The organism is Rhizobium sp. 05N430 (assembly GCF_056396985.1).
On record NZ_JBFTMO010000009.1, the window covers coordinates 1 to 113,313 of the forward strand.

105 protein-coding genes (1 of these 105 only partly in view) are annotated in these 113,313 nt (G+C 61.2%); 63 read left to right on the forward strand and 42 right to left on the reverse strand.

Annotated elements, in window-relative coordinates; all coding sequences use genetic code 11:
* Positions 1–73: 73 nt before the first annotated feature.
* The gene (locus tag AC1DJO_RS18710) at positions 74–1,288 is read right to left on the reverse strand and encodes an acyl-CoA dehydrogenase (protein WP_477972353.1); all 1,215 of its coding nucleotides are present in this window, start codon (positions 1,286–1,288) and stop codon (positions 74–76) included.
* Positions 1,289–1,404: 116 nt separating this feature from the next.
* On the opposite strand from AC1DJO_RS18710, the gene AC1DJO_RS18715 reads away from it, so the two are divergent.
* Positions 1,405–2,325: a LysR family transcriptional regulator gene (locus tag AC1DJO_RS18715; protein ID WP_477972547.1), complete on the forward strand. Its 921-nt coding sequence runs from the start codon at positions 1,405–1,407 to the stop codon at positions 2,323–2,325.
* Positions 2,326–2,338: 13 nt separating this feature from the next.
* On the opposite strand, the gene AC1DJO_RS18720 is transcribed toward AC1DJO_RS18715, so the two are convergent.
* Positions 2,339–3,109 (reverse strand): TIM barrel protein, encoded by a 771-nt coding sequence (locus AC1DJO_RS18720; protein ID WP_477972355.1) that lies wholly within the window; start codon positions 3,107–3,109, stop codon positions 2,339–2,341.
* Between the two features lie 185 nt (positions 3,110–3,294).
* Between AC1DJO_RS18720 and AC1DJO_RS18725 the strand changes: the two genes are divergently transcribed.
* Complete coding sequence (locus tag AC1DJO_RS18725; RefSeq protein WP_477972357.1) at positions 3,295–4,830, forward strand: phospholipase D-like domain-containing protein; 1,536 nt, start codon at positions 3,295–3,297, stop codon at positions 4,828–4,830.
* Here the strand turns inward: AC1DJO_RS18725 and AC1DJO_RS18730 are convergent.
* The gene (locus AC1DJO_RS18730) at positions 4,780–5,751 is read right to left on the reverse strand and encodes a lysylphosphatidylglycerol synthase domain-containing protein (RefSeq protein WP_477972359.1); all 972 of its coding nucleotides are present in this window, start codon (positions 5,749–5,751) and stop codon (positions 4,780–4,782) included. The two genes, AC1DJO_RS18725 and AC1DJO_RS18730, sit on opposite strands and share 51 nt — an antisense overlap.
* Before the next feature lie 69 nt (positions 5,752–5,820).
* Between AC1DJO_RS18730 and AC1DJO_RS18735 the strand changes: the two genes are divergently transcribed.
* On the forward strand, positions 5,821–6,621 hold the full coding sequence (locus AC1DJO_RS18735) for an endonuclease/exonuclease/phosphatase family protein (protein WP_477972361.1): 801 nt from the start codon (positions 5,821–5,823) through the stop codon (positions 6,619–6,621).
* On the opposite strand, the gene AC1DJO_RS18740 is transcribed toward AC1DJO_RS18735, so the two are convergent.
* A complete protein-coding gene (locus tag AC1DJO_RS18740; RefSeq protein WP_112385691.1) occupies positions 6,584–7,639 on the reverse strand; it encodes a LacI family transcriptional regulator in 1,056 nt (351 codons plus the stop codon). The two genes, AC1DJO_RS18735 and AC1DJO_RS18740, sit on opposite strands and share 38 nt — an antisense overlap.
* A gap of 309 nt (positions 7,640–7,948) precedes the next feature.
* On the opposite strand from AC1DJO_RS18740, the gene AC1DJO_RS18745 reads away from it, so the two are divergent.
* The 4 genes from AC1DJO_RS18745 to AC1DJO_RS18760 all read left to right on the forward strand — a co-directional run bounded on the left by AC1DJO_RS18745 (position 7,949) and on the right by AC1DJO_RS18760 (position 12,297).
* Complete coding sequence (locus AC1DJO_RS18745) at positions 7,949–9,205, forward strand: ABC transporter substrate-binding protein (RefSeq protein ID WP_112537114.1); 1,257 nt, start codon at positions 7,949–7,951, stop codon at positions 9,203–9,205.
* Positions 9,206–9,289: 84 nt separating this feature from the next.
* A complete protein-coding gene (locus AC1DJO_RS18750; protein WP_477972363.1) occupies positions 9,290–10,243 on the forward strand; it encodes a carbohydrate ABC transporter permease in 954 nt (317 codons plus the stop codon).
* Complete coding sequence (locus AC1DJO_RS18755; RefSeq protein WP_477940872.1) at positions 10,240–11,178, forward strand: carbohydrate ABC transporter permease; 939 nt, start codon at positions 10,240–10,242, stop codon at positions 11,176–11,178. The genes AC1DJO_RS18750 and AC1DJO_RS18755 overlap by 4 nt, the downstream gene beginning before the upstream one ends.
* Before the next feature lie 3 nt (positions 11,179–11,181).
* Positions 11,182–12,297: an ABC transporter ATP-binding protein gene (locus AC1DJO_RS18760; RefSeq protein WP_112385687.1), complete on the forward strand. Its 1,116-nt coding sequence runs from the start codon at positions 11,182–11,184 to the stop codon at positions 12,295–12,297.
* 4 nt (positions 12,298–12,301) lie between these two features.
* On the opposite strand, the gene AC1DJO_RS18765 is transcribed toward AC1DJO_RS18760, so the two are convergent.
* The 3 genes from AC1DJO_RS18765 to AC1DJO_RS18775 all read right to left on the reverse strand — a co-directional run bounded on the left by AC1DJO_RS18765 (position 12,302) and on the right by AC1DJO_RS18775 (position 16,760).
* Positions 12,302–14,545: a glycoside hydrolase family 2 protein gene (locus AC1DJO_RS18765; RefSeq protein WP_477972365.1), complete on the reverse strand. Its 2,244-nt coding sequence runs from the start codon at positions 14,543–14,545 to the stop codon at positions 12,302–12,304.
* 105 nt (positions 14,546–14,650) lie between these two features.
* The gene (locus tag AC1DJO_RS18770; RefSeq protein ID WP_477972367.1) at positions 14,651–15,640 is read right to left on the reverse strand and encodes a LacI family DNA-binding transcriptional regulator; all 990 of its coding nucleotides are present in this window, start codon (positions 15,638–15,640) and stop codon (positions 14,651–14,653) included.
* A 115-nt stretch (positions 15,641–15,755) separates the two neighbouring features.
* Entirely contained in the window at positions 15,756–16,760 is a 1,005-nt protein-coding gene (locus AC1DJO_RS18775; RefSeq protein WP_477972369.1) for a Gfo/Idh/MocA family protein, read from the reverse strand.
* 200 nt (positions 16,761–16,960) lie between these two features.
* On the opposite strand from AC1DJO_RS18775, the gene AC1DJO_RS18780 reads away from it, so the two are divergent.
* The 6 genes from AC1DJO_RS18780 to AC1DJO_RS18805 all read left to right on the forward strand — a co-directional run bounded on the left by AC1DJO_RS18780 (position 16,961) and on the right by AC1DJO_RS18805 (position 22,364).
* A complete protein-coding gene (locus AC1DJO_RS18780) occupies positions 16,961–18,253 on the forward strand; it encodes an ABC transporter substrate-binding protein (RefSeq protein ID WP_477972371.1) in 1,293 nt (430 codons plus the stop codon).
* Positions 18,254–18,339: 86 nt separating this feature from the next.
* Positions 18,340–19,227, forward strand: a complete 888-nt coding sequence (locus AC1DJO_RS18785) for a carbohydrate ABC transporter permease (RefSeq protein WP_477972373.1) — start codon at positions 18,340–18,342, stop codon at positions 19,225–19,227.
* A 1-nt stretch (position 19,228) separates the two neighbouring features.
* The gene (locus tag AC1DJO_RS18790; RefSeq protein ID WP_477972375.1) at positions 19,229–20,140 is read left to right on the forward strand and encodes a carbohydrate ABC transporter permease; all 912 of its coding nucleotides are present in this window, start codon (positions 19,229–19,231) and stop codon (positions 20,138–20,140) included.
* 18 nt (positions 20,141–20,158) lie between these two features.
* Positions 20,159–21,238 (forward strand): ABC transporter ATP-binding protein, encoded by a 1,080-nt coding sequence (locus AC1DJO_RS18795; RefSeq protein ID WP_477972377.1) that lies wholly within the window; start codon positions 20,159–20,161, stop codon positions 21,236–21,238.
* Between the two features lie 14 nt (positions 21,239–21,252).
* Positions 21,253–21,999 (forward strand): ThuA domain-containing protein, encoded by a 747-nt coding sequence (locus AC1DJO_RS18800; RefSeq protein ID WP_477972379.1) that lies wholly within the window; start codon positions 21,253–21,255, stop codon positions 21,997–21,999.
* Positions 22,000–22,070: 71 nt separating this feature from the next.
* Entirely contained in the window at positions 22,071–22,364 is a 294-nt protein-coding gene (locus tag AC1DJO_RS18805) for a MurR/RpiR family transcriptional regulator (protein WP_477972381.1), read from the forward strand.
* Positions 22,365–22,368: 4 nt separating this feature from the next.
* Here the strand turns inward: AC1DJO_RS18805 and AC1DJO_RS18810 are convergent, their stop codons facing one another.
* The 3 genes from AC1DJO_RS18810 to AC1DJO_RS18820 form a co-directional block, all read right to left on the reverse strand.
* Positions 22,369–23,280, reverse strand: coding sequence for an SMP-30/gluconolactonase/LRE family protein (locus AC1DJO_RS18810; RefSeq protein ID WP_477972383.1), 912 nt, complete (start codon positions 23,278–23,280; stop codon positions 22,369–22,371).
* 100 nt (positions 23,281–23,380) lie between these two features.
* Complete coding sequence (locus AC1DJO_RS18815; RefSeq protein WP_477972385.1) at positions 23,381–24,202, reverse strand: SDR family oxidoreductase; 822 nt, start codon at positions 24,200–24,202, stop codon at positions 23,381–23,383.
* Between the two features lie 197 nt (positions 24,203–24,399).
* On the reverse strand, positions 24,400–25,587 hold the full coding sequence (locus tag AC1DJO_RS18820) for a phytanoyl-CoA dioxygenase family protein (protein ID WP_477972387.1): 1,188 nt from the start codon (positions 25,585–25,587) through the stop codon (positions 24,400–24,402).
* A 96-nt stretch (positions 25,588–25,683) separates the two neighbouring features.
* On the opposite strand from AC1DJO_RS18820, the gene AC1DJO_RS18825 reads away from it, so the two are divergent.
* Entirely contained in the window at positions 25,684–26,709 is a 1,026-nt protein-coding gene (locus AC1DJO_RS18825; RefSeq protein ID WP_477972389.1) for a LacI family DNA-binding transcriptional regulator, read from the forward strand.
* Positions 26,710–26,783: 74 nt separating this feature from the next.
* A complete protein-coding gene (locus AC1DJO_RS18830) occupies positions 26,784–28,007 on the forward strand; it encodes an adenylate/guanylate cyclase domain-containing protein (RefSeq protein ID WP_477972391.1) in 1,224 nt (407 codons plus the stop codon).
* 78 nt (positions 28,008–28,085) lie between these two features.
* Here the strand turns inward: AC1DJO_RS18830 and dgoD are convergent, their stop codons facing one another.
* A complete protein-coding gene (gene dgoD, locus AC1DJO_RS18835; protein ID WP_477972393.1) occupies positions 28,086–29,234 on the reverse strand; it encodes a galactonate dehydratase in 1,149 nt (382 codons plus the stop codon).
* Between the two features lie 55 nt (positions 29,235–29,289).
* On the reverse strand, positions 29,290–30,045 hold the full coding sequence (locus AC1DJO_RS18840) for a FadR/GntR family transcriptional regulator (RefSeq protein WP_477972395.1): 756 nt from the start codon (positions 30,043–30,045) through the stop codon (positions 29,290–29,292).
* Between the two features lie 210 nt (positions 30,046–30,255).
* Between AC1DJO_RS18840 and AC1DJO_RS18845 the strand changes: the two genes are divergently transcribed.
* From AC1DJO_RS18845 to AC1DJO_RS18885, 9 genes are all read left to right on the forward strand, one after another.
* Positions 30,256–31,239, forward strand: a complete 984-nt coding sequence (locus AC1DJO_RS18845; RefSeq protein ID WP_477972397.1) for an arabinose ABC transporter substrate-binding protein — start codon at positions 30,256–30,258, stop codon at positions 31,237–31,239.
* Positions 31,240–31,310: 71 nt separating this feature from the next.
* On the forward strand, positions 31,311–32,816 hold the full coding sequence (gene araG, locus AC1DJO_RS18850; RefSeq protein ID WP_477972399.1) for an L-arabinose ABC transporter ATP-binding protein AraG: 1,506 nt from the start codon (positions 31,311–31,313) through the stop codon (positions 32,814–32,816).
* 15 nt (positions 32,817–32,831) lie between these two features.
* Entirely contained in the window at positions 32,832–33,782 is a 951-nt protein-coding gene (gene araH / locus AC1DJO_RS18855; protein WP_112385669.1) for an L-arabinose ABC transporter permease AraH, read from the forward strand.
* Entirely contained in the window at positions 33,779–34,654 is an 876-nt protein-coding gene (locus AC1DJO_RS18860; protein WP_477972401.1) for an aldose 1-epimerase, read from the forward strand. Before araH ends, AC1DJO_RS18860 begins: the two co-directional genes overlap by 4 nt.
* 11 nt (positions 34,655–34,665) lie before the next feature.
* On the forward strand, positions 34,666–35,445 hold the full coding sequence (locus tag AC1DJO_RS18865) for an SDR family oxidoreductase (protein WP_477972403.1): 780 nt from the start codon (positions 34,666–34,668) through the stop codon (positions 35,443–35,445).
* A 119-nt stretch (positions 35,446–35,564) separates the two neighbouring features.
* A complete protein-coding gene (locus tag AC1DJO_RS18870; protein WP_112537094.1) occupies positions 35,565–35,996 on the forward strand; it encodes an OsmC family protein in 432 nt (143 codons plus the stop codon).
* 144 nt (positions 35,997–36,140) lie between these two features.
* Positions 36,141–36,746: a TetR/AcrR family transcriptional regulator gene (locus AC1DJO_RS18875; RefSeq protein WP_112385665.1), complete on the forward strand. Its 606-nt coding sequence runs from the start codon at positions 36,141–36,143 to the stop codon at positions 36,744–36,746.
* Between the two features lie 48 nt (positions 36,747–36,794).
* Positions 36,795–37,931 (forward strand): efflux RND transporter periplasmic adaptor subunit, encoded by a 1,137-nt coding sequence (locus AC1DJO_RS18880; protein WP_477972405.1) that lies wholly within the window; start codon positions 36,795–36,797, stop codon positions 37,929–37,931.
* A 24-nt stretch (positions 37,932–37,955) separates the two neighbouring features.
* Positions 37,956–41,099 (forward strand): efflux RND transporter permease subunit, encoded by a 3,144-nt coding sequence (locus tag AC1DJO_RS18885; RefSeq protein WP_477972407.1) that lies wholly within the window; start codon positions 37,956–37,958, stop codon positions 41,097–41,099.
* 49 nt (positions 41,100–41,148) lie between these two features.
* Here AC1DJO_RS18885 and AC1DJO_RS18890 read toward each other — a convergent pair whose 3' ends face one another.
* From AC1DJO_RS18890 to AC1DJO_RS18900, 3 genes are read right to left on the reverse strand one after another with little or no spacing between them, the layout of a single operon-like run.
* A complete protein-coding gene (locus AC1DJO_RS18890; RefSeq protein ID WP_477972409.1) occupies positions 41,149–42,060 on the reverse strand; it encodes an ROK family protein in 912 nt (303 codons plus the stop codon).
* Between the two features lie 59 nt (positions 42,061–42,119).
* Entirely contained in the window at positions 42,120–43,454 is a 1,335-nt protein-coding gene (locus tag AC1DJO_RS18895; RefSeq protein ID WP_477972411.1) for a sensor histidine kinase, read from the reverse strand.
* Positions 43,451–44,110: a response regulator gene (locus tag AC1DJO_RS18900; RefSeq protein ID WP_477972413.1), complete on the reverse strand. Its 660-nt coding sequence runs from the start codon at positions 44,108–44,110 to the stop codon at positions 43,451–43,453. The genes AC1DJO_RS18895 and AC1DJO_RS18900 overlap by 4 nt, the downstream gene beginning before the upstream one ends.
* A gap of 185 nt (positions 44,111–44,295) precedes the next feature.
* Here AC1DJO_RS18900 and AC1DJO_RS18905 point away from each other — a divergent pair, with 185 nt between their 5' ends.
* The 9 genes from AC1DJO_RS18905 to AC1DJO_RS18945 all read left to right on the forward strand — a co-directional run bounded on the left by AC1DJO_RS18905 (position 44,296) and on the right by AC1DJO_RS18945 (position 54,311).
* Complete coding sequence (locus tag AC1DJO_RS18905; RefSeq protein ID WP_477972415.1) at positions 44,296–44,955, forward strand: exopolysaccharide biosynthesis protein; 660 nt, start codon at positions 44,296–44,298, stop codon at positions 44,953–44,955.
* A gap of 141 nt (positions 44,956–45,096) precedes the next feature.
* On the forward strand, positions 45,097–46,050 hold the full coding sequence (locus AC1DJO_RS18910) for a sugar-binding transcriptional regulator (RefSeq protein WP_477940825.1): 954 nt from the start codon (positions 45,097–45,099) through the stop codon (positions 46,048–46,050).
* A 145-nt stretch (positions 46,051–46,195) separates the two neighbouring features.
* Positions 46,196–47,506 carry an ABC transporter substrate-binding protein gene (locus AC1DJO_RS18915; protein ID WP_477972417.1) on the forward strand — a complete coding sequence of 437 codons (1,311 nt, stop codon included), beginning with the start codon at positions 46,196–46,198 and terminating at the stop codon, positions 47,504–47,506.
* A 139-nt stretch (positions 47,507–47,645) separates the two neighbouring features.
* Positions 47,646–48,518: a carbohydrate ABC transporter permease gene (locus AC1DJO_RS18920; RefSeq protein WP_112385658.1), complete on the forward strand. Its 873-nt coding sequence runs from the start codon at positions 47,646–47,648 to the stop codon at positions 48,516–48,518.
* 1 nt (position 48,519) lies between these two features.
* Complete coding sequence (locus tag AC1DJO_RS18925) at positions 48,520–49,350, forward strand: carbohydrate ABC transporter permease (protein WP_477972418.1); 831 nt, start codon at positions 48,520–48,522, stop codon at positions 49,348–49,350.
* An 18-nt stretch (positions 49,351–49,368) separates the two neighbouring features.
* Positions 49,369–50,367: an ABC transporter ATP-binding protein gene (locus AC1DJO_RS18930; RefSeq protein ID WP_112516867.1), complete on the forward strand. Its 999-nt coding sequence runs from the start codon at positions 49,369–49,371 to the stop codon at positions 50,365–50,367.
* Between the two features lie 101 nt (positions 50,368–50,468).
* Entirely contained in the window at positions 50,469–51,950 is a 1,482-nt protein-coding gene (locus AC1DJO_RS18935; RefSeq protein ID WP_477972420.1) for a mannitol dehydrogenase family protein, read from the forward strand.
* Between the two features lie 85 nt (positions 51,951–52,035).
* On the forward strand, positions 52,036–52,725 hold the full coding sequence (locus tag AC1DJO_RS18940; protein ID WP_477972422.1) for an HAD family hydrolase: 690 nt from the start codon (positions 52,036–52,038) through the stop codon (positions 52,723–52,725).
* Positions 52,725–54,311 (forward strand): FGGY-family carbohydrate kinase, encoded by a 1,587-nt coding sequence (locus AC1DJO_RS18945; RefSeq protein WP_112516864.1) that lies wholly within the window; start codon positions 52,725–52,727, stop codon positions 54,309–54,311. Before AC1DJO_RS18940 ends, AC1DJO_RS18945 begins: the two co-directional genes overlap by 1 nt.
* Here AC1DJO_RS18945 and AC1DJO_RS18950 read toward each other — a convergent pair.
* A complete protein-coding gene (locus AC1DJO_RS18950; RefSeq protein ID WP_112385652.1) occupies positions 54,308–55,165 on the reverse strand; it encodes a MurR/RpiR family transcriptional regulator in 858 nt (285 codons plus the stop codon). The two genes, AC1DJO_RS18945 and AC1DJO_RS18950, sit on opposite strands and share 4 nt — an antisense overlap.
* A 235-nt stretch (positions 55,166–55,400) precedes the next feature.
* Between AC1DJO_RS18950 and AC1DJO_RS18955 the strand changes: the two genes are divergently transcribed.
* Positions 55,401–56,114 (forward strand): sulfate transporter family protein, encoded by a 714-nt coding sequence (locus tag AC1DJO_RS18955; protein ID WP_310296801.1) that lies wholly within the window; start codon positions 55,401–55,403, stop codon positions 56,112–56,114.
* A gap of 1 nt (position 56,115) precedes the next feature.
* Here AC1DJO_RS18955 and AC1DJO_RS18960 read toward each other — a convergent pair whose 3' ends face one another.
* Entirely contained in the window at positions 56,116–56,541 is a 426-nt protein-coding gene (locus AC1DJO_RS18960; protein WP_477940820.1) for a VOC family protein, read from the reverse strand.
* Between the two features lie 81 nt (positions 56,542–56,622).
* On the opposite strand from AC1DJO_RS18960, the gene AC1DJO_RS18965 reads away from it, so the two are divergent.
* The gene (locus tag AC1DJO_RS18965) at positions 56,623–57,195 is read left to right on the forward strand and encodes a TetR/AcrR family transcriptional regulator (RefSeq protein ID WP_477940818.1); all 573 of its coding nucleotides are present in this window, start codon (positions 56,623–56,625) and stop codon (positions 57,193–57,195) included.
* Here the strand turns inward: AC1DJO_RS18965 and nth are convergent.
* Entirely contained in the window at positions 57,160–57,939 is a 780-nt protein-coding gene (nth, locus tag AC1DJO_RS18970) for an endonuclease III (protein WP_477972424.1), read from the reverse strand. The two genes, AC1DJO_RS18965 and nth, sit on opposite strands and share 36 nt — an antisense overlap.
* Before the next feature lie 22 nt (positions 57,940–57,961).
* Between nth and AC1DJO_RS18975 the strand changes: the two genes are divergently transcribed.
* A complete protein-coding gene (locus tag AC1DJO_RS18975) occupies positions 57,962–58,459 on the forward strand; it encodes a DUF2244 domain-containing protein (protein ID WP_112385729.1) in 498 nt (165 codons plus the stop codon).
* Positions 58,460–58,528: 69 nt separating this feature from the next.
* Entirely contained in the window at positions 58,529–59,401 is an 873-nt protein-coding gene (locus AC1DJO_RS18980; protein ID WP_477972426.1) for a methylated-DNA--[protein]-cysteine S-methyltransferase, read from the forward strand.
* Between the two features lie 6 nt (positions 59,402–59,407).
* On the opposite strand, the gene AC1DJO_RS18985 is transcribed toward AC1DJO_RS18980, so the two are convergent.
* Positions 59,408–60,388 carry a sugar-binding transcriptional regulator gene (locus tag AC1DJO_RS18985; protein ID WP_477940812.1) on the reverse strand — a complete coding sequence of 327 codons (981 nt, stop codon included), beginning with the start codon at positions 60,386–60,388 and terminating at the stop codon, positions 59,408–59,410.
* A gap of 117 nt (positions 60,389–60,505) precedes the next feature.
* Between AC1DJO_RS18985 and AC1DJO_RS18990 the strand changes: the two genes are divergently transcribed.
* From AC1DJO_RS18990 to AC1DJO_RS19000, 3 genes are all read left to right on the forward strand, one after another.
* A complete protein-coding gene (locus AC1DJO_RS18990) occupies positions 60,506–60,820 on the forward strand; it encodes a hypothetical protein (protein ID WP_477972428.1) in 315 nt (104 codons plus the stop codon).
* A 2-nt stretch (positions 60,821–60,822) separates the two neighbouring features.
* Complete coding sequence (tal, locus tag AC1DJO_RS18995; protein ID WP_112385645.1) at positions 60,823–61,788, forward strand: transaldolase; 966 nt, start codon at positions 60,823–60,825, stop codon at positions 61,786–61,788.
* Positions 61,789–61,881: 93 nt separating this feature from the next.
* A complete protein-coding gene (locus AC1DJO_RS19000; protein ID WP_310296813.1) occupies positions 61,882–62,547 on the forward strand; it encodes a DUF1345 domain-containing protein in 666 nt (221 codons plus the stop codon).
* An 18-nt stretch (positions 62,548–62,565) separates the two neighbouring features.
* On the opposite strand, the gene AC1DJO_RS19005 is transcribed toward AC1DJO_RS19000, so the two are convergent.
* Positions 62,566–62,739 (reverse strand): DUF1328 domain-containing protein, encoded by a 174-nt coding sequence (locus AC1DJO_RS19005; RefSeq protein ID WP_112385643.1) that lies wholly within the window; start codon positions 62,737–62,739, stop codon positions 62,566–62,568.
* Positions 62,740–63,014: 275 nt separating this feature from the next.
* Between AC1DJO_RS19005 and AC1DJO_RS19010 the strand changes: the two genes are divergently transcribed.
* A complete protein-coding gene (locus tag AC1DJO_RS19010; RefSeq protein ID WP_477972430.1) occupies positions 63,015–63,647 on the forward strand; it encodes a YjbE family putative metal transport protein in 633 nt (210 codons plus the stop codon).
* Here the strand turns inward: AC1DJO_RS19010 and AC1DJO_RS19015 are convergent.
* The 7 genes from AC1DJO_RS19015 to AC1DJO_RS19045 all read right to left on the reverse strand — a co-directional run bounded on the left by AC1DJO_RS19015 (position 63,644) and on the right by AC1DJO_RS19045 (position 71,572).
* Positions 63,644–64,741, reverse strand: coding sequence for a helix-turn-helix transcriptional regulator (locus AC1DJO_RS19015; RefSeq protein ID WP_310296818.1), 1,098 nt, complete (start codon positions 64,739–64,741; stop codon positions 63,644–63,646). The two genes, AC1DJO_RS19010 and AC1DJO_RS19015, sit on opposite strands and share 4 nt — an antisense overlap.
* Before the next feature lie 173 nt (positions 64,742–64,914).
* Positions 64,915–66,342 carry a gamma-aminobutyraldehyde dehydrogenase gene (locus AC1DJO_RS19020; RefSeq protein ID WP_477972432.1) on the reverse strand — a complete coding sequence of 476 codons (1,428 nt, stop codon included), beginning with the start codon at positions 66,340–66,342 and terminating at the stop codon, positions 64,915–64,917.
* Positions 66,343–66,390: 48 nt separating this feature from the next.
* The gene (locus tag AC1DJO_RS19025) at positions 66,391–67,206 is read right to left on the reverse strand and encodes an ABC transporter permease (protein ID WP_477972434.1); all 816 of its coding nucleotides are present in this window, start codon (positions 67,204–67,206) and stop codon (positions 66,391–66,393) included.
* The gene (locus AC1DJO_RS19030; protein WP_477972436.1) at positions 67,196–68,158 is read right to left on the reverse strand and encodes an ABC transporter permease; all 963 of its coding nucleotides are present in this window, start codon (positions 68,156–68,158) and stop codon (positions 67,196–67,198) included. Before AC1DJO_RS19030 ends, AC1DJO_RS19025 begins: the two co-directional genes overlap by 11 nt.
* On the reverse strand, positions 68,155–69,138 hold the full coding sequence (locus AC1DJO_RS19035; protein ID WP_477972438.1) for an ABC transporter ATP-binding protein: 984 nt from the start codon (positions 69,136–69,138) through the stop codon (positions 68,155–68,157). The genes AC1DJO_RS19030 and AC1DJO_RS19035 overlap by 4 nt, the downstream gene beginning before the upstream one ends.
* Before the next feature lie 240 nt (positions 69,139–69,378).
* Positions 69,379–70,539: an ABC transporter substrate-binding protein gene (locus AC1DJO_RS19040; RefSeq protein ID WP_112537075.1), complete on the reverse strand. Its 1,161-nt coding sequence runs from the start codon at positions 70,537–70,539 to the stop codon at positions 69,379–69,381.
* A 121-nt stretch (positions 70,540–70,660) separates the two neighbouring features.
* Positions 70,661–71,572, reverse strand: a complete 912-nt coding sequence (locus AC1DJO_RS19045; protein WP_112385636.1) for a LysR family transcriptional regulator — start codon at positions 71,570–71,572, stop codon at positions 70,661–70,663.
* A 179-nt stretch (positions 71,573–71,751) separates the two neighbouring features.
* Here AC1DJO_RS19045 and AC1DJO_RS19050 point away from each other — a divergent pair, with 179 nt between their 5' ends.
* On the forward strand, positions 71,752–72,501 hold the full coding sequence (locus AC1DJO_RS19050) for a hypothetical protein (protein ID WP_477972440.1): 750 nt from the start codon (positions 71,752–71,754) through the stop codon (positions 72,499–72,501).
* A gap of 87 nt (positions 72,502–72,588) precedes the next feature.
* Here AC1DJO_RS19050 and lysS read toward each other — a convergent pair whose 3' ends face one another.
* The 4 genes from lysS to AC1DJO_RS19070 form a co-directional block, all read right to left on the reverse strand.
* Positions 72,589–74,085, reverse strand: coding sequence for a lysine--tRNA ligase (lysS, locus tag AC1DJO_RS19055; RefSeq protein WP_477972442.1), 1,497 nt, complete (start codon positions 74,083–74,085; stop codon positions 72,589–72,591).
* A gap of 16 nt (positions 74,086–74,101) precedes the next feature.
* Complete coding sequence (gene gltX, locus AC1DJO_RS19060) at positions 74,102–75,559, reverse strand: glutamate--tRNA ligase (protein WP_477972444.1); 1,458 nt, start codon at positions 75,557–75,559, stop codon at positions 74,102–74,104.
* Between the two features lie 194 nt (positions 75,560–75,753).
* Positions 75,754–77,523, reverse strand: coding sequence for an SLC13 family permease (locus AC1DJO_RS19065; RefSeq protein WP_477972446.1), 1,770 nt, complete (start codon positions 77,521–77,523; stop codon positions 75,754–75,756).
* A gap of 91 nt (positions 77,524–77,614) precedes the next feature.
* Positions 77,615–78,370 carry a bestrophin-like domain gene (locus AC1DJO_RS19070; protein WP_162702804.1) on the reverse strand — a complete coding sequence of 252 codons (756 nt, stop codon included), beginning with the start codon at positions 78,368–78,370 and terminating at the stop codon, positions 77,615–77,617.
* 134 nt (positions 78,371–78,504) lie between these two features.
* Here AC1DJO_RS19070 and AC1DJO_RS19075 point away from each other — a divergent pair, with 134 nt between their 5' ends.
* Complete coding sequence (locus AC1DJO_RS19075) at positions 78,505–79,050, forward strand: glutathione peroxidase (protein WP_112516906.1); 546 nt, start codon at positions 78,505–78,507, stop codon at positions 79,048–79,050.
* On the opposite strand, the gene AC1DJO_RS19080 is transcribed toward AC1DJO_RS19075, so the two are convergent.
* The gene (locus AC1DJO_RS19080; protein ID WP_477972449.1) at positions 79,051–79,884 is read right to left on the reverse strand and encodes a helix-turn-helix domain-containing protein; all 834 of its coding nucleotides are present in this window, start codon (positions 79,882–79,884) and stop codon (positions 79,051–79,053) included.
* A gap of 93 nt (positions 79,885–79,977) precedes the next feature.
* Between AC1DJO_RS19080 and AC1DJO_RS19085 the strand changes: the two genes are divergently transcribed.
* A complete protein-coding gene (locus AC1DJO_RS19085; protein ID WP_112516905.1) occupies positions 79,978–80,901 on the forward strand; it encodes a phytanoyl-CoA dioxygenase family protein in 924 nt (307 codons plus the stop codon).
* Positions 80,902–80,958: 57 nt separating this feature from the next.
* On the opposite strand, the gene AC1DJO_RS19090 is transcribed toward AC1DJO_RS19085, so the two are convergent.
* Both AC1DJO_RS19090 and AC1DJO_RS19095 read right to left on the reverse strand, forming a co-directional pair.
* Complete coding sequence (locus AC1DJO_RS19090; protein ID WP_112516843.1) at positions 80,959–81,708, reverse strand: TerC family protein; 750 nt, start codon at positions 81,706–81,708, stop codon at positions 80,959–80,961.
* A 158-nt stretch (positions 81,709–81,866) separates the two neighbouring features.
* A complete protein-coding gene (locus AC1DJO_RS19095; protein WP_477972452.1) occupies positions 81,867–82,544 on the reverse strand; it encodes a TetR/AcrR family transcriptional regulator in 678 nt (225 codons plus the stop codon).
* Positions 82,545–82,699: 155 nt separating this feature from the next.
* Between AC1DJO_RS19095 and AC1DJO_RS19100 the strand changes: the two genes are divergently transcribed.
* The 6 genes from AC1DJO_RS19100 to xylA all read left to right on the forward strand — a co-directional run bounded on the left by AC1DJO_RS19100 (position 82,700) and on the right by xylA (position 90,722).
* Positions 82,700–83,920: an HlyD family secretion protein gene (locus tag AC1DJO_RS19100; protein ID WP_477940788.1), complete on the forward strand. Its 1,221-nt coding sequence runs from the start codon at positions 82,700–82,702 to the stop codon at positions 83,918–83,920.
* A gap of 22 nt (positions 83,921–83,942) precedes the next feature.
* Positions 83,943–85,532 carry a DHA2 family efflux MFS transporter permease subunit gene (locus AC1DJO_RS19105; protein ID WP_112516841.1) on the forward strand — a complete coding sequence of 530 codons (1,590 nt, stop codon included), beginning with the start codon at positions 83,943–83,945 and terminating at the stop codon, positions 85,530–85,532.
* Positions 85,533–85,623: 91 nt separating this feature from the next.
* Entirely contained in the window at positions 85,624–86,616 is a 993-nt protein-coding gene (locus AC1DJO_RS19110; protein ID WP_477972454.1) for an alpha/beta fold hydrolase, read from the forward strand.
* Between the two features lie 100 nt (positions 86,617–86,716).
* Positions 86,717–87,742 carry a LacI family DNA-binding transcriptional regulator gene (locus AC1DJO_RS19115; protein ID WP_477972456.1) on the forward strand — a complete coding sequence of 342 codons (1,026 nt, stop codon included), beginning with the start codon at positions 86,717–86,719 and terminating at the stop codon, positions 87,740–87,742.
* An 18-nt stretch (positions 87,743–87,760) separates the two neighbouring features.
* Positions 87,761–89,215 carry a xylulokinase gene (xylB, locus tag AC1DJO_RS19120; protein ID WP_477972458.1) on the forward strand — a complete coding sequence of 485 codons (1,455 nt, stop codon included), beginning with the start codon at positions 87,761–87,763 and terminating at the stop codon, positions 89,213–89,215.
* Between the two features lie 196 nt (positions 89,216–89,411).
* Positions 89,412–90,722: a xylose isomerase gene (gene xylA / locus AC1DJO_RS19125; protein WP_477972460.1), complete on the forward strand. Its 1,311-nt coding sequence runs from the start codon at positions 89,412–89,414 to the stop codon at positions 90,720–90,722.
* 75 nt (positions 90,723–90,797) lie between these two features.
* Here xylA and AC1DJO_RS19130 read toward each other — a convergent pair whose 3' ends face one another.
* The 3 genes from AC1DJO_RS19130 to AC1DJO_RS19140 form a co-directional block, all read right to left on the reverse strand.
* Positions 90,798–91,181, reverse strand: coding sequence for a response regulator (locus tag AC1DJO_RS19130; protein ID WP_112516836.1), 384 nt, complete (start codon positions 91,179–91,181; stop codon positions 90,798–90,800).
* Between the two features lie 3 nt (positions 91,182–91,184).
* Positions 91,185–93,191, reverse strand: coding sequence for a GAF domain-containing protein (locus tag AC1DJO_RS19135; RefSeq protein ID WP_477972462.1), 2,007 nt, complete (start codon positions 93,189–93,191; stop codon positions 91,185–91,187).
* A 321-nt stretch (positions 93,192–93,512) separates the two neighbouring features.
* Positions 93,513–94,544 (reverse strand): LacI family DNA-binding transcriptional regulator, encoded by a 1,032-nt coding sequence (locus tag AC1DJO_RS19140; protein ID WP_112385619.1) that lies wholly within the window; start codon positions 94,542–94,544, stop codon positions 93,513–93,515.
* Between the two features lie 165 nt (positions 94,545–94,709).
* On the opposite strand from AC1DJO_RS19140, the gene AC1DJO_RS19145 reads away from it, so the two are divergent.
* The 6 genes from AC1DJO_RS19145 (at position 94,710) to AC1DJO_RS19170 (ending at position 101,512) form a co-directional block, all read left to right on the forward strand.
* On the forward strand, positions 94,710–96,233 hold the full coding sequence (locus tag AC1DJO_RS19145) for a sugar ABC transporter ATP-binding protein (RefSeq protein ID WP_477972464.1): 1,524 nt from the start codon (positions 94,710–94,712) through the stop codon (positions 96,231–96,233).
* 80 nt (positions 96,234–96,313) lie between these two features.
* Positions 96,314–97,318 carry an ABC transporter permease gene (locus AC1DJO_RS19150; RefSeq protein ID WP_112385617.1) on the forward strand — a complete coding sequence of 335 codons (1,005 nt, stop codon included), beginning with the start codon at positions 96,314–96,316 and terminating at the stop codon, positions 97,316–97,318.
* 87 nt (positions 97,319–97,405) lie between these two features.
* Entirely contained in the window at positions 97,406–98,353 is a 948-nt protein-coding gene (locus AC1DJO_RS19155; protein WP_112385616.1) for a substrate-binding domain-containing protein, read from the forward strand.
* Positions 98,354–98,603: 250 nt separating this feature from the next.
* The gene (locus tag AC1DJO_RS19160; RefSeq protein WP_477972466.1) at positions 98,604–99,656 is read left to right on the forward strand and encodes a sugar phosphate isomerase/epimerase family protein; all 1,053 of its coding nucleotides are present in this window, start codon (positions 98,604–98,606) and stop codon (positions 99,654–99,656) included.
* Between the two features lie 189 nt (positions 99,657–99,845).
* Positions 99,846–101,033: a Gfo/Idh/MocA family protein gene (locus tag AC1DJO_RS19165; protein WP_112385614.1), complete on the forward strand. Its 1,188-nt coding sequence runs from the start codon at positions 99,846–99,848 to the stop codon at positions 101,031–101,033.
* A 113-nt stretch (positions 101,034–101,146) separates the two neighbouring features.
* Positions 101,147–101,512, forward strand: coding sequence for a hypothetical protein (locus AC1DJO_RS19170; RefSeq protein WP_477972468.1), 366 nt, complete (start codon positions 101,147–101,149; stop codon positions 101,510–101,512).
* 47 nt (positions 101,513–101,559) lie between these two features.
* Here the strand turns inward: AC1DJO_RS19170 and AC1DJO_RS19175 are convergent, their stop codons facing one another.
* Positions 101,560–101,967, reverse strand: coding sequence for a DoxX family protein (locus tag AC1DJO_RS19175; protein ID WP_477972549.1), 408 nt, complete (start codon positions 101,965–101,967; stop codon positions 101,560–101,562).
* Between the two features lie 239 nt (positions 101,968–102,206).
* Between AC1DJO_RS19175 and AC1DJO_RS19180 the strand changes: the two genes are divergently transcribed.
* From AC1DJO_RS19180 to AC1DJO_RS19190, 3 genes are all read left to right on the forward strand, one after another.
* A complete protein-coding gene (locus AC1DJO_RS19180) occupies positions 102,207–103,805 on the forward strand; it encodes an ABC-F family ATP-binding cassette domain-containing protein (RefSeq protein ID WP_477972470.1) in 1,599 nt (532 codons plus the stop codon).
* A 164-nt stretch (positions 103,806–103,969) separates the two neighbouring features.
* Positions 103,970–105,343: a GH1 family beta-glucosidase gene (locus AC1DJO_RS19185; protein ID WP_477940767.1), complete on the forward strand. Its 1,374-nt coding sequence runs from the start codon at positions 103,970–103,972 to the stop codon at positions 105,341–105,343.
* Between the two features lie 320 nt (positions 105,344–105,663).
* Positions 105,664–107,871 (forward strand): bifunctional diguanylate cyclase/phosphodiesterase, encoded by a 2,208-nt coding sequence (locus tag AC1DJO_RS19190; RefSeq protein ID WP_477940765.1) that lies wholly within the window; start codon positions 105,664–105,666, stop codon positions 107,869–107,871.
* Here the strand turns inward: AC1DJO_RS19190 and trhO are convergent.
* The 3 genes from trhO to AC1DJO_RS19205 all read right to left on the reverse strand — a co-directional run bounded on the left by trhO (position 107,868) and on the right by AC1DJO_RS19205 (position 110,234).
* Entirely contained in the window at positions 107,868–108,797 is a 930-nt protein-coding gene (gene trhO / locus AC1DJO_RS19195; RefSeq protein WP_477940762.1) for an oxygen-dependent tRNA uridine(34) hydroxylase TrhO, read from the reverse strand. The two genes, AC1DJO_RS19190 and trhO, sit on opposite strands and share 4 nt — an antisense overlap.
* A 62-nt stretch (positions 108,798–108,859) precedes the next feature.
* Positions 108,860–109,768, reverse strand: coding sequence for a CHAD domain-containing protein (locus AC1DJO_RS19200; RefSeq protein ID WP_477972472.1), 909 nt, complete (start codon positions 109,766–109,768; stop codon positions 108,860–108,862).
* Positions 109,746–110,234 carry a CYTH domain-containing protein gene (locus AC1DJO_RS19205; RefSeq protein ID WP_112385607.1) on the reverse strand — a complete coding sequence of 163 codons (489 nt, stop codon included), beginning with the start codon at positions 110,232–110,234 and terminating at the stop codon, positions 109,746–109,748. Before AC1DJO_RS19205 ends, AC1DJO_RS19200 begins: the two co-directional genes overlap by 23 nt.
* Positions 110,235–110,385: 151 nt before the next feature.
* On the opposite strand from AC1DJO_RS19205, the gene AC1DJO_RS19210 reads away from it, so the two are divergent.
* The 4 genes from AC1DJO_RS19210 to AC1DJO_RS19225 all read left to right on the forward strand — a co-directional run bounded on the left by AC1DJO_RS19210 (position 110,386) and on the right by AC1DJO_RS19225 (position 112,804).
* On the forward strand, positions 110,386–111,024 hold the full coding sequence (locus tag AC1DJO_RS19210; RefSeq protein ID WP_477940758.1) for a 2-dehydro-3-deoxy-phosphogluconate aldolase: 639 nt from the start codon (positions 110,386–110,388) through the stop codon (positions 111,022–111,024).
* 104 nt (positions 111,025–111,128) lie between these two features.
* Complete coding sequence (locus AC1DJO_RS19215) at positions 111,129–111,848, forward strand: tellurite resistance TerB family protein (RefSeq protein ID WP_477950231.1); 720 nt, start codon at positions 111,129–111,131, stop codon at positions 111,846–111,848.
* 63 nt (positions 111,849–111,911) lie between these two features.
* Positions 111,912–112,601: a GNAT family N-acetyltransferase gene (locus tag AC1DJO_RS19220; RefSeq protein WP_477972474.1), complete on the forward strand. Its 690-nt coding sequence runs from the start codon at positions 111,912–111,914 to the stop codon at positions 112,599–112,601.
* Complete coding sequence (locus AC1DJO_RS19225) at positions 112,598–112,804, forward strand: hypothetical protein (protein ID WP_112385603.1); 207 nt, start codon at positions 112,598–112,600, stop codon at positions 112,802–112,804. The genes AC1DJO_RS19220 and AC1DJO_RS19225 overlap by 4 nt, the downstream gene beginning before the upstream one ends.
* A 3-nt stretch (positions 112,805–112,807) precedes the next feature.
* Here the strand turns inward: AC1DJO_RS19225 and AC1DJO_RS19230 are convergent, their stop codons facing one another.
* Positions 112,808–113,313, reverse strand: the 3' end of a protein-coding gene (locus AC1DJO_RS19230; RefSeq protein WP_477972551.1) for a nickel/cobalt transporter. 541 nt of this gene lie beyond the right edge of the window; only the last 506 of its 1,047 coding nucleotides appear in the window; its start codon lies beyond the right edge, outside the window — the gene reads right to left on this strand; its stop codon occupies positions 112,808–112,810.

Genomic DNA, 113,313 nt, shown 5'->3' on the forward strand with positions numbered 1-113,313 from the left:
ATCATCTTCATGGATACAAAACAGAATAAACAAAGCCCGCGTTAAGCGGGTCTTTTGCGTTCAACTCTATTCCCTAGAAGAACGCCTGGATGCCGGTCTGCGCCCGGCCCAGGATCAGCGCGTGGACGTCGTGCGTGCCTTCGTAGGTGTTGACCGTTTCCAGGTTCTGCGAATGGCGCATGACGTGGAATTCGATCTGGATACCGTTGCCGCCGTGCATGTCGCGGGCCTGGCGGGCAATATCCAGCGCCTTGCCGCAATTGTTGCGCTTGACGATAGAGATCATCTCCGGCGCCATCTTGTGCTGATCCATGAGCTGGCCGACGCGCAGCGAGCCCTGCAGTCCAAGGGCGATCTCGGTCTGCATGTCGGCGAGCTTCTTCTGGTAGAGCTGCATGCCGGCGAGCGGCTTGCCGAACTGCTTGCGGTCGAGGCCGTATTGGCGGGCGCGGAACCAGCAGTCTTCGGCCGCACCCATCACACCCCAGGAAATGCCGTAGCGGGCGCGGTTGAGACAGCCGAAGGGGCCTTTGAGACCCGAGACGCCGGGCAGGATCGCGTCTTCGCCCACTTCGACGCTGTCCAGCACGATCTCGCCGGTGATCGAGGCGCGCAAAGACAGCTTGCCGCCGATTTTTGGGGCTGAGAGGCCCTTCATGCCCTTTTCAAGCACGAAGCCGCGGATCTCATTGTTGTGGGCTTCGGATTTCGCCCAGACGACGAAGACATCGGCGATCGGCGCGTTTGAGATCCACATCTTGGAGCCGCGCAGGCGGTAACCACCCTCGATCTTCTCGGCACGGGTCTTCATGCCGCCCGGATCAGAACCGGCATCCGGCTCGGTGAGGCCGAAACAGCCGATCAGGTCGCCGGAAACGAGGCTTGGCAGATATTTCTTCCTCTGCTCGTCGGAGCCGTAGGCATAGATCGGGTAAATGACCAGCGAGGACTGGACGCTCATCATCGAGCGATAGCCGCTATCGATGCGCTCGATCTCGCGGGCGACGAGGCCGTAGGCGACGTAGGAGGCGTTGGCAGCGCCATATTCTTCCGGCAGCGTTACGCCGAGCAGGCCGGTCTGGCCCATCAGCTTGAAGAGGCCCTTGTCGGTTTGCTCGTCGAGATAGGCTTCCTGGACGCGGGGCAGCAGCTCGGCCTTGGCGAAAGCGGCTGCCGAGTCGCGAATCATCCGCTCATCTTCGCTCAGTTGCTCGTCCAGCAGGAAAGGATCATCCCAGGCAAAGGCGCTCGACGACGATTTGGAAACTGTGTTGGCAGAGTTTGACAAGCGATCCTCACGGCAAAGACATGGGTTTCATCCGGAATTATGCGTCTATCGATTGCCTGATGTCTATGGAAACTGTATTTGCGAATGAGTTGATGCATGCGATGCATAGGTTGACCATGCGCCAGAGACGATTTCTTCCCCATATCAGCCATCTCTCGGCCTTCGAGGCGGTCCTGCGCAATGGATCCACGGCGGCGGCTGCGCGCGAGCTCAATCTGACGCAAAGCACGGTCAGCCGGCTGATCCAGACGCTGGAACAGCAGCTCGGCCGCCCGCTTTTCGACAGGTACAGGCAGCGGTTGGTGCCGACCGAGGCGGCGCAGGCCTATGGCCGCGACATCAGCCGGGCACTCGATCTCATCCAGCGCGGCAGCATGGAATTTTCCGCCAATCCCGGCGGCGGCACGCTGACCCTCGCCATCCTGCCCGCCTTCGGCACACGATGGCTTGCGCCGCGGCTCGGAGATTTCCTCAAGGACCATCCCGGGATCAATGTCAGCCTGGCGACCCGCCTGAAGCGCTTCAATTTCGCCGCCGAAGGGTTCGACGCGGCAATCCATTTTGGCGCCGCCGATTGGCGCGACGCCGATCATCTTGAGCTCTTCGAGGAGCGCCTGACGGCTTGCATCTCACCGGCGCTGCTGAGAGGCAAGCCTGTCAACGATGCGGGCGACGTGCTGGACCTGCCGCTGCTGCAGCTCGAAACGCGGACGAAGGCCTGGGCAATCTGGTTCGAAGCCCAGGGGATCAAACCGAAAAACGTCACCGGCATGCTTTTCGATCAGTTCGCGACGATGACGCAGGCTGCGATCGCCGGACTGGGCGTGGCGCTGCTGCCCGACTATCTGGCCAGGGATGAAACCCAGCAAGGGCGGCTTCTTCCGCTGCTGAAACCGTCGGTAACCGGCACCGGAACCTACTGGCTCGTCTGGCCACAGTCGCGCGCAAACTACCCGCCACTGGTCTCTTTTCGTAACTGGCTGGAAAAGCTGGTGGCAGAGGGCTCATGGAGTATGGAGGCAGGCAGCGATCAATAGGTCGCTGCTGCTTTCAGCCGCCGAGCAAGTCGATTGCTGCCCTGACGCCGTCGCGGCCGGGAGTTACCGGCCGGTACTCCATTCCCACGACACCGTCGTAGCCCTCCGCGTAGAGCCAATCGAGGCGATGCTTGAGGTCGATCGTTCCTGTCCCGGGATCATTGCGGCCAGGGTGGTCGGCAATGTGGAGGTGGACGACGCGGGAGACGCGCCCGCCGATGACATCTTCGGTTTTCTCGTCCATCACTGCGGAATGGTAGATATCGTAGACGATGCCAATTTCCGGCCGGTCGATGTCATCGACGATATCGAGCGCTTCCTCCGTCGAGCCGAGGAAATAGCCGATATGGTCGATGCGCGTGTTGAGCGGCTCGACGCCGAGGCGGACGCCGGTGCCTTTCAGGATGTCGGCGGCGGCGTGCAGCGTGTCTGTCAGCGCGGCACGCTGCTCCTCGCGCGACAGGCCCGGCAGGTCGTCTCCGGCTTGCGCGATCAGCACCGGGGCGCCGAGCCGCTTTGCGACCTCGACGGATTGCTTCAGGCCTTCGAGCCAGGCTTCGCGATTGGCGATGTCTGTCAGCGGAATCATCGGTTCGGCTACGAGGCTCGAAACCTTGAGGCCGGTGCTCTTCAGTTTGTGCTCGATGGCGTCGAGATCCTTGTCGGTCCAGCGCCAGAATTCGATGAAATGCAGACCGGCCTCTGCGGCGTTATCGATGCGGCTTGAGAATTCGTCGCCCGGTTCGGCAAACAGCCATTCGATGCAGGCTGAGTAGTTTCGCATGCGGCATCCTCCCTGATTTTATCCAAGGCATGCGGGAAATGCATCGGCTCGGCAAGGCCATGATCGCCGCGATCCGGCAGCAACGCTCCGCAGAGCTATAATTTTTGTTCGGTGTACGGGAACTGTGGCGGCGTTTCGCACGTTGAGGCACGCATCGAAAAAGCGTGGGGCACCGGCACAGGATGATGGATTTTCAAGCGGCCGGCGATAGCCGCAAGACGGCAAATGCAATCGATCTGATTGCCGGAGCGGCCCGGCGCACGATGAAGGCCGCGGTGACGGCCATCCCGGGTGGCATCATTCGCACTGGCCGCAATGCCTGGCGTGCCGGGAAAGCCGAGAAAGTGGCGTTCCTGGTGGATGGATCTGCCTATTTTTCCGCCCTGGATCAGGCGCTCAGGAAAGCGCGGCAGACGATCTGGATCGTCGGCTGGGATTTCAATCCCGATATCCGTCTCCGGCCAAAGCAGAGTTCCGAAACGCTCGGCGAATTGCTGCTGTCGCTCGCCGATGAGCATCCGGGATTGCAAATCCGGATCCTGGTCTGGGGCATGGGGCCGATCTATTCGGGCAAGTCGCTGCGGCTTTTCCGCGAGAGCGGGTTCTCGTCTCATCCGCAGATCTCCATGCGTTTCGATCTGCGCCATCCGCTGCGCGGTTGTCATCACCAGAAACTGGTTTCGATCGACGACAGCCTGGGTTTCCTGGGCGGCATCGACCTCACGGCACGGCGCTGGGACGAGCCGGATCATCGGATCGGCAATCCGCTGCGCAAGGCGCCCGACGGCACGCCCTATGAACCCGTTCATGACATGCAGTCGATGGTTTCAGGTGGGGCCGCGGGCCTGATCGGCGATGTCGCCCGCCGCAGGTGGCGGAAGGCGACCGGCGAGCGGGTAGAACCCGCCGCTGCAAGTGATACCGAATGGCCGTTGTCCGTCCCGGCAGAAATGACCAATGCGACAGCCGCAATCGCGTTGACCGAACCTGGACTGATCGGCAAGCGCGGGCACTACGAAGCCTTCCGGCTGACGCGGGATGCGATCCGGGCGGCACGCAGGCACATCTATATCGAAACCCAATATCTGGCCTCTTTCGGTGTGGCGCGCGAGATCGGCAAGCGGCTGAAGGAGATCGAAGGTCCTGAAATCGCGGTTCTCGTTACCCGCAGTTCGCATGGCTTCATCGAGAAATTGACTATGGGCAACAATCGCGATCGGCTGATCCGCCGGCTGAAGCGGGTCGACCGTTATGACCGGTTACGTGTCATGTATGCCGTGGTGCCTGACGAGAAGGGCGGCGAGCAGGAAATCGTCATCCACTCCAAGCTGATGATCGTCGATGATGCATTTATCCGCATCGGCTCGTCGAACCTGAACAACCGCTCCGAGGGGTTGGATACGGAATGCGATCTGGCGATCGAGGCGGAGACTGATGGCCACCGCCAGGCAATCACCGCGCTTCGCCACCGGCTGATGGCTGAGCATCTCGACGCGCAGCCCGAAGAGGTGCGGCGGATGGAGAGTGAAAAGCGATCGGTGTTAGATACTATAAAGGCGCTGAATCGTGGCTCACGCGGGTTGCGGGAATTCGCCGTTGATATTGCCCATGGCGGGACCAGTCCGTTACCTGGGACCGGGATCGTCGATCCGCGCAGGCCGTACTGGCCGCTACAGCGGTTGCGCTTGCGCGTCGGCCGTCTGGTCAGCGTGTTTTTCTGAGTTTGCCGTTTTCCGCTTGCGGATGACGATTTCGCTGATGGCGAAGACCGGCAGCCCGATCAGCAGCGGCAGAATGAAATAGATCACCCTGAAGGCCACCAGTGCGCCGATCGATGCGGCGCCCGGAAGGACGTGGCTGACGGTTGCCTCCAGCACGCCCAGCCCGCCCGGAACATGGGTGAGGAGGATGGCGATATTGGCGAGCACGAAGGCGGTTGCCGTCTGCACGAAGCTGGCTTCGCCCTGCGCCGCCAGCATCTGATGCAGACAGGCGGAAACGCAGATGAAGTTCAGCGTTCCGATCACCACCTGCCCGGCGGCCAGCTTAACCTCCGGCATCTGGAACTGCCATTTCCACAGTTTGAGCGGCGCGCGAACGGTGGCAGCCAGAAGAACGTAGGCCGCGGGAATGCCGAGGCACGCGAGGCCGAGAAAGAACAAGCCGGACGAGCTGAGGTGCAACAGATTGGCTGCATCGCCGGGATTGACGAGAAGCGCGATGCCGGCGAGGGCCGAGAGGCCGATGCCGACGGTGACGCCGCAGAAGAGGATCACCTTGGCGACTTCCTCGGTGTTCAGTCCCCAGCGGGCGTAGTAGCGGTAACGGACGGCGCCGCTGCTCAGGGCGGCAATGCCGAGATTGTGGCCGATCGAAAGGCCGGTAAAAGAGGCGATCGCCGCCTTCGGGTAGCTCAGCGGTTTGCCGGCATAGCGCAGGCCCATCCAGTCGAAGCCGGTAAGGCAGAGATAGGAGAGTGCCGCAAAGCCCGTCCCGGCGGCGAGCCTGGACACCGGGATCGCCGCGATCGACTGCATCACCTCGTCCAGCGAGTAGCGGCTGAAGACCTTGTAGAGAAGGTAGGCGGCCAGCAGCAGGCCGAGAATGAGGGTGGCATTGATGATAAGGCGTTTGCCCGGCATGAGTTTTCCGTCTTGCGTTGCAGTTTCCAGTTTATGGAACGAAGCAAGCGGAATGCGGGTTCCCCCCGCATGAGCACATTCTCCGGTATTTCACCTCTGCAGGGCGGCCGATCGATCAGGATCCTGACCTACAACGTGCATAGCTGCGTCGGTACCGACCGGCGGATCGATCCGCACCGGGTCGCCGATGTCATCGCCCAGTCGGGCGCCGATATCATTGCGCTGCAGGAGCTGGATGTTGGCCGCAGGCGGACGGGAGGCGTCGATCAGGCGCATCTCATCGCGGGCCTTCTGAAGATGGAGTCGCATTTCCATCCAGCCTTGCATGTCGAGGAGGAGAAGTATGGTGACGCCATCCTGACGGCACTGCCGACCAAGCTGATGCGGGCAGGGCCGCTGCCTTCGGTCGGCGAGACCCGTGGGGCGATCTGGGTGCAAGTCGATGTCAACGGCCTGACGCTCAACGTTCTAAACACGCATCTTGGTCTCAGAGGCGTGGACAGGGCGCAGCAAATAGCGGCGTTGCTCGGCAGCGACTGGATCGGGTCGTCGGCATTTCAGGCTGCGCCGTCGATCATCTGCGGTGATCTCAACGCCATTCCGCTATCGCCCGCATACCGGACGCTTGCCCGGCAGTTTCGAGACGCCCAGCTTCTGGCCGGTGGTAAGCCGCGGCCGACCTATCCGTCGCAACTTCCGGTGCTGCGGATCGACCACGTCTTCGTCTCGGAAGGGCTTGGTGTCAGGCGGGTGACGGCGATCGCCGATCCGCTGGCGCGGCGCGCGTCCGATCATCTGCCGCTGCTTGCGGAGATCGAGCCGTCGGCAGCGCTCACAAGGGCGGAAACACGATCTGTGGCGTCTGGATGAGCTGGCGGTTGCCCGCTGCTTCTGGGTCGTTGATGCGCTCGATCAGCATCCGGCCGAGCAATTCGCCGGCGGCAACGAGGTCTTCGTAGATCGTCTCGACCTTTGGCTGCAGCTGGGTCAGCAGGCGCGAATGCTCCTTGGCGACGATGTCGTAGTCCTCGGCCAGTTGAAGCCCGGCGTCGCTCATGCCGGTGATGGTTGCAAGGGCCGACACCTCGCCAGGACAGATGAAGCCATCCGGGGCATCGGGGGCGGCAGCACGCGTGCGGACATAGTCGCGGATGGCGCTGGCCGGTGAATCGAGCGTGATTTCCTCGGAAATCTCATAGCTGGCGCCCGCCTCGCGCACGGCGGTCATGAAGCCGTGCAGCAGGTGCTGGTAGAATGTCAGYCGCCGTGGCGGCAGCAGGAGCGTCACCTTCTTGCGGCCCTTGGTGATCAGGCGGCGCGTCGCCTCATAGGCAAAGGCATAATTGTCGTAATCGACATAGGGATGCTGCGTCGAAAATTCGGTGCGCCCGTGGCTGACGAATGGAAAGCCGGTTTCGATCAGCATACGGACGCGGGCATCGAAGGGTTCGGTGCGGGTAAAGATGACGCCATCGGCGAAGCTGTTGCGGACGATGTATTCGGCGGCCTCGAGCTCGGTGGTCGACAGGAAATTCGGCGCCACCACCAGATGGTAAGATGTCTCTTTCAGAGCCTTGGCGATGCCGTACATGATCGAGGTGCCAAAGCCGACGACTTCCTGGTGCGAGTCGAGCAGGATGCTGATGACATTCGTGCGGCCGGTCTTCAGGCGCTGTGCTGCGCGATCCGGGAGATAGCCGATTTCACGGGCGATCTTGTGCACCCGTTCGCGGGTTTCCAGCGAGATTTGCGGTGCGTCGCTGAGCGCGCGCGACACCGTCGTCACCGCCAAACCGGTCAGGTTGGCGATCGTGCGCAGCGTCGGCTTGCCACGTCTCAGAAGATTGTCTTGGTTTTCGCCGCGGGGCGGCTTCATCGGATCGGTCAACTTGGCCTTCCTGGGCTGCGGCAATCAACATAACGGGCAGATGCATTGCAAGCAATAAAGTTATGAAAACGTTTTAAATTTTTGCGATTTTAGCGCGATAATTCGCATTATATAGTGATTTCAGTAGTTTGAGTCATTAATAATCTTTTTTCTCGGAAGTCGAGAAAGACTTGACGCCGCGTAATTTATATCGTTTTAAATTGTCAACCGCAGCCGGGAGGCGGCGGCATGTTTGCTCACTCGGCGAGTGGGAAGCATCAGGGTGGCGGAAAAGGCTTTCGCTGCCGACTTGCAAACGGGAGGAAGACTATGCGCAAGTTTTTGGGCTCGGTGGCTGCTGCTGCCGTGATGATGGCTGCGTTCGGCGCTCACGCGGCCGACGTCAAGGAAGTGCAGATGCTGCACTGGTGGACTTCGGGCGGTGAAGCTGCGGCTCTCAACGTCCTGAAGGGCGACCTTTCCAAGGAAGGTTACGCCTGGAAGGATGTACCGGTTGCTGGTGGTGGTGGCGATGCTGCAATGACCGCGCTGAAGGCGATGGTTGCTGCCGGTACCTACCCGACCGCATCGCAGATGCTGGGCTACACCGTTCTCGACTACGCTCAGGCGGGCGTCATGGGCGACCTGACCGAGACCGCGAAGAAGGAAGGCTGGGACAAGTCGGTTCCGGCGGCTCTGCAGAAGTTCTCCGTCTATGACGGCAAGTGGGTCGCTGCCCCTGTTAACGTTCACTCGGTCAACTGGCTGTGGATCAACAAGGCCGTCATGGACAAGATCGGCGGCACCGAGCCGAAGACCTTCGACGACCTGATCGCGCTTCTCGACAAGGCCAAGGCAGCTGGCGTCATCCCGCTCGCTCTCGGCGGTCAGAACTGGCAGGAAGCCACGATGTTCGACTCGATCGTCCTGTCGACCGGTGGTCCTGAATTCTACAAGAAGGCCTTCAACGATCTCGACGAAGACTCTCTGAAGTCCGACACGATGAAGAAGTCCTTCGACAACCTCGCCAAGATCATCAAGTATGTCGACCCGAACTTCTCGGGCCGCGACTGGAACCTGGCAACCGCCATGGTCATCAAGGGTGATGCTCTGGTTCAGGTCATGGGCGACTGGGCGAAGGGCGAATTCGTCGCTGCCAAGAAGACCCCGGATAAGGACTTCCTGTGCTACCGCTTCCCGGGCACCGATGGCAGCGTGATCTACAATTCCGACATGTTCGGCATGTTCAACGTTCCTGAAGACCGCAAGGCCGCTCAGGTGGCGCTCGCAACGGCAACGCTGTCGAAGAGCTTCCAGTCGGCATTCAACGTCGTCAAGGGTTCGGTTCCGGCCCGTACCGACGTTCCGGATACGGCTTTCGACGCTTGCGGCAAGAAGGGCATCGCCGACCTGAAGAAGGCAAACGACGGCGGCACGCTGTTCGGTTCGCTCGCTCAGGGTTACGGCGCGCCTCCGGCAATCGCCAACGCCTATAAGGACGTCGTCTCGAAGTTCGTACATGGTCAGATCAAGACCTCCGACGAAGCTGTGACCCAGCTCGTCCAGGCGATCGACGACGCTCGCTAATACCTGTTCGACATCCGGCCTCCCCGCACAGTGCGGGGAGGCCTTTGCGCCCTGCAGGTATGCTGCAGGGAGGAGATTGATTTCATGAGCACTGTTGCGACCACCGATCCGGTCCTGACCTCCAGTCCTTCGACCCGCGCGTCCATTCGCGGCCGGTTGCAGGATGCCCTGCCGAAGATCGTGCTGGCGCCGAGCTTCCTGATCACGATCGTTTTCGTCTATGGCTTCATCGTCTGGACGGCGTATCTTTCCTTCACCAATTCCAAGACCTTTCCGTCTTACGACCTGACGGGGCCGCGCGCCTATCAGCGCCTGTGGCGCTGGACGTTCGAGAGCGATCCGCCGTCGTCATGGTACACGTCGATCACCAATATGGGGATCTTCGGCTTCCTCTATATCGGCATCTGCCTGGGGCTCGGTCTGCTGCTGGCGATCCTGCTCGACCAGAAGATCCGTGGCGAGGGCGTGCTGCGCCCGATCTTCCTCTATCCGATGGCGCTGTCCTTCATTGTCACCGGCGTTGCCTGGAAATGGTTTCTCGATCCGGGCCTCGGCCTGGAGCAGACGCTGCACCAGTTCGGCTGGACGAGCTTCCATTTCGACTGGATAAAGAACAAGGATTTCGTGATCTATACCGTCGTCATCGCCGGTGTCTGGCAGGCATCGGGCTTCGTCATGGCGATGTTCCTAGCGGGTCTGCGCGGCATCGACGGCGAGATTGTCAAGGCAGCGCAGATCGACGGCGCTTCGACGCTGCAGCTCTACCGCCGCATCATCATTCCGATGCTGCGCCCGGTATTCCTGTCCGCCTTCATCGTGCTCGCCCACATGGCGATCAAGTCCTACGACCTGGTGGTCGCGCTGACCTCGGGCGGCCCTGGCGGTTCCGCCTGGCTGCCATCGAACTTCATGTATGAGTACACGTTCAAGCGGAACGAGATGGCGGTCGGCTCGGCCAGCGCGATCATCATGCTGATGACGATCTCGGCGATCATCGTTCCCTATCTCTATTCCGAACTGAGGGAGAAATCCCGATGAGCAGCGTCATCTCTCCCGCCGTTTCGAGCGGTAATAACAGCCGCTGGATCGGCCGCACGGCAATCTATGGATTGCTGATCATCTTTGCGGTCCTCTACCTGATGCCGCTCTTCGTGATGCTCGTCACCTCGTTCAAGACGATGGACGAGATCCAGAACGGCAACATGCTGTCGCTGCCGCAATCGCCGACGCTCGATCCATGGTTCAAGGCCTGGGGCGAAACCTGTGTCGGTCTGACCTGTGCCGGGATCAAGGGCTACTTCTGGAATTCGATCAAAATGGTCGTACCCGCCGTTGCGATCTCCACGGTGCTCGGTGCGCTGAACGGCTACGTGCTGACGAAGTGGCGCTTCCCGGGTCATACGCTGGTTTTCGGCCTGATGCTATTTGCCTGCTTCATCCCGTTCCAGTCGGTGCTGCTGCCGATGGCGACGATCCTCGGTATGTTCGGCCGTTTCGGCATGACGCTGCAGAATGCGACGGGCATGAACTTCGGTTTCGGCAACCCGACGGTCAATCTGGTCTTCGTTCATGTCGTCTACGGTCTCGGGTTCACGACGCTGTTCTTCCGGAATTTCTATGAAGCCTTCCCGACCGAGCTGGTGCGCGCTGCCCAGGTCGATGGCGCCAGCTTCTTCCAGATCTTCCGCCGCATCATGCTGCCGAACTCTCTGCCGATCATCGTGGTGACCGTCATCTACCAGTTCACCAACATCTGGAACGACTTCCTGTTCGCCTCGGCTTACGCAGGCACAGGCGAGTCCATGCCGATGACGGTGGCTCTGAACAACGTCGTCAACACCTCGACCGGCGTGGTCGAATACAATGTCAACATGGCCGCGGCGATGATCGCCGCCGTGCCGACGCTCTTCGTTTACATTCTCGCCGGCCGCTATTTTGTGCGCGGTCTCATGGCGGGCGCCGTCAAAGGATAATCCATGGCTTTCCTTGAAATTTCCGGTCTCAAGAAGCGCTTCGGCGCCGTCGATATCCTCAAGGGGATCGATCTCGAGCTCGAAGAGGGCGGCTTCCTCGTGCTCGTCGGCCCGTCCGGCTGCGGCAAGTCCACGCTGCTTAACACCATTGCCGGTCTGGAAACGATCACCGAAGGCGAAATCCGCGTCAACGGCCGGGCGATTAATGACCTGCACCCGTCGAAGCGCGATATTGCCATGGTGTTCCAGAGCTACGCGCTCTATCCGAACATGACGGTGGCGGGAAACATTGCCTTCGGCATGGAAATTCGTGGCGTGCCGAAGGAAGAGCGCGAGAAGGCGATCAAGCAGGTCTCCGAGATGCTGCAGATCGGTCATCTGTTGGACCGCAAGCCGAGCCAGCTTTCCGGTGGCCAGCGCCAGCGCGTCGCCATGGGTCGCGCTCTGGTGCGCAATCCGCAGGTCTTTCTGTTCGACGAGCCGCTGTCCAATCTGGATGCCAAGCTGCGCGTCGACATGCGCACCGAAATCAAGCGTCTGCACCAGCGCATGGGCACGACGATCGTCTACGTAACGCATGACCAGATCGAGGCCATGACGCTGGCAACCAAGATCGCCGTGTTGCGCGATGGCGTGTTGCAGCAGTTCGGCACACCTGCCGAAATCTACAACAGCCCTGCCAACGTCTTCGTCGCCGACTTCATGGGGTCGCCGGCAATGAACCTGCTGAACGCGACCGTCGAAAACGGTGCCGGCGGTCTGCAGGTTTCGCTCGACCGCCCGAATGCCGAGCCGCTGAAGCTGCCGGTGCCCTCGGGAAACAACAGCCTTACGAGCTACAATGGCAAGCCGGTGATCTTCGGCATTCGTCCGGAAGCGCTGACCGATCTCGATGGCGTCGATCGCAAGGCGAAATCGGTGTCGCACGGTGATTGCATGATCGAAGTTGTCGAGCCCGCGGGTGCCGATACATTCGCTGTCACCAAACTCGGTGGAAAATCGGTCGTCGCGCGCCTCGGCGCCGATGCCGGCATCGAGGCGGGCACGAACACCCGCCTTGCCTTCAATCTCGACAAGGCGGTGTTCTTCGATCCGCAGAGCCAGCTGCGGATCGCTTGATCCGTCACTGTGCGGTTACGGTGAAACTGACAGACGGGAAGCGGCTTGAGGTCGCTTCCACGGTGATCGTGCCTGTCAGTCCCGTTGCTTCCAGCCAGAAACCAGCCGTGCCACCCTGCAGCGGCACGCTGCCCGGGCCGACGATCTTCGCCGGTCCTTCGACGCGCAGCGTGACGCTGTCATCCATGAAGGGCAGGCGCTGATCGCGCTGGTCGAGCGCGCGGATGATGACGCGGGTGCTGTCGCGCTCCCGGGCCTTCAGGGTGATCGCATCCGGCGCGAGCTCAAGCCTGACTGGCAGCGGATCGGCTGCGAGCGTCAGATGCGCCACCGGTTCGCCATCGATGAAGCCGGTGAATTCGCCATCGATCCATTCCAGACCCCAGGTGCCGAGCTCATCGGCGGTGAAGTGCCGGTGGTCGAGAACGACAGGGGGATGCGGCAGATGCGGATAGTTCTCGCGGTCGGGGCCGATCCGCTTGGTCAGCGTTCCGTATTTCAATTCGACTTCGTCGCAATTGGTGAGGATGATCAACGGCAGCACGCCGCCGATGCTGCGCTCGCCGCGCGCCCAGAAGGTCACCGGCTTCATGATGACTTCATCTGAAGGCTCGCATTGGCTGGCATAGACGTAAGCCGCGAATTTCGGTTCACGGAACATGTCCATGACGCCGTGGTAGCAGATGCGGTCGCCGGAGCCGAAGTCCTTGTGGGTGTTGTAGTCGAACATGCACCAGCCGATCGCACCTGAAATATCAGGATCGCCATAGGCGGCGTTCAGCACTTCCAGATGGCGGCGGACGTGTTCGGCCTGGCGCTGTTCCGGATCATGCATCTTGGTCGGATGCATGTGGCCGTTATACTCGGTGATCAGGTAGGGCACCTTGTGGGAGAGGCCGGTATTTTCCTGCTGCGGGCGAAGCGCGGTGCGCGGGCGGTTGGCACCCGGCAATTCCTCGTTGCCGAGGATGAAGTCGTTCATCGTGTAGACGTCTTCCAGCAGCTCGCTTTCCGTCAGGTAGCGAACGCCGCCGGTCTGACGGGTCGGGTCGAGCTCGCGGGCGAGACGGTTGGTCTCGGCGTAGAAGTCGTAGCTATCGAGCGACTCGTTGATGCGCACGCCCCAGATGATGATCGACGGATGGTTCCAGTCGCGCTCGATCATGCGACGGACGTTCTCGATCGACTCCTTCTGCCACTCGAGATCGCCGATATGCTGCCAGCCGGGGATTTCCTCGAAGACCAGCAGTCCCAAGCGGTCGCACTGGTCGAGGAACCACTTGGATTGCGGATAGTGCGATGTGCGGACGATGTTGCATTTCAGCACCGTCTTCATGATGGTCGCGTCGAGTTCCTGTGCGGAACGTCCGGCGGCATAGCCGACATAGGGGTAGGCCTGGTGACGGTTGAGGCCGCGCAGCTTCAGCGGCCTGCCGTTCAGAAGGAAACCTTCAGGCGTGAACTCGGCGGTGCGGAAGCCGAAATTCGAGGTGAGGCGATCCGAGCCATGGCTGGTCTTGAGATCGACGGTCAGTTCGTAAAGCGCCGGATTAGCGATATCCCAGAGGGCGATGCCGGTCAGATCGCTGAAGCCGAGCGTCACGTCCTCGCCTGTGGTCTCAGCCGTTGCCGTGGCGATGACAATGCCGGACGCATCGCGGATCGTACCGGAGACGGTGCCGAGGAAGGTTGCGTCCTGCGGATTGGCGAGCGTGCAGCGAACGGTCGCCGACTTGGTGTCGGCGAGAGTGTCCTGCGTCTCGATCTTGATGTTCTCAAGCGAGACGGCGCCGGTGACTTTCAGCCAGACTTCGCGGTAGATGCCGGCATAGGTGAGGTAATCGATACGGCCGCCGAAGGGCGGGATGGCCGGATTCTCGCTGCCGTCGATCTTGACGGTGATCAGGTTGTCGCCCTTGACAAGCTTGCCTGTCAGGCGGGCTTCGAAGGGTGTGTAGCCATCCTTGTGGGCGATGATTTCTTCGCCGTTCAGGTAGACGACGCTATCGGCCATGGCGCCGTCGAAGACGATAGAGACTTCGCGGCCCTCGAATTCGGGCATCCAGCGCAGCAGCTTCTGATAGATGAACGGCCGCTGATAGCTCTTCTCGTCGAAATAATTGAACGGCAGTTCGACGGCCGTATGCGGCAGGCTGACGGTCGTGCTGCCGTCGAAGGCGTCGAGCAGGCGCTGGCCGAAGCCCTCGTGGAAGCTCCAGGATTCGTTGAACGAGACGACGGAACGCATATCAGGCTTCCTTGCTGCAGGCGCGGGCAATGATGCGGCGCGAGGCGCGCGCGCGTGAAATCATGGTCATGGAAATTCCTCCTCGATGCAATGAAAAGCGCTGCCTTACGCGGTGGAGCCCCAGCGGGGCGTGCAGGCAAGCGTGATGTTGTGCGGGCCTTCGATATCCTGCTCGTGGCGTTCGATCACCTCGACCACGGCATCCATGAAAGCGGCATGGTCAAGGCTCAGCGTCGTCAGGTCATTGCAGTCCCAGGCGGCCATGGCGATGCCGTCCTGGCCGACGATGGCGATATCGTCGGGTGTCTGCTTGCCGAGGACGCGCCGGGCCGCGTCGCGCGCGCCGATCGCCATCACGTCGTTGCCGCAGATGATCGCATCCACCTTCGAGCGGTGCAGCAGCATGACGGCTTCCTTGAAGCCGGAATCGTAGGAATAGTCGCCGAAGGCCTCTGCCTCAAAAGCCAGGCCGTGCTTGGCGAGACCGTCGGCAAACCATTTGCGGCGTAGCTTGTCGATCCAGCTGGACTTCGTTCCGGAAAGATAGGCGAAGCGCTTCTTTCCATCCTTGACGATCTTGTCGATGATCTCGGCAGCGCCGACGGCGCCATCGATGCGGATGCTGGAGACATTCTCGTTCTCCAGCGGCTCGAAGGAGACGATGATCGGTTTCGTTGTATGGAAGATGTCGACGGCATCCTGCATCGATACCATGTCGGAGAAGACGACGACGTGATCGACCTGATAGGTCGAGGCCAGCCGCATCAGCTGAAGCCGGTCGGAATGATCGGCGCAGCAGAGAATGATCGGCAGAAGCTGGCGCGCCTGCAGGCGATGAACGAGCAGCTGCTGCTCTTCCGCCTCGCAAGGGTTGCCGATGGCGTTGACCACCAGGGCAACGAGGCGCGAGCGCTGATTGTTCAGCGAGCGGGCAATGGCGTTCGGCTGGTAGCCGTGTTCGCGGGCGGCTGCCAGGATGCGGTCACGCGTGGCGCTGCCGATGCGGGAATCGGGTGAGAAGGCGCGCGAGATCGTCGCCGAGGACACACCGGCGAGCTTCGCCAGCTCCTTGGATGTAATGCGCTTCCTGCTCATGTTGCTTCCACCCCGTCTAGACCCATTCCGCTCTTCTCCGTATCGCGGAGCGGGTCTACCTCTGTTGTTACGCAATTCCGGACGCAAAACCGCTACGCAGTTTTGCTGGAATTGCTTAGACGGCGATCCTGACGGGCACTCCCTCCGCCGCCGCCGATTCCTTGATTGCGTCCCAGAGCCTAGCGAATCGCAGGCCCATTTCAACGGAGCCGGAGTTTTCCATGCTTCCGGCGCGGATGGCGAGGAAGTTCTTCATCGGATTGCCGAGAATTTCGGCTTCTTCGCGTGGCTCGCTGGTCCGGCCGAAGCTGATCTCGCGCCAGCCGCCCCAGGCGTCGATGCGCACGATGGCCTTGGAATAGAAGAAGGTGATGTAGGAGGCGCAGCCGGGAGGGCCTTCGCCGGCTGCCGTCAGCGTCGCCAGTGCGCCATTCTTCAGCCGAGCGGAAACGGCTGTGGCGATATCCACCTTGCGGCCATGATTGTGCATGTAGGCTGAAACGCTCTCGAAGTCCGAATTGGCAAGCAGGCAGACGGTGTTCATCATGTGGGCGCCGGTATCGAACATGAAGCCGCCGCCGGAGATTTCCGGCTTCTGCTTCCAGTGGCCTTCATAGTTGGCGGCCCAGCTTTCCCAGATCATGCCGGATATGGCGATCAGGTCGCCGAACTCACCTGACAGCGCCCGCTTGCGGGTGTCGAGCACCAGCGGCGAGAGGCCACCCTGGAAGGCGGTGACGATGGTGACTCCGGTCTTCTTCTGCGCCGCGATCAGCCGTTCAGCTTCGGGGACGGTGGTGACCATCGGCTTTTCCAGGAAGAGGTCGAGCCCAGCCTCGGCGACGGCTACGGCCTGTTCGCCATGGAAGGCATGCGGGGTGGAGATATAGATGATATCCAGCGCGTCGCGGCGCTTCGCCAGCATCTCGCGATAGTCTTCAAAGGCTTCCGGTTCGGGTGCGCCGGCTTCCTTGCAGACGTCGATCAGCCGCTGGCGCGAACCCGGGATGGTGTCGGCAAGCGCGGCAAATTCGATCTCCGGCATCTTGGCCCAGCTATGGGCATATTCGGCCGCCTTCAGCCCGGCGCCAATCACGCCGAGGCGCAGTTTCTGTACCATGCAAAATCCTCCCGAATGCGATTGTGCAAACGATTACACAAACGTTGTATTTGTTTCAAGCTATAAATAATCACATAAAAACAATAACTTAAATTTTACGTTGGAAACGATTGCAAAATCATCTTGTCAGGCATGGGAATGCGTGTACATTTTCGACAGGTGCTGGAGGGCGCCATTGTGAACAAGAGGGAGGACTTCCGTTGAAGAAGACGGTTATCGGTGGCCTTTGCGCCATATTGCTCAGCGCAGTATCGACGCTGGCTCATGCTGAAACGATCCGGATTGCGAACCATGGCCAGTCGGGTATCGACGCCATGAAGTCGACGGTCGAGCGCATCGAGAAGAAATACGGTGTCACGGTCGAGGTTGTCGAATACCCGGCGCCGGACAAGGATTATCTGACGAAGCTGCTGACCGAGCTCGGCGCAGGCAATGCGCCCGACCTGTTCTCCATTCCGACCGCATCTGCCGTCGCCGATATGGTGGAGGCCGGTTACCTCGCTCCTGTCACCAAGGAATTCAAGGCCTGGGAAGGCTACAACGGCCTCTACGATGTGGCCAAGCAGCTGGCCGTCAGCCCCGATGGCGAGACCTATGTGATGCCCTTCATGCTGGGTATCCAGGAAATCTACTATCGCAAGGATGTGCTCGATAAGGCCGGTATTTCGACCGAACAGCCAAAGAGCTGGAAAGACTTGCTCGACCGTGCAGCCGAGATCAAGAAGAAGACCGGCGCCTATGGTCTGCTCTTCCCGGCCGGTGTGGCCTGGGGCGGCGGCGCGTTCGACGAAGGCTTCCAGCATTTGATCGTCGGCTCGAAGACGCCGCAGATCGTCGATGCCGATGGCAAGTTCGATCTCAACGGCGAAGGCGTCAAGGATGTCTTCGATGTCTACAAGCAGCTGATCGACAACGATCTGATGCCGGTTCAGCCGCTGCTCGGCCCCGAGCCGTGGGTCGTGCCGAAGTATGAAATGTTCCCGCAGGGTAAGCTTGCCGCCACCACATGCGGCTCCTGGTGCTACATTTTCGACTGGGGCCGCGAGAGCAAGAACCCGATCCCTGACGTGACCAAGATCGTCGGCACCTGGACGGTTCCCGGCCAGAACGGCGGCCAGTACGTGCTCGCCAACCTGGCGGCTCCGTGGGCCGTCAATGCCAAGTCGGCCAACGCGGAACTGGCCATCAAGGCGCTGATGGAAATCGGCTCCGTCGAAACGCAGGTCTCCTATGCGGCCCGGATCGGCAATATTCCGGCGAGCAAGGATGCGGCTTCGAATGCCGACTTCCAGAAGCTGACGGAACTGGTGCCGATCCATGCGGCTGCCGGAAACGGCGTGTTCCTCAAGCAAGCTTCCGGCTTCGGCACCGTCTCGGAAGGTGTTGCCCGCGCCACCGAAGCGCTGCTGCGCAAGGAAACCGATGCAGCCGGCGCCCAGAAGATCCTGGTCGACTACGTCAAGGAAACGCTCGGCGACGATGTCGTGAAATAAGCTTGGGTAGTTTCTCCCGCCCAAGATTGGGAGGCGCGGCAGGTCTGCCGCGTCTTCCGCTTCATTCGATAAGGTTGTGAGCTTCGATGATCAGAAACTCTCATGAACGCCGAGCCGAGCGCCAGCTTCTCATCATCCTGCTGCCATCGCTGGTGCTGCTGCTTGCCTTCGTCGTCTACCCCGCGTTGTACTCGATCTATCTGAGCTTCACCAACGAGGCGCTGACCGGTGCGGCTGCGCTGCGGCCCCGCTTCGTCGGGCTGCGCAACTACGCGCGGCTGTTCAATGATGCGAAGTTCTGGAACTCTTTGCTCGTCACCTTCTTCTTCGTGGTCGGCTCGGCCGTCATCGGCCAGTTCGTGCTCGGTCTCGTATCCGCCATGGCGCTCCGCCGCGAAATCCGGTTCCGGCAGATCTTCTCGTCGATCATCCTCTTGCCGAATGCCGCCCCTGAGGTCGTCGCCGGCTTCATGTGGATCTCGATGCTGGCGGGCGGCGAGCATGCGACGCTGTCGCGCATCGTCAGCTTCTTCGGCATTGCGCCGGCCGACTGGCTGAACACCTTTCCGCTGGCGATGATCATCATCGTCAACACCTGGCGCGGTATCGCAACGGCGATGATCCTGCTGACCGCGGGTCTCAGCACTATTCCCAACGAAATCTATGAGGCTGCCCGCATGGATGGTGCTACCCCATCGCAGATGTTCCGCCGCATCACGCTGCCGCTGATGATGCCCACCATCCTGCTCTACATGCTGATATCCGCCGTCTCGACGATTGCCGTCTTCGGTCTGGTGTATGCCCTGACGCGCGGCGGCCCCGGTGGGGCGACCGAACTCGTCAGCATCTATATCTACAACCAGTCCTTCACGGCGTTCCAGCTGGGTTACGGCGCTGCGGTCGCGGTCGTCGCGTTGATCATCTCGCTGATCCTCGGCATCGGCTATGTCCGCGCCATGAAGGTGGAGATCTGATATGGCGGCAATCTCTCCGAGCGAAAGCGCCAACAAGACGCGCTCCGACCTGATGGCCTATGCCACGCTGTCGGTGATCTCGATCTTTTGCGCCGTGCCGTTCTTCTGGGTGCTGCTTGCCTCCCTCGATGGCAATGCCCAGCTCTTCCTGCGCTGGCCGGAGCAGTGGAGCCTTGCGAATTATGCCCGCGTCTTCATCAAGGAGGATGGCGGCCGGTGGCTGTTCAACTCGCTGTTCATCGTTGGCGGCGCGACCCTTATCGTCATGGTGCTGGCAGGGCTTGGCGGCTATGCACTGTCGCGGACCCGCGCCTGGTGGAAGCTGCCGTTCCTTTATACGATCCTGCTGATCCGCGTGCTGCCGCCGACGGCGCTGGTGGTGCCCCTCTACAAGTTCCTGCTGACGCTCAACAATGCCGAAGGCGCGATCCTCCGGCCGATCTTCGGCAGCTATGCGCGTGACATCATGCGCTGGACAGGCTTCATCGACGGCTATCTCGGCATCATGCTGGTGCTGGCCACCATGCAGCTGCCGTTGGCGCTGTGGATCATGAAGACCTTCTTCGACGGTCTGCCGCGGGATTATGAAGAGGCGGCCGTCATGGATGGCGCCACCATGGTGCAGCGTATCCGCCGGGTGCTGATCCCGCTGGCGCTGCCGGGTCTTGCGGCCGCCGGACTTTTCACCTTCATGTCGGCCTGGGGCGATTTCCTGCTGCCGCTGATCTTCCTGTCGTCGCCGGAGCTGCAGACGCTGCCGCTCGGTCTCTTCCGCGCCTTCCTGCGCATCAACGAGATCGATTACGGCCTGCTCGCCGCCCTTGCCTTCATCTACCTCCTGCCTGCCGTCATTGCCTTCGGCTTCGCGCGGCGCTTCCTCGTCCAGACATTCTCTGGCGGCGTGAAGGGCTGAGACAAGAAAGAGAACCGAATGATCAATCTGAAGAACGTCCGCAAATTCTACGGTGCGCTCGAAGTCATCAAGGGCGTCGACATTACTGTCAACGATGGCGAATTCGCCGTCTTCGTCGGCCCCTCCGGTTGCGGCAAGTCGACCTTGCTGCGGATGATCGCCGGTCTCGAGGGCATCGATGATGGCGACCTCATCCTGAACGGCCAGCGCATCAACGACGTGCCGCCAGACAAGCGCGGCATCGCCATGGTGTTCCAGTCCTATCCACTCTATCCGCATATGACGGTCGCCGAGAATATCGGTTTCTCACTGAGCCTGAAGAAGGTGCCGGAGGCGGAGATCCGCAAGCAGGTGGAAGGCGTTGCCGAGATCCTGCAGCTGACCGATTACCTCAACCGCCGCCCGGCCGCCCTTTCTGGCGGTCAGCGCCAGCGCGTCGCTATCGGCCGGGCGATCATCAAGAAGCCGTCGTTGATCCTGTTCGACGAGCCGCTTTCCAACCTCGACTCGGCGTTGCGCGTACAGATGCGCGCCGAGCTGCAGCGCCTGCATCGGGAGCTGAAGGCGACCGTCGTCTACGTCACCCACGACCAGGTGGAGGCGATGACGATGGCTGACCGAATCGTCGTGCTGAACAAGGGAACGGTGGCCCAGCAGGGCGCGCCGATGGATCTCTACCACAAGCCTGAAAACGAGTTCGTCGCGACCTTCATTGGCTCGCCAAAGATGAACGTCATTCCGATGACTGCGACACGGCAGGGCGGAGATCTTCGTCTCGAAAGCGCGATCGGCCTGGCGATGGACATGTCCGGTGCGGCCGATATTCCCCAAGGCGAAGTGCGTCTCGGCGTCCGGCCCGAGCATCTGAAAATTGCCAGCGAAGGGCAGGGCAACTTCAATGCTGAGGTGGGGATCGTCGAACGCCTCGGCGTCGAGACCTACATCACCGTCGGCACGACCAGGGATCCGATCGTCATCCGCTCGGACGGCGATGTCGCGGTGCGGCCCGGTGACCGCGTTTCGCTGACGGCCGATTCGGCTGCCTGCCATCTCTTCGACGCGTCGGGACGGGTCATCCGTCCGGCTCAAGCATCATAACATTCGAGGATATCATGACGATCAAGGTTACGATCTGGAACGAAGGCCGCCACGAGCAGGTGCACAAGGAAGTGCAGGATATCTATCCCGATCGCATCGATGGCGCGATTGCCGCCGGCATCAAGCATGCCGATTTCGAGATCCGCCGCGGCACGCTCGATGATCCGGATGAAGGTCTGCCTCACGCGCTGCTCAATGATACCGACGTGCTGCTCTGGTGGGGCCACATGGCGCATGAAGAGGTCAGCGACGGGTTGATCGACCGCATCCAGCAGCGGGTACTGAAAGGCATGGGCCTCGTCATCCTGCATTCCGGCCATCACTCGAAGCTGTTCCGCCGCCTGATGGGCACGAATGCGAACCTCTCCTGGCGCGAGTCGCCGGCCGGCGATCTGGAGCGCGTCTGGGTCATCAATCCCTCGCATCCGATCGCCGAGGGACTGCCGCCCTATTTTGAGGTCAACGCCTCGGAAATGTATGGCGAGCCCTTCGATATCCCGCAGCCGGACGAGCTGATCTTCATCTCCTGGTATTCGGGCGGCGAAGTGTTCCGCAGCGGCTGCACCTGGCAGCGCGGCCGCGGGCGCATCTTCTTCTTCAGCCCGGGCCATGAGACCTATCCCATCTATCACGACAAGATCATCCATCAGGTCATCTCGAACGGTATCCGCTGGGCGCAGCAGAAGCACAGGAATGGCCGCATCCTGGAAAACTGGCATCGCGCCGAGGCGCTTCACGGCCGTCCCGACGGAAAAGTCTGAGCTTCCTCCCGTGGTGGGCTGGGGCGGATTTGCTCCGGCCTCCGCGGGCGGGTCCTTAAAGGAGAGAGACGATGCAGCTGATATCGCTGAAGGCCGAAAGCGACGTTCACGAGTTTCTCATCAGCAAGACGTTCTGGGCTGCCGTCTATCGTAACGTGCCGGAGCGGCTGGCAGTGCTTGCCCGGCTGGCCGCCGAGCGGCCCGACGTTTTCGCTTTCGAAAGCAGCCAGAAGATCGCCGAACGCTGCAATGTCTCGCAGACAAGCGTCGTCCGCTTTGCGCAGCATCTCGGCTTCGATGGGTTCGCCGAGATGAAGCAGGTGTTTCAGCGGGGGCTCCGCCAATCCGCCCGCCGCGCCTTGTGATCAGTTACGGGTACTGTGCACCGTTGACGGTCGTGTAGATCGAATAGAGCGACTGGGTCGCGGTGATGAACAGGCGGTTTTTCTTGATGCCGCCGAAGCAGATGTTCGAGACCGTCTGCGGCACCAGGATCTTGCCGAGGAGAGTGCCATCGGGTGCAAAGCAGTGGACGCCGTCGGCCGCGCTGCTCCAGAGATTGCCCGAAAGGTCGAAGCGGAAACCGTCAGGCACGCCCTTGTCGATCGAGCAGAAGTAGCGGCTGTTCGCCAGCGTCTTGCCATCGATAACGTCGAAGACGCGGATGTGGCGGGGCACGTCATGGTTCGACGAGCCTGAATCGGCGATATAGAGCTGCTTTTCATCTGGCGAGAAGGCAAGGCCGTTCGGCTGGATGAAGTCGGTGACGACGGCGTCGATTTTGCCGCTTTGCGGGTCGATGCGATAGACGTTGCGGGTTTCCTGCTCGGGCTCGGCCTTGTGGCCTTCATAGTCCGACATGATGCCGTAGCTCGGATCGGTGAACCAGATCGAGCCATCGGATTTGACAACGACGTCGTTGGGAGAGTTCAGCCGCTTGCCTTCGTAGCTGTCGGCAAGAACCGTGATGCGGCCATCCGGCTCGGTGCGCGTCACCCGCCGCCCGCCGTGCTCGCAGGAGACCAGCCGTCCCTGGCGGTCGCGGGTATTGCCGTTCACGTAGTTGGAAGGCGAGCGGAAGACGGAGACCGTGCCATCAGGAACCCAGCGCATTATCCGCTCGTTCGGAATGTCGCTCCAAAGCAGGCAGTTCCAATCGGAGAACCAGACGGGACCTTCAGCCCAACGGCAGCCGCTGTAGAGCTCTTCCAGCCGGGCACTGCCGGCGACCAGGCCATTGAAGCGTTCGTCACGGATATCGTACAGCGGGTTTTCGGACACGGATATGCTCCTCCCAAAGCAATGGATGCGTCTTTCGTAGCGATAAACGGCGAGGCGTGCCAGAGCCCGGTGTTGAAAATTACCGGGCTCCGGCAGTCACTTAAAGAGCGGCAACCGGATGCGGCGAGCCGTCATAGGCGCCCCAGATCGATTGGTCGAAGCAGATGACCGAACCGGTCATCAGGCCGGATTCCGCAGACGAGAGATAAGCGCAGGCGCGCGCAACTTCCTCGGGATCGACAAGGCGGCCGAAGGGCTGGCTTGCGGCTGCCTTTGCCAGCCAGTCCTCGGCGGCGCCATGATATTCCCGCTGTATCCGGTCTTCGCCCTCCGACGACATCCAGCCGATGTTCAGGCCGTTGGCGCGGATGCGATTGCGCAGCAGCGCATAGGCGGTGTTCTTGGTCAGCGTCTCCAGCGCGCCCTTGGAAGCGCAATAGGCGGCGATGAAGGGCTGACCGGCTTTCGCCGACATCGAGCCGATATTGACGATCGTGCCTTCGATCTTCTCACGGCGCATCACCTTGACCGCCTCCTGGATCAGGAAGAACGGCGCCTTGACGTTGACGGCGAACATCTGGTCGAAGAGCTCCGGGCTGGTGTCGAGGATGGTGCCGCGGTCGGTGATCGCCGCGGCGTTCACCAGCGCATCGACGCGGCCGAAGGTCTGGTCGCAGGCGCGGACAACGTTCTGCGCGTCTTCGACCTTGCCAAGATCTGCCTCGACGTAGACCACCTTGGCGCCGGTTTCGGCCGAGAGTTCCTCCGCCTTGGCCTTGCCCTTCGCTTCATTGCGGCCGCAGATGACGATGCCCTTGGCGCCGCGTTCGGCAAACAGCCGGGCGATGGTGGCGCCAAGGCCCTGGGTGCCGCCGGTGACGATGGCGATCTTGCCGTCCAGGCGGCTCAAGTCTGTGCTCATGTGGTTCCTCCGTTTGATTGATATGCAAATAGCCCCTCGCGGGTGCGAGAGGCGGTTTGGTTCGTGCGTGTGGCCCCCTCATCCAGCGGCCGCCACCTTCTCCCCGAGAGGAGAAGGGATTTGCCGCGCCGTCTCGTGTCCCCTTCTCCCCAGCGGGGAGAAGGTGCCCGAAGGGCGGATGAGGGGGCTCCTTGTTCTTACGTCAGCTTCTTTTCCGCCTGATCCGCAAGCGCCTTGGCAAAGGCTTCATCGCTCCAGCCTTCCTTCAGCGCCTCATGCATCAGCTGTGCCTGCGTCTTCGGCGCCAGGCCGCCGACCGGCGGGTCGCGGTCGAGGTTGGTCGGGAAGGAATAGCCCTCGGCGCAGGAGGCGACGGCGTTGACGATATCGGTTTCCGAAAGCTGTCCTTTCAGCTTTTTCAGCGCCGGGAACAGCTTGGCGCTCATGCGCTCGCGGTTGACCGTTTCCATGGCCCGGCCGAAGGCGGAGGAGACCTGCAGGAGATTTGCGACGCGCTTGATATCGGCAGAGCGGTTGGTGCCTGCGGCGTGGAACAGCGCCGGGTTGAAGAAGACCAGGTCACCCTTCTGCAGCGGCAGCTGGACATGGTGTTTGTCGAAATAATCCTTGAATTCCTGGCGCTTGAGCGCGAGGTAGCCCGGCACATAGGTCTGGCTATGCGGCAGGAAAAGCGTAGGTCCGCTTTCGAGCGGCATGTCGCAATGGGCGACCGCGCCCTGCAGCGTCAGCACCGGCGAGAGCTTGTGGACGTGGGCGGGAAACTGCTCGATGACCTTGGAGGACTGGAAGCCGAGGTGATAATCGCGATGCGCCGATTGCGCCGCGCCGCCCGGGTTGACCCGGTTGACCTGCGCCGTCATCTGATAGCTCGGCCCGAGCCAGGCTTCGCTGGCGATCGCAATGATCGGATTGGCGTAGTAGCGGGCGAAATTCTCGGGATCGGCCAGGCAGTGCTTTTCCAGCGAATTCCAGATGCGATCATTGGCGCCCGGCTTGGCAAAGTGGTCGCCGCCGCCGGTCGAAGTGCGGTGCTGCTCCTCGATGATCTCGTCGAAGATCTTGCTGGCACGGTCGATGACAGAGGTATCCTCGTAGGCACGTTTGAAGACGACCACGCCGGGACCGTCGCCGAAGGCTTCGCAGATTTCCGCCAGCACAGCGCGGCGGCCCTCGGGATCGGCGATCGCTGCGACGACCTTACGGCTGTCGTAGATCAGCACGTTTTTCTCGACGCTATCGGCATTTGGGTAGTCTGCGAGCAAGGTCGTCTTCTCGGCCAGATCGCGAAAATCGCCGAGATCGCAGGCGTCTTCGGTCAGCCAGACGCGGTCGGCGCGCAGTTTCTGCAGGTTGTCGGTTTTCATCAGGTGCTCCTCCAATCGCTGATGGAGGGCACTATACGCCGCAGCATTTGCTGATATAGATCAGCGATCCATCAAAAAACCATCAGAACTGCGCCGATGCCGCACCATTTCCTCGTCAAGGATATCGCCTTCCAGGCCGGGCTCAGCACGGCGACCGTCGATCGGGTGCTGAACGAGCGGCCCGGAGTGCGCCGCCAGACCGAGCAGCGCGTGAAAGCGGCGATAGCCGAACTGGAAAAGCAGCAGGCGGGTGCCGAGGCCGCCAGCCGGAAGCTGTCGATCGATATCGTCATGGAAACGCCGGAGCGGTTCAGCGATGCTGTCCGGGCCGCGTTCGAGGCGGAAGTCACGACGCTGCTGCCGACCGTTTTTCGCTGCCGGTTTCACTTCGCCGAAGTGATGAGGCCGGCCGAGCTGGTGCAGCTGATCGATCGCATCCGGCTTCGCGGAACGCACGGCATCGTGCTGAAGGCGCCCGATGTGCCTGATGTCATTGCCGCCGTGCGGCGCGCCGACGAGGCCAAAATACCTGTTGTCACGCTCGTCACCGATCTGCCGAATTCGCCGCGCGCTGCCTATGCCGGCGCCGACAACCGGGCGGCCGGGGAGACGGCTGCCTATCTGATCGGTTCGCAGATGGGAGAGCGGCCAGGCCATGTGCTGGTCACGTTGTCGAGCGGACGGTTCAGGGGAGAGGAAGAGCGCGAGATCGGCTTTCGCCGCATCATCCGCGAGCGCTATCCGTCGATCGGGATCACCGAAATCAGCGAGGGGCATGGGACGGATGCGGCGACGGGGACGCTGGCGGCCGAGGCGCTTGCGGCGAACCGGGCGATCGATGCCGTCTATTCGATCGGCGGCGGCAACAGGGCGGTGCTTGCCGCCTTCGAGGCGTCGGGGCGGCCGTTGCGGGTGTTCGTGGCGCATGATCTCGATGCCGATAATCGCACGCTGCTGGCATCGGGCAAGATCAATTTCGTCCTGCACCATGATTTGCGCACCGATGCGCGCTCGGCTTTTCGCGCCATCCTCGACCGCTCCTCGAAGGCGCAGCGAAACGGCCACGGGCCGCTTTCGGCCGTCGAGATTATCACGCCGTTCAACATGCCATCCGGCGGGTGACCGCCACTCTCTTGTTTTTCTTTCTCATGGGACGAAATCCGGATAGTTGTTGGCCGAACAGGGAGGTGGATGGCATGGAATACAGCGACATTGGAACCATCGCGACCTGGCTGACGGAACAGGGCTTGAAGGGCGCGACGGAGTCCGAGCTGCTCGACGGCTTCTGCATCGCCTGCCGTGACAAGGGTCTGCAGATCGACCGCGGCATGGCGCTGATGGATACGCTGCATCCGGTTCACGAGGGACGCGCCTTTCGCTTTGACAGCGAGCAGGAGATCGAATCCGAATTCGAATATGGACCGACCGGTGAGGGGGAAGCGCTGGAAAGCTGGAAGCGGTCCGCCTTCTATTATCTCTGGGCGGGCACCGAGAACGAGGTTCGCCGCCGTATCGGTTTCGGCGATCCCGCCGATTTCCAGATGCTCGAGAAGATGGCTGAGCTCGGCCATACCGATTATGTCGCGATGATCCATCGCTTCGAGAAGCAGGGCACGATCGGCGAGATGGACTGCTTCTTCTCGCATTTCTCGACGCGCCATCCGGAGGGCTTTTCGGACCACGATCTGGTCATCCTGCGCAAGCTGGTGCCGGTGCTTGGCCTGGCGATCAAATGTATCGGCCTAGGCCGCATCGCCCGCACCATTGCCGAGGTCTATCTCGGGGAGGATGCGGCGCGTCAGGTCATGGAAGGCAAGATCAGCCGCGGCAAATCGGAACGGATCTCGGCAGCTCTCTGGTTCTCGGATCTGCTGAACTATACGAGGATCTCCGACAACGCCTCGCCGGAAGAGATCCTGCCGTTTCTGAACGAGTATAGCGAAGTGGTGATCTCGGCGATCCACGAGTCCGGCGGCAATGTTCTGAAGTTGATCGGAGATGGCGTGCTGGCGATCTTCAAGGGCGAGGATCCCTCTGAAGCCTGTTGCGCGGCGCTGAAGGCCGAACGGCTGCTGCGCGAAAAGCTCGCCAAGCTCAATGCGGCGCGCGCGGTCGATAGCCGGCCAACGACCGACGTCTATCTCGGCCTGCATATCGGCGATGTCTTCTACGGCAATATCGGCAGCCAGGAACGCCTCGACTTCACGGTCATCGGCCCTGCCGTCAACGAGGTCAGCCGCATCGCCTCGATGTGCCGGTCGGTGGATTTCAATGTGCTGATCTCGTCGGAATTTGCCGATACGATCCCGAGCGAGGATCGCGCCGAACTCGCCTGCATCGGGCGATATGCGCTGCGCGGCGTCAAGCGCCCGCAAGCTCTTTATACGCTGGAGACAGCCTGGCTGGGCGCAGGCAACTAAGGGCACAGTTTGGTGCCGTTGTCTGGTTCCTGCCGCCGCTCCTAAAAGAGAAGGGCCGCTTTCGCGGCCCTTGCTATCTTACCATTCGGCGAAGCTGCCATCTTCGTGGCGCCAGATCGGGTTGCGCCAGCGGTGGCCTTCCTTGGCGCGTTCGATGACATAGGCTTCGTCCACCTCGATGCCGAGACCCGGTCCCTGCGGGATGGAGACGAAACCGTCGGCATACTGGAACACCTCCTTGTTGGAGATGTAATCGAGGATGTCGTTGCCCTTGTTGTAGTGAATGCCGAGGCTCTGCTCCTGGATGAAGGCGTTGTAGCTGATGGCATCGACCTGCAGGCAGGCGGCAAGTGCGATCGGGCCGAGCGGGCAATGCGGGGCGAGCGCCACGTCATAGGCTTCGGCCATCGAGGCGATCTTGCGGCATTCGGTGATGCCGCCGGCATGGGAGAGATCCGGCTGGATGATATCGACATAGCCGTCGGCCAGAACCGACTTGAAGTCCCAACGTGAATAGAGCCGCTCGCCGAGCGCGATCGGCGTCGAGCAATGGTTGGCGATTTCCTTCAGCGTTTCGCGGTGTTCCGAGAGCACGGGCTCCTCGATGAACATCAGCTTGTAGGGCTCGAGCTCCTTGGCCAGCACCTTGGCCATCGGCTTGTGGACGCGGCCGTGGAAATCGACGCCGATGCCGATATGCGGGCCGATCGCTTCGCGGATAGTGGCGATGGTCTCGACGGCGCGATCGATCTTCTCGTTCGAATCGACGATCTGCATTTCCTCGCAGCCGTTGAGCTTAATCGCCTTGAAGCCCCGGGCGACGACATCCTTGGCGTTGCGGGCAACGTCGGAGGGGCGGTCGCCGCCGATCCAGGAATAGACCTTGATGCGGTCACGCACCTGGCCGCCGAGGAGCGAGTGGATGGGCTGGCCGAGCGCCTTGCCCTTGATGTCCCACAGCGCCTGGTCGATGCCCGAAATCGCGCTCATGTGGACGGCGCCGCCGCGGTAGAAGCCGCCCCGATACATGACCGTCCAGTGGTCCTCGATCAGAAAGGGGTCCTTGCCGATGAGATAGTCGGCCAGTTCATGGACGGCGGCCTCGACCGTCAGCGCCCGTCCCTCGACCACCGGTTCGCCCCAGCCGACGACACCCTCATCCGTCTCGATCTTCAGAAACAGCCAGCGCGGCGGAACGATGTAAGTCGTGAGCTTGGTGATCTTCATGGGGTCGGGCTTTCATTCTTCTCGTGTTGCGTCTGCGGCGGTGCCGCCTGTCTGTTTACTTGGTCCGGCCGATCGCCTTTTCGGCGGCGGCGAGATCGCGCACGGCGAGATCCAGCATGCGATTGGCGCATTCACGCGCCTTTGTACGGTTGCGCAGCCTCAGTGCCTCGACAAGCTCGCCATGGACGGCAACGGCGTCCTCACGGCTTTCGACGGCAATGTTCGAGGCATGCAGGGCATATTTCAGCGCAGCATGGATGGCGCTGAGCAGCCGGCGGAACACCTGGTTGTGGCTCGCCTTGAGAAGTACGGCATGAAAGGTCACGTCGGCATCGGTGAAGGCTTCGGGGTCACCGGCGGAATCCCGCATCTGGCGCCAGGCGCTGTCGAGATCGGCGATTTCCTGGGTCGTTGCCCGTTCGGCGGCATATTCCGCGGCTGCCGGTTCGATCGTGCGGCGTGCCTCCAGAATGCAGCCGAGCAGGTCGAAGTCCTTGATATAAGGTCCCATCCATTCGAGTACTTCGGCGTCGATAATGTTCCAGTCGTCGCGGTCGCAAACCGAGGTGCCGATCCGCGGCTTGCCGCGCACAAGTCCCTTGGATTCCAGCACCTTGAGGGATTCGCGGATGACAGTGCGGCTGACGCCGTAGAGCTCGCAGAGATCGTTTTCTCGCGGCAGCGGCGATCCGGCCGGATAGCGCTCCGAAAAGATGTCTTCGGCCATGGCGGCTGTCACGTTCTTGCGAACGCGCGGACGGCTTCCGATGCGCGGATTGGCATCCCCACTCTGCTGCTCGATGGAATCCAAATGACCTCTCCGCTTTCCTTGCCCGCGAAGCAAACCGAACCGTCTTAGCCGAATTCGATTTCCTTTGCGACGGCTCCTCCCGGCACGCTTGATATTATCTTATTATTCCAATCATCATACAAAGGCAATTGACTGGTATGATGATTTAACTTAATTCTAGCGCACTGCCTGGGAGGCAGATGCTCATTTTTGAGAGTTAGGGAGAGAGACATGCGCTTGTTCAAAGCAGCCATCCTGGCTGGCACATTTGCCATTCTGGCCGCCGGCTCCGCCTTTGCCGAAGACGTCAAGATCGGCTTCATCGTCAAGCAGCCGGAAGAGCCGTGGTTCCAGGACGAATGGAAGTTCGCCGACCAAGCCGCCAAGGAAAAGGGCTTCACCGTCGTCAAGATCGGCGCCGAAGACGGCGAGAAGGTTCAGTCGGCGATCGATAATGTCGGCGCCCAGGGCGCTCAGGGCTTCATCGTCTGCACGCCTGACGTCAAGCTCGGCCCCGGCATCGTCGCCAAGGCTGCCGCCAACCAGCTCAAGGTCATGACCGTCGACGACCGCCTGGTCGACGCTGACGGCAAGCCGCTGGAAGACGTTCCACATATGGGTATCTCCGCCACCAAGATCGGCGAGACCGTCGGCCAGGCGCTCGTTGACGAAATCAAGAAGCGCGGCTGGGACATGAAGAATGTCGGCGCGATCCGCGTTTCCTACGACCAGCTTCCGACCGCTGTTGATCGTGTCGAAGGCGCGATCTCGGTTCTGAAGACCGCAGGCTTCCGGGCTGAAAACATCTTCGATGCGCCGCAGGCCAAGACGGATACGGAAGCCGCTCTGAACGCTGCGACCACCGTTCTCAACAAGCATGCCGACGTGAAATACTGGGTTGCCTTCGGCCTCAATGACGAAGCGGTTCTTGGCGCGGTCCGTGCATCGGAATCGGTCGGTATCGCTGCCGACCACGTGATCGGCGTCGGCATCGGTGGCGCTGACTCGGCGATCAACGAGTTCAAGAAGCCTGCCGCAACCGGCTTCTTCGGCACCGTCATCATCTCGCCGAAGCGTCATGGCTACGAAACCGCGATGAACATGTACGACTGGATCGCCAACGGCAAGGAACCGGCCAAGCTGACGCTGACCTCCGGTTCGCTGGCGCTGCGCGGCGATTACGAAAAGGTTCGCAAGGACCTCGGCATCGAATAATCATCCTCCCAAGGTGATTTTAATCCCGGCGGCGCATGTCTGCCGCCGGGCTCTTTCTCGATGGAGCGATGATGGCTTTCCTCGAATTCAAGACCATTTCCAAAGGCTATCCGGGCGTGCAGGCGCTCTCCAATGTCTCGTTCGGTGTCGAAAAGGGCGCCGTTCATGGACTGATGGGTGAGAACGGCGCCGGCAAGTCGACCCTTATCCGGATACTCTCGGGCGATCAGTCGTCCGATGACGGCACGATCGTCATCGATGGTGAGGAGCAGAAATACAGCTCCGTCCGCGATGCCTTCAACGCCGGCGTCATCGTCATTCACCAGGAACTTCAGCTCGTTCCCGAGCTGACCGTTGCCGAAAACCTCTGGCTCGGCCGCTTTCCGGGCAAGGCCGGGGTCATCGACAGCAAGACGCTGATCGAGACGGTGCGCGCCAGGCTCAACGATATCGGCATCGACGTCGATCCCTCGGCAAAGGTTGCGACGCTGTCGATCGGTGCCCGCCAGATGGTGGAGATCGCCAAGGCCGTCATGCTCGACGCGCGGGTGATCGCGCTCGATGAGCCGACATCTTCGCTGTCGTCGCGCGAAAGCGAAATCCTCTTCTCGCTGATCGAGAAGCTGAAGTCCAAAGGCACCGTCATTCTCTACGTCTCGCATCGGTTGGACGAGATCTTCCGTCTTTGCGACAGCCTGACCGTTTTGCGTGACGGCAAGCTTGCTGCCCATCATCCAAAAGTCGCCGATACGACGCGCGACCAGATCATCGCCGAGATGGTCGGGCGCGAGATCAGTAATATCTGGGGCTGGCGCGAGCGCCCGCTTGGCGGCATCAGGCTGGAGGTCAAGAACCTCTCCGGCTCGAAGCTGCGCAACCCGATCAGCTTCTCTGTGCGTCAGGGCGAGATCCTTGGCTTTTTCGGCCTTATTGGGGCCGGGCGAAGTGAAATGGCGCGGCTGCTCTATGGCGCCGATCACCGGCATCAGGGCGCGGTGACGATCGACGGCGTTGCCGTCTCGCCCAACAATCCGAAGGCGGCAATCAATGCCGGAATGGTTCTCTGCCCCGAGGATCGCAAGTTCGACGGGATCATCCAGGGACGGTCGATCCAGGAAAATATCGCGATTTCCTCGCGCCGCCACTTCTCGCCCTTCGGTGTGCTGAATCCGAAGAAGGAAGCGTCGGTCGCAGACCAGTTCATCGCCAAGCTTCGGGTGCGCACGCCGTCGCGCAAGCAGGACATTATCAATCTGTCGGGTGGCAACCAGCAGAAGGTCATTCTTGGCCGCTGGCTTTCGGAACAGGGCGTCAAGGTCCTCGTCATCGACGAGCCGACGCGCGGTATCGATGTCGGCGCCAAGTCCGAGATCTACGAAATTCTCTATGAGCTTGCGGCGGGTGGCATGGCGATCGTCGTCATCTCCAGCGAATTGCCTGAGGTGATGGGTATTTCGGATCGCATCATGGTCATGTGCCAGGGCCGCGTTGCCGCCAATGTGGCACGCGCCGATTTCGACGAACGCAGCATTCTGACCGCGGCACTGCCCGACAAGAATGCCGCCGGCACAATCTAATTCAGGAACAGCACGATGAACTCGTTGAAAAAAATCCTTCTCGGCGAACAAGGCCTCGTGGTGATCTTCGCCATTGCCTTCGTCATCGTCTCGATCTTTGTTCCGAGCTTCCTGACGGAACGCAATATGCTCGGCCTGCTGCAGTCGGTGGTCACCATCGGCATCGTTGCCTGTACGATGATGTTTTGCCTGGCCTCGCGCGACTTCGACCTGTCCGTTGGCTCAACGGTCGCCTTCTCCGGCATGATTGCTGTCATGGTGTCGAATTCGACCGGCTCGATCCCGCTCGGCCTGCTGGCGGCGCTGATCTGCGGCAGCATCGTCGGCGTCATCAATGGCGTGGTCATCGCCAAGTTCCGTATCAATGCGCTGATCACCACGCTGGCGACGATGCAGATCGTTCGCGGCTTCGCGCTGATCGCATCGGACGGCCGTGCTGTCGGCATCAACGATCCTTCTTTCTACCAGCTGGCGCTGTCGCGTTTCCTGACGGTGCCGACGCCGATCTGGATCATGATCGCGCTGTTCATCGTCTTCGGCTTCGTGCTGAACCGCACGGTCTTCGGCAAGAACACGCTCGCCATCGGCGGCAATCCGGAAGCCTCGCGTCTTGCCGGCGTCAACGTCGTCAACATGCGCATCTGGATCTTTGCGCTGCAGGGTCTGGTCTGCGCCATCGCCGGCATCCTGCTGGCCTCGCGCATCACCTCCGGTCAGCCGAACGCGGCGACCGGGCTTGAGCTTTCGGTCATCTCCGCCTGCGTCCTCGGCGGCGTGTCGCTGGCCGGTGGGCGTGCGGCGATGACCGGGGTCATTGTCGGCGTGCTGATCATGGGGATTGCCGAAAACGTCATGAACCTTTTGAACATTCAGGCCTTCTACCAGTATGTCGTGCGCGGCCTGATCCTGCTGATTGCCGTGCTGCTCGACAATCTGAGATCGTCGGCGGCCGGACGGCGCGGGTGAGCGGGTCTGCGGACATGGAGGAGATCCGGATCGCCGATGGCGATCTTGAGATCTCTCTGTCCCGCTTTGGCGGCGCGATCAGCAGTGCCAGTTTTCGCGGGTGCGCCTTCATGGTAGCCGGCGGCGGTGCCGATGGCGGCGCTGCCAGTTTCCCTCTCGTGCCTTTCGGCAACCGGGTTGGCGACAATGTGATGACCGTTGGCGGCCGCGATTATTGCTTCCGCCCCAACACGGCCGATCCGCTCTATCTGCATGGGGATGGCTGGCTCGGGCTTTGGGATATCGTCTCCCACGGCCGCCAGAAGGCGGAAATGACCTTCCGCCACGCTGCCGATCATCTTTCGCCGTATCGCTATCAGGCGTCGCAGCGTTTTTCGATTTCCGGCAATTGCCTGGTGAATACGCTCGGCGTGACGAACAGCGGTCATGCGCCGCTGCCGTTCGGCCTCGGCTTTCATCCTTATTTCTCGCTGACGCCGCAGATATCGTTGACCGCTCCAGCGGAGCATTTCTGGACGGAGCGGGATGGCCACCTGCCGGATAAGCGAGGGCCAGTGCCCGAACTGCTCGATTTCTCGCGGCCCCGAACCATTCCGCCGCAGTGGATCAACAATGCCTTCGAAGGCTGGGATGGCCATGCCCGGATCGTCTGGCCGGAGCTGAAGCTTGTGGCTGATATCGAGGCGGATCCGGTCTTCGGCAACTACATGATCTATACAGCCGGCGGTGATGCGGATTTCTTCTGCTTCGAGCCGATGACCCACTTGCCGAATGGCCATCACATGCCCGAGTTTGGCGGCCTTGTCTTGCTGCAGCCCGGCGAGAGCATTTCGGGGCAAATGGCGATCAGCCTTTCGGCCTTGGAAATCTGACGGAGGAAATTTTGGTGGAGCGTCTCAAGGGAAAGCGCGTGCTGATCACAGGTGCGGCGCAGGGCATCGGCCTGGCGATTGCCGAGGCCTTCGTGCGCGAGGATGCTGCCGTCTTTCTCATCGATACCGACGAGGCGCGTCTAGCCTCAGCCGCGGCCGGGCTTCGTTCAAAGGGCGCCCGCGTTGCGCATATGCGCGCCGATATCACCGATGCTTCGGCAATTGCGACTGCGGTTTCGCGGGCTGCCTCGGAAATCGGTCCGATCAATGCGCTGGTCAACAATGCCGGCGTCAATGTCTTTGCCGAGCCGCTTGAGACAAGCGATGCGGAATGGGACCGCTGCTTCGACATCAACCTCAAGGGCGCGTGGAACTGCACGAAATCCGTGCTGCCGGGGTTGATCGAGCAGGGCGGCGGGGTGATCCTCAATATCGCCTCCACCCATGCCTTCACCATCATCCAGCATACATTTCCCTATCCGCTTGCAAAGCATGCGCTACTCGGCATGACCAAGTCGCTGGGGCTTGAATATGCGGCGAAGAACATTCGTGTGAACGCGTTGGCGCCCGGCTATGTCGCGACCCAGAAGGTCATCGACTACTGGAACGGCTTTCCCGATCCGGAGGCGGCCAAGGCCGAAACGATGAAGCTTCATCCCGGCGGGCGGATCGCCACGCCGGAGGAGATCGCCATGGCCGCCGTCTTCATGATCTCTGACGAATGCCCGTTCATGAATGCCACCTGCCTGACTGTCGATGGCGGTTTGAGCGTGCAGCAGCATCCGGCCTGAATGATTTTTGCGTGGTGGTCGCCAACGCGATATCGAGCCTTATATTGCGCCAAGGAAGGTGATGCCTTCCGCGGTGGCGGCATTGGCCACTTCAGGTTTCAATCGCAACGGAGGACGGCATGCAGATCAATCGCACAGCATCGGCCCAATGGTCCGGCGGGCTCAAGGACGGCAAGGGCAAGATTTCGACCCAGAGCGGCGCTCTCAAGGAGCAGCCCTATGGCTTTGCAACGCGTTTCGAAGGCGTTCCCGGTACGAACCCGGAAGAGCTGATCGGCGCGGCGCATGCCGGTTGCTTCACGATGGCGCTTTCACTGATCCTCGGTGAAGCCGGGCTGACGGCCGAGAGCATGGAAACGAATGCGAAGGTGACGCTGGAAAGCGTCGAAGGCGGCTTTGCGATCACCGCCATCCATCTTTCGCTGTCCGGCAAGGTGCCGGGTGCCGATCAGGCGAAATTCACCGAACTTGCCAACAAGGCCAAGGCCGGGTGCCCGGTTTCCAAGGCGCTGTCGGCCGTGCCGATCACGCTCGATGTGACGCTTTCCTGATCCATTTGAAAATATTCATACAATGCCGCGCGCCCGATGGCCGCGGCATTTTTACGTTTGATTCACTGATTGACATGTGATGGCTGATATCTTACGACTGACGAAATTCAAAATTCGTCAGTCGTAAGTGAGGCCACCCAAAACATGGGCGAAATTGCAGAAGCCACGATCGAAAGCAGCCGTCAGGAGAATGTGACGCGCATTCTGGATTCGGCTGAAAAGCTGTTCCGTCACTACGGTTATGCCAAGACGACCGTTGCCGACGTCGCCCGTGATCTGGGCATGTCGCCGGCCAATATCTACCGCTTCTTTGCATCCAAGGTGGAAATCCACCAGGCGATCTGCGGCCGCATGCTGGCCGCAGGTTACAAGCAGGCCTACGACGCCTGCCATTTGCCGCTCAGCGCTTCGGAGCGGCTGCGGCTTTTCGTGCATGGCCAGTATCAGATGACGGTCGACACCATGCTCGATCGCGAAAAGGTTCACGAAATGGTGGTCGTCGCGATCGAGCGCGACTGGCACGTGATCGACAAGCATATCGACAGCATTCATGCATTGCTTGCCGACGTGATCCGCGAGGGGATTGCGGCCGGTGAGTTTGCCGAACAGGACGCGGATGCGGCTTCGCGTTGTTTCGGTGCGGCGACGGTCACCCTGTGCCATCCGCAAATCGTTGCTCAGTGTCTGGCCAAGACTAATCGGGCGACGATTGACGAGCTCGTCGAATTCTCTCTGAAAGCATTGAAATAACAGGCGGTTCAGCCGCCGTATAACATTCGAAAGATCGGGAGCGCGAAGATGATTTCGCTCAATAGCCGCCTCATGCCGTCCATTTTCACTCTTGCGCTCGCCGGCGCTCTCATTCTTGGCCTTTCCGGCTGCAGCGACGAGAGAAAGGCAGAAGCCCCGCAAGTGTTGCGGCCCGTGAAGGTCGTCGAGATCGCCAAGGCTGGCGACACGCGGGCGCTTGATTATTCCGGCGCCGTCAAGGCGCGCACCGAGATGAATCTCGGCTTCCGCGTTGCCGGCAAGATCACCGAACGCGCCGTCAATATCGGCGATCGCGTGAAACCGGGTGACCTCTTGGCACGCGTCGATGCGACCGACTACGAGCTTGCAGTGAAGAGTGCTGAAGCCAATCTGGCCGCCGCCGAGAAGGGCGTACAGACCGCCGATCTGGCCAACAAGCGTGCCATCCAGCTCTTCGACAAGAGCGTCGCCTCGAAATCACAGCTTGAACAAGCGTCGCTGACCTACGATCAGGCGGTATCGACGCGCGATGCCGCTCTGTCGTCGCTCGACCAGGCGAAAAACCAGGTGAGCTACGCTGCGCTGCAGGCCGATCAGAACGGCATCGTGACCGCGATCAATGCCGATACCGGTCAGGTCGTGGCTTCGGGTACGCCCGTCGTCGCGGTGGCGGTCGATGGCGAGAAGGAAGTGCAGATCGCCGTGCCGGAAAACGATATTGCCGAGTTCAAGCCTGGCAAACCCGTAAAGGCAAGCTTCTGGTCCGATGACAAGCTGGTTCTGCAGGGCAAGGTTCGCGAAGTCTCGGGTGCGGCTGATCCGCAGTCACGGACTTTCTCCGTCCGCGTCAGTCTGCCGAATGATCCGCGCGTGCTTCTCGGCATGACAGCGACAGTCGAGGCCAATGTCACCAATACCAATCTTGATGTCGCCGTGCCGCTGACGGCGTTGGCGGAAAAGGACGGCAAGAAGATCGTCTGGATCGTCGACCGCAATGCTGCGACCGTCCATGCCCGCGAGATCAAGATTGCCGATTTCACCGGCGACGGCGTCAGCGTCACCGAAGGCCTGCAGAGCGGCGATATCGTCGTTGCTGCCGGCACGCAGTTCATGACCGAGAACCTCAAGGTCAAGCTGCCCGATCAGCAGGCCGCTTCCACCGAAGCGACCAGCGCCGTCGAGTAAGGCGTAGCGAGAGGGACACAGGTCATGGACAGCAACGACACCACCGAGAAGCGCCCGTTCAATCTGTCGCGCTGGGCAATCGGCCATCCGAGCATCGCCCGCTTCCTCTTCGGCCTCATCCTGATAACCGGGGTGCTCGGGCTGATGCGCATGGGCCAAAAGGAAGACCCGGATTTCACCTTCCGCGTCATGGTCGTGCAGGCCGTCTGGCCCGGCTCCTCCATTCAGGAGATGGAAGACCAGGTCACCAACAAGATCGAGCGCAAGCTGCAGGAAACCCCGCATCTCGACTGGGTGAAATCCTATACCCGTGCCGGCAGCTCTATCATCACCGTTCAGGTGAAGGGCGACACCAGTTCGGCAGACGTTGCCGACGCGTTCTACCAGGTTCGCAAGAAGGTCGGCGATATCGCCAGCGAGCTGCCGCAGGGCCTGCTCGGCCCCTATTTCAACGATGAGTTCGGCGATACGTTCATCACGCTGCATTCGATCAGCGGTGACGGCTATTCCTATCCGGAGCTGAAGAAATTCGCGATCCAGGCGCGTGACATGCTGCTGACGACGCCTGGTGTCGAGAAGGCTGTCATCATCGGCGACCAGCCGGAAAAGATCTATATCGACGTCTCCTCCAAGGCGCTGGCCGAACGCGGCCTGACCGTCGTCGATCTGCAGAACGCGATCAAGGGTCAGAACAATGTCGATCCGGCGGGTTCGGTCGATACCGGCCTGCGGTCCGTGCGCATCTCGGTCGAAGGCGATGTCCGCAAGGTCGAGGATATCCGGGAACTGCGGCTGCGCTCCGGCAATCAGGTGACCCGTCTTGGCGATATCGCCACCGTCTATTCCGGTCTCGAGGATCCCTATCAGCGCAAGTACCGCTTCAACGGTCATGAGAGCGTTCAGGTCGGCGTCGTCATGGCCAAGGGCTTCAAGGTCACCGATGTCGGCACGGATGTCGAAGCGACCTACGAGCGCTTCGAGAAGGCGCTGCCCTATGGCGTGGCTGTCGATCAGATCTCCAACCAGCCCGATGTCGTGACCGATGCGATCAGCGAGTTCATGCATGCGCTGGGCGAAGCACTGGTCATCGTGCTCATCGTCTCGTTCCTGTCGATCGGCTGGCGTTCCGGCCTGGTGATCGCAATCGCGATCCCCTTGGTGCTCGCCGCCACATTCGCCATCATGTACGAGCTCGGCATCGACCTGCAGCGCATCTCGCTCGGTGCATTGATCATCGCGCTCGGTCTTCTCGTCGATGATGCGATGATCGTCGTCGAGATGATGGAGCGAAAGCTGGAAGAGGGGCTGGTGAAGGTCGAGGCGGCAAGTTTCGCCTATTCATCGACAGCCTTCCCGATGCTGACCGGCACGTTGATCACCATAGCCGGGTTCATTCCCGTCGGTTTTGCGGCATCGACAGCCGGTGAATATGTCCGTTCGCTTTTCTATGTCGTCGGTATCGCACTTATCGTCTCGTGGTTCGTGGCGGTCTATTTCACGCCATGGCTCGGCTACATGATCCTGAAGCAGCGGCATCATACCGGCGAGCATCACGATGTCTTCGATACGCGCTTCTACCGCGGCCTGCGCAACAGCGTCGGCTGGGCGGTACGCCATCGCGCCATCGTGCTCCTGATCACCGTCGGTGCCTTTGTCACCAGTCTCTGGAGTTTCCAGTTCATTCCGCAGAACTTCTTCCCGCAGTCCTCGCGTCCCGAAATCCTTGTCGATCTCTGGCTGCCCGAGGGCACCAGCATCAAGGACGTCGAGACCAAGGCGAAGGCTCTCGAAGCCAAGATGATGGCGGATCCGGACAAGAAGTTCATCGCCACCTATATCGGCGAAGGTGCGCCTCGCTTCTTCCTGCCGCTCGACCAGCAGCTTGCCAATCCGAACTTTGCTCAGCTCCTGATCATGGCGAATGACGAACCGGCGCGCGAGCGGCTGATCGTCAAGCTCAGAACGATCCTTGCCGAAGACTTCCCTGATATCCGAGGCAAGGTCGATCGCCTGTTCCTGGGGCCGCCGACCGGCTGGCCCGTGCAGATGCGCGTTATGGGCCCGGATCGCCAGGAAGTGCGCCGGATTGCCGACGAGGTGAAGGCCAAGTTCGCCGAGAACCCCGAACTCGGTGCGATTCATGACGACTGGCTGGAACCGGTACCGGCGATGAAGCTCATCATCGACCAGGATCGCGCCCGCTCGCTGGGTGTCACCTCGCAGCGCGTCCGGCAGATGCTGCAGACAGCGATGTCCGGCGCACCGCTCGACGACTTCCGCGACGGCGAAGAAACGGTGTCGATCGTCGCCCGGGAGCCTGAGACGAGCCGTTCGCTGCTCTCGGCCGTCAACTCGGTCTATGTGCCGACGGATTTCGGTGGCTTCGTGCCGGTGTCGCAGATTGCCAAGGTGGTTCCAGTGATGGAACAGGGCATCGAATGGCGCCGCAACCGCCTGCCGACGATCAGCGTGCGTGCCACGTTGCCTGACGGCATGCAGCCGAACGACGTTGCCATGAAGATGTATGCCGACATGAAGGGTCTGCGCGACAGCTTGCCCGCCGGCTACCAGGTGCAGATCCAAGGCGGTGCTGAAGATGCTGCCGAGAGCCAGGATTCGATTGCCGCCAAGGCGCCGATCATGCTCGTCGTCATCATGATCCTGCTGATGGCGCAGCTGCAGCATTTCGGCAAGGCGATGCTGGTCTTTGCGACCGGTCCGCTCGGCATCATCGGCGCGGCCAGCGCCTTGCTGATCAGCGGTGCGCCGTTCGGCTTCGTGGCGATCCTTGGCGTCATCGCGCTGCTCGGGATCATCATCCGCAACTCGATCATCCTCGTCGACCAGATCGACCAGGATATCAAGGCGGGGATGCATCGGCAGGAGGCGATCGTCGGTGCTGCTGTCCGCCGCTTCAGGCCGATCATGCTGACGGCGCTGACCGCTGTCCTGGCGCTGATCCCGATCTCACGCGGCGTTTTCTGGGGGCCGCTTGCCTACGCCATGATGGGCGGCATTCTGGTTGCCACCCTGCTGACGATCTTCGTTCTGCCCGCCGGCTATGCGCTGTTCTTCGGCCGTGAGCCGAAGGATGCGACGGGCGGGCAGGCCAGCGCCGACCAGGAAGACGCGGATGAGCATCATCCGCCGGCGATGGCCGCAGAGTGAAGATGGCGCGGTTCCGGCCGCGCCGTTTTCGCTTTCAGATCAGCTGCGTTCAGGCTGCCTCGGCCTTGAGGCCGAGGATGGCGGCGCCGATCAGGCCGGGCTCGACGCGGCATTCGCTGCGAACGACCAGCGGCCGGTCGAACTTGCGCAGGATCCGCTGGCGGACCGCCCTGTCGAGTTCGGCGAGCAGCTGCTCGACATTCGACAGGCCGCCACCGACAGGGACGATCGTTGCGCCCGTGATGTTGACGGTCAGGGCGAGCGGCGAGGCCACGAGATCGGTGTAGACGTCGATCGTGCGCGTCGCCTTCTCATCACCCTGCTGCCATTGCGCGATGATCTCCTCGCTGGAGAAATCCAGGTCATGCAGCGTCTTGTGCAGACGCTCGAGGCCGCGGGCGCCGCCGACGGTGTCGACACAGCCCTTCTGGCCGCAGCCGCACGGATAGGCAGGGATTTTGGCGGGCGGATTTCCTGCTTCCGAGGCGATGATCGGGCCGTGGCCCCATTCACCGGCAAAGCCGCCCGAGGCGTTGATCAACCGCCCGTCGGAGACAAGGCCACCACCGACGCCGGTGCCGAGAATGGCGCCAAGCACGATGCGATGGCCGCGTCCGGCGCCGAGTTCGGCTTCTGCCATGGCGAAACAATCGGCATCATTGGCGATCAGCACCGGCAGGCCGAGTTCCGCCTCCAGCTCGGCTGCGAGATCGCGGCCGTGGATACAGGGAATGTTAGCGCAGGTGAGCCGCTGGGTATCCGGATCGACAACGCCGGCAATCGAAAGCGCAACGCGCGACGGCTGTTCGCCGCTTTCCGTGATGAAGCTGCGGATGGTTTCGACGAAGGCCGCAAAGTCATCTTTGGGCGTCGGCTTGCGGCCCATGGGAGTGATGTCCGCTTCGGAGTGGGCGATGCCGCCCTTGATGGCCGAGCCGCCGATATCGAAGGAAATGATCATGTCTTGCCGCCTCGCGATTACCGGCGTCTGCTCGCATCGTTTGCTTGGATTTGCAAGCCCTATGCGGGGAGCGTGACCCGCGCTTCGAAGCCGGATTGCCTGCCGCTTGCCGGTGACAGCAGTTCCAGCGTCCCGCCCATCTGGGCGGTGATGCGATCGGCGATCGCGAGGCCGAGACCCGATCCCGGCGCGTTGGTCGTACCCCGGCGGAAGCGCCGCTTGAGATTGCCGAGGTCTGCCGCAGAAATCACCGGACTGTCGTTGACCACGCGAATGGTGCCTTCCCCATCCAGTGAGACCGAAACCTCCTGCCCGGGGTCTCCATGAGAGAGGGCGTTTTCGACCAGATTGCGGATAACGATGCCGAAGGCATCGACGTCGGCGTTGCGCACAAGCGTTGCGCCGCTTTCGACCTCGTAAGCGATGCGGCCCTCGGTGCGGCTGTCGCGGGCATAGTCGGTCATCAGCATGTCGAGCACCGGCTTCAGGTCGGAAGCCACGTCGCTCTTGCCGATGCCGGCTTCGGCGCGCGAGAGCTGCAGCAATTTTTCCGCAAGGCGGCCGAGATTGACCAGCGAGGTCTCCACCTGCTTGGCCCGCTGCCGCACTGGGCCGGGCGGAAGCTCTTCGGCGAGCCGCTGCGTTTGCGCCAGGGCACCCGCGATCGGGGTTCTGAGCTCGTGGGCGCTGTTGGCGGTGAATTCGCGCTCGGCTTCCAGCGCCGACCGCAGCCGGGCCAGTAGCAGATTGACCGAGCGGCCGATCGGCTTGATCTCGCGGGGCAGGCGGCCGCTCTCGATCGGCGCCATGTTGCCACCGTCCTTGGTGGCAATGTCCTGGCGCAACGTTTCGATCGGTTTCAGCGCGCGGCCGACCACGAACCAGACGGCGAAGATGCTCGCGGGGATCAGGACGATGAGCGGCCAGAGAAGAGTGGCGGCACTTTCGCGCACCGCCTCGCGACGGTTTCCAAAGCGGTCCGCGACCTGCATGAACAGAGCGCCATCGGCTGTCGCCTCAGTATAGATCCGGTGCGTTTGTGTGTCATGAAATCCGTGGACGAGCGGTGCGCCAAACGGCTCGGCCGGCGCATCATTGGAACGCAGCACGACCTTTCCGGTCTTGTCGCGCAGCTGATAGGTCAGATATTCGCGGCTGGCGGCCGTATTCAGCATCGCCACGCTGCGCGGATCGGTGACCGTGCGTTGGTCGAGGTCGTCGACGATCAGTGCCAGCAGCCGCTGCGTCGTTTCTTCCTGAGCGCTGTCGAATATCTCCGAGAACTCATGCTGCATGACGCGGATGCTGAGGCCGATGGCAATCAGCCAGAAGAGCACGACGATACTGGTCAGCGCCAGGATCAGTGGCCGGGTAATGCTCGGTTCGCGTCTCATGCTTCGCCCAACGTGTAGCCGATGCCGCGGGCGGTGCGGATGCGGTCCTTGCCGATCTTCTTGCGCAGCCGGCTGACATAGACCTCGACGGTGTTGCTCTCGATTTCCGATCCGAAAGCGTAGAGTGCCTCCTCGATGCGGTCCTTGGGCACGATCGCGCCCGGCCTGGCAACCAAGAGGTCGAGCACCGCCCATTCGCGGCTAGTCAGGACGATCGGCTCACCAGCGACCGCAAGCCTATGCTGGGGGCGATCGATCTCGATATCGGCGATCTTGATGATCGGGTGCGGATTGGCGCCGTAGCGGCGGGCCACCGCCATGATGCGGGCTTCGAGTTCGCCGAGATTGAACGGCTTGACGAGATAATCGTCCGCACCGGCATTCAAACCCTCAATGCGGTCGGATATCTGGTCGCGCGCCGTCAGGATGATGACGGGCACGGTCTCGCCGCGCCCCCTCAGCGCCTTGAGAAACGCGATGCCTGTACCATCCGGCAGCTGCAGGTCGAGCAGGATCAGCCCGTAATCGACCGATTTTTCCGCCGCTTGCGCGTCGCCGATCGTGCGCATCCAGTCGATGGCGTGGCCGGCGGCGGCCACATGGTCGCGCACCGCTTCGCCAATCATTCCATCGTCTTCAACCAGCAGAATTCGCACGCAATTTCTCCCTGGAGAATGAGTAGCGCCTGGCGCTGGCGGGGGTCAAGCATGGCGTGACGGCGAAAAATGGCCTTGCAATGGCCGCGATCGAGAAGCGCCGCCGTCATGATGGCGGCACATTCAGCAGAGAAGGTTCATATTTGGATGGTATCAAGCACACGAAATCGAGTTTCCGGGGTTTTATGACGATCGAAAGCATGGATATGGCGCGGGGGCGCCTGCCGCGTAATCCACGGCCGAGGGCGCGCCGCCTGTCGGCAATTCTCAGGCAGATGGCCAGTGACCGCTCGCGCGAGCGCATCTCCATCCGGGATATTTTCGAAACGATGGGTGACCGGGCGATTGGCGCTCTGATGCTGGTTTTCGCGCTGCCGAACCTCGTGCCGACGCCGCCCGGGACCTCGGCGATCCTCGGAGCGCCGCTGCTCTTTCTCGCGGCACAGCTGACCTTCGGTCTCAAACCGTGGCTGCCGAAGGTGATCGCTGACCGGTCGATGCGCCGCGAGGATTTCGAAGCGATCATTTCGCGTATCCATCGGAAGCTGGCTTTCGCCGAACGGATGCTGAAGCCGCGGCTTTCGGTGCTTGTCGAGCCGCCGGCGGAATACCTTGCCGGCTTCCTTTGTCTCGTCATGGCCGTCATCCTGACGCTGCCGATCCCGTTGGGGAATATGCTGCCGGCGCTGGCGATCTGCCTGTTCTCCTTCGGTATTCTCGGCCGCGACGGCTTGTTCGTCATCCTCGGCGTGATTGCTGCCGGACTGTCGGCGACCGTCGTCGGCGGCATGGTCTACGGGATCATCAAGGCGGCAGCTTTCGTCATCGCCAACTGGTTTGCCTGACAGGTCGCCAAGACGAAATCTGTCACGCATTTCTTCAACACACTCGACATTTGCCCATTTTTGTTTTGATCTGGCGCATTAGAGATTCATGGTCATATTCACCCGGTAGAACGCCGGCTTATTTTGCGCGGTAGAAGCTAGATGGCAAAGAGAACCGATACTCCGGGACGGCTGGATGACGCGGCGCGAGCAGGGTGGCTCTATTATGTCGCGGGCCGGACGCAGGATGAGATTGCTTCGACGATGGGCATCTCGCGCCAGTCGGCACAGCGTCTCGTTTCGCTTGCCGTTGCCGAGAAGCTGATCAAGGTGCGGCTCGATCATCCGATCGCCGCCTGTCTCGAACTCGGCAATCAGCTGCGCAAGAAATTCGATCTGCGTTCCGTGGAAATCGTGCCCAGCGATCCCGGCTCTTCCTCAACGACGATCGGCATTGCCGAGGCGGCGGCTGCGGAGATCGAGCGTTGGCTGAAGCGGCCCGAACCGATCGTGCTTGCCGTCGGTACCGGCCGTACGTTGAAAGCGGCTGTCGATCAGCTGCCGCAGCTCGAATGTCCCGAACACCGCATCGTCTCTCTGACCGGCAACATCACGCCCGATGGGTCGGCGGCCTATTACAACGTCATTTTCAGCATGGCCGATGCGGTCAAGGCGCGGCATTTCCCGATGCCGCTACCGGTTCTCGTCACGTCGGCAGAAGAGCGTGAAATGCTGCACAGCCAGCAGCTGGTGCGCTCGACGCTGGAGATCAGCTCGCAGTCGGATGTCACCTTCGTCGGTATCGGGGAACTGGGCATCGACGGGCCGCTCTGCGTCGACGGTTTCCTTGAGAAGGACGAGATGATGGAGCTGATGCGCAATGGCGCCGTCGGCGAGATCTGTGGCTGGATTTTCGACGGTGACGGCAAGCTTCTCGACAACCCGATCAACGAGCGCGTTGCCTCGGCGCCGATCCCCCCGCGCGACTCATCCACCGTCATCGGAATCGCCAAGGGAAAGCGCAAATTCAAGGCGATACGAGCCGCCATCGTCGGCCGCCAGATCAACGCTTTGATCACCGATGAGGCAACTGCCGAGTTTTTGCTCACGGCCTGAGCAAAAAATATTTTGTTTTAAATCAACGCCATAAGTGTCCCTTTCGCTACCGCAGCAACGAATGCGGATTGACATTCTGTAACCTCCTGTGAGTAATTGCCCATGAGCAAAGCGAATGCTCACACTCATCTTCTGGGAGGAAGATATGACATTGAGAACTCTTCTGCTGGGCGCCTGCTCGGCACTGGCGTTTGCGGGCATGGCTTCGGCTGAAACGCTCACAATCGCGACCGTGAACAACGGCGACATGATCCGTATGCAGAAGCTGACGGATGACTTCAAAAAATCCAATCCCGACATCGACCTGGAATGGGTCACGCTCGAAGAGAACGTGCTCCGCCAGAAGGTCACCACTGACATCGCCACCAAGGGCGGTCAGTATGACGTTCTGACGATCGGCACTTACGAAGTTCCGATCTGGGCAAAGCAGGGCTGGCTTCTGCCGCTCGACAATCTCGGCGCCGACTACGATGCCGACGACCTGCTGCCGGCAATCCGCAGCGGTCTGACTGCAGACGGCAAGCTCTATGCAGCGCCGTTCTACGGCGAAAGCTCGATGGTCATGTACCGCAAGGACCTGTTCGAAGCTGCCGGTCTCAAGATGCCCGACGCTCCGACCTGGGATTTCATCGCAGACGCTGCGAAGAAGATCACCAACAAGGACAAGGAAGTCTACGGCATTTGCCTTCGCGGCAAGGCCGGCTGGGGCGAAAACATGGCGTTCCTGACGGCCATGTCGAATTCCTTCGGCGCACGCTGGTTCGATGAGCAGTGGAAGCCGCAGTTCGACCAACCCGAGTGGAAGGACACGCTGAACTTCTACGTCAACCTGATGAAGGACGCCGGCCCTCCGGGTGCTTCTTCCAACGGCTTCAACGAAAACCTGGCGCTCTTCCAGACCGGCAAGTGCGGCATGTGGATCGATGCCACCGTGGCAGCATCCTTCGTCAGCAACCCGAAGGAATCGCAGGTTGCCGACAAGGTCGGTTTCGCTCTGGCTCCGGACAAGGGCCTCGGCAAGCGCGGCAACTGGCTCTGGGCCTGGAACCTCGCCATCCCGGCAGGCTCGCAGAAGGTCGAAGCGGCTGAAAAGTTCGTCGCCTGGGCTACCAGCAAGCACTACACCGAGCTGGTCGCTGCAAAGGAAGGCTGGCTGAATGCACCTCCCGGTACCCGTTCTTCGCTCTATGCGAATGCCGACTACCAGAAGGCAGCACCTTTCGCGAAGATGACGCTTGATAGCATCAACTCGGCTGACCCGACCAAGCCGACCGTCAAGCCGGTCCCGTATGTCGGCGTCCAGTTCGTGGCGATCCCGGAATTCCAGGGTATCGGTACGGCCGTTGGACAGCAGTTCTCCGCAGCGCTTGCCGGCCAGCTTTCGGTCGACCAGGCTCTCCAGAGCGCGCAGCAGCTGACGACTCGCGAAATGACCAAGGCTGGTTACATCAAGTAATAACCTCCTGAGAACGGGTTGGAATGCTTGACATTCCACTCAACTGGGCCGCCGAATTGCCCGAACTGCATCGGCGGCCCCCTTTTTTTCTTTGCTGCCCTGCAGCCGTTCGCCACTCCAGACATGATCGGTAATTGCCATGGCAACGTTACACACCCGCTCAGCCGCGCGCATGATGATGGCGCCTTCGGTCATTCTTCTGCTGCTGTGGTCGCTCATCCCGCTGGCGATGACGATCTACTTCTCGCTGCTGAACTACAATCTGCTCAGCCCGGGCATGGAAAGCTTTGTCGGCTTCCTGAACTATCAGTACTTCCTGACGGATCCGGCCTTCTTCTCCGCTCTGGCAAATACGCTGCTGCTGGTGCTCGGTGTCCTGTTGATCACGGTCGTCGGCGGTATCGCCTTCGCGATCCTGCTGAACCAGGACATCTACGGGCAGGGCATCGTTCGCATCCTGGTCATCGCGCCCTTCTTCGTCATGCCGACGGTGGCAGCGCTTGTCTGGAAGAACATGTTCATGAACCCGGTCAACGGGCTCTTCGCGCATCTCGCCAAGGCGCTCGGATTGCAGCCTTACGACTGGCTGGCCAACGCGCCGCTTTTCTCGATCATCCTGATCGTCGCCTGGCAGTGGCTGCCGTTTGCCACGCTGATCATGCTGACGGCACTGCAGTCGCTCGATGAGGAACAGCAAGAAGCCGCCGAAATGGATGGTGCGGGTGTCGTTTCGAAATTCATCTATATCGTCCTGCCGCATATGGCGCGCGCCATCACCGTGGTCATCCTGATCCAGACGATCTTCCTGCTTTCGGTCTTCGCCGAAATCCTGGTCACCACCAATGGCGGCCCCGGCACGCAGAGCACCAACCTGACCTATCTGGTCTATGTCCAGGCGCTCCTGCAGTTCGATATCGGCGGTGCTTCGGCAGGCGGTATCGTCGCTGTCATCCTCGCCAATATCGTCGCGATCTTCCTTGTCCGTCTCGTCGGCAAGAACCTGGAGGCGTAAGATGGCCCGCAAAGTCACCACACAACGCAAGGTCATCATGACCGCGATCGCCTGGACGCTCGGGATCCTGATCTTCTTCCCGATCCTCTGGACGTTCCTGACGAGCTTCAAGTCCGAAGCCGATGCGATCGCCTCGCCGCCGCAGTTCCTGTTCTTCCACTGGACGACGGAGAATTATGCGGAAGTCCAGAGCCGGTCGAACTATCTCGGCCACTTCATGAACTCGGTGATCATCTCCTTCGGCTCGACGCTGCTCGGCCTGATCATCGCCATTCCGGCCGCCTGGGCCATGGCGTTTTCGCCGACCAAGCGGACCAAGGACGTTCTGATGTGGATGCTGTCGACGAAGATGATGCCGCCAGTCGGCGCGCTCATCCCGATCTACCTGATGTTCCGCAACACCGGATTGCTTGACAGCCGCATGGGCCTGGTGATCGTGCTGACGCTCATCAACCTGCCGATCATCGTCTGGATGCTCTACACCTACTTCAAGGAAATCCCCGGCGAGATCCTCGAGGCGGCCCGCATGGACGGTGCCTCGCTCGCCAAGGAAATCATCTATGTGCTGACGCCGATGGCCATTCCCGGCATTRCCTCGACGCTGCTGCTCAACATCATCCTGGCCTGGAACGAAGCCTTCTGGACCCTCAACCTGTCTGCCTCCAAGGCAGCGCCGCTGACGGCCTTCATCGCTTCCTATTCCAGCCCCGAGGGCCTGTTCTACGCCAAGCTCTCGGCAGCATCGACCATGGCGATCGCCCCGATCCTGATCCTCGGCTGGTTCTCGCAGAAACAACTCGTCCGCGGCCTGACCTTCGGCGCGGTGAAATAAGACGACAGGGAGAGAAACATGGGCAGCATTACCCTTCAGAAAGTCTCGAAGGTCTTCGGCGAAGCCAAGGTCATCCCTTCGATCGACCTCGAGATCAAGGACGGCGAGTTCGTCGTCTTCGTCGGACCATCGGGTTGCGGCAAGTCCACGCTGCTGCGGCTGATCGCCGGGCTCGAGGATGTCAGCGGCGGCAAGATCGTCATCGACGGCAAGGACGCGACCGAACAGGCGCCGTCCGAACGCCGCCTGGCGATGGTGTTCCAGTCCTATGCGCTTTATCCGCATATGAGCGTTCGCAACAACATCGCCTTTCCGCTGAAGATGGCGGGGATGGACAAGGCTGAGATCGACCGCAAGGTCGGCGACGCCGCGCGCGTGCTGAACCTCACCGACTATCTGGAGCGCAAGCCGCGCCAGCTTTCGGGCGGTCAGCGCCAGCGTGTCGCCATCGGCCGCGCCATCGTTCGCCAGCCGTCGGCATTCCTGTTCGACGAACCGCTGTCGAACCTCGATGCGGCGCTGCGCGTCAACATGCGTCTGGAGATCAGCGAACTGCACCAGCAGCTGAAGACGACGATGATCTATGTCACCCACGACCAGGTGGAAGCCATGACCATGGCCGACAAGATCGTCGTTCTCAACCGCGGCAATATCGAGCAGGTCGGTTCTCCGCTCGAGCTCTACAAGAACCCGCGCAACCTCTTCGTCGCCGGTTTCATCGGTTCGCCGAAGATGAATTTCGTCAAGGGCCAGCTTGCCGCTCAGCTCGGCGCGCATACGATCGGCGTTCGCCCCGAACATGTGCTGCTGTCGCTGGAAAGCGGCGACTGGAAGGGCCGGGTCACGGTGGCCGAGCATCTCGGCTCCGACACGTTCCTGCATATCGATGTCGAGGGCATCGGTGCGGTGACGGCGCGTGCCGGCGGCGACTTTGCGGCCAAGGCGGGCGACACCGTTTATGTGACACCCGACAAGGCGCGTATCCACAAATTCAACGAGGGCGGCCTCGCCATCTAAGGCGGGCCGGGCCGGGGTGGCCATGCGGAGCGGGCGCGGTGCCCGGTCCGCCGAGACCTGGAGCGGGAGGCCGCTCCGGAAGACCTCAAGAGGACTGTATCATGACGTGCAAACTATCGCTGGCAACGCTTACCGAGGCGGCCAAGACGGCCACGGTTCCGGCCTATGACCGGGCGTCGCTCTCAGCCGGCATCGTGCACTTCGGCGTCGGCAATTTTCATCGCGCCCACCAGGCGATCTATCTCGACGATCTCTTCAACGAGGGACAGGATCACGACTGGGCGCTTGTCGGCGCCGGCATGCTGCCGTCGGATGCGTCGATGCGCGAAAAGCTCGCGGCGCAGGATTTCCTGACGACGGTGGTCGAGCAGGACAACAACAAGACGGCGGCCCGGGTTACCGGACCGATGATCGACATTCTGCCGGTCGGCGATTCCAAGGCGATCATCGCCAAGCTTGCGGATCCCGCGATCAAGATCGTCTCGATGACGATTACCGAGGGCGGCTATTTCATCGACGCGTCCGGCAAGTTCAATCCGGAGCATCCGGCAATCGCCGCCGATGGCAAAAAGCCGTCCGAGCCGAAGACCGTGTTCGGCCTGATCGTCGCCGGTCTGAAGGCGCGCAAGGACAAGGGCCTTGTTCCCTTCACGGTGATGTCCTGCGACAACATTCCGCATAACGGCGTGGTCACCACCAACGCCGTCGTCGGTACAGCGAAGCTGTCCGATCCGTCCTTCGCCGATTGGATCAAGGCCAATGTCGCCTTCCCGAATGCCATGGTCGACCGCATCACGCCGGCAACCGGCCAGCGCGAGATCGACCTGCTGAAGGATCAGTTCGGCATCGAGGACAACTGGCCCGTCTACTGCGAGGAATTCAAGCAGTGGGTGCTGGAAGACAAGTTCACCGCAGGCCGTCCGGCGCTCGAAAAGGTCGGCGTGACCTTCGTGCCCGATGTCACGCCTTATGAGCACATGAAGATCCGCATCCTGAACGGCGGTCATGCGGCGATTGCCTATCCGGCAGCGCTGATGGACATCCACTTCGTTCACGATTCCATGGGAGACCCGCTGATCCGCGCCTTCCTGGCGAAGCTCGAGAAGGACGAGATCATCCCGATCGTGCCGCCGGTACCGAATACCTCGCTGCAGGACTATTTCGAGTTGATCGAGCGCCGCCTGCTGAACCCGAAGATTGCCGACACCATCCCGCGCCTGGCACAGGACGGCTCCAACCGGCAGCCGAAATTCATCCTGCCCTCGACGCTCGACAATCTCAGTCAGGGCAGGGACGTGGTGGGTCTGTCGCTGGTTTCGGCGCTCTGGTGCCGCTACTTCGCCGGCAAGACCGACAGCGGCAAGGATATCGTTTTCAACGATGCCAGCGCCGACCGCCTGCATGCGGCGGCGATCAAGGCCAAGGACGATCCGGCGGCCTTCCTCGCCTTCGACGACATCTTCGGCGAAGTCGCCAAATCGGAGCTGTTCCGCAGGCGCTTCGCCCATGCCCTGAAAACGCTGTGGGAAAAGGGCACCCGCGAGACGCTGCAGCTCTATCTCGACGGCAAGCTTGCAGTGTAAGCAGATATGACGGCGGCACATGCCGCCGTTGCCGCCTGGCGGGATGCAGGACGGTCATACGTCCTAGAACGATGGTTGGTCTTCCATGACTGATGCTGAGACACGGCTGGTCATATTCGATTGCGACGGCGTGCTTGTCGATAGCGAGCCGATCTCGGTCAATGTCCTCGTCGCGGCGATGAACGGTCTTGGCGTGCCGATCACCGAAGAGGAGGTCTATGGCCGCTTCCTCGGCAAGAGCCTGGCGACCGTCATCGAAACGATGAAGAGCGACTACCACGTTCATGCCGGCGAGGAATTTCTCGAGCGGATGCGGATCGATCTCTACAGCCGCTTCCGCAACGAGCTGAAACCGATCGACGGTATCGGCGAGACGATCGATGCGCTCGATATTCCCTGCTGTGTCGCTTCATCGAGCCAGGTCGAGCGTATCAAGCTTTCACTGTCCGTCACCGGGCTGATCGGCAAGCTGCCGAATATCTTTAGCGCCAGCATGGTGAAAAACGGCAAGCCGGCACCGGACCTTTTTCTGCATGCAGCGCGTGAAATGCAGGTCGAGCCGAAGAATTGCGTGGTGATCGAAGACAGCCCGGCGGGCATCGAGGCGGCAAAGGCCGCCGGTATGCGCGTCTTTGCCTTTACAGGCGGTTCCCACGCCAATTTCGAGGGCTATCGTGCTGAACTTGACCGGCTTTCGCCCGAAGCCGTGTTTGACGTAATGCCTGAATTGCTCCACCTTATCCAGAAACAAAAGCTGGATGGGATGCACCCCTGATGCATGATCACGTGGTTGCGGTGGATGTTGGCACCGGCAGTGCGCGCGCCGGCGTCTTCGATGCCGGCGGCCGGTTGCTGGGCAAGGCCGAGCATCCAATCATCATGAACAGGCCGCGGGAAAACCACGCCGAGCACGATTCCGAAAATATCTGGTCCGCCGTCTGCATCTCGGTGCGCAAGGCCGTTGAGCAATCGGGCGTGGCGCCTGCTTCAATCGGTGCGATCGGCTTTGACGGGACGTGCTCGCTCGTCGTGCGCGATGTCGAGGGCAGGCAGATTTCTGTTTCGACCGGCGGCGAGAAGCGCTTTGACACCATCGTCTGGCTGGATCACCGGGCGCTGCAGGAAGCGGATTTCTGCACGGCGACGCAGCATGCCGTTCTCGAACATTCCGGGCATTTCATGTCTCCCGAGATGGAGATGCCGAAGCTGATGTGGCTGAAGACGAAGCTGCCGGGCACCTGGATGAACGCCGGCTACTTCTTCGATCTTGCCGACTTCATGACCTGGAAGGCGACCGGATCACTGGCGCGCTCACGCTGCACGCTGACGGCGAAATGGAACTATCTTTCCCATGAGAAAGACGGCTGGCGGAAGGACTTCCTGGCGCAGATCGGTCTCGACGATCTGCTGGAGCGGGGGCACCTGCCTGACGAAACGGTGCCGGTCGGCTCCAGCGTCGGGACGTTGACGCAGGAGGCTGCCTCGGCGCTGGGGCTGACGACCGCCTGCCATGTTGCGGCCGGGATGGTCGATGCCTATGCGGGTGCGCTCGGCACTCTCGGCGGCTATGCGGCCGATCCGCGCGAGCTTGAACGCCAGCTGGCGCTGATTGCCGGCACGTCGAGCTGCATCGTTTCGTTTTCGCGCGAACGGCGGCCGAGCCACGGCATGTGGGGGCCATATTACGAAGCGGTGTTTCCCCAGTCCTGGCTTGTCGAAGGCGGCCAGTCGGCGACCGGCGCCCTGCTTGATCATATCGTGCGCATGCATGCGGCCGGCGGCGAGCCGACGGCGGCGTTGCATCAGAAGATCGCAGCCCGTGTCGCTCAGCTCCGTGCTGAAGAAGGCGACGATGCGCTTGGGGCCAGGATCTTCGTGCTACCGGATTTTCATGGCAACCGCTCGCCGCTCGCCGATCCCCACGCTGTCGGCGTCGTCAGCGGGCTGACGCTCGATACGTCGTTCGACGGGCTGTGTGCGCTCTATTGGCGGACCGCCGTCGGGATTGCGCTTGGTATCCGCCATATCCTCGAGACGATGAAAGAGTACGGCTACGTTCCGGATACGCTACATGTGGCCGGCGGCCATGTGAAGAACCCGGTGCTGATGGAGCTTTATTCCGACGCGACGGGATGTAAGGTTGTGGTGCCGAAAATGAACGAAGCCGTCCTGCTCGGTACGGCGATCGCGGCTTCCGCCGCCTGCGGATTACACAAGGATCTGGCGGCGGCCGGGACCGCGATGTATCCCGGCGGCGACGAACGCAGCCCGAACGCGGCCAAGCGGGCGATGTACGACCGCGAATACCGGCGGCTGCTGGCCATGTACCGGCATCGCGCCGAACTGGAAGCGATGGATTAGCCGCCGCCGCGGCCTTCGCCGAGGATGGCGCCGAATTCCGCCATGCGGCGTTCGCGCTGGAAGGCCTCGTCGCCGGCCGCAGCAATCACCGTTTCCGACAGGCAATCGAGCAGTGCCATCAGCGGCGGCAGGTTGTCTTCGTCCGGCACGCGTGACGGAGGCAGTGTCAGCATGATGTTCGACTGCTCCGGCATCCAGTCATTGTTTTCCGCAGTGATCAGCACCACCCGGTAGCCGTAGCGCCTTGCTGTTCTGGCAAGTAGCCTGGCGCGGGCAAAGCGCCGGCAATCGATGATGACGAGCAGTGCGCCTTCGCCGGTCTGTCGGGCGAAGAGTTCGGCAAAGCGGCTCCCCGATCCATCGAGCGCGCGAACGCCATCGCGGGCGTGGGTAAGGCGCTGGGCAAAATGCGAAGCGAAGCCGGTCAAGCGTACATGGGTGGCGATGAAGACTTCACGGGCGCTTGAGATCATCGACGCCGCCTCAGCCCATTGGGGCTGCGCGGTCAGGTGGTAGATATGGTGCATCGCCTGGATCTGTTCGGTAACCAGCAGCGCCAACGGCTTGCCGCTCGATGCGTCGGTCTGCAGCTCGTTGAGCGAGGTCTGCAACTGGACCGGCGATGTGACCGCCGTTTCGCGGATATGGATCTTGACGCTGTCGAGGCCCTGATAGCCGAGCGCTCGCAGGAAGCGCCCGACCGTCATTGGGCTGAGATCCAGCCGGTCGGCCACGGAGGCCGCGGTTTCGAAGGGCAGGTCGTTCAGATGCTCGGTGAAATACTTCGCGATCCGGCGCTCCGCTGGCGTGCCGGACTTCACGTAATGCCTGAGCTTCTGGACGAAGTCTTCCACGCAACGGGCCCCTCACTGGCGAAAACGCGTCTTGCGGATGCGCGCGGGCGAGACTTGCCGTTTGCAACTATTTCCGGAAGCTGCGTCTCAGGCTCAAGTTTAGATCGAATAATTTCCAGTATATATTAGTGTTCAATTGCAGACAAGTTTTCCATTGCTGCATGTACTTTTATTTCGGCTTGCCGTTCTGCGCGGGGATTCCTACATCCTGGGTCAAACCACGGAGACGCCACGCATGATCCTTGACGCCGCCCGCCTGTCCTTCCGCAACCTGCTTGCTCCCGAGACACGCTCAGTGTTCTGGAAGGTGCTGGGTTTGACGCTTCTGGTGCTGGTGGGGCTGTGGTTCGTGCTGCGCAGCCTGTTTGCGACGCTGCTCTTTCCCTGGATTGCTGGTTTCTTTCCACAGATGCCGGAATGGGCGGGGTGGCTAAGCTTCGTCTTAGCAATTCTCGCCGGTCTTGGGCTGGCGCTCGGCCTTGCCCTTCTTCTGTCTCCGGTGACGGCGCTGATTGCCGGCCTGTTTCTGGATGACGTTGCCGAGGTTGTGGAGAAACGCGATTATCCGAACGACCGGCCGGGCACGGCAATGCCGCTTGGACCGGCGTTGACGAGTTCGATCAAGTTCCTCGGCGTGGTGATCCTCGGCAATATCATCGCGCTGTTTCTGCTCTTCATCCCCGGCGTCAATCTGATCGCCTTCTTTGTGGTGAACGGTTACCTGCTCGGGCGGGAATTCTTCGAGTTTGCGGCAATGCGCTTCCGGCCGCCCGAGGAGGCCCGCGCCTTCCGGGCAAAGCACGGATCGACGGTCTTCCTGGGCGGCCTTGTCATCGCGGCTTTTCTCGCGGTGCCGTTCCTCAATCTCCTCACGCCACTCTTTGCCGCCGGCATGATGGTGCACCTGCACAAGCTGGTGTCGCAGAAGGATCCGGCCTTCAGAGGTTAGGTCAGGCGGGCAGGGCCGAGGCGTCATACATGGCGGCGAATTCGGCGCTCGGCGGGATCGGCTTGATGATGTCGATCAGCACGCCGTTGGGGTCGGCGGTGATGAAGTGCCGCTGGCCGAAATCCTCGTCACGCAAATCGCGCATGATCGGCAATCCCGCGGCCTTGCAGGCCAGGTAGATGGTATCGACATCCTCGACCTCGAAATTCAGAAGCAGGCCGGAGACCTTGCCGCGCGCCTGCTCGGGGATGGTCTCGTGGCTGCCGTCCAGGATCGCGAGGTTGATCCGCTCGTCTTCGGCGGATTGCAGGTGGACATACCAATCACTTTCGAAAAGCGCCTGAAAGCGGAAATGCGTTATGTAGAAAGCCGCCGTTACCGCCACGTCGCCGGTCATGATGACCGGATAATAGCTCGTCGATTTCATTTCATTGCTCCTTTTCAATTTGCATACAGTTTGTATGTTTTTTCGTTTAACATACATGCGGTGTGTATGTAAATAGGCGATATGACCAGGACCAATCGCGAACGAACCGAACAGACGCAGCAGGCACTGATCGCGGCTGCGCGCCGCCTCTTTGTCGACAAAGGCTATGCCGAGACCGCGACGCCGGACATCGTCTCGGCGGCGGGCGTGACGCGCGGGGCGCTCTATCACCATTTCGAAGACAAGCGAGCGCTGTTCCGGGCGGTCATCGAGCTGGAGGCGGGAAAGGTGGCAGAGGAGATCGAGAGCCGCTCGGCGGATGCGCAATCTCCAAGGGATGCACTGCTCACGGGTGCATCGGCCTATTTCGACGCCATGGCGGCCGAGGGACGTACACGGCTGCTGCTGCTGGAGGCGCCAGCGGTTCTCGGCGCGGAGGCTTCGGCGATCGACCGGGAGAATGCGGAGGAAAGCCTGCGCCGGGGCTTGGCGGCGATGCCCGCGGCGGCGGCGCAGCTTGGACCGCTGACGGCATTGTTGTCGGCCGCCTTTGACCGCGCTGCTATCGAGATCGAGCAGGGTGGGGTGCGGGAGGACTACGAGCAGGCGATTGCCAGCCTAGTCGATGGCCTCACCGATCATCTGCGGCGGTAGCTCGACGAGCGGCGCGGGGATGTCCCACGTCTTCTCGGCAGACTTGCAGATATCGGCGATGACGCAGCGCTCGCATTCGGGGCGTCTTGCCTTGCAGGTGTAGCGGCCATGCAGGATCAGCCAGTGGTGCGCGTGGTAGAGATACTGCTTCGGTACCACCTTCATCATCCGCTCTTCGACCTCATCGGGCGTCTTGCCCGGCGCGAGCCTGATGCGGTTGGCGATGCGGAAGATGTGGGTATCGACGGCCATCGTCGCCTGGCCGAATGCCATGGACAGCACGACATTCGCAGTCTTTCGGCCGACGCCCGGCAGCCGGATCAGCTCGTCACGTGTCTGCGGCACGACACCGTCGAACTCATCGACCAGCATCTGCGACAAGGCAATGACGTTCTTCGCCTTGTTGCGATAGAGGCCGATCGTCTTGATGTAATCGCGAACCTTTTCCTCGCCGAGGGCAAGCATCTTTTCCGGCGTATCGGCGGCCTTGAAAAGCGCCCGTGTCGCCTTGTTGACGCCGGCGTCGGTCGCCTGCGCCGAGAGCGCCACGGCAACCACCAAGGTGAAGGGGTTGCTGTGTTCCAGCTCGCCCTTCGGTTCTGGCCGCTGGATCGAGAAGCGGCGGAAAATCTCCTCCCGCTCGGCTTCGGAATAGGCGCTTCGGACCGCCGCCGTCTTGCGGCGGGCGATCACTTTTGAGTTTTGCGAAATGCGGGAAGCGGATTTGAGTTTCGGTTCGGCCATCGACAATCTATACTCATCAGCCATGACGGAAAGCAACGCCGACAGCGCGGTCGAACAGCCTGTTTTCGCCGCCGAACTCTTCCCCTACCGGTCGCTCGGCCGCAAGGGGTTTCGTGTGCTGCTCGCGCTTTCCGGTGCCGTCTGCCTGATGTACGGAATGTTCTTCGTCGTGACGGGTGCCTGGCCGATCGGCTTTTTCTTCGGTCTCGATTTCGCGCTTCTCTACGGTGCCTTCTGGCTGAACTACCGCTCCGGACGTGCGCGGGAAGAGGTCACCGTTTCGCGAAGCGACGTGGCGATCCGCAAGTTTGCGCCGTCGGGCAAGATGATCGAGCACCATTTTAATCCGTTCTGGACGCGCTTCCTGGTGCGGCGGCATGAGGAGATCGGCATTCTCTCCATGCATGTTGCGGGTGAGGGGCGGCGCACGGATATCGGCTCATTCCTCAATCCCGATGATCGCGAAAGTTTCGCCAAGGCCTTCAAGGGCGCGCTGGCGACGGTGAAGCGGCGGATCTGAAAGCCGCGCAAGAAACGGGTGGTTTCGCAGATCCCGCTTGATTATCTCCTTGATACAAGGAGAAATACGATGAACATGATCGCAAATCTGAACAGAGACATCACGCCTGATGGTCCCGATTACGAGACCGTTCGGCGGGTCATCGAATTGATCACCGAGGATTATCGCGACCAGCCTTCGCTGGAAGACATCGCCGCGCGCCTCAACCAATCGCCGACGCAATTGCAGAAGACCTTCACGCGCTGGGCCGGGCTTTCGCCCAAGGCCTTCCTGCAGGCGGTGACGCTCGATCACGCCAAGCGCCTGTTGCGCCAGGAAGAGCTGCCTTTGCTGGAGACGTCTTTCGAGGTCGGTCTCTCCGGCCCCAGCCGTCTGCACGATCTGTTCGTCACCCATGAGGCCATGTCTCCGGGCGAGTGGAAGGCAAGGGGCGGCGGACTGACCATTCGCTACGGTTTCCACACCTCGCCCTTCGGCGTCGCGCTGGTGATGGCCACCGATCGCGGACTGGCCGGGCTCGCCTTCAGCGATCTCGGCGATGAGGCGGGCTGCCTGGAGGATATGACCTGCCGTTGGCCGAATGCCGAATATGTCGAAGACCGGCAGGCGACGGCGCCTTATGCCGAGCGGATCTTCCAGCCGGGCAAATGGTCATCCGAGCAGCCGCTTCGCGTCGTGCTGATCGGGACTGATTTTCAGGTGCGGGTCTGGGAAAGCCTGCTGAAGATCCCCTTCGGCAAGGCCGTGACCTATAGCGACATCGCCAATGACATTGGCAGCCCGAAGGCCATGCGCGCTGTCGGTGCGGCGGTCGGCGCCAACCCGATTTCCTTCGTCGTGCCATGCCACCGCGCACTCGGCAAGAGCGGAGCGCTGACGGGTTATCACTGGGGGCTGACGCGCAAGCGGGCGATGCTCGGCTGGGAGTCGGCGCACGCCTGAGGGCGTTCAGGCTTCGGCCAGTTCCAACAATGCCTTCGCCGCGCTCTCGTCGGTGATCAGCGTATTGCAGCCGATCCGCTTGATCGTGGCGCGGATGGCGGTGGCGCGGTGCGCGCCACCGGAGGAGAGTACTATGTGCTTTGCCTTTTTCAGCGTGTCGAGATCGACCGACATGACGCGGCTGTTGATCGAGTGATCGACGGTGTTTCCATCCTTGTCGAGGAAGTTGAACATCGTGTCGCAGACGCAGCCGGCGTCGATAAGCTCCTGCAGCTCGGCCTTCGAAATCCATCCCTCGGAGAGCGACGTCGAATGCGGGCCGATATCGCCGCAGGAAACGATCGCCAGGTCGAGGTTCTCTGCGAGCCGGTAGATCGAGTCCAGGCCGCATCTATCGATCAGGTTGCGTTTGGTCTCGATGGAATCGACCAGCAGCGGCGCCAGGAACATGTAGCACTCGGCGCCGAGCTGACTCGCCAGGCGCCAGGTGTAGTCAATGGGATTGGTCTGGTGCACGGCAACGACGCCACCGAGCAGCGAGACGACCTTGCAATTGTCGCGCCGTGGCGAGCGGAAGCTCGATAGCGAGGCGGTCATCGTCCGCCCCCAGCCGACGCCGATCGTGTAATTGTCGGGGATCGCTTCGGAGAGAAACTGGCCGAGCGCCAGGCCGACGCTTTTCGCCAGTGCGTTGACGTCGCTGTTTGCCGGGGAGGGCACGACGATTGCCTCGTCGAGGCCGTAAGCGCGCTCGAGCTTGACTGAAAGCTCGACGCAGTCGCCGATCGAATCGTTGATCCAGATCTGCACTTCGCTGCGTTTCATCGCTTCGTCGAGAAGGCGGATGACGGTGGTGCGGCTGATGCCGAGCTGCTCGGCAACGTCCTTTTGCGTGAGACCTTGATTATAGTAGAGCCACGCCGCCCTGAGCCTCAGCGACGAAGCTTCGGAATAGGCGGTGTGCGTGCCGCGCTTCAGCTTGACCACATCTTCTCCGTCGAGAATTTCACCCTAATTGCTTGCAGCAAGCGAAAGGCGCTCGGGCATCGCATTGTTCCCGCCGATAATGACGGGTGTGACACTTATGTCAATTGAAATGCACAAATGTCCTTGACTTTCGATGAACGGAATTGCGATATTATCCGCGACAGACGTCGTTCTTGTCCGTCCGAGGAGGACAGTGTGCGGGCATACGGAAAGTCAGGACCGGCCTTGGTGCCGCAGGCATTGCCTGCGCCGAATTATCGCGCCATTCTTTCGGCTCCGGCCCGGAACATTGCCGATGCAACTCCCGTTAGCGCAACAGCCGTGACGGAGCCGCGCTTTTTCGCCTGCAACACGAACGTCAGCATTCCGCAGATCACCTCTTTTCCGGGCGAAGGTCGCGCCGGTTCGCAGCTCAGTCACAAAGGATTTTGACCATGACATCCAAGCTTGACCAACTCCGCGAGATAACCACGGTGGTTGCCGATACCGGCGACATCGAGGCGGTGGCGCGCCTGAAGCCGGTCGATTGCACGACCAACCCGAGCATCGTACTGAAGGCACTCGGCACGCCGATGTTTGCCGATGCGATCAAGGAAGGCGTTGCCTGGGGCAAGAAGCAGGGCGGCAATGCCGAGGCTGTTTCGGCCGCCGTTGCCGATCGCCTGGCGATCTCCGTTGGTGCCGCGCTCTCGAAGCTGGTGCCTGGCCGCGTCTCGACGGAAGTCGATGCCGACCTTTCCTTCGACACCAAGGCTTCGATCGACAAGGCTCACAGCATCATCGCTGGCTACAAGGAACGCGGCATCGAGAAGGACCGCATCCTGATCAAGCTCGCATCCACCTGGGAAGGCATCCGCGCTGCCGAAGTGCTGCAGAAGGAAGGCATCGACTGCAACCTGACGCTGCTCTTCTCGAAGGCACAGGCCGTCGCCTGCGCCGACGCCAAGGTATTCCTGATCTCGCCCTTCGTCGGCCGCATTCTCGACTGGTACAAGAAGTCGACGGGCAAGGACTACACGCCTGAGGAAGATCCGGGCGTGGTCTCCGTTCGCGATATCTACAACTACTACAAGGCCAATGACATCAAGACGATCGTCATGGGTGCCTCGTTCCGCAGCGCCGGTGAAATCGAAGCGCTGGCCGGTTGCGACCGCCTGACGATTGCGCCGAACCTGCTCGATGAACTGTCGAACGACCAGGGCAAGCTCGAGCGCAAGCTGTCGCCGGAGACGGTGAAGCCGGCTGCGAAGATCAGCGTCGATGAAAAGACGTTCCGCTGGATGATGAACGAAGATGCGATGGCGACCGAAAAGCTCGCCGAAGGCATCCGCGCGTTCGCCAAGGATCTCGGCACGCTGCGCGGCATGGTGCAGAAGGAGCTGCAGCTCGCCGCTGCCTAAGGCCTTTACACAAGTCCTTGAAAAGGCCCGGACGCCGATGGTGTCCGGGCCTTTTTCATGTTTCATATCAGCAGCTGAGACGGGAGAAGCGGAATGGCAGGCGGGAAGCGCTCTGGGTTTATGACCTACGCAATCAGGCATGGCAGTTTCATCATCGCCTTCGCTGCCGGGTTTGCCGTCTTCCTGCTGCTGACGTCCCGCGATGTGAATGCCAAGAATGTGTTGGTCGGCTGGAATGTGACGGCGATCGTCTTCATCGCCATCAGCTGGCGCAAGATGCTGCGGGCGACCGTTTCGGATATCCGCCGCCGCTCCGAAGATCTCGATTTTTCCGATACGTTCGTGCTGTTCCTGTCGATCGCCGCCGCAGTTGCGAGCATTGCCGGTATCGGTCTCGAGCTGCATTCGGTGAAGGACGCGCCAGCCGATGTGGCGCTGGAACGCGCGATGGCGGCGATCGTCACCATCCTGATTTCCTGGGTTTTCCTGCACACGCTTTTCACCATCCACTATGCCCACCGCTTCTACGGCGGGCGGGGCAAGGCTGAAGGTCTGGTTTTCCCCGATAAGATAGAGGAGCCCATCTATTGGGACTTCCTCTATTTCTCCTTCACCATCGGTGTCGCCGCGCAGACGGCCGATATCGGCCTGTCGTCGCGCACCATGCGCAAGATCGCGCTGCTGCATGCCGTGCTGTCGTTTCTCTTCAACACGACGATCCTGGCGCTGGCGATCAATGTCGGGGCGAGCCTGCTCTGAGGCTCGCCGCTTTTTGCGCTAGAGGATCGCCTGTCCTGCCATCAGTGCAAGGACGAGGAAGATCAGGAAGATCACCAGCGCGATACCGAAGAGGACGCGCGCGATCGTCGCGGTCGCAGCGGATATGCCCGAGAAGCCGAAGAAGCCGGCGATCAGCGAAATGACGAAAAATATGAGAGCCCACTTAAGCATGGAGGTTTCCTCTGTGTTGGACGCAGAAGAAGACGCGGAAGACAGCAATTTGTTCCCGTCGCATAATAAAATCGATTGAAATAACAGGCGATTTTCCAATCTGCCGTCATCGGCCGGTCGCAGGGCTTTTCAACCGGGCCTTGATCTGTTTCAAACTTTTTCCAGGAAGAGCCCCCAATTCCTAAGGGTCACGATCTGCCGCGTATCTGCGCTGCAGGCGCGCTGAAGGCGTGGGGATTTTCTCATCGATTTGCCCCATCGACGAAAGTGCCTTGATGTCCTCCTTCTTTGATCCCGCCGTCATTTCCATCTATCTCGAAGTCATCATGATCAACATCATCCTCTCCGGGGATAATGTGATTGTCATCGGCATGGCGGCGGCCGGTCTGGCGCCCGAGCTGCGCGGCAAGGCGATCGTCGCAGGCATTGCCGCGGCTGCAGTGATCCGCATCGTCTTCGCCATCATCGCCGCCGAACTGCTCGTCATCAAGGGGATCAACCTGACCGGCGGCTTCCTGCTGCTCTGGATCTGCTGGACGATGTTCAAGGAACTTCGGGAGGCGAGCGAAGAAGAGGGTGGCGATGACGCGGCCGGGCATCATGCGCACAAGCCGAAGCTTCTGCGTCAGGCGATCGGGCAGATCATCTTCGCCGATCTCTCGATGTCGCTCGATAACGTTCTGGCGGTGGCGGGTGCCGCGAAATCGAACATGACGGCGCTGGTTTTCGGCCTCATTCTCTCGGTCGTTCTCATGGGCGTCGCCTCGAATTTCGTCGCCAAGCTGCTCAGCCGCTTCCGCTGGATCGGCTGGATCGGTCTTGCCATCATCGTCTATGTGGCGCTCGACATGATCTGGGAAGGCGGCTGGGAGCTATGGGCGCTCTATGGTGCCCAGGTGGTCACCTAAGACTTCAGGCCTGAAAGCAGGGCGATCAGCTGCGCCTGCCGTTGAGTGCCCGTCTTGGCGAGTACGCGTTTGACGTAGCCGCGCGCCGTTTCATATTGCAGTCCGCAAATGGTGGCGATCTCCCGCGGCGAGGAGCCGTCAAGCAGCAGTTTTGCCACCGTGGCTTCCTGCGGTGTGAGTGCAAAGGTGCTGCGCAGCAGCTCAATGCTCGGCCCCTCGCGTTCGGCGAGGTCGGTGATCAGGACGACAACGCTGGAATGGGCAAAGAGGTCTGCGGCGAGGCCCTGAAGCTTCTGGACGCGGGCGACCAGCGGCGGCTTTCCGGTTCGGGATATGCGGACAGAGGGAAGATCGATGAACAGCGCACCATCGGCCGCCGACAGGACCTGCCGCTGCAGCTGCGCCGCCTCGCTCTGTTTTACCGAGAAGAACTCGCCGCCTGCGACGCGGACTTCGTCATCGAGTAGCTTTTCGGCCCGGCTGTTGAGATAGGTAATCCGTCCTTTGCGGTCGAAGAAGATTGCTGCGGCGGCAGTGAGGTCGAAGGCGTCTCCCATGCCGCCGACCTTTGCCGCATCGAGGGTCCGGACGATCTCCGCGGCGGCAGAGAGCCGTGATTGCATGGCGAGCAGTAGCGGTTCATCAGAGCGGTCGAAAGGCGTGTCGTTCATGCCCCGCTGCAGATTGATGCTGAGGGTGCTGCCCCTGATTTCGAAGAGGACCATTGCGGAATAGCGCAGGCCGAAGCGCGCCAGGAAGTCGGTATAAAAGGCCTGGCGCTCGAAATCGGCGCTGTTTGCGATGTCGTGCTCGATCACCACACCCTTGCTGAGGCCGATCGGCAGGCCGCGCTCGCGAAAGTCGCGCTTGTACCAGCCTTCGGCGAAATAGACGTCGAAGGCCTCCAGGAAATTGGGGGTGGTGAGCACGCCAGCTTCGAACTTTCCGCGCACCGGCATGATGTGCGCGCCCGCCGAACCGGTCGCGCGGCTGATCGCCTCCAGCGTGCCGGCCCAAGTCTCCGGCATCAATGCGGAATCCATCAAGCCGGCAAGTGCGCGCTCGAGTTCTGCAATATTAATTACCGATGCCATTGAAACTTATCAGCCTTCATAGCCCCCCGCGGCCATTGCCAAGGCTTTGCTCAAATATGGAGCAGATGTTCGTTCAACGCAATATTGAAATATATCAACAAAAAGACCGCCGTAGTTGTTCACGGCGGCCTCGTATCACAAATATGTTATTGCAATAACCCCTTCGGGTTATTTCAGCCGTGGTTGATCATTACGTGGCGGACCGCCGTGTAGTCTTCCAGAGCATATACCGACATGTCCTTGCCGTAGCCGGATTGCTTGACGCCGCCATGCGGCATCTCGTTGACCAGCATGAAATGCGTGTTGATCCAGGTGCAGCCATACTGCAGGCGGGCTGCCGTCTTCATGCCGCGGCCGATATCCTTGGTCCAGACGGAAGAGGCCAGGCCGTAGTCGCTGTCATTCGCCCAGGTGACGGCATCCTCGACATCGGTGAAGCGGGTAACGGAGACAACCGGGCCGAAGACTTCGCGGCGGACGATTTCATCGTCCTGCGTCGCGCCGGCAATGACCGTCGGGGTGAAGAAGAAGCCCTTGTCGCCGGAGGCCTTGCCACCGGTGGTGACTTCCATGTGCTTGTGCTCGGAGGCCCGGGCGACGAAGCTTTCGACGCGGTCGCGCTGGCGCTTGGAGATCAGCGGGCCGATCTCGTTTTCCGTGTCGTCGGCCTGATTGAACTTGATTGAGGAGACGGCGGAGGAGAGGTCGGCGACGAATTTGTCGTAGACCTTAGCGTCGGCATAGATACGGCAGGCGGCGGTGCAGTCCTGACCGGCATTGTAATAGCCGAAGGTACGGATGCCGGCGACGACGGCGTCGATATCGGCGTCGTCGAAGACGATGACGGGCGCCTTGCCGCCAAGTTCCAGATGGGTGCGCTTGACGGTCTTGGCGGCGGCCTGCAACACTTTCTTGCCGGTGGCGACATCGCCGGTGATCGACACCATGCCGATCTTCGGATGGTTGATCAGCGCGTTGCCGACGCTCTCGCCGCGGCCGAGGATGACGTTGACGACGCCTTCGGGCAGGATTTCGGAGAGCAGCTTGGCCATCTTCAGCGCGGTCAGCGGCGTCTGTTCGGAGGGCTTGAAGACGACGGTGTTGCCGCCGGCGATCGCCGGTGCCAGCTTCCAGGCCATCATCATCAGCGGATAGTTCCAGGGCGCGATCGAACCGACGATGCCGATCGGATCGCGGCGGATCATCGAGGTATGACCGGGCAGGTACTCGCCGGCGGCCGGGGCATGCAGATTGCGCACGGCGCCTGCGAAGAAGCGGTAGCAATCGACGATGCCCGGGATTTCATCATTGAGCACGGCGTTGATCGGCTTGCCGCAGTTCAGCGCTTCCAGCGCTGCAAAACCTTGCGCGTCCCGCTCGATCGCGTCGGCGATCTTCAGGAGATAGGAGGAGCGTTCGCCGGGCGTCGTCTGCGACCAGCTCTTGAAGGCCTTTTCGGCGGAATCGACGGCGGCATCGACCTGGCCGAGCGACGCTTCCGGCAGATCCAGCACCTTTTCGCCCGTCTTCGGGTTCAAGACGTGTTCTTCCGTTTCCGTGCCCGCTTCGAAGCGCGAGCCGATCAGCATTTGGGTGTCCATGATGTTCTCCCTTTTGTTCAGCGAGCGGATGGGGGCATCCCACTCTGGTTATTTTCCGGCGCCGGCAATCTGGTCGCCGTCGCGGGTGAGGTAATAGGCTGCGAGGATCGGCAGGAAGGTAACCAGCACGACGACCATTGCGACCACGTTGGTGACGGGGCGCTGGCGCGGGCGGATCAGCTCTTCCAGCATCCAGATCGGCAGCGTCGATTGCTGGCCGCCGGTGAAGGTGGTGACGATGACTTCGTCGAAAGACAGCGCGAAGGCGAGCATGCCGCCGGCCAAGAGCGCCGTGCCGATATTCGGCAGCACGACATGGCGGAAGGTCTGGAAGCCATCTGCACCGAGGTCCATCGAGGCCTCGATCAGCGAGCCCGACGTGCGGCGGAAACGGGCGACGGCGTTGTTATAGACGACGACGACGCAGAAGGTGGCGTGGCCGAGCACGATCGTCCAGACCGAGAACGGGATATCGAACAGGCTGAAGGCCGAGCGCAGCGCGATGCCGGTGATGATGCCGGGCAGGGCAATCGGCAGGATGACGAGCAGCGAGATCGCTTCGCGGCCGAAGAATTTCGTCTGGCTGACGGCGGCGGCGCAGAGCGTGCCGAGCACCAGAGCGATCGCGGTGGCGATGCAGGCGACCTGAACGGACAGCCCCAATGCCGACCAGACGTCCGGCCGGTTCCAGGCAATGCCGAACCACTGCAGGGTCAGGCCTGGCGGTGGCCACTGGTAGCTCTTTTCTTCCGTCGTGAAGGCATAGACGAAGATCAGCAGAATCGGCAGATGTAGGAAGAGCAGCCCGCCTGCAGCGGCGATCTTCAGGGTCAGAGGGGATCGTTGTCCGCGATCAGAGCGCATCGAAAGCTCCCTGTTTTTTGGCAAGCCAGAGATAGATGGCCATGATGACGATCGGCACGACGGAGAAGGCGGCGGCGAGCGGGACGTTTCCGGCCGTGCCCTGGTGCGTATAGACCGCCTGGCCGATGAAAAGACGCGAGGAGCCGATGATCTGCGGGATGATGTAGTCGCCGAGCGTCAGCGAGAAGGTGAAGATAGAACCGGCGACGATGCCCGGCAGCGCGAGCGGGAAGAGCACGGTGCGGAAGGTCTGGCGCGGGGTGGCGCCGAGATCCGAAGAGGCCTCGATCAGGTTGCCGGGCACGCGCTCGAGGGCGGCCTGCGTCGGCAGGATCATGTAGGGCAGCCAGATATAGACGAAGACGATGAAGGTGCCGAGGTAGCTGACGGAGAGCGAATTGCCGCCGATAACGGGCAGGTTCAGGATGCCGTCGAGCAGCCAGGAGAGATAGAGCTTGTCGAAGAACCAGGTGAGGATGCCTTCCTTGGCGAGGATGAGCTTCCAGGCGTAGATCTTCACCAGATAGCTCGACCAGAGCGGCAGCATGATGCCGAGATAGAAGAGCGCTTTCCATTTTCCCTGCGCGTAACGCGCCGCATAATAGGCGATCGGGAAGGCGATGAAGGCGGAGGCGATGGTGACAAGAGCCGCCATGACCACCGTGCGGACGATGATGTCGAAATTGGTCGGGTTCAGCAGCTGCGCATAGGTGGACAGCGTGAACTCGTAGCTAATCATCCCCGAGAAATCGTCGATCGAGAAGAAGCTCTGCAGCAAAAGGGCGATCAGTGAGCCGATATAGATGATGCCAAGCCAGAGCAGCGGCGGTGTCAGCATCAGGAACAGCAGCAGTTTCGGGTGCCGCCAGAAGGCATCGGAAAGGCTGCCGAAGAAGCCGCCTCGGCCGGGCAGGATCGACGTGTCCTTGCCTGTCATCGCAATGGCGCTCATGCCGCGTCATCCATGTAGTGGACGTCGTCCGGCTGCCAGCCGAGGCGGACGCTGGAGCCAACGTCGGGCACATCGGCGCCGGCGGGCAACATCACATGCAGGCGGGTGCCGCGGATATCAACAGTCAACCGGGTTGCGGCGCCGAGGAAACTGGCATTCTCGACCCTTGCCTCTGCGCCATCGCCGAGGCGGATTGCCTCGGGGCGAAGGCTCGCCCAGCGTTTCTCGCCGCCGAGAGAGGCCATGAATTCCGGGGCGATGACGTTCGATGAGCCGACAAAATCGGCGACGAACCGCGTCTTCGGACGGCGGTAGATATCGTGCGGCGTGCCTTCCTGAACGATGCCGCCATCGTTGAAGACGGCAACACGGTCGGCCATGGACAGCGCCTCGCCCTGATCGTGGGTGACGAAGACGAAGGTGATGCCGAGGGCGCGCTGCAGGCTCTTCAGCTCTTCCTGCATCTGCTCGCGGAGTTTGAGATCGAGCGCGCCGAGCGGCTCGTCGAGGAGCAGTACCTTCGGTTTGTTGACGAGGGCACGCGCCAGCGCCACGCGCTGGCGCTGACCGCCGGAGAGCTGGCCGGGACGGCGGGCGCCGTAGCCGGGGAGCTTGACCAGTTCCAGCGCCTTTTCGGCTTCCCGCAGGCGCTCGGCCTTGCCGACGCCCTTGACCATCAGGCCGTAGGCGACGTTGTCGAGAATGTTCAGGTGCGGAAAGAGCGCGTAGTCCTGGAAGACGGTGTTGACGTTGCGCCGGTATGGCGGCACGCCTTCGGCAGTCTCGCCGAAAATCTGGATATGCCCGCTGGTCGGCTGCTCGAAGCCGGCGATCAGCCGGAGGCAGGTGGTCTTGCCGGAGCCGGAGGGGCCAAGCATGGCGAAGAACTCGCCTGGCGCGATCTCGAGATCGACGCTGTCGACGGCGCGGACCTGGCCGAAGTGACGCGAGACCTTCTGGAAACGGACGGCGGGTGTCATGTGGGGGAAAGCTCCTCGCAATTTATAAGATGGCGGTCGACGGAGAGACGGTTCTGCCGTGGGGCTCACCCCCTCTGTCCTGCCGGACATCTCCCCCACAAGGGGGGAGATCGACCTGTCGCTTGCGCCTCGCTAAAACGGTGGGCGCAGAGCGAGCGGCTCCGCCCAGCCAATCTCCCCACCTGTGGGGGAGATGCCCGGCAGGGCAGAGGGGGGCGCTGCGAGCGCCGAGGTTAGCGTTTACCGCCCGCCGATCACGCCGACATAGTCGGAGACCCAACGATGGTACGGCACGCATTCGCTCTGCGTCGTGCACTTGGCCACCGGGGTCTTCCAGAACTTGATCTTGTCGAAATGGTCGAAGCCGTTGGTGGCGCAACCGGTGTCGGTCATCAGCTCGTTGCCCTTGCAGGCGGCGGGTACCGAGGGAACGGCGCCGAACCAGGCGGCGGCGTCGCCCTGAACCTTGGCGGACAGCGAGTGTTCCATCCACATGTAGGCGCAATTCGGATGCTCGGCGTCGGCATGCAGCATCGTCGTATCGGCCCAGCCGGTGACGCCTTCCTCGGGGAAGGTCGAGGCGATCTTCTGCTTGTCGGCCTGCATCAGGTTGACCTGGAACGGCCAAGAACCGGAAGCGACAACACCTTCGTTCTTGAAGTCGTCGATCTGGATCATCGCATCATGCCAGTAGCGCGAAACGAGCTTGCGCTGGCCGCGTAGCAGGTCGAGAGCTGCCTTATACTGGTCTTCGTTGAGTTCGTAAGGATCCTTGATGCCGAGCTCCGGCTTGTGGGCCATGAGATACATGGCGGCATCGGCGATATAGATCGCGCCGTCATAGGCCTGGACGCGGCCCTTGTTGGATTTGCCGTCCGGCAGGGTTTCTTCCTCGAAGACCACCTTCCAGCTCGTCGGCGCCTTATCCTTGAAGGCGTCGGTGTTGTACATCAGCACGTTCGGTCCCCAGAGGTAGGGAACGCCGTAATGCACGCCGCCGACCGTGTACCACGGACCCTGCTGCAGGCGCGGATCGACATTCTTGAAGCTCGGGATCAGATCGGTGTTGATCGGCTGGACGCGCTTGCCGGCGATGAGGCGAAGCGAAGCGTCGCCGGAGGCGGTGACGAGGTCGAAGCCGCCTTCGTTCATCAGCGAGACCATTTCGTCCGACGTTGCGGCGGTCTTTACGGTGACCTTGCAGCCGGTGTCCTTTTCGAAGCCGGTGACCCAGTCGTAATTCTTGTCGGTTTCGCCCCGCTCGATATAGCCGGCCCAGGCAACGATGCTGACAGCACCTTCACCCTTGCCCAATGTCTTCAGCGGTTCTGCGGCAATAACCTGCGTTGCGAAACTCAGGCACGCGAGTGCGGCCGTGCAGGATTTCAAGAGATTCGTCATCGTCTGTCTCCCGGTTTGAGCCGCTTGTTGCGGCATTTTGTTCCCGGTTGAAAAGTTGCGATGAAAAATCCGCTTTCGCAAATTCATTTATCAGAAAGGTGATATCGGAAATTCCGATAGATCAGGAGCGTATGCGGCCGGAGCGCATGCTTTCGGCGATGCCGACGAAATCGCGCGCTGCCTGCGGCAGGCTCGATCCCTTCCGCCAGACCATGCCGACCTGCACCACGGGCAGAGAACCCGAGACATCGCGGCTCTCGATACGGTCGCCTTCCAGCGACCAGGGCCGGTAGACGAGGTCGGGCAGCAGCGCGACACCGGCGCCGGTCGCAACCAGGCTTCGTACCGCTTCGACGGAGCGTGTGCGGAAGGCGACGTGCGGGCGGGCGCCGAGCGCCGAGAGCAGCTTGCCGGTATTCTCCTCGATTTCATCGACCGTCAGCATGATGAGTGGTTCGCGGGCGATATCGGCGACGGAGATGATGTCGGCGGAGACGAGCGGATGGCCCATCGGCAGCCAGAGGCGGTAGGGCGAGGTCTCAAGAATTTCCGCCTGAAGCGCCATGCGGTCGCGCAGATTGGAGATCACCATGACCGCCACATCGAGCTCGCCGCCGACCAGGAGATGCTCGAGATAACCGCCGTTGTCCTCGATGGCGCTGACATCGACGCCCGGGCAGGCGCGGCGATAACGGGCCAGGAGATCGGAGAGCACATAGCCGGCAACAAGCGATGTGACGCCGATATTCAGCGTTCCCGAGAGCGCACTTTGCTGTCCGGAAAAGCTGGTGCGGGCATCCGAGACCGTTGCCAGGATTTTCGTCGCATGGCGGAGAAACTGATGGCCATTATGCGTGATAGTCAGTCCACGCGGGTGGCGATCGAAGAGCGTGACGCCGAGATCCGTTTCCAGCTCTTTCAGGGCTTCGGTGACCGACGATTGCGAGATCGAAAGGTTCTGCGCCGCGCGCGTCACCGAACCCTGTTCGGCAACGGCGACAAAATATTGGAGCTGACGAAGCGTGAAGGCCATGCGGCTTTAGAGCATGCCGAAATACAGCCTGACAAGTCTGTGAATATCCGGACCTTTTTTGGTGTTTTATTCTCACCGATGCGTTTTTACTGATGCCACTTAAGCATTCCGAAACGTCGTTTCACTAGCTTTCCGAACATGTATCGAGTTGGAGTCTTGTCGATGGCGGAGCAGTTGGCGTGAAGGCCTTACTGCGCATATTCCGGCCTTCCCGGAAGCTGGCAATCGTTATCGGCGGCATGGCGCTTTTCGCGGGCGCTTCCGGCGGCGCAGCGCTTTATATTGGCAAGGACAAGATTCTCGGCCCTCCGGCAGAGGAGGTCAACGGCGTTTCCTGCACCGACGTCACGTTGGTGACGATCAAGAAACAGGACCATGTCTGGCTCCGCAAATACATCAAGACCGAACCGACCGATGGCGTGACGCGTGTCCGCACCGCGCTTCGCGTGGCGCAGGCACTCTATAACGACAGCAAGCCCGATCTGGTGCAGGTCGTGGTGCTGGATCAGAACGGCCCGACCGTGCGTTCGGATATCCGCGGCCGGGCGATCGGCGCCGATGTCGTCTATATTCCGCATCCGGAAAAGATGATCGAGGGTATCGACGACAAGCCGTTCACGGCGCGCTACTACGACGGCCAGGCAAGTGCCAACGGGCTGTTCTTCGGCGAGCGCGTCGATCTTCCCGAAACCGAAATCCAGGCGCTGAACGCCTCGTTTAACGAGCATTCCGATTGCATCGACCCGACCGCTGTCGCCTCGACCGAAGGCGGAGAAGGTGGCGGCAAGAAGGGTGGCAAGGGTCAGAAGGCCAAGGGCGGCGAGGGCGAGGGCGAAGCACCCGCGGCCGAGGGCAAGGAAGGCGAAGCGCCAGCAGCCGAAGGTGGCGGCGAAGGCGGCGAGGCCGCGCCTGCCAAAAGCGGGCACTGAGATTTTCAACAGTTTAGCCGGTGACGGCAAAGAAAAAGCGGAGCGTCCTTTTGGGCGCTCCGCTTTTGTCGTTTAGGATGGCTGTTCTCAGTCTGCCTTGGCGCGGCGGGCCGGGAAGAGAATGACGTCGCGGATCGATGGTGCGTTGGTGAGCAGCATGATCAGGCGGTCGATACCGATGCCGAGGCCACCTGCGGGCGGCATGCCCTGGTCGATGGCGTCGAGGAATTCGTCGTCCAGCTGCTTTTCCTTTTCGCCGCGGGCGTGCGCCTGCTCCAGCTGCTCGACCATGCGGCGGCGCTGTTCTTCGGGATCGTTCAGTTCCGAGAAAGCATTGCCCAGTTCCCAAGCGTTGCAATAGGTCTCGAAGCGTTCGACGAGGCGCGGTTCGCCCGGCACTTCCTTGGCGAAGGGCGAGATGTCCTTCGGGAAGTGAGTGACATGGCTCGGCTGGATCAGCGTGGCCTCGACCTTTTCTTCGAAGATGAAGGCCAGGCATTCGCCCCAGGTCCAATCCTTCTCGACTTCGAAACCGGCGGCCTTGGCGGCAGCGCGGGCTTCTTCGTCGGTCTTCATCGCCAGGAAGTCGATGCCGGTGACTTCCTTGACGGCATCCGGCATCGGCACGCGCTTGAACGGACCCTTGAAGGACAGCGTCTTGTCGCCGAACGGGAATTCGGTCGAGCCGTGGATCTGCAGTGCGAGCGTTTCGAACAGCCGCTCGACGAGGTCCATGATGTCCTCGTAGTCGGCATAGGCCCAGTAGCACTCCATCATTGTGAATTCAGGATTGTGCCGGGTGGAAACGCCTTCGTTGCGGAAGTTGCGGTTGATCTCGAAGACCTTGTCGGTCAGGCCCGAAACCAGCGTACGCTTTAGAAACAGTTCCGGCGCAATGCGCAGGTACATGTCGAGCTTCAGCGTGTTGTGATGCGTCTTGAACGGCTCGGCGGTGGCGCCGCCATAGACCGAATGCAGCATCGGCGTCTCGATTTCCATGAAGCCGTCATTTTCCATGAAGCGGCGCACGCCCGAAACGATCTTCGAGCGCTGCTGGAAGCGGAGCTTGGACTCTTCGTTGGTCATGATGTCGAGATGGCGCTTGCGATAGCGGATCTCGATGTCGGAAATGCCGTGCCACTTCTCCGGCATGGGGAGAAGCGACTTGGTCAGCATGGTGATTTCGCGGGCGTTGATCGACAGTTCGCCGCGCTTGGTGCGGCGCACGGTGCCGGTGACACCGATGATGTCGCCCATATCGATCATCGCCAGCATGTTGCGAGCTTCTTCCGGCGTCACATCCTTGTGGCTGAAGATCTGGATCTTTCCGCCGGCGTCATGGATATCCATGAACATGCCGGAGTTGCGCGAGGAATAGACACGGCCGGCGACGGTGACGACATCCTGCGTCTCGACGTCGGATTCCAGATCCTTGTACTTTTCCGACAGCTCGGCGTTGGTCATCGTCCGGTGGAAATGCGCCGGATAGACGTCGCCGATCTGCTCGCGCAGCAGCTTGAGCTTCTGGGCGCGCACTTCAGTGGCGTCGGAGGAAAGGGTCGCTGTTTCGGTCTTTTCGGTCATGGTGCAAATGTCCGGTTCAGTTCTTCGGGCCGACGAGAGAGGCGACTGCCTGGGATGCGAGCTTGAGGCGCTGGCGCACGACCGAGCGGCCGAGGATCGCCATGGAATCGAAGAGCGGCAGCGAGCGCGACGAGCCGGAGACGGCAACGAAGAGCGGGGCTACGACGACCTTCAGCTTCTTGCCCATGCGGTCGGCGATGGCGCGCAGTTCGGCTTCGATCGTCTCGACATTCCATTCGAGGATCTTTTCCAGATCCGGCTGAACGGTGTTGAGGATCTCGAGGATCTCTTCCGGCGGCGACTTGATCTTGGCGAAGGCCGAGGGATCGAGGCCGAGATCGGACTTCAGGAGGAAGCCTGCCAGCTCCGGCAGTTCGCCGAGCTTGGAAATGCGCGACTGAGACAAGCGCAGACCGGCCTTCAGGCGGTCGTTCTCCATCGCCCAGGTCAGGACGCGGGCCTGGAATTCCTCTTCCGACATCTTCTCGCGGATCCAGCGGCCGTTCAGCCAGTCGAGCTTCTGGATGTCGAAGATGGCGCCGGCCTTGGAAAGGTTCTCCGGGTCGAACTTGGCAGCGAGCTCCTCGATATCGAGCAGCTCCTCGCCTTCGGCGATCTGCACGAAGAACAGGCCGAGGAAGTTCATCAGCGCTTCCGGGATATAGCCGAGAGCGGAGTAATAGGAAATCGACGTCGGGTTCTTGCGCTTCGACAGCTTCGACTTGTCGGCATTGCGCATCAGCGACAGGTGCATGAAGACAGGCGCTTCCCAGCCGAAATAGCGGTAGAGCAGGATGTGCTTCGGCACCGAGGCCAGCCACTCTTCGCCGCGGGCGACGTGGGTGATCTTCATCAGATGGTCGTCGATGACGTTTGCCATGTGATAGGTCGGCATGCCGTCGCCCTTGATGAGCACCTGCATGTCGACGCTGTCCCACGGGATCGAGACGTCGCCGTACACGCCGTCGTTGAAGTCGCAGGAGCCCTCAGCAGGGATCTTCATGCGGATCACCGAGCTTTCGCCTGCAGCCATCTTGGCGCTGACTTCTTCGGCCGAGTATTTCAGGCAGAGACCGTCATATTTCGGCGCCTTGCCGGCGGCGCGCTGGGCTTCGCGCATCTGCTCCAGACGCTCGGGGGTGCAGAAACAGCGGAAGGCATGGCCCTTGTCGAGCAGTTCCTGGCCGTAGGGCGTGTACATGCCCTTGCGGTCGGACTGGCGGTAGGGGCCGTAGGGGCCGCCGACATCCGGGCCTTCCGACCATTCGAGACCGCACCACTTCAGCGCGTCCAGCACCTTCTGCTCGAACTCCGGGGTCGAGCGGGTGGCATCGGTATCTTCGATGCGCAGGATGAACTCGCCGCCGTTCTTCTTGGCGAAGAGATAGTTGAAGAGTGCAATATATGCGGTGCCGACATGCGGCTCGCCGGTCGGCGAGGGAGCAATGCGGACGCGGACGCCGGAAGCTGTCATTTGTTTTGTGCCCGTCAAATGAATGCCGACGGCTTTTGCTGTGAAAAGCGGCGTGCGGCAGGAAGAATGCAGATAACTGGATCAGGAAACCGGCCGGATAAGGGCAAGTTGCGCACTTCGCCCGGCGATTGTCCGTTTGGCTGGCCTTAAGGCCATATTCGACCGCTGACGTCAAGAAAAATGGGCGCTTCGGCTCATTGCAGCGGCCAGACATAGAGCAGCATGGGAACGCTGACGAGGATGATGATGAAGGAAAGCGGCAGGCCGAGACGGGGGTAATCGCTGAAGCGGTAGCCGCCTGGACCAAAGACCAGCGTGTTGCACTGGTGGCCGATCGGAGTGAGGAAATCACAGCCGGCGCCGATTGCCACCGCCATCAGGAAGGCTTCAGGCTTGTAGCCGAGCGTCTGGGCAAAGCTGGCGGCAATCGGCGCCATGACCAGCACGGTGGCGGCGTTGTTGAGGAAGGGCGTCACCGCCATCGCGGTTATCAGGATGAGCGCCAGCGCGCCGAATGGCGGCATCTGGGCGGCGAAGTGGCCGAGCCAGCCGGCAATCAGCTCGCTGCCGCCGGTGGTGCGCAGCGAGTCCGAGACCGGGATCAGGGCGGCCAGCATGATCAGGATCGGTCCGTCGAATGCTTTGTAGACATCGGCAAGCGGGATGACACGGAAGACGACCATGGCCAATGCGGCGCAGAAGAAGGCAGTTGCAACCGGTGCCAGGCCGGCGGCTGTGGCGCCCATGGCCGCCGCCAGGATCAGCAGCGGCACATAGGCGCGGCGCTGGGTGCCGAGCAGGATATCGCGCTGGGCAAGCGGCAGGCAGGCGAACTCCTGAAGGAAGGCCGGAAGGCTCTTGCGGCTGCCCTGGAGGACGAGGACATCGCCCGATTTCAGCGTGACCTCGCTCAGCCGCTCGGTGAGACGATGACCCTGGCGGCTGACGGCCAGCAGATTGATGCGCCGGCGGTTGAACAGTGATAGCTGGCGCGCCGACCAGCCGATGAGGGTCGATTCCGACGACACGACGGCTTCGATCGAGGTGACGTCGCCTTCTTCCTTCGCTGCGGGTATCTGCTTGCCCGACAATTTGAGCTTGGCGTTGGAAACGACGCGGTCGAGTGCCTCCGGGCCGCCTTCGAGCAGGATGGTGTCGCCCAGTTTCAGCGTCACATCGGGAAAGGGCGACAGGCGGGAATGTCCCCGCAGGATGGCCGTCGCCACCACCTCGCCATCGCCGAGCTGGAGGATATCGCGGAGCTTCTTGCCGTCGAAGCCGGATTCGTCGACGACGGTGGCTTCCGAGAAATAGGTCTTCAAACCCAGCGCCTCTTCCAGCGACGGGTTCTCGTTTTCCCGCTCCGGGACAAGCCAGTGAAAGAAGATCAGGAAGAGCACGCCGACGACGGCCAGTGTCGCGCCGACGGGGGTGAAGTCGAACATCGTGAAGGATGTGCCGGTGATTTCCTCCCGCAGCCGCGAGACGACGATGTTCGGCGAGGTGCCGATCTGCGTCATCAGGCCGCCGAGCAGGGCCGCAAAACTCATCGGCATCAGATAGAGCGAGGGCGATTTCCCTGTCTTCTTCGAGAACTGGAAGGCGACCGGGATCATGATCGCCAATGCGCCGATATTCTTGATGAAAGCGGAGAGCACGGCGACAACGATCAACAGCAGCGCCAGCTGCGTATGCAGCGAATTGAGGTTCGGGAAGAAGCGTTTGATGGCGCTGTCGACGATGCCGGAGCGGGCGACGCCTGCGCTCACCACCAGGGCGCTGCCGACGATGATGACGATGTCATCGCTGAACCCCGAGAAGGCCTTGTCGAAGGGGACGATGCCGACACAGATCGCCAGCACCAGCGCGCAGCAGGCGACAAGATCATAACGGAAGCGGTCCCAGATGAAGACGGCCATCATCAGGCCAATGACGCCGAAGGCGAGAATCTGCGGGGTGGTCATGCTGCTCCAGAGGCTGGAATTCCGAACGCGAAGAAGCTCCGCGACAGGAGTAACTGTAACGCCGCCTGCGCTTATCAATCCCGCCCGTGCATCATTGCTGCAGTTCGGCGAGCGCCCGGCGAAGCGGCGCGTCGGAAATCTGGATCATGCCGGCAAAGGGGATATCCATATCGAGCACGAGGTAGATCGACGCGGAAATCAGAAAGGCAGCAATCAGGAACATCGACAGCACGATGATATTCTTGGGCGCCCGGAACCCGAAACTCGCGAAGATCAGCGTCAGCCAGGCCATCAGCATGAAGACCAGCGGCATCGGAATGACGCCTTCCGACTGCTCGACGATCACCCATCGCCGCTCGACGATGGTCTTGTATTGTTGCCGGGCGTCGGTCCAGAGCGCCATGTGATTGGGATCGGTCGGGTTCATGACGGCAATGTTGTTGCCGATGGCGTTCAGCGCCATTTCCGATTTGCGGTCGCTCTGGAGTACCGGATCCACGAGGCGCATTGGGCTGGCCAGGGCCTGCTCGACATAGTGGATCAGGCTGGCGCGGGTATCGTCGGCTTCCAGGCCATAGGTTCGCAAGGTGCGGTCGAGCAGGATGATTTCGGTGGCGAAGGAATGGACGCTGTCGTCGATGCCGGCAAATGTGTTCTTCGAGGAATTGATCATCAGGCCGAAGACCAGCGAGGTCATGACGACGAAGATGTTGGCGACGAGGCGGACAACTGTATTGGTTTCTTCTTCGCGGTGGCGCGCCGGCAGCCGCGGATAGGCGACCATGGTGCCGATCGAGGCGATAGTCAGGCAGACGAACACTGATCCCGCGACAACGATCTCACGCACCCGAGATTTCCCCTCTCTTCTCTCCGTGGGGCACGTTAGCGCATGCGGAGGATTTTGGCATCAGGCTGGTTCTGAAGGCTGGACAAAGCGCGGCGCGGGTATAGCTTCACCGCCCGACGTGAATGGAGACTGATATGACCGAGATCCTCGACATCGCCGTAAAACTCGCAGACGGCCGCGAGACAAGCCTCAACGAACATCGCGGCAAGGTGATGCTCGTCGTCAATGTTGCCTCGAAATGCGGGCTGACGGCACAGTATGAAGGTCTGGAAAAGCTCTACGAGGACAAGCGCGAGCGCGGCTTCGTCATTGCGGCCTTCCCGGCCAACAATTTCAAGGGTCAGGAGCCGGGAACCGATGCCGAGATCGTCGAGTTCTGCCAGCTGACCTATGACGTGAAATTCCCGATCTATTCGAAGATCTCCGTCAAGGGTGACGACAAGCATCCGCTCTATCGCCAGCTGACGGCTGCACCTTTGCCGACCACCGGCGAAGGGCCGATGCGCGAGCGGTTGCGCGGCAACGGCCTTGCAGGCGATGCTGACAGTGAAATTCTCTGGAACTTCGAGAAATTCCTGATCGGCCGCGATGGCAAGATCGTTGCGCGTTTTGCGCCCGATGTGACCGCCGACGATCAGCGGCTGGTGACGGCGATCGACAAGGAATTGTCCAAGGCCTGATTACTGCCTGCGAAAGCGGCTGCGGAAAGCGGTCGGCGCCATGCCCTCGCGGTTCTGGAAGAGCCGCGAGAAATAAAAGGCATCAACGATGCCGATCTCCCGCGCGATCGCTTCGATCGGGAGATCGGAGGTGGTCAGCAATTGTTTGGCATGGTCGATCCGCAGCCGGAGCTGGAATGCTTTCGGCGAAAGTCCGGTTGCCGCCATGAAGCGGCGGCGGAACGTTGCCGGTGACATTGCGAATTCGGCGGCGAATTTCTGCATGTCGAGATCTTCGAAGGCGCGCCCGGCAAGGGCGGAAACGGCTGCCTCGATCCTGGCGCCATTCACAGTGTCGTTTGTGGCTGAATCCACCTGCCTTGCGGCCTGGATGACGATGCGGTGAAGCGTGGCGGCGGCCGAGCTCAGCGCCAATGTGCTGCCCTCGGTGAAATCCGCGCGGAGCGCCGCAAAGAGCTGCTGCATCTCGTGCAGATTGTTGAGTGCCACATGCGGTGCCGTCTCGGAGATCAGACGCTGGCGGATCAGGCTCGAAGCGAAAGGGCCTTCGAACAGCGCCCATTGCTCCTCCCAGCTTTCGCCCTCGGCCGGGCCATAAGAATGCCGGCTGCCCGGCGTCAGCCAGAAAAGCGCCGGCGCTTCGATTGCGAGCCTGCCTGCCTGTTCGGTTTCCAGCGTGCCGTGCCCCGACTCGACAAGCACCACCGCATAGTAAGGCAAGCGTCGCTCCCGGACGTGCACGGCGATCCGCTGCCGCCCAAAGCCGGTCACCGATAAGGCGGGCGGGTTGATCGATGGCGGCGAGCGGTAGATCGCGAGCGGCGCGGATTTCATGAGCGAAAAGTCCAGCTGTGAATTCTGTCCATGGCCATCTGCGTTTCATCGCTGCAGCATTGCGGCCTGAATTCGGAGAGGAGGACGATCGAAATGTCAAGTTTGGCCATGAATGCCATGTCTGAGATGCCGGTGTTGAGAGCCGGTGGCAAGGTGCTCTCGACGGCCGGGAACAGGCTTGGCTATCTTGTTCCGACCGATCCCGCGATCGGCATCGCGGCGATCCGGGAACGCTACGAAGAGCATGGTTATGTCTGGTTGAAGCGCTTTCTCGATCCCGATGCCGTCAATGCGTTTCGAGGCTGGGTGTTCGGGCATCTGGCAGGGGCGGGGTTGATCGAGCCGGGATCGGATCCGCGTCTTGGTCTGGCGGCGGCTGCGGAGAGCGATCCGCAGCAGGCCAACCGCATCCTCATGTCGCTCGTCCGCTCCGTCGCCTATGAAGGTTTTTGCGCCCAGCCGCGGCTTGCGGCTTTCATGGACGAATTCCTGTCCGGCATTTCCTATCTGCATAAGCGCAAGATCATGCGTCACACGCTGCCTGGCAGTTCGACTACGACGCCGGCGCATTACGATCTCGTTTATCTGCGCGGCGGAACCAGCCGCATCGTCACCGCCTGGATTCCGCTCGGCGATGTTCCCGTCAATATGGGCGGGCTCGTCTATCTGCAGGGGTCGCATGCGATCGGCAGGCAGATGGAGAAGGAGTTTGCCGCCGGGAGTGCCGGGCTTTCGGCTGAAGAGCGGATCAGCGCCTATAATCGCAACATGACCGAAGGGGGCTGGGTATCGAAAGACCTTCCCGATATGGCCGAGCGCTTCGATACGCGCTGGCTGATCGCCGACTACGAGGCCGGCGATGTGATGCTGCACAGCCCCTACATGATCCATGCCTCGACGGCGAACGAAAGCCCCCGGCGGCTGATCCGTCTGTCGACCGATATCCGCTACCAGAATGTCGACGACGAGATCGATGCGCGCTGGGGCAATCACTGGAGCCTGGGCGACATGCTCTAGGACCGAATGTCCGCCGGTCCTAAGGCGCGGCCGGAGCCGCGCCCGTTGCCGAGCTAGCTAGTGGCTCTCGCCCTTCTTTCGTTTTCGGGCATTTCTCGCAAACATGTTCAGCACCTCAACCAGCGCCGAGAAGGCCATGGCGGCGTAGACGTAGCCCTTCGGAACATGGAAGCCCATGCCCTCGGCGATCAGCGTCGTGCCGATCATCATCAGGAAGGCAAGCGCCAGCATGACGATGGTCGGGTTCTTCTCGATGAAGTTCGCCAGCGGCGTTGCGGCTACCAGCATGACGGTGACGGCGGCCAGAACGGCGATGATCATGATCGGCAGATGCGGCGTCATGCCGACGGCGGTGATGATGCTGTCGACCGAGAAGACGAGGTCGAGGATCAGGATCTGCACGATTGCCGAGCTGAAGGTCGTCGTCGCAGAGTTCGCGATGAAATCCTCGTTGTGATCGGCGGGATCGACGCTGTGGTGAATTTCCTTCGTCGCCTTCCAAAGCAGGAAGAGCCCGCCGGCGATCAGAATCAGGTCCTTCCACGAGAAGCCGTGGCCGAAGACTTCGAATACCGGCGTGGTGAGCTTGACGATCCAGGCGACGGTGCCGAGCAGCGCCAGACGCATGATCAGCGCCAGACCGATACCGACCTTGCGGGCCTTTTCACGGTGTTCGGGCGGCAGCTTGTTGGTGAGGATGGAGATGAAGATAAGGTTGTCGATACCCAGAACGACTTCCATGACGACCAGGGTCACCAGCGCCACCCAGGCGGCCGGATCCTGAACCAGGATCATGATATCTTGCATGAATTGTCTTTCCCTTGCGCCACAGACAGCTGACGCCGAAATCTAGAGTGAAGGCGCAGAGATGCAAGCGCCGCAAGGGGTATACGAAAGCGGGACGGTATTTATTCCGTGAGGAATATGAAGAATGACGCAGTTCCGATGCCGCGAGGCACGCTTCGTCAGGCGGGCTTGTTCTGCTTGGCGCCATAAGCGGCCATGAAGACGCGGATGGCACCGTCGATAACGCGCTTCCGCTCGGCCTCGGATGGCGGCTCGGGCATGCTGCCGAACAGGCGGAACTTGAAGAAACTACCGCTGGCGAGATCGAGGAATTGTCCGGCGGCAAGATCGACGTCATCGATATTGAGCTCACCCGCCTTCACATATCGCGTGAGATAGTCGTGCAAGACCGTGCGCAGATTTTCAGGGCCGTTGAAGAAGCGCTGACAGAGCACCGGCATCCGATCTCGAACGCCGAGAACCGTGCGCATGGCGCTAATCACCTTCTCGCTGGTCACGTGAGCAATGAAGCTCAGGCCGAAATCGTAAAGGCCTTCCTCGATGTTATCATGATGCTCAAGAGCGACGCGCAGCGCGGCCACGAAGGCGGCGCGCTCGGTCTCGATCATTGCGGTGAAGAGCTCTTCCTTGTTGGCGAAGTAGACATAGAGAGTGCCTTTCGAAACGCCGGCTTCGCGGGTCACGTCGTTCATGCTCGCCGCGTCGAAGCCCATCTTCATGAAGACGTGCTTGGCGCCCTCGAGGATCTGCGTGCGCTTGGCCGGATCTTCTCCGGCTGCCCAGCGGCCAGTGGCTGCTGATGTTTCGGCGGCTGAAACCTTGGACACTTCTGTCATCTTCTCCTTAACCATTTTTCGCACTTGCGAAGATTCTTTACTAAAATCGAACCGCTCGGTTCGATATGACTTGATATGGATGTAAAAAGAGCCTATGTCAACTGAACCGAACCGTTCAGTTCGATTAAATCTACTCCATTATCCGGTGTCCGTCTATGTCCACTCAGAAAACCAATGTCGCACGCATTGTTAGCGATTCCGCCGAAGCCGAAGCGGCTAAGCCGGAAACTGCAGCCTCCGCGGACACCCCCACCGCGGAGGCTCGCAGTGCTCCTCAGCAGGCGCCTGCACCGGAAGTGAAGGCTGCCGAGCAGCCGCCGGTCAAGAAGAAGCGCAGCCTCGTGCTGCCGATCGTTGCGCTCGCGCTCCTCGCAGGTGGCGGCTGGTATGGCTACGAATGGTGGACCAACGGCCGCTTCATGGTCTCGACCGATGACGCCTATATCGAAGGCGATATCGCGACGATCTCGCCGAAGGTCACCGGCTATGTTGCCAAGGTCAATGTCGTTGCCAACCAGCTGGTGAAAGCCGGCGACGTTCTGGCGACGCTCGACAATGGCGACTATCAGAACGCTCTCGATCAGGCCGAAGCGCAGATCGCCACGGAAAAGCTGTCGCTGAGCCGTATCGATGCACAGGTTGACGGTGCCAAGGCGGCTCTCGCCCAGGCCCAGGCACAGAAGGTGTCTCTCGATGCCGCCGTTCGCGGCGCCGAGATCACCCAGAAGCGCCAGAGCGACCTGCAGGCGAAGTCGGTCGGCACCGCTGCCGATCTCGATACCGCCAACATCGCGCTCGATCAGGCCAAGGCAAACCTCGTTGGCGGTGACGCCAACATCAAGTCGGCCGAAGCCAACATCACCATCCTGGAAGCGCAGCGCAAGGAAGCCGAAGGCTCTGTCCGGACGCTGGAACTGCAGCGCGACAAGGCCGCCCGCGACCTGTCCTTCACGGTTCTGAAGGCGCCTTATGACGGCGTCGTCGGCAATCGCTCGGTTCAGGAAGGGGATCTGGTTTCTCCCGGTCAGCGCCTGATGGCACTCGTCCCGACCCGCCAGCTCTATATCGACGCGAACTTCAAGGAAACGCAGATCCAGCATCTGGTTCCGGGTTCGAAGGTCAATGTCCATGTCGACGCTTATGACGATCATGCGATCGTCGGTACCGTCGAGTCGATCTCGCCGGCCTCCGGCTCGGTCTTCTCGCTGCTGCCGCCTGAGAATGCGACAGGCAACTTCACCAAGATCATCCAGCGTGTGCCGGTTCGTATCGCGCTCCCGCAGGATGCACTGGATACCGGCCGTCTGCGTGCAGGCCTGAGCGTCGTCGTCGATGTCGACACGCGCACGGCGCCGGACGCACAGCAGGCAAAGTAATCAGCCAGCCGGAGTAAGGCCAATGGCCGCGACCACCACTGCAGGAACCGTTCCCGGCGTCGGAGCCGAGGAACGGATGGACCCGCGCAAGCTCATCGCATTCTTCGCGATGGTGCTCGGCATGTTCATGTCGATTCTCGACATTCAGATCGTCTCGGCTTCGCTGGCCGAAATCCAGGCCGGCCTTTCCGCCGGCTCGGATGAGATCGGCTGGGTGCAGACCTCGTATCTGATCGCGGAAGTCATCATGATTCCGTTGTCGGGCACGCTCGCCCGTATCGTCTCGACGCGCTATCTCTTCGCCGTTTCGGCGGCGGGTTTCACGCTGTCGAGCGTGCTCTGTGCTACGGCGACGAATATCGACCAGATGATCGTCTACCGTGCGATCCAGGGCTTTATCGGCGGCGGCATGATCCCGTCGGTCTTTGCGGCTGCTTTCACCATCTTTCCGCCGTCGAAGCGCAGCGTCGTCTCGCCGATCATCGGCCTGATCGCCACGCTGGCGCCGACCATCGGCCCGACGGTCGGTGGTTATCTCAGCCACGCCTTCTCCTGGCACTGGCTGTTCCTCGTCAACGTCATTCCCGGCATCATCGTCGCCACCGTCACCTGGAACTTCATCGACTTCGACAAGCCTGAGCTTTCGCTGTTCAAGAAGTTCGACTGGTGGGGCCTGATCTCGATGGGCGTGTTCTTGGGCGCGCTGGAATACGTTCTCGAAGAGGGCAATTCGAACGACTGGTTCAACGACAATTATATCGTCATCGGCGCCATCGCCTCGGCGATCGCCTGTGTCGTCTTCTTCTACCGCGCCTTCACCGTCGATTTTCCGGTGGTCGATCTCAGGGCCTTCGCCAACCGGAACTTTGCCTTCGGCTCGGTCTTCTCCTTCGTCATGGGTATCGGTCTCTATGGCCTGACCTATATCTATCCGGTCTATCTCGGACGCATCCGCGGCTATGACTCGCTGATGATCGGCGAGACGATGTTCGTCTCGGGTCTCGCGATGTTCTTCACCGCGCCGATCGCCGGCAAGCTGTCGACGAAGATGGATTTGCGCCTGATGATGGTCATCGGTTTCGTCAGCTTTGCGGCCGGTACCTATATCATGACCGGCCTGACCGACGACTGGGACTTCTACGAGCTCCTCGTGCCGCAGCTGTTCCGTGGTTTCGGGCTGATGATGTGCATGGTGCCGATCAACAACATCGCGCTCGGCACGATGCCGCCGGCCCGCATGCGCGGTGCCTCCGGTCTCTTCAACCTGACGCGTAACCTCGGCGGCGCCGTAGGGCTCGCGATCATCAACACGGTGCTTACCAACCGCCAGGACGTCCACTACGAGCGTCTTCGCGAGAACATGGACTGGGGTCATCCGGCCGCGATCGACCAGCTGAACAATCTGACCGCCAACTTCAATTCCTACGGGATGGATGGCGCGTCGGTGGCGATCAAGCAGATGGTCGGGCTGGCGACGAAGCAGGCGGTGATCCTGTCGTTCAGCGATATCTTCCTGATGCTGACCGTGCTGTTCCTCGCGATGGTTCTCGGCGTTGCGATGATTGCCAAGCCCGCACCGCAAGGCGGTGGAGGCGGTGGCGGAGGCCACTGACGTCTGAGTTTCAAAATAACGGCCGGCTTGGGAAACCAAAGCCGGCCGTTTTGCGTATAGGGCTGCATATCTTTCCAGCGGATGCCGCCTTATGTTTCAGTCTTCCGCCAGGGCAATTGCCTGGCTCTGCATCATCCTGCCCCTGTTCGCATCCGCGCCTGCCAAGGCTGCTGTCAAGGAAGAGAGAATAGATGTCGGCGGCTACAAGCTGAACAGCGTCTTCATTCCGGCATCCGACAAGCCGTCGCTTCCACCCATCGTCTTCATCCATGGCGCCAGCGCCAATCTCTATGACCCGATGTTTTCCTTCCGCGAAAAGCTGGAGGGCAAGGCGGATCTGCTGTTCGTCGATCGCCCGGGTCATGGCCACTCCGATCGGGGCGGGCCGCAGAATGCCTTCCCGGATGGGCAGGCGGATGCGATTGCGGCGTTGATGAAGAAGCGCGGTATCGGCCGCGCGATCATCGTCAGCCATTCCTTCGGCGGCGCCGTTGCTGCAGCTTTCGCGCTTGATCATCCCGATATGGTTGCCGGTCTGGTGTTCCTGTCGCCTGCCGTCTATCCGTGGCCGGGCGGGATCGCCTGGTATTACGACGCCGCGACGGCGCCGTTGACCGGTCCGTTGTTTAGTGCGCTGGTCGTGCCGCCGGTCGGGCTGGCGATGGTCAACGGTGCAACGAATAGTGTATTTGCGCCGAACAAGCGGCCGCCCGGCTATATTTCCAAGGCGCGAACGCTTCTGGCGCTCCGTCCGGCGGAGTTCTACAACAATGCCACGGATGTCGCGAACCTGCTGGAGTGGACCAAGAAGGCCTCGCTGCGCTACCGGCGGATCAAGGCGCCGACGATTATCATCACCGGCGATACCGATAGTGTCGTCTCCCCAACCATCCACTCCGCCCATCTGGCCAGGGATATCAAAGGCGCGCGGCTGATTGTGGTCCACAATCTCGGGCACAAGTCCGATTACGTCGCCCGCGACCTTGCCGTTGCTGCCATCGAAACGCTTGGCGGAAAGCGCCGGGATCTAGGGAAGATCGCCTTGGAGATCGAGGCGCGTATCGTCGCTGACGGCAAGAAATAGCCAAGCTTTTCAATGGCAGATATCGATGCTTCGGCGTCGATGAGATTTTCTGATTTACGTACATCAAAATTGGCGCTAAAGGGTTTCGTCAGGAGGAGTGATGAAGCCTACTGTCCATGATATCGCCGCCCATGCGGGGGTCAGCCTTGCGACTGTCGATCGCGTGCTGAACCAGCGTCCGGGCGTGCGCCACGTGACCCGCGAGAAGGTGGAAAACGCCATTCGCGAGATCGGCTATGTCAGGGATGTGGCGGCCGCCAATCTCGCCAAGGGCCGCACCTATTCCTTCGTCTTCATCCTTCCGGCTTCTGACAATTCCTTCATGCATGGACTGACGGCCGAGATCCGCGACGCGGTTGCCCGTTCGCCGGTGGAGCGCACGCAAATCCGCACGGTCGAGGTTCCGGCGTTCGATCCCGATGCGCTGGTCGAGGCGCTGCAGGCGCTCGGCGCCGAGCGTCCGGCGGGCATTGCGCTGGTGGCGACTGATGCGCCTGAAGTCGTTGCTGCCGTCGATGCGCTGGTGCGCGATGGCATTCCCGTCGTCACCCTCGTTTCCGATCTGACGGGCTCCTTGCGTCACCATTATGCGGGTGTCGACAACATCGCTGCCGGGCGCACGGCGGCTCGCTTGCTTGGCCGCTTCTTGGGCGGCGCAAAGGGCGAGATCGCGGTACTTGCCGGTTCCATGCTGGTGCGCGACCATCGCGAGCGGCTGGAAGGCTTTGCGGCGCTGATGGCGCAGGAATTCCCGGATCTTTCCATCCTGCCCGTCATCGAAGGGCGCGACGATCCGGAGATGGCGCATATGCTGGTCTCCGACGCGCTTTCGAAGAACGATCGCATCGTCGGCATCTATAGTCTCGGCGCCGGTAACCGTGGCCTGATCAAGGCTTTGAAGGCCAAGGGCGCGGGGAGGCAGGTGACTGTCGTGGCGCATGAGCTGACGCCGAATACGCGCGCCGCCCTTCTCGACGGAACGATTGACGCAATCTTGAACCAGGATGCCGGACACGAGGTGCGCAGCGCCATCCGTGTTCTGAAGGCAAAGGCGGACGGGCTTTCGCTGATCGATGCGCAGGAACGCATCCGCCTCGACATATTCTTGAAAGACAATCTGCCGTAACGGCAAAGGGAGAATGACATGTATCTGGGTCTCGATCTCGGAACCTCCGGCGTCAAGGCGATGCTGATCGACGGTGATCAGAAGATCATCGGTTCGGCCAATGGCGCACTCGATATCTCGCGTCCGCATTCCGGCTGGTCGGAGCAGGAGCCGTCGCACTGGATCCGCGCGACCGAAGAGGCGGTAGCCGGTCTGAAGGCCAAGCATCCGAAGGAGCTTGCCGCCGTCAAGGGCATCGGCCTCTCCGGCCAGATGCATGGCGCGACGCTGCTCGATGCCGACGACAAGGTGCTGCGCCCCTGCATCCTCTGGAACGATACCCGCAGCTATCATGAAGCCGCTGCACTCGATGCCGATCCGCGCTTCCGCAAGCTGACCGGCAACATCGTCTTCCCCGGTTTCACCGCGCCGAAGCTCGTCTGGGTCGCCAAGAACGAGCCGGAGATTTTCGCCAAGGTCGCCAAGGTTCTCTTGCCGAAGGACTATCTGCGCCTCTGGCTGACCGGTGAGCATATTTCCGAGATGTCGGACTCTGCCGGCACGTCCTGGCTCGATACCGGCAAGCGCGCCTGGTCGTCCGAACTGCTCGCGGCAACCGGCCTCGATGAAAAGCAGATGCCGTCGCTGGTCGAAGGCACGGAGCAGGCTGGCAAGCTGCGCGGCGAACTCGCCTCCAAGTGGGGCATTGCAGGTACCGTTGTCGTTGCCGGTGGGGCAGGGGACAATGCGGCCTCGGCCTGCGGCATGGGTACGGTCAGCCATGGTGCGGCCTTCGTTTCGCTCGGCACGTCGGGCGTGCTTTTTGCGGCCAACGGCTCCTATCTGCCAAAGCCGGAAAGCGCCGTTCACGCCTTCTGCCACGCGCTGCCGAACACCTGGCACCAGATGGGCGTCATTCTCTCCGCCACCGATGCGCTGAACTGGCATTCGCATGTGACGGGCAAGTCCGCTGCCGATCTGACGAGCGAGCTTGGCGACACGCTGAAGGCGCCGTCGGGTGTTACCTTCCTTCCCTATCTCTCCGGCGAGCGCACGCCGCATAACGATGCGGTCATCCGCGCTGCCTTCATCGGCCTCGAACACGAAAGCAGCCGTGCGGTTCTCACCCAGGCGGTGCTGGAGGGCGTCTCTTTCGCGATCCGCGATAATCTGGAAGCGTTGCGCTCGGCAGGCACCGATATTGCCCGGGTCACGGCGATCGGCGGCGGCTCGCGTTCGCGTTATTGGCTGGCCTCGATCGCGACGGCGCTCGGTGTTCCGGTCGATCTGCCGGCGGATGGCGATTTCGGCGCTGCCTTTGGTGCTGCGCGTCTCGGCCTGATCGCAGCAACAGGGGCAGACCCGGTTGCCGTCTGCACGCCGCCGGAGACGGATGGCACGATCGAGCCCGAGACGGCACTGACCGGCGCCTACGAGGATGCCTACAAGCGCTACCGTGCGCTCTATCCGGCGATCAAGTCGCTGGCGCATTGAACTCCATTCGACGGGAGGTGCGTTGAAAGACCCCTCCCCAACCCCTCCCCACAAGGGGGAGGGGCTTTGCCCCGAGTTCCTGCTTTGCCGATTGGGCAAGGCAGTGCCACCAGCTTTCTCCCCCCTTGTGGGGGAGATGCCGGCAGGCAGAAGGGGACTTTTGACACTCGCGATCGTTCCATAGGAGGAAACAACCATGAGCACCGGATTTTTCGGCGACATCCAGAAGATCAAATACGAAGGCCCAGACAGCACCAATCCGCTGGCTTTCCGTTACTACCAGCCGGACGAAATCGTTCTCGGCAAGCGGATGGAAGACCATCTGCGCTTCGCCGTAGCCTATTGGCACACCTTCACCTGGCCGGGCGGCGACCCCTTCGGTGGTCAGACCTTCCTGCGCCCGTGGTTCGAAGACACGATGAAGGCTGCGAAGCTGAAGGCTGATGTTGCCTTCGAATTCTTCCAGCTGCTCGGCGCCCCCTATTACTGCTTCCACGACGCCGATGTGCGCCCGGACGGCAATAACTTTGCCGAGAATACCAAGAACCTGAACGAGATCGTCGATTACTTCGCTGAAAAGCAGGCCGCGACCGGCACCAAGCTGCTCTGGGGCACGGCGAACCTGTTCTCGAACCGCCGCTACATGTCGGGTGCTGCGACCAACCCGGATCCTGAAGTCTTCGGCTTTGCCGCTGCGACGGTGAAGACCTGCCTCGACGCGACGCAGAAGCTCGGCGGCGAGAACTACGTTCTCTGGGGCGGCCGCGAAGGCTACGAGACGCTGCTCAATACCGACCTGAAGCGCGAACTCGACCAGATGGGCCGCTTCCTTAACCTCGTCGTCGAGTACAAGCACAAGATCGGCTACAAGGGTACGATCCTGATCGAGCCGAAGCCGCAGGAGCCGACCAAGCACCAGTATGACTACGACGTCGCGACGGTTTACGGCTTCCTCAAGAAGCACGGCCTGGAAAACGAAGTGAAGCTCAACATCGAGCAGGGCCACGCGATCCTCGCCGGCCATTCCTTCGAGCACGAGCTGGCGCTGGCCAACGCGCTCGGCATCTTCGGCTCGATCGACATGAACCGCAACGACTACCAGTCCGGCTGGGATACCGACCAGTTCCCGAACAACGTTCCGGAAATGGCGCTCGCCTACTACCAGGTTCTGCAGGCAGGCGGCTTCACCACCGGCGGTACGAACTTCGACGCCAAGCTGCGTCGCCAGTCGCTGGATCCGGCAGACCTGCTGATCGGTCATATCGGCGGCATGGATTGCTGCGCCCGTGGCCTCAAGGCCGCTGCCAAGATGGTTGAGGAAAAGGCCCTCTCCAAGCCGCTCGCCGACCGCTATGCCGGTTGGGATTCGGCCGAAGGGCAGAAGCTTTTCCGCGGCGAGTATTCGCTGGAAGAGATCACCGGCTGGGTCGAAAGCAAGGACATCAACCCGCAGCCGCGTTCCGGCAAGCAGGAACTGCTCGAGAACGTCGTCAACCGTTACGTTTGATTGCGTCGATCGTCTAAACAGAAAGCCGGGAAGCGAAGGCTTCCCGGCTTTTTTCATGAGACAACAACAGACCGATCAGTGCGGTGCGCCGAACTCGACGAGTTTCTGCGTGACACGGCGGGTATCGTAAGGCTTCGGGAAGAATACGCCGCGCACCGGAAGGACCACTTCCTCTTCGCGGATATGGCCAGAGGTGATGATGATTTCGATCGGTGGCCAGCGATCGCGGATCGCGGCGGCCAGCATCATTCCGTCGATACTTCCCGGCATGTCGATATCGGTGAAGACGATACGGATATCGCTGCGCGCTTCCAGAATGCGAACCGCTTCCTCTGCATCGGCCGCGCCGATCGCCTCGAAACCGGCGTCTTCAACAAGGTCGATGGCCATCATCCGCTGCAGCGGCTCGTCTTCGACAACGAGAACGTGTAGTCTCGTGCCTGTGTGATCATCTCCCATAACTCAGTCGCTCCTTTGCATTTGCGAGAGCGACGCGGACATTTTGACCGAGTAGCCATCCGGGCTGTAACTGGTTTCCGTCCCGCCGGACCCTATGAGGCCCATTTTTATAAGCTTGGAACCGAAGCCCTTTTTGGTTGGTTCGAAGGCGGTCGGGCCGCCTTCTTCACGCCACGATAGGTGGAATGTAGCCTGTTCACCTCGACCTTCAATGGTCCAGTGCACATAAGCTGCGCCGCTTTCGGCCGAAAGAGAGCCGTATTTGACAGCGTTGGTGGCGAGCTCGTGCAGAAGCAGGGAAATCGATAGCGAGCCCTTGGGGCCAACAGAGGTTTTCGGCCCGGCTATCGTCACACGATCGATGACGCCCAGCGATTCGATCGCCTTGACGACGAGGTCGTGGACATTGGCGCTCAGCCAGTTGTCCTGCAGCAGGATGTCGTGGGCGCGGCTCAGAGCATGCAGGCGGCGCTCGAAATTCTCGACATGCTCCCGCTCGGCCACTGGCTTGAGGGTCTGGGTGGCAATGGCCTGGATCATCGCGAAGGTGTTCTTCAGGCGGTGATTGATCTCGCGATTGAGGATATCCTGCTCGGCATCGGCCCTGACGCGGGCAATGGCGAGCTGAATGCGATCGCCGAAGCTGCGCACGAAGGCGAGCTCCTCGTTCGACCAGTCGTAGGGGTGGTTGTGATGGACGAAAACCACGAGGCTGAAATGTCCGTGGTCGAAGATCGGCACATTGACCAACACCCGAATATCCAGATCCAGGAGCGCTCTGGCATGATCGCTGGTTCGGGGATCCGAGCTGACATCCTCGATGATCACGGTGTCACCAAGTTTCAGATCGTCGATGAAATTTCCGTAGTCGCGGAAGCTATGGATGCCTGCAAGTGACGCGATGCCGGGTGCCTGCCATTCCGGCTGCACGAACACTGTTTCGTTGCCGGCATCGACCAGACCGAAGCCGGCCCGCGTGGCATCCAACGCCTTGGCCATGAGATCAGCCGCGGCGATTGCCATCGATTCGATATCGTCGAGATTTCTCAGCCGGTCGCCGAGATCGAGCAGGGCCTGCGCGCGGGCGCTGGCGCGCTTCTCGGCGGTGACGTCCTGGACGGTTCCGCGAAGAGCCGCCGGTTTGCCGTCCGCGTCGGTCGTGAAGGCGGCATGCCGGGATATCCAGCGCACGCTTCGATGCTTGGTGCTGATACGGTATTCCACATCCAGCAGCGCCGTGCCATCCATCCGCGTCGAGACACTCGTCTTGACGGACTGGTCGTCGGGAATCACCATGTCTTCGAATGTCGAAGCCGGATAGGTTTCGGCGATCGGTACGTCGAAGATCCTGCAGAATTCAGGCGATACGCGCATCTGGCTGGTGGCGATGTCGAGATCGAACGTTCCGATACGGCCGGCTTCCTGTGCAGCCATGTTCTTGTTCACGGACGAACGCATCGCGGAGCTGATGCTTTTCTGGCGGCGGAAGAGCTCGTCCTTGCGGCTCGAAATGCGGCGTGCCTCCAGCAGCGCCACCACCTGCCGTGAGAGTGCCTGAAGGATCTTCAGCTGATCCGGGGTCAAGCCTTCCGGGCGAGCAACCGTGTCGATGACGCAGAGCGTGCCGATGATCGTTCCGTCGGCGGTCACCAGAGGCGCTCCGGCATAGAACCGAATGCCGGGCGGTGCTGTCACCAGCACATTATCCCTGGTTCGCTCGTCTTTCGTCAGATCGGGGATGATGAGCGGCTGGGGATTCGATAGCGCGTGAGCGCAGACGGACTGGTCGATCGGCGTCTCGCAGCTCTCAAGCCCGACTGCCGCCTTGAACCATTGCCGGTCGACCTCGACAAGGCTGATCAGCGCTACGGGCGTATGGCAAACCGAAGAGGCAATGAAAACGATGTCGTCGAATTCCGGTTCCGGAGCCGTGTCGAGAATGTCGAAGGCTTCAAGCGCGTCAAGTCGCTTCTGATTTTCGGCATGGTGTCGATCGGGTATCGGCGGCACAGAATTCCCAGGTCCTATGTGGCTGTTTCAATTCTTGAATGTAGGCGGGTGGCGGAATTTTCTAGCGGAAACATCCGAGAGTCCAAAAAAGATCTTCGGCCTCGACAGATTGCTACTCAATGGAAGTGAGCCGGAACGAGCGCCGGCATTAAGGACAACGAATGCCTGACCGGCTTTCGCATTTTGATTGGACGCCAGCCGCTGGGTGCAAACCACGATATCGACTGATGCAGCCAGCGTCCGGGTCAGCAAACGGCTGAACCTCGCAATTGTTCCGGCAGCTTTCGCCGATTTCCGGATTTCGGCAGCAATGCTGCGCGATTATCGCCTCTGCCAGTTCTTCGGCGGCGATGAGACGGAGTTGCGCACGACGAGATCCGGGCGCAGCAGGATTTCCGTCTCCGAGGGTTGGCCGTCGCCCAGGAGTTCTAGCAGCAGCGCCATCGCCTGCTTGCCGATTGCCGTTCGCGGCTGGCGGATGGTGGTCAGCGACGGGCTCATGAACACCGCTTGCGGCACGTCGTCGAAACCGGTGACCGAGAAATCGCGCGGGATATCGTAGCCGCGGGCGTTGAGGCCGATCATCACCCCGATCGCCGTCTGGTCGTTGACGCACATAAAGGCGGTCGGCAGCGTATCGCGCATGAACAGCTGCTCGACAGCATGGCGGCCGCTTTCGATCGTGCCGTCGCCTTCGAGAACGATGCGCGTTTCCTTCGGCACGCCTGCAGCGTCCAACCCTGCTTCATAGCCCTCGCGTCGGCGGGTGTAGGCGAGGCGGGTGCGGGAATCGCCGATGAAGGCGATCTTGCGATGGCCCTCGGCCAGCAGGAGATCGACAGCCTTGCGCGCACCTTCTGTGTCATCGACGCCGACATAGGGAATGCCGCCATTGAAAACAGGTTCGAAGACGCCGACGCTCGGCGGCAGCCGGGCCGTCATCGTCTGGTGGCCGAAGGGCAGGATGCCGGTGAAGAGGATGAGGCCCGCCGCCTGGTTCGAATTGAAGAATTTCAGATATTCGAGGCCGCGCTGGGCGTCGTTCTGCGTATGGCCGATCAGCACCCCATAGCCATGGGCGCGCGCCTCGTTTTCCAGGCCGACGAGAATGTTGGAGAAATTCGGGTCGCCAATATCGGGTGCCACCACCAGAATCATGTTCGACCGGCCGAGCCGCAGGCTGCGCGCCATGGCATTCGTCGTGTAGCCGGTGATGGCGATCGCCTGATTGACCTTCAACCGCGTCGAGTTCGCAACCTTCTCAGGCATATGGATCGCGCGCGATACGGTCGCGATGGAAACCTCGGCAATCCGGGCGACGTCTTCGATCGTTGCGGGCGTGGAATTCGACACTGGGGGCTCGCCATAGGCTGTCTTCGCCGCGACACTACACAGACTTGCCGACAGGTCAAAGGCAGCCAGTCACAGATCTGTGTAAATCAATGATGTAAACCTTTACATCCCATATGTAAAGGTTTACATCATTCTTAAGCGGTGGGGAGCCGCAGGGAGGAAATGATGGTTGTGGAGCCTGCAGAGGCTGCGCCTTTGGTGCTGTCCGCGAAGCGAATTTGCAAATCCTTCAATGGGGTGCAGGTTCTCTTCAGCGTCAACTTCGATCTGCGCGCCGGCGAAGTTCATGCGCTGATGGGCGAGAATGGCGCGGGCAAGTCCACCCTCGTCAAAGTCCTGTCCGGTTTCGAGCAGCCGACATCAGGCGAGATCCTTCTCGACGGTCAGCCGATCGTGCTGCCGCCCAATGGCGGTGCCGAGGCGCTTGGCATTGTCATCATTCACCAGGAATTCAATCTCGCCGATCATCTGACGGTTACCGAAAGCCTGTTTCTCGGCCGTGAGGTGACGCATTTCGGTGTGCTCGACCGGCGCTATATGCGCAAGGAAACGCGCCGCGTGCTCGATATGCTTGGTTCGCATGTCGATGAAGATGCGCTGATCAGCACGCTGTCGATCGCCGACAAGCAGATGGTCGAAATCGCCAAGGCGATCAGCCGCGATGCGCGCGTGGTCTTTATGGACGAGCCGACTGCGGTACTCTCCCGCGAAGAAACCAACATTCTCTTCGAGCAGGTCCGCAAGTTGCGCGACAAGGGGACGAGCTTCGTGTTCGTCTCGCACAAGCTCGACGAGGTCATGGAATTGACCGACCGGGTCACGGTTCTGCGTGACGGGCAGTGGGTCAAGACGGCGCCGACCTCCATTCTTGATGGCGAATCCATTGCGCAGCTTATGGTCGGCCGCGAGCTTTCCAGTCTCTACCCGACCAAGGTCGAGCCCAATGTCGATGAAGAAGTGGTGCTGAGCGTCAGCGGTGTTTCTACCGGCTACGTGCAGGATGCCAGCTTCGAGGTTCGCAAGGGTGAAGTCATCGGCTTCTCAGGCCTGATCGGCTCCGGCCGGACCGAGTTGATGGAAGCGATCGCCGGACTGCGTTCGCGCCTCTCCGGCGATGTCGTGATCAAGGGGCAAGAGGTTGCGTCCGGCGACGTGCATGCCGCCAATCGCGCCGGTCTCGCCTATATGACCAAAGACCGCAAGTCGAAGGGTCTGCTTCTGCGTTCCAACATGGTGACGAACCTGACGCTGCAGTCGCTTGGCCAGCATGTGGCTCACGGCTATCTCAGCCCCAACAGCGAGGCTGCGGCGCTGGCCAAGGCAAAGCGCCGCTTCGATATCCGCGTGCGCGACGCCAATATCGTTGCCGGCCGCATGTCGGGTGGCAACCAGCAGAAGCTGCTGCTCGCCAAGGTGATGGAGACCGAGCCCGACATCATCATCATCGACGAGCCAACGCGCGGCATCGATGTCGGCACAAAGCAGCAGATTTATCATTTCATTTCGGCGCTCGCCCGCGATGGCCGGTCGATCATCGTCGTCTCGTCGGAAATGCCGGAGGTTATCGGTCTCTGCACCCGGGTCTGTGTGATGCGCGAGGGGCGTATCGTCGGTGTGCTGGAGGGCGACGAAATCTCCGAACAGGAAATCATGCGATATGCCGCGGGCCTGAAGAGGAAGGCCGCCTGACAATCCGGCAGGCGCCGCTTCGGCACGCGTTTCAACGATAAGATACCCACAGGGTTTGGGTCGGGAGGTTGGTTTTGACAATGAGCATCAACGAGGAGACCAGAGAGATCCGGCGCCGCTCCTGGCGGGACGTCGATCTGCGCGCCGTGGCACCGTTCGCCGCGCTGTTCCTGCTTTTGATCGTCGGCGCCCTGGTCAATCCGAATTTCATCGGCATCACCAATCTCGCCAATGTCGCGACGCGCTGTGCTTTCATCGCCATCATCGCAGTCGGTGCCACCTTCGTGATTTCCGCCGGTGACCTCGATCTGTCCGTCGGTTCTATGGTGGCCTTCGTCGCCAGCTTGATGATCCTTCTGCTCAATTCCGGCGTCATTGCCGATCCGACCATGATGCTTGTCGTCGCCGTCGTGTTTGCCGTCGTTGCGGGCGCGCTCTGCGGTCTGGCGAACGGCTTGATCACCACAATGGGCAAGATCGAGCCGTTCATCGCAACGCTCGGCACGATGGGCATCTATCGCGGCCTCACGACGTGGCTGTCGCAGGGCGGCGCCATCACGCTGCGCTCGCCTGAAATCCAGACGCTCTACCGTCCGGCCTATTTCGGCAGCTTCCTCGGCGTGCCGGTTCCGATCGTCGTCATTCTGGCGGTCACCGCCGTTGCTGCCTTCATTCTTTACCGCACGCGCTATGGCCGCCATGTCGTCGCCGTCGGTTCGAACAGTGATGTCGCCCGCTACTCGGGCATTGCGGTCAACAAGGTGCGCACCATTGCCTTCGTTATCCAGGGGCTCTGCGTGGCGATCGCCGTTCTTCTTTACGTGCCACGTCTCGGTTCGACCTCGGCCACCACCGGTATCCTCTGGGAGCTGCAGGCAATCACGGCTGTCGTCGTCGGCGGTACGGCGCTGAAGGGTGGAGCAGGGCGCGTCTGGGGCACGATTTGCGGCGCCTTCATTCTCGAGCTCGTCGGCAACATCATGCTGCTGTCGAACTTCATCAGCGAATATCTCATCGGTGCGATCCAGGGTGCGATCATCATTATCGCCATGCTGGTGCAGCGCTCGCTGGTCCGGAAGGGATAACGGACCGCAACAGCAATTGGCCGGGCTCACAGGGCGTCCGGTTTACGGGTAGGAAAGTCCCTGAAGTTATGTTGGGAGGAAAATAGCATGCGCAAACTCATGTTGGGTCTTGCGGTTGCGGCCGTCGCAGTGGCGGGTTCCGCATACGCACAGGACAAGAAGTTCACCATCGGCGTGTCCATTCCGGCCGCCGACCACGGCTGGACCTCTGGTGTGGTGTTCCATGCCGAACGCGTCGCCAAGAAGCTGATGGAAGAGCATCCTGGCCTGAACGTCATCGTCAAGACCTCGCCGGACGCTGCCAGCCAGGCAAACGCTGTGCAGGATCTTGATACGCAGGGAATCGACGCCCTCGTGATCCTGCCGTCGGATCCGGATCCGCTGGTCAACGCCATCAAGGAAGTCAAGGGCAAGGGCAAGTATGTCGCTCTCGTCGACCGTGCTCCTTCGACCAACGACGATTCCGTCCGCGACCTCTATGTTGCCGGTAACAACCCGGCGCTCGGCGAAGTCGCCGGCAAGTACATTGCCGCTCAGACGCCGGACGCACAGGTCGTTGTTATCCGCGGTCTGCCGATCCCGATCGATCAGCAGCGCCAGGACGGCTTCGACAAGGGCATTGCAGGCTCCAACGTCAAGGTTCTCGACCGCCAGTACGGCAACTGGAACCGCGACGATGCCTTCAAGGTCATGCAGGACTACCTGACCAAGTACCAGAAGATCGACGTTGTATGGTGCCAGGACGACGACATGGCTGTCGGCGTACTCCAGGCCATCGAGCAGGCCAAGCGCACCGACATCAAGTATGTCGTCGCCGGTGCAGGCTCCAAGGACATGATCAAGAAGGTCATGGACGGCGACAAGATGATCCCGGTCGACGTTCTCTATCCGCCGGCAATGGTCGGTACGGCCATGGAACTGACGGCTGCTGGTCTCTACGATCAGGTTCCGGTTCGCGGCACCTTCGTTCTTGATGCGACGCTCGTCACCAAGGACAACGCCAAGGACTTCTACTTCCCGGATTCTCCGTTCTGATCATTCGCCTTCAGATGCGCCCATTCGCGAGGATGGGCGCATTTTTCATGTCCCGATTTCGCATGCGAACGAATTTGCGGCACGTACCTCTTGCAGCTGCCGGTGAGGCGTGTTTAGTTCGCTCACCATTTGACTTCCGGCTATCCAGCCACATTTGCCGCAAGTGTGTGGAGGCGCCTTGCTCCCGCCAGAATGCGTGTGACAGATTATCATAAACGTTTACGGTCGCTAATCAGGGAGGATTTCTGACATGAAGACAATCAAGGGGCCGGGCCTGTTCCTCGGCCAGTTCGCAGGCGATACAGCGCCTTTCAACTCATGGGATGCGATCACCAAATGGGCGGCCGATACCGGCTATAAGGGAGTTCAGGTTCCGACCTGGGCAAGCCAGCTCATCGACCTCAAGAAGGCGGCATCCTCCAAGGATTATTGCGACGAGTTTGCCGGTGTGGCGCGCCAGAACGGCGTCGAGATCACCGAGCTTTCGACGCATCTGCAGGGCCAGCTTGTTGCCGTCCACCCGGCCTATGACGAAGCCTTCGATGGCTTTGCGGCGCCTGAAGTGCGCGGCAATCCGAAGGCGCGTCAGGCATGGGCTGTCGAGCAGGTGAAGATGGCGCTAACGGCGTCCAAGCATCTCGACATCAAGGCGCATGCGACCTTCTCGGGCGCGCTGGCCTGGCCGTTCATCTATCCGTGGCCACAGCGCCCGGCCGGTCTGGTCGAGACCGCCTTCGACGAGCTGGCCAAGCGCTGGACGCCGATCCTCGATCATGCCGATTCCTGCGGCGTCGATGTCTGCTACGAAATCCATCCGGGCGAAGACCTGCATGATGGCGTCACCTTCGAGATGTTCCTGGAGCGCGTGAAGAACCATCCGCGCGCCAACATGCTCTATGACCCGTCGCACTACGTCCTGCAGTGCCTGGACTACCTTGAGAACATCGACATCTACAAAGACCGGATCAAGATGTTCCACGTCAAAGACGCCGAGTTCAATCCGACCGGGCGCCAGGGCGTCTATGGCGGCTATCAGGGCTGGGTCGAGCGCGCGGGCCGCTTCCGTTCGCTGGGTGATGGCCAGGTCGATTTCGGCGCTGTCTTCTCGAAGATGACCGCCAACAATTTCGACGGCTGGGCCGTGGTCGAATGGGAATGCGCGCTGAAGCATCCGGAAGACGGTGCCCGTGAAGGCGCCGAATTCGTCAAGGCGCACATCATCCGCGTCACCGAAAAGGCATTCGACGACTTTGCCGCGGGCGGTACTGATCAGGCCGCCAACCGGCGGATGCTGGGGATTTAAGCTCTGAAACTCCCTTCTCCCCAGCGGGGAGAAGATGCCCGTCAGGGCAGATGAGGGGGATGAGGAGCGTCAGCGACGAATGCCTTGAGCGGGAAGCGAAAGGCGTTTTCGCGGGTAGCCCCCTCATCCGACCCTCCGGGCCACCTTGTCCCCCTTGGGGAGAAGGGAAACACTTTCGAGGAGGACACAATGGCAATCGAAGCATCAAACGAACAGACGCGCGAACCGCGCATTCGCCTCGGCATGGTCGGCGGCGGGGCTGGCGCATTCATCGGCGCCGTGCACCGCATGGCGGCCCGTCTGGACGACCAATACGAACTGATCGCCGGGGCGCTGTCCTCGACGCCAGAAAAGGCGCAGGCCTCCGGCCGCGATCTCGGTCTCGATCCGTCGCGCACCTATTCCAGCTATCGCGAGATGGCGATCCGCGAAGCGAAGCTGAAGAACGGCATCGAAGCGGTGTCGATCGTGACGCCGAACCATGTGCATTACGATGCCGCCAAGGAGTTTCTCCGCCGCGGCATCCACGTCATCTGCGACAAGCCGCTGACGTCGAACCTCGCCGATGCGAAGAAGCTGAAGAAGATCGCCGACGAGAGCGGCGCCCTCTTCATCCTGACGCATAACTACACCGGCTATCCGATGGTCCGCCAGGCGCGCGAGATGATCGCCAATGGCGAACTCGGCGATATCCGCCTGGTGCAGGCCGAGTATCCGCAGGACTGGCTGACGGAAGCCGTCGAGCAGCAGGGCGCCAAGCAGGCTGTCTGGCGCACCGATCCGGCCCAATCCGGCGCCGGCGGCTCGACCGGGGACATCGGCACACATGCCTACAATCTTGGCTGCTTCGTTTCCGGCTTGGAGCTCGACAGCCTCGCAGCCGATCTCGACAGCTTCGTCGAAGGCCGTCGTCTCGATGACAATGCGCATGTGATGCTGCGCTACAAGGCGAAGGGCAAGGAAAAGCCGGCCAAGGGCATGCTCTGGTGCAGCCAGGTGGCGCCGGGCCATGAGAACGGTCTGAAGGTTCGCGTTTATGGCACCAAGGGTGGCATCGAGTGGGTCCAGGCCGACCCCAACTATCTGTGGTTCACGCCGTTCGGCGAGCCGAAGCGGCTGATCACCCGCAATGGGGCCGGTTCAGGTGCTGCGGCCGCCCGCGTCTCGCGCGTCCCGTCCGGTCACCCGGAAGGCTATCTTGAAGCCTTCGCGACGATCTATACGGAAGCGGCCCATGCCATCAACGCCGCCAAGAAGGGTAAGCCGGTCGACAAGGCTGTGGTCTATCCGACTGTCGATGACGGCGTGAAGGGTGTCGCCTTCGTCGAAGCCTGCGTCGCGTCTTCCAAGAAGAACGGCGGCTGGGTCAAGGTCTGATCCGAGGCCAGTTCGTTTCAAATGAGCGCATTCCCTTCAATCTTAGGGAATGCGCTCATTCGCGTTTAAGGGGATTGTGAATGAAGGAGGCCGCAACCATATGGGGAGGCCCGATGACATTCTCTTTCCGCATCATGACGTGCATTCTGGCGCTGGCAGCCGTTCCGGCATCGGCGCAACAGCTCATTCCTGGTGGGCAGCGCGTGCCGGGAACGATCAACGTTCAATCGACGATGTCGATGTCGGTTCCGGCCGATGCAACGCAAAATCCTTCCGAACAGATCGAACTGGCGCAGAAGACCTTCTATGCGATGGCCGGGCGCCAGTGCTCGCTGGTTCTGGAGACGGTGGGCGAGAGCTGCCAGATCACCAATCTCAGCAACAATGCCGATCTTAATCGCGGCAATGGCAGTTTCATCACGGTGCGTGGCACCGTTACGATGGCCGTCAAGCTCAAGGGTCAGGCCGACAAGCCGTAAGCCCTATCAGGCTGAAGCGGAAAGCCGCTTCAGCCTTGCGATCTGCTTCAGGCTGCGACAGCGGCCTGCTTCCGCTTCAAGAGCGCATCAATGCTGAACGAGCCGGCGCCCGCGGCGACGAAATAAAGCATGACGAAGCAGAACAGGATAGCGGCGACGCCGCCGTTCTGCGCCGGATAGAAGCTCTTCGGCGCATGAGCGATGAAATAGGCGAAGGCCATCAGGCCCGAGAGAACGAAGGCGGCGGCCCGCGTCTTGAAGCCGATCAGCACCAGGAAACCGAGAACCAGTTCCAGCGTGCCGGCAATCCATGACATGGAGCCAACCGGCGGCACGCTTGCCGCGGCAGGGAAATGCAGAATCTTCTGCGTCCCGTAGCTGAAGAGTATGAGCGACGAGACGATGCGCAGCAGGCTGAGAACATGCGGCTGCAGCAGGTGGATGGAAGCGAGCATCGGGTTCCTTTCGTTGTTATTTCCCATTCCGCTCTCACCCGGCGCATCGCCGATCTCAAGTCACGACTTCTGACATCAGCGTTATCACGCTGCGACCGCGCCATCCGCATGCGCCTTGATTTGACCGCCTTGCCTGCCTAGATTGCCGTCATCCCGCAATACCAACAGGATGTGTGCCACCATGGATTTCACCCAGATCGCAATGCCGTCTCGCCTTGCCATCCGGGAGTTCTCTATCCATGCCTGCCTCCATCACTCTTTCCAATCTTTCGTGGTCGACGCCTGACGGGCGGCCGCTTCTTTCTGGTCTCGATCTGAGCTTCGGTGCCGAGCGCACAGGACTTGTCGGGCGCAATGGCGCCGGCAAGACGACGCTGCTGAAGTTGGTGACCGGCGAGCTGAAGCCGCTGTCCGGCAACATCGCCCTCGACGCGCGCCTCGGCATTCTCCGCCAGTCGGTTCAGGTCGAAGCCGGAGCGACAATCGCCGATCTCTTCGAGACCCGCTCGGCGCTTGCCATCCTCGCGCGCGCCGAGCGTGGCGAGGCGAGTGTCGAGGAGCTTGCCCATGCCGACTGGACGCTCGAGTCCCGCATGGCTTCGACCCTCGAACGCGTCGGCCTGGATGCTCTGCCAGAAACAGTGCTTTCGTCGCTTTCCGGCGGTCAACGCACCCGAGCAGGTTTGGCGGCGCTGATCTTTGCCGAACCCGATTTTCTCATCCTCGATGAGCCCACCAACAATCTCGACCGCGAGGGCCGGGAAGCGGTGATCGCGTTACTGCGCGATTGGCGCGGTGGGGCGCTTGTCGTCAGCCATGACCGCGAGCTGCTGGAGACGATGGATGCGATCGTCGAACTGACGGCGCTGGGTGTCAGGCGCTATGGTGGTGGCTGGAGCGCCTTTCAGGAGCGCAAGTCGATTGAGCTTGCCGCTGCCGAACATGATCTCGCCGACGCCGAGAAGCGGATCGACGAGGTCAATCGCAGCGCCCAACTAGCGGCCGAGCGGCAGGCGCGAAGCGACCGCGGCGGGCGGATCAAGGCGGCGCGTGGCGACATGCCCCGCATTGCCGCCGGCGGGCTGAAACGCAAGGCCGAGAATACCCGCGGTGAGCGGGTGCGGCTCGGCGAGAAGCGGCGGCAGCACGCACTTGGTGAGGCTTCGGTGGCGCGCGGCAAGATCGAAGTCCTGCAGCCTTTTGCCGTCAGGCTGGAGCCGACCGGCTTGCCGCCGTCGCGCGTGGTGCTGCGGCTCGAAGGCGTCACGGCCGGATATGTGCCGGGGCGGCCTGTCATCCGCAATCTGTCGCTGTCGCTGACAGGGCCGGAGCGTGTGGCGATCTCTGGTCCGAACGGCTCCGGCAAGACGACGCTTCTGGCGCTGATCACCGGTGTGCTCACCCCTTGGGAGGGCACGGTCTCGGTTCCTGCCGGGCATGCGTTCTTCGATCAAGGCGTCAGCCTGCTCGATCCCGGCCTCAGTGTCCGGGAGAACTTCCGTGCCCTCAATCCGGGCGCGGATGAGAATGCCTGCCGGGCGGCGCTGGCACGGTTCATGTTTCGCGCCGACGCAGCACTTCAGCAGGTATCGACGCTGAGCGGCGGGCAGCTGTTGCGGGCTGGGCTCGCCTGCGTGCTCGGCGGACCGAAGCCGCCGCCGCTGCTCATCCTGGACGAGCCGACCAACCATCTGGACATCGACTCGATCGCTGCTGTCGAAGCGGGGCTTGCTGCCTATGACGGCGCGCTTCTGGTCGTCAGCCATGACGAAGTGTTTCTGGACAATATCGGGATCACGAGACGGGTTCTGATGCCGTCGGGCGCAACCATGCTCTAATGGCCGGACGAAGCGTAGCGGGAAGCCGGTCCTGAAGCCGCAATCTATCTGCAACGTTACAGTTTTGACATTCGAGGCCTGTACAAGACATTCCGGCTTGGCTAAACCGCCGCCAACGATGGCCGCGCCGGCCGACCTGAACAGCACTAAAGACGGAAAACATCATGATCGATCCGAAGCTTCTCGCAGCCCGCTTCCCGGGTGATTTCACCTTCGGCGTGGCGACAGCCGCCTTCCAGATCGAAGGTGCCTCCAAGGCCGATGGCCGCAAGCCGTCGATCTGGGATGCATTCTGCAACATGCCGGGCCGCGTCTATAACCGGGACAATGGCGATGTCGCCTGCGATCACTATAACCGCCTCGACGAAGACCTCGACCTGATCAAGGAGATGGGCGTTTCGGCATACCGCTTCTCGATCGCCTGGCCGCGCATCATCCCTGACGGTACCGGCCCGGTGAACGAGGCTGGTCTCGATTTTTACGACCGCCTCGTCGACGGCTGCAAGGCGCGCGACATCAAGACCTTCGCGACGCTTTACCATTGGGATCTGCCGCTGCTGCTCGCCGGCGACGGCGGCTGGACGGCGCGCTCGACCGCCCATGCATTCCAGCGCTATGCCAAGACGGTTATGGCCCGCCTCGGCGACCGCCTCGATACGGTCGCAACCTTCAACGAGCCGTGGTGCATCGTTTGGCTGAGCCACCTCTATGGCATCCATGCTCCGGGCGAGCGCAACATGCAGGCAGCGCTGCATGCGATGCATTACATGAACCTCGCCCATGGTCTCGGTGTCGAAGCGATCCGCTCCGAGGCGCCGAATGTTCCTGTCGGTCTGGTGCTCAACGCCTCGTCGATCATTCCGGGTTCCGACAGCCCGGCCGATCTCGCTGCCGCGGAGCGCGCGCATCAGTTCCACAACGGCGCCTTCTTCGATCCGGTTTTCAAGGGCGAATATCCGAAGCAATTCGTCGAGGCGCTCGGCGATCGTATGCCCGTCATCGAAGACGGTGACTTGAAGATTATCAACCAGAAGCTCGATTGGTGGGGCCTCAACTACTACAAGCCGGACCGCGTCCACGACGATGCCTCGAAGAAGGGCGATTTCCCCTGGACTGTCGAGGCGGCACCGGCGAGTGACATCAAGACCGATATCGGCTGGGAAGTCTACGCGCCTGGTCTCAAGCATCTGGTCGAGGATCTCTACCGCCGCTACGACCTGCCGGAATGCTACATCACCGAGAACGGTGCCTGCGACAATACCGATGTCGTCAATGGCGAAGTCGATGACACGATGCGCCTCGACTATGTCAGCGACCACCTCGATGTCGTCGCCAACCTGATCAAGGACGGTTATCCGATGCGCGGATATTTTGCCTGGAGCCTGATGGACAATTTCGAATGGGCGGAAGGCTACAAGATGCGCTTCGGCCTCGTTCATGTCGATTACAACACCCAGGTCCGCACCGTTAAGAAGAGCGGCAAGTGGTATCGCGAGCTCGCTGCCCAGTTCCCCAAGGGCAACCACAAGACTGCCTGACCGGAGCTTCGCCTCTACTCTGGAGTTCAGCAAAAATTGCGGAAAATCACCCCTGGGTTTCGGGGGTGATTTTGGCAACCCGAATCGGGACCGGAAATCGGTTTCTGTTCCGATTTTTCCGTGTCACGGCGCTGAATAAGCAGCATGGTGCGGCCGCAAAATATGCAGCAAAGTCAGCCGCTTCCGATGCTCCGGGGGCGGTTTTTGCATAGATAGCGAAATTTATCTGTAAAACACCCGCTGATTAATCGTTTTGCCGTGATTTTTAACAGTTTCTTGAGCTCTTGACTGGCACAGTCCCTGCCATCGGGGAGCAATAAATGCCTAAGTTATTCGGGCAAAAAAATCAGGCCTTGGGGATAGGCCGGCACACGACCGTCACGGGCGTGTTGCTGACCTTCGCCGTCATCGTCGCGATCGTCACTGTGATGATCCTGACCGCAATTTCGCGCGTCGCAGACAATGCCAACGTGCTCGACGACGAGCGCTCGCGGGAGACCACCGCTGGAGCGCTGAAGACCTTCGAAGAGCAGCTCGGCGCGACCCTCAACGACTATGCCGCATGGGACGACGCCGCCGCCAATGTCTATGCTGATGGCGGCATGGCGTGGACGATCAGCAATTACGGCGAGATGTCCGTCAACAGTTCGCTGTTCGACATGGCCATCGTCATTGATGACAACAAGAAACCGCTGATGGCCTTTCGTGATGGCAAGGCGATGGAGGGCCGTCTCGACGACTTCTTCGCACCATCGCTCTGGACCCTGTTCGACAAGGTTCGAGCGGCAGATCTAACTGATCCGGAGGCTGTCGGTTTTGTCGGGACGAAGTCGGGCATCGCCGCTGCGGGCATCGCGCTGGTACGCGATAAATCGGGCGCGTTGGACAAGCCAGCGGGCAGCCGCCGCTACCTGATTTTCGCGCGGCATCTCGATGATGCCAAGGTGACCGGTCTTGGCGACACCTATGTGATCCATGGCATGAAGCTTGTGCCCGCGGACTACGCCGCAAAATATTCCGTCAGGATCGATGATGCTGCGGGTATCACGCTCGGCAAGCTCGTCTGGACGTCGCGGTCGCCGGGAGACATCGGCTATGATCAGGTGCGGCCGACCGTGGTGAAAGCCTTGGGCTTGGTGGGCTTGTTCTTCGCCGTACTTCTGGTGATCGGCTGGATGGCCGGACGGCGTCTCAAGGCGGAAGAAATCACCGCCCGCGAGGAGGCGCTTCGCGACCGGCTGAGTGGTCTCTGGAACCGCGAGGGGCTGGGGATCGCCATCGACGCGATGGTCGAGGAAGCCCAGCAAAACAAGAAGAACATTCTCATTCTCTACCTCGATCTCGATGGCTTCAAGGAAGTCAACGACAGCTACGGCCATGGCACTGGCGATCAGCTGATCCGTGCCGTTGCGGCCGGGTTGAAGGTTCTGATCCCGTCGCATGCCGTTCTCGCCCGTATCGGTGGCGACGAGTTTGCCATTGCCTTCCATTCCGAAGGCGGCAATGCCGAAGCTCTGCAGCTCTCGGAACAGATTCTCGACTTCCTCGCCGAGCCGCTGGAAATCGGCCGCCGTGTCGTCGTCATCGGCGCCAGCATCGGCATCGCGATGTCGCCCGAAGGCGTTGCTGACCGCGAAGAGCTGGTGCGCCGCGCCGACCTCGCGATGTACAAGGCCAAGGAAGCCGGCCGTGCCCGGATGATGCTTTATGATCCGGAGATGGATGCAGACCGCGAAGAGCGCAACGCGCTGGAGATCGATCTGCGCGCTGCGATCGAGAGCGGCGATCTGACGCTTGCCTATCAGCCGCTGATCGATGCGGAGACCTATGAGATGAATGGCGTGGAAGCGCTGGTGCGCTGGAACCGTCCAGGCTTCGGTCCTATTTCGCCCGATGTCTTCATTCCGGTTGCCGAGACCAGCGGCCTGATCGAAGCGCTCGGCCTGTTCGTCTTGCGCAAGGCATGCGAGACCGCCAAGCAGTGGCCGGATCTGCGGATCTCGGTCAACGTCTCACCCGGCCAGTTCCGCAATCCGGCATTTACCGATTATGTGCGCTACGTTCTGAAGCAAACGGAAATCGAAGCGCGCCGGGTGACACTCGAGATCACCGAAGGCTACATGATCCAGAATCCGCAGCGCACGCGCCAGTCGATCGAACGGCTGAAGACGCTCGGCGTGAAGATTGCGCTCGACGATTTCGGCTCTGGTTTCTCGTCGATCGGTTACCTGCGCCAGTTCGGCTTTGACCGCATCAAGATCGACCGTTCGCTGGTCGATGGCGTTACCGAGAGCGAGAGCCAGCGCGAGATGCTGCAGGCAACTGTCGCCCTTGCACGATCGCTCAATATTCCGGTGACGGCCGAGGGCATCGAGACGGAAGCCCAGGCGGTCGCCGTCCGTCTCTTCGGTTGCGACAGCCTGCAAGGCTATCACTTTAGCCGGCCGGTGACGGCCGACAAGATCACCGAAATGCTGGAGGCGCGGCGCGAGCAGCGCCGGCCTCCGCGCCGGACGAGTGCAGCCTAGGTTCCGATATGCTTCTGGCCGCGCTTCCGGGCAAGCGCGATCTGATGCTGGCGCTGACGGTAGCGCAGGCGATCTTCTTCACTGCGCGTGCCGTAGCAATGGCTGCAGGAAACGCCTTCCTCATAGTGTGGTGAGGTGATCTCTTCCGCGGTGATCGGGTTGCGGCAAGCGTGGCAGAGCTTGTGCTCGCCTTCCTTCAAACCGTGCTCCACGGACACGCGTTCGTCGAAGACGAAGCAGGCGCCTTCCCAGAGGCTTTCCTCCTGCGGCACTTCCTCAAGGTATTTCAGGATGCCGCCCTTGAGGTGATAAACCTCGTCGAAGCCATGTTCCTTCATGAAGGCCGTCGCCTTTTCGCAGCGGATGCCGCCGGTGCAGTACATGGCGATCTTCGGCTTGTTGTGCAGGCCGGGATTGTTGCGCACCCAATCCGGAAACTCGCGGAAGGTCTTGGTCTGCGGATCGACGGCGCCGCGGAAGACGCCGATGGCCGTCTCGTAGTCGTTGCGGGTGTCGATCACGATGGTGTCGGGATCGGAGATCAATTCGTTCCAGTCTTTTGCCGCGACATAGGTACCAACCACCTTGTTGGGGTCGATGTTCTCGACGCCCATGGTGACGATCTCTTTCTTCAGCTTCACCTTCATGCGCAGGAACGGCATTTTTGATGCGCGGCTTTCCTTGTGCTCCAGTGTCGCGAATTCCGGCTGGGCGCGCAGATAGGCCAGTACCGTCCTGACGCCTTCATCCGGTCCGCCGATCGTGCCGTTGATGCCCTCATGGGCAAGCAGCAGCGTTCCCTTCACGCCGTTTGCCTCACAGAGCGTCTGCAGCGGCTCACGCAGGCTTTCGAAGCGCGGCACGGAAACGAAATGATAGAGCGCCGCCACGAGGAACGAGCTTGAGCTATTGATGCTGTCGGTCATGGGCGGTGGAAATACAGCTTTCGGCCCGTCAGTGCAATTGCCTGTTGGCGCGGGCGCTCAAGTCACTTTGCCGCTGCGTTCCAGAGGAGCCGGATGCGCCGTGCCTCTTCACCAGGATCGTCGGCAAAGATGGTCTCTGCCATGACCAACGCCTCGCGGCGGTCGTCCTGCTGGCGGTGGATGATCGCATCGAGCAGGCGCGCAAGATCGTCATTGCGGGTGAAGAGCTGCGGCTCGGCCTCTACGAGATCGCTGAGCACGGACAGATCGTGGACGTGTCCCAGACGATCCACCAGCGCCTTCGCCGCATCGCGCTTGGCTTTCATCGCAGTAGGCCAGAGGACGGTCAGGAGTTTATGATTGGCGCGGTAATCCTGCGTTCGCTTGCGCAGTTCATGGAAGGCGCTGTCGGAGGCCTCGCCATGGCAGGCGTCAAGCGCGGCTAGCGCTTTCGCTGCCGTCCGCTCCCATCCCTTGGCAATCAGTTTCGCAGTCTTGTCGCGTTTGCCCGGAAAAGAGAGACCGTCCAGCGCTGCGATCGCCTCTTTCAGAATGCCGCTGGTTTCCAGAAGCTTCGGCTCGATGCCCGCCTCGGCCTCGGTCATCCAGTTCCGTCGGGTTTCTAAGATGATAGCTATCCGCTCGAGTGAGGCGCGCTCGTCGTCATCGCGCGCATGAGATTGCAGATAGCGGACGGTTTCGATCAGCGCTTCGGCATCGCGAATGGTGGAGAGCGCCCTGGCGGCATCCCTTAGCCGGATATTCTCGCGTTTCCGGATTGCGCCCATCTCCCCGGCCACCAGCCGGTAGAGCGAGCGCACCTTTTTCAGGTTCTTTCGGAAGGCGTGGATCGCCTCGTGTGTGCCATCCGGACGCTGTTCGAGCATGCGGATCGCTTCCAGCAGTTCGCCGGTCGCAGCATCCTTGAAGCTATCGGTAAAATCCGCGTCAGGCCGAATGCGGAAGGGCATGGCGGTCGTACTGGTATTCGGTCGCCAGCGCCTGGTTCGAGTAGTGGAAATCGCCGGTGACCTCGCGGCCGAGCCATGAGGGCAGAGAGGGGCTGTCGGTTTCCGCCTTCAGTTCGACTTCTGCAATCACGAGGCCGCGATGGGGGCCGCCAAAGACATCGACTTCCCAGATGAAGCCTTCGTGGGGCACGCGGTAGCGGGTCTTCTCGATGACGATACCGATGGCGTTTTCCATCAGTTCCTCGGCATCGGGGACGGGGATATCATATTCGAATTCGTCGCGCGTCAGGGTGCTGCGGCCGATCTTCATCGTCAGCCGGGCGCTGCTGTCATCGAGGATGCGCACCCGGACGGAACGGTCGTCCATCGAGGCGACGTAAGCCTGCTTGAGAATTGCCTTCGATACGGCCTTGGCGCGCCATCCATCGGTGCGTACCAGAAACTTCCGCTCGATTTCCTTCGCCATTGCCAGTGACCTTTCGTGACGAGGGGCTAAGCTAGCGCAAAAAAATAATGGTTCAAACCCATTTATGCCAAAGATCGGTTTGGTCTCGACAAAGTGTACCCTTGGGCGTATCTCGGAGCCCGAATTTCAATCGTTTCAAAGGATCTTGGCCATGGGCGAAAAGACACAGAAGCTCCTTTCCATCCTCAAGCTTCAGCCGGTCGTTCCGGTGCTCATCATCGACGACGTGAAGTCCGGCGTTTCTCTGGCGCGGGCGCTTGTCGCCGGCGGTCTGAAGGCCATCGAGATCACAATGAGAACCCCGGTTGCGCTCGAAGCCGTGCGCGCCGTTGCCGACGAAGTGGAAGGCGCTGAAGTTGGTGCCGGCACCATCCTTAATGCCGCCCATTGGGAAGCTGCCGTTGCCGCCGGCTCGAAGTTCATCGTCAGCCCCGGCGCGACGCAGGAACTGCTCGATGCCGCCGCCCAGTCTCCCGTTCCGCTGCTGCCAGGCGCAGCAACGGTGAGCGAAGTGATGGCGCTTCGTGAAGAAGGCTATCAGGTCCTCAAGTTCTTCCCGGCCGAGCAGGCCGGCGGCGCTGCCTATCTCAAGGCTCTGTCCTCGCCGCTCGCCGGCATGCTGTTCTGCCCGACCGGCGGCATTTCGCTGAAGAACGCCAATGATTACCTGTCGCTGCCGAACGTTGTCTGCGTCGGCGGCTCCTGGGTTGCGCCGAAGGAGCTGGTTGTCGCGGGCGACTGGGCAGGTATCACCAAGCTTGCAGCCGAAGCTGCAGCGCTGCAGGCCTGACATTTAAGTGATCGCTATTGATGCAGGCGCCTTGCGCCTGCATTTGTATTTACAGTTGCACTTCCTATCTTCATCCCAGCCTTAAAACAGGGAGACGACGGGGAATGTTCGACGCAAAGAAGCTTCTTGATCAGTTTTTGGGATCGCAAATCCCGGGTGTTGGCGGCAGTGTTCGCGATCGCGCGGGCGGTGCGGTGCAGCTCGCCAAGGACAATCCGTGGAAGGCCGGAGCGCTGGCGACAGCCCTTCTCGGCACGAAGACCGGCCGCAGCATTGCCGGCAATGCGCTGACGATCGGCGGTCTGGCCGCGATTGCCGGCCTCGGCTATCAGGCCTACAAGAATTATCAGGCCGGGCAGACGCCTGCCGCTCCTGCCGAGGCTACTCCTTCATCGCCGCCGCTTGTTCTTGCTCCGCCTGCCGATTCCGGTTTCGGCCCGCAGTCGCCTGCTGCTAGCAATGAGTTCGTGCTGGTGCTGATCCGTGCCATGATCGCCGCTGCGAAAGCCGACGGCCACATCGACGATGGCGAACGTGCGCTGATCATGGGCAAGATGAAGGCCGCTGATGTCAGCGGCGAAGCTGCCGCTTTCATTGAGAAGGAATTGGCCTCGCCAACCGATCTCGACGCGCTTGTTGGCGCTGCCCGGACCGAGGAGCAGAAGGTGGAACTCTATACCGCCTCGCGCCTGACGATCGAGCCGGATTCCCGTGCCGAGCGCGGCTATCTCGATCTGCTGGCGGGCCGTCTCGGTCTTGCCGATGCGCTGGTCGATCATATAGAGGCAACTGTGTCTTCCGCGAAGGTGACGCTGTCACAGTGACAAAGGGGCCGGTTGCCTTTCCGGGGCGGCTGGCCTATCCACTCTTCCACCAGAGGAGTGACCATGCGCGATCTTTCCACCTACAAGGTTTCCGCCCCCGGCTATGTGACGCTGAAGGGCCGCTATGTGACGGTTGAGCCGTTCGTCCGCGAACAGCATCTGCAGGCCCTGTGGGACGGTCTTGGCGGCATGGGCATCAATCCGCTGCTTCTCTATTTCGCACAGGACGATTTCGGCGGTATCGAGGATTTCGGTACGTGGCTCGACAACGCCAAGAAGGGCGGCTGGCTGACGCATATCTTCCGTGACAATGCGACGGGCGAAATCGTCGGGATGGCGAATTACATGCGCGCCGATCCCGCGAATGGCGTTGTCGAAATCGGCGGTGTTGCTCATGGCGCCGGGATGAAGCGTTCGCCGCTGTCCACCGAAGCGCATTACCTCATGGCCAAGCATGTGTTCAAGGACCTCGGCTACCGCCGCTACGAATGGAAGTGCGACAACAGCAACGAGCCGAGCAAGACGACCGCGGCCCGCTATGGCTTCACCTTCGAAGGCGTCTTCCGTCAGCACATGATCTCGAAGCGCCGCAACCGCGATACCGCCTGGTTTTCGATGATCGACAGCGAGTGGCCGCTGCTCGACGATGCCTTCAAGGCTTGGCTGTCGCCTGATAATTTCGATGGAAACGGAGACCAGAAGCGCAAGCTGCAGGACATTCGCGCCGATCTGGAAAAGGAACGGCTGGCATGAGCCCCGAAAGCCGTTCGCAGGCCGTCGCCGCCGCCGTCATTCTCCTGGTTGCAGGGCTGGTCATCTATTTCCTGCCGACCCTGGTTTTGTGGATCGGCCAATATTCGCCGCCGCTTGCGTTTGCGGTCGGCGCGATCCTGCTGCTTGGTTTCTTCGCGATCTTCTGGCTGCGCGCCCGCTATCAGCGAAACAAGAGCCGCTGAGCGTCAGCCCTGCAGGGAGGCGCCAAGAAGCAGGGCGCCGAAGCAGATGACGAGTATGGCGCCGAGAATCTCGATCGCATTGCCGATCCAGACAGATGTCACCGAGCCCCGACCCGCGATGCGAACGGCAGCACCCTTGGCTGTCACGGCAAGCGTTGCGAGGATCGCGACGGTGATCGCCGTGCCGAAGGACATGGCGAGCACGGAAAGCACGCCACCGAGATAGAGCCCGTTCAGCAGCGAAAAAGTCATGACCAGCAATGCGCCGGAGCAGGGGCGCAGCCCGACGGCGATGATCGCCGACCAGGCTTCGCGGATGCTGAACGTATCGGAGCCAAGCAATGACGGATCCGGCATATGTGACTGGCCACAGGTTTCACAGGCCATGCCCGAAATGAAATTGTGGCCGGCGCTGCGGGCCTGGGTCTCGCCGAATGCATAGGCGTTCTTTTCCGTCTCGTTATCTTTCCAGTCGAGCATCATGCTGACCGGCCCTTCCGGCGTCGCCA

What these genes read in the sequence shown, in the direction of transcription:
- AC1DJO_RS18715 (WP_477972547.1), top strand. Translation starts at nt 1,405, where the DNA reads ATGCGCCAGAGACGATTTCTTCCCCATATCAGCCATCTCTCGGCCTTC.
- AC1DJO_RS18720 (WP_477972355.1), bottom strand. Translation starts at nt 3,109, where the DNA reads ATGCGAAACTACTCAGCCTGCATCGAATGGCTGTTTGCCGAACCGGGC.
- AC1DJO_RS18725 (WP_477972357.1), top strand. Translation starts at nt 3,295, where the DNA reads ATGGATTTTCAAGCGGCCGGCGATAGCCGCAAGACGGCAAATGCAATC.
- AC1DJO_RS18730 (WP_477972359.1), bottom strand. Translation starts at nt 5,751, where the DNA reads ATGCCGGGCAAACGCCTTATCATCAATGCCACCCTCATTCTCGGCCTG.
- AC1DJO_RS18735 (WP_477972361.1), top strand. Translation starts at nt 5,821, where the DNA reads ATGAGCACATTCTCCGGTATTTCACCTCTGCAGGGCGGCCGATCGATC.
- AC1DJO_RS18745 (WP_112537114.1), top strand. Translation starts at nt 7,949, where the DNA reads ATGCGCAAGTTTTTGGGCTCGGTGGCTGCTGCTGCCGTGATGATGGCT.
- AC1DJO_RS18750 (WP_477972363.1), top strand. Translation starts at nt 9,290, where the DNA reads ATGAGCACTGTTGCGACCACCGATCCGGTCCTGACCTCCAGTCCTTCG.
- AC1DJO_RS18755 (WP_477940872.1), top strand. Translation starts at nt 10,240, where the DNA reads ATGAGCAGCGTCATCTCTCCCGCCGTTTCGAGCGGTAATAACAGCCGC.
- AC1DJO_RS18760 (WP_112385687.1), top strand. Translation starts at nt 11,182, where the DNA reads ATGGCTTTCCTTGAAATTTCCGGTCTCAAGAAGCGCTTCGGCGCCGTC.
- AC1DJO_RS18765 (WP_477972365.1), bottom strand. Translation starts at nt 14,545, where the DNA reads ATGCGTTCCGTCGTCTCGTTCAACGAATCCTGGAGCTTCCACGAGGGC.
- AC1DJO_RS18770 (WP_477972367.1), bottom strand. Translation starts at nt 15,640, where the DNA reads ATGAGCAGGAAGCGCATTACATCCAAGGAGCTGGCGAAGCTCGCCGGT.
- AC1DJO_RS18775 (WP_477972369.1), bottom strand. Translation starts at nt 16,760, where the DNA reads ATGGTACAGAAACTGCGCCTCGGCGTGATTGGCGCCGGGCTGAAGGCG.
- AC1DJO_RS18785 (WP_477972373.1), top strand. Translation starts at nt 18,340, where the DNA reads ATGATCAGAAACTCTCATGAACGCCGAGCCGAGCGCCAGCTTCTCATC.
- AC1DJO_RS18790 (WP_477972375.1), top strand. Translation starts at nt 19,229, where the DNA reads ATGGCGGCAATCTCTCCGAGCGAAAGCGCCAACAAGACGCGCTCCGAC.
- AC1DJO_RS18795 (WP_477972377.1), top strand. Translation starts at nt 20,159, where the DNA reads ATGATCAATCTGAAGAACGTCCGCAAATTCTACGGTGCGCTCGAAGTC.
- AC1DJO_RS18800 (WP_477972379.1), top strand. Translation starts at nt 21,253, where the DNA reads ATGACGATCAAGGTTACGATCTGGAACGAAGGCCGCCACGAGCAGGTG.
- AC1DJO_RS18805 (WP_477972381.1), top strand. Translation starts at nt 22,071, where the DNA reads ATGCAGCTGATATCGCTGAAGGCCGAAAGCGACGTTCACGAGTTTCTC.
- AC1DJO_RS18815 (WP_477972385.1), bottom strand. Translation starts at nt 24,202, where the DNA reads ATGAGCACAGACTTGAGCCGCCTGGACGGCAAGATCGCCATCGTCACC.
- AC1DJO_RS18820 (WP_477972387.1), bottom strand. Translation starts at nt 25,587, where the DNA reads ATGAAAACCGACAACCTGCAGAAACTGCGCGCCGACCGCGTCTGGCTG.
- AC1DJO_RS18825 (WP_477972389.1), top strand. Translation starts at nt 25,684, where the DNA reads ATGCCGCACCATTTCCTCGTCAAGGATATCGCCTTCCAGGCCGGGCTC.
- AC1DJO_RS18830 (WP_477972391.1), top strand. Translation starts at nt 26,784, where the DNA reads ATGGAATACAGCGACATTGGAACCATCGCGACCTGGCTGACGGAACAG.
- dgoD (WP_477972393.1), bottom strand. Translation starts at nt 29,234, where the DNA reads ATGAAGATCACCAAGCTCACGACTTACATCGTTCCGCCGCGCTGGCTG.
- AC1DJO_RS18845 (WP_477972397.1), top strand. Translation starts at nt 30,256, where the DNA reads ATGCGCTTGTTCAAAGCAGCCATCCTGGCTGGCACATTTGCCATTCTG.
- araG (WP_477972399.1), top strand. Translation starts at nt 31,311, where the DNA reads ATGGCTTTCCTCGAATTCAAGACCATTTCCAAAGGCTATCCGGGCGTG.
- araH (WP_112385669.1), top strand. Translation starts at nt 32,832, where the DNA reads ATGAACTCGTTGAAAAAAATCCTTCTCGGCGAACAAGGCCTCGTGGTG.
- AC1DJO_RS18870 (WP_112537094.1), top strand. Translation starts at nt 35,565, where the DNA reads ATGCAGATCAATCGCACAGCATCGGCCCAATGGTCCGGCGGGCTCAAG.
- AC1DJO_RS18875 (WP_112385665.1), top strand. Translation starts at nt 36,141, where the DNA reads ATGGGCGAAATTGCAGAAGCCACGATCGAAAGCAGCCGTCAGGAGAAT.
- AC1DJO_RS18880 (WP_477972405.1), top strand. Translation starts at nt 36,795, where the DNA reads ATGATTTCGCTCAATAGCCGCCTCATGCCGTCCATTTTCACTCTTGCG.
- AC1DJO_RS18885 (WP_477972407.1), top strand. Translation starts at nt 37,956, where the DNA reads ATGGACAGCAACGACACCACCGAGAAGCGCCCGTTCAATCTGTCGCGC.
- AC1DJO_RS18890 (WP_477972409.1), bottom strand. Translation starts at nt 42,060, where the DNA reads ATGATCATTTCCTTCGATATCGGCGGCTCGGCCATCAAGGGCGGCATC.
- AC1DJO_RS18895 (WP_477972411.1), bottom strand. Translation starts at nt 43,454, where the DNA reads ATGAGACGCGAACCGAGCATTACCCGGCCACTGATCCTGGCGCTGACC.
- AC1DJO_RS18905 (WP_477972415.1), top strand. Translation starts at nt 44,296, where the DNA reads ATGACGATCGAAAGCATGGATATGGCGCGGGGGCGCCTGCCGCGTAAT.
- AC1DJO_RS18910 (WP_477940825.1), top strand. Translation starts at nt 45,097, where the DNA reads ATGGCAAAGAGAACCGATACTCCGGGACGGCTGGATGACGCGGCGCGA.
- AC1DJO_RS18915 (WP_477972417.1), top strand. Translation starts at nt 46,196, where the DNA reads ATGACATTGAGAACTCTTCTGCTGGGCGCCTGCTCGGCACTGGCGTTT.
- AC1DJO_RS18920 (WP_112385658.1), top strand. Translation starts at nt 47,646, where the DNA reads ATGGCAACGTTACACACCCGCTCAGCCGCGCGCATGATGATGGCGCCT.
- AC1DJO_RS18930 (WP_112516867.1), top strand. Translation starts at nt 49,369, where the DNA reads ATGGGCAGCATTACCCTTCAGAAAGTCTCGAAGGTCTTCGGCGAAGCC.
- AC1DJO_RS18935 (WP_477972420.1), top strand. Translation starts at nt 50,469, where the DNA reads ATGACGTGCAAACTATCGCTGGCAACGCTTACCGAGGCGGCCAAGACG.
- AC1DJO_RS18940 (WP_477972422.1), top strand. Translation starts at nt 52,036, where the DNA reads ATGACTGATGCTGAGACACGGCTGGTCATATTCGATTGCGACGGCGTG.
- AC1DJO_RS18945 (WP_112516864.1), top strand. Translation starts at nt 52,725, where the DNA reads ATGCATGATCACGTGGTTGCGGTGGATGTTGGCACCGGCAGTGCGCGC.
- AC1DJO_RS18955 (WP_310296801.1), top strand. Translation starts at nt 55,401, where the DNA reads ATGATCCTTGACGCCGCCCGCCTGTCCTTCCGCAACCTGCTTGCTCCC.
- AC1DJO_RS18960 (WP_477940820.1), bottom strand. Translation starts at nt 56,541, where the DNA reads ATGAAATCGACGAGCTATTATCCGGTCATCATGACCGGCGACGTGGCG.
- AC1DJO_RS18965 (WP_477940818.1), top strand. Translation starts at nt 56,623, where the DNA reads ATGACCAGGACCAATCGCGAACGAACCGAACAGACGCAGCAGGCACTG.
- nth (WP_477972424.1), bottom strand. Translation starts at nt 57,939, where the DNA reads ATGGCCGAACCGAAACTCAAATCCGCTTCCCGCATTTCGCAAAACTCA.
- AC1DJO_RS18975 (WP_112385729.1), top strand. Translation starts at nt 57,962, where the DNA reads ATGACGGAAAGCAACGCCGACAGCGCGGTCGAACAGCCTGTTTTCGCC.
- AC1DJO_RS18980 (WP_477972426.1), top strand. Translation starts at nt 58,529, where the DNA reads ATGAACATGATCGCAAATCTGAACAGAGACATCACGCCTGATGGTCCC.
- AC1DJO_RS18990 (WP_477972428.1), top strand. Translation starts at nt 60,506, where the DNA reads ATGTCCTTGACTTTCGATGAACGGAATTGCGATATTATCCGCGACAGA.
- tal (WP_112385645.1), top strand. Translation starts at nt 60,823, where the DNA reads ATGACATCCAAGCTTGACCAACTCCGCGAGATAACCACGGTGGTTGCC.
- AC1DJO_RS19000 (WP_310296813.1), top strand. Translation starts at nt 61,882, where the DNA reads ATGGCAGGCGGGAAGCGCTCTGGGTTTATGACCTACGCAATCAGGCAT.
- AC1DJO_RS19005 (WP_112385643.1), bottom strand. Translation starts at nt 62,739, where the DNA reads ATGCTTAAGTGGGCTCTCATATTTTTCGTCATTTCGCTGATCGCCGGC.
- AC1DJO_RS19010 (WP_477972430.1), top strand. Translation starts at nt 63,015, where the DNA reads ATGTCCTCCTTCTTTGATCCCGCCGTCATTTCCATCTATCTCGAAGTC.
- AC1DJO_RS19015 (WP_310296818.1), bottom strand. Translation starts at nt 64,741, where the DNA reads ATGGCATCGGTAATTAATATTGCAGAACTCGAGCGCGCACTTGCCGGC.
- AC1DJO_RS19020 (WP_477972432.1), bottom strand. Translation starts at nt 66,342, where the DNA reads ATGGACACCCAAATGCTGATCGGCTCGCGCTTCGAAGCGGGCACGGAA.
- AC1DJO_RS19025 (WP_477972434.1), bottom strand. Translation starts at nt 67,206, where the DNA reads ATGCGCTCTGATCGCGGACAACGATCCCCTCTGACCCTGAAGATCGCC.
- AC1DJO_RS19030 (WP_477972436.1), bottom strand. Translation starts at nt 68,158, where the DNA reads ATGAGCGCCATTGCGATGACAGGCAAGGACACGTCGATCCTGCCCGGC.
- AC1DJO_RS19035 (WP_477972438.1), bottom strand. Translation starts at nt 69,138, where the DNA reads ATGACACCCGCCGTCCGTTTCCAGAAGGTCTCGCGTCACTTCGGCCAG.
- AC1DJO_RS19040 (WP_112537075.1), bottom strand. Translation starts at nt 70,539, where the DNA reads ATGACGAATCTCTTGAAATCCTGCACGGCCGCACTCGCGTGCCTGAGT.
- AC1DJO_RS19045 (WP_112385636.1), bottom strand. Translation starts at nt 71,572, where the DNA reads ATGGCCTTCACGCTTCGTCAGCTCCAATATTTTGTCGCCGTTGCCGAA.
- lysS (WP_477972442.1), bottom strand. Translation starts at nt 74,085, where the DNA reads ATGACCGAAAAGACCGAAACAGCGACCCTTTCCTCCGACGCCACTGAA.
- gltX (WP_477972444.1), bottom strand. Translation starts at nt 75,559, where the DNA reads ATGACAGCTTCCGGCGTCCGCGTCCGCATTGCTCCCTCGCCGACCGGC.
- AC1DJO_RS19065 (WP_477972446.1), bottom strand. Translation starts at nt 77,523, where the DNA reads ATGACCACCCCGCAGATTCTCGCCTTCGGCGTCATTGGCCTGATGATG.
- AC1DJO_RS19075 (WP_112516906.1), top strand. Translation starts at nt 78,505, where the DNA reads ATGACCGAGATCCTCGACATCGCCGTAAAACTCGCAGACGGCCGCGAG.
- AC1DJO_RS19080 (WP_477972449.1), bottom strand. Translation starts at nt 79,884, where the DNA reads ATGAAATCCGCGCCGCTCGCGATCTACCGCTCGCCGCCATCGATCAAC.
- AC1DJO_RS19085 (WP_112516905.1), top strand. Translation starts at nt 79,978, where the DNA reads ATGTCAAGTTTGGCCATGAATGCCATGTCTGAGATGCCGGTGTTGAGA.
- AC1DJO_RS19090 (WP_112516843.1), bottom strand. Translation starts at nt 81,708, where the DNA reads ATGCAAGATATCATGATCCTGGTTCAGGATCCGGCCGCCTGGGTGGCG.
- AC1DJO_RS19095 (WP_477972452.1), bottom strand. Translation starts at nt 82,544, where the DNA reads ATGACAGAAGTGTCCAAGGTTTCAGCCGCCGAAACATCAGCAGCCACT.
- AC1DJO_RS19100 (WP_477940788.1), top strand. Translation starts at nt 82,700, where the DNA reads ATGTCCACTCAGAAAACCAATGTCGCACGCATTGTTAGCGATTCCGCC.
- AC1DJO_RS19105 (WP_112516841.1), top strand. Translation starts at nt 83,943, where the DNA reads ATGGCCGCGACCACCACTGCAGGAACCGTTCCCGGCGTCGGAGCCGAG.
- AC1DJO_RS19110 (WP_477972454.1), top strand. Translation starts at nt 85,624, where the DNA reads ATGTTTCAGTCTTCCGCCAGGGCAATTGCCTGGCTCTGCATCATCCTG.
- AC1DJO_RS19115 (WP_477972456.1), top strand. Translation starts at nt 86,717, where the DNA reads ATGAAGCCTACTGTCCATGATATCGCCGCCCATGCGGGGGTCAGCCTT.
- xylB (WP_477972458.1), top strand. Translation starts at nt 87,761, where the DNA reads ATGTATCTGGGTCTCGATCTCGGAACCTCCGGCGTCAAGGCGATGCTG.
- xylA (WP_477972460.1), top strand. Translation starts at nt 89,412, where the DNA reads ATGAGCACCGGATTTTTCGGCGACATCCAGAAGATCAAATACGAAGGC.
- AC1DJO_RS19130 (WP_112516836.1), bottom strand. Translation starts at nt 91,181, where the DNA reads ATGGGAGATGATCACACAGGCACGAGACTACACGTTCTCGTTGTCGAA.
- AC1DJO_RS19145 (WP_477972464.1), top strand. Translation starts at nt 94,710, where the DNA reads ATGGTTGTGGAGCCTGCAGAGGCTGCGCCTTTGGTGCTGTCCGCGAAG.
- AC1DJO_RS19150 (WP_112385617.1), top strand. Translation starts at nt 96,314, where the DNA reads ATGAGCATCAACGAGGAGACCAGAGAGATCCGGCGCCGCTCCTGGCGG.
- AC1DJO_RS19155 (WP_112385616.1), top strand. Translation starts at nt 97,406, where the DNA reads ATGCGCAAACTCATGTTGGGTCTTGCGGTTGCGGCCGTCGCAGTGGCG.
- AC1DJO_RS19160 (WP_477972466.1), top strand. Translation starts at nt 98,604, where the DNA reads ATGAAGACAATCAAGGGGCCGGGCCTGTTCCTCGGCCAGTTCGCAGGC.
- AC1DJO_RS19165 (WP_112385614.1), top strand. Translation starts at nt 99,846, where the DNA reads ATGGCAATCGAAGCATCAAACGAACAGACGCGCGAACCGCGCATTCGC.
- AC1DJO_RS19170 (WP_477972468.1), top strand. Translation starts at nt 101,147, where the DNA reads ATGACATTCTCTTTCCGCATCATGACGTGCATTCTGGCGCTGGCAGCC.
- AC1DJO_RS19175 (WP_477972549.1), bottom strand. Translation starts at nt 101,967, where the DNA reads ATGCTCGCTTCCATCCACCTGCTGCAGCCGCATGTTCTCAGCCTGCTG.
- AC1DJO_RS19180 (WP_477972470.1), top strand. Translation starts at nt 102,207, where the DNA reads ATGCCTGCCTCCATCACTCTTTCCAATCTTTCGTGGTCGACGCCTGAC.
- AC1DJO_RS19185 (WP_477940767.1), top strand. Translation starts at nt 103,970, where the DNA reads ATGATCGATCCGAAGCTTCTCGCAGCCCGCTTCCCGGGTGATTTCACC.
- AC1DJO_RS19190 (WP_477940765.1), top strand. Translation starts at nt 105,664, where the DNA reads ATGCCTAAGTTATTCGGGCAAAAAAATCAGGCCTTGGGGATAGGCCGG.
- trhO (WP_477940762.1), bottom strand. Translation starts at nt 108,797, where the DNA reads ATGACCGACAGCATCAATAGCTCAAGCTCGTTCCTCGTGGCGGCGCTC.
- AC1DJO_RS19200 (WP_477972472.1), bottom strand. Translation starts at nt 109,768, where the DNA reads ATGCCCTTCCGCATTCGGCCTGACGCGGATTTTACCGATAGCTTCAAG.
- AC1DJO_RS19205 (WP_112385607.1), bottom strand. Translation starts at nt 110,234, where the DNA reads ATGGCGAAGGAAATCGAGCGGAAGTTTCTGGTACGCACCGATGGATGG.
- AC1DJO_RS19210 (WP_477940758.1), top strand. Translation starts at nt 110,386, where the DNA reads ATGGGCGAAAAGACACAGAAGCTCCTTTCCATCCTCAAGCTTCAGCCG.
- AC1DJO_RS19215 (WP_477950231.1), top strand. Translation starts at nt 111,129, where the DNA reads ATGTTCGACGCAAAGAAGCTTCTTGATCAGTTTTTGGGATCGCAAATC.
- AC1DJO_RS19220 (WP_477972474.1), top strand. Translation starts at nt 111,912, where the DNA reads ATGCGCGATCTTTCCACCTACAAGGTTTCCGCCCCCGGCTATGTGACG.
- AC1DJO_RS19225 (WP_112385603.1), top strand. Translation starts at nt 112,598, where the DNA reads ATGAGCCCCGAAAGCCGTTCGCAGGCCGTCGCCGCCGCCGTCATTCTC.